Raw genomic sequence first — 111,470 nt, 5'->3', positions numbered from 1 at the left:
GGTCCTCGAGGGTGCGGCCGTTCGGGATGTAGAGCGACCAGATCCGGACGCCGCGACAGACGGCGCCGATCGCCCTCGCCTCCGCGGCCACCGGATCACCCCATCCGGGCATCCCGTCGAAGCCGACCTGCACGTCCTCGATCCCCACCCGGGACACGATGGCGACGCCGTTCCACTGGGACAGCCCGTGGTGGGCCACCTCGTAGCCGAGCTCGGTGAACCGGTCGAGAGGGAACTGGTCCTCCCGCGCCTTGGTCTCCTGCATGGCCAGGACGTCGACGTCGCTGCGGACGAGCCAGTCGGCGACCCGGTCGACGCGGGAGCGGATGGAGTTGACGTTCCACGTGGCGATGCGCACGGTTCCCTACCCTAGCCAGCGCGCCCCGAGCCCTTCGGGCCGCGGGGCGGGGATCATGGAGGCATGCGCCTCGACCGGCTCACCGCCCTGCACCACCTCGGCCTGGTCTTCGACGTCACGGACGCCGGACCGCTGGACGGCACTCCGGTCGTCCTGCTCCACGGCTTTCCGGAGGACCGCTCGAGCTGGGATGCCGTCAGCACGACCCTGCACGCGGCAGGGCTGCGGACCTTCGCGCCGGACCAGCGCGGCTACAGTCCGGGCGCCCGCCCCGCCGGCACCGCCGCCTACCGGCTCGAGCACCTCGTCGGCGACGTTCTCGCCCTCGCCGCCGCCACGGGTCACGAGCGGGTCCACCTCGTCGGCCACGACTGGGGTGGCGGCATCGCCTGGCTGACGGCCGCCAACCACCCGGACCGCGTCGCCTCGGTGACGGTCCTCGCGACCCCGCATCCTGCGGCGTTGTCCCGGGCCCTGCGCACCTTCGACCAGCTGCGCCGGTCGTGGTACATGGCAGCCTTCCAGGTCCCCCTGCTCCCGGAGCGGGTCGTGGCCGCGGGCTTCCGCTCCCTCCTCGTCGGCTCGGGGCTGCCCCTGGAGCACGCCGACCGCTACGCTGCGCGCCTGGCCGGGCCCGAGCTGCTCCGGGGGCCGATCAACTGGTACCGCGCCGTGCGCTCCTCCCACGTCCGGGCGCACCGGGTGACGGTCCCGACGACGTACGTCTGGGGTTCGCGCGATGTCGCGCTCGGACGTCGCGCGGCCGAGCTGACCCGGGAGCACGTCACGGCGCCCTACGAGTTCATCGAGCTGGATGCATCGCACTGGCTCCCGGAGACGCACCCCGACGAGTGTGCCCGGGCGATCGTCCGCCGGGTCAGCAGCGTGGCCTGACAGCGGGGGAGCCACGCCTAGGGTGGGCGGTATGACCCCACGCCCCGTCGCCCTCGTCACCGGCGCCAGCTCCGGCATCGGCCGTGAGTTCGCCACCCAGCTCGCGCAGCGCGGGCACGACCTCGTGCTCGTGGCGCGAGACTCCGGTCGGCTCGAGGAGGTCGCCGCAGACCTCAAGCAGTCGTATGCCGCTGAGTCCGAGGTCCTCCCGGCTGACCTCACCGATCGGCGGGCCCTTCAGACGGTCGCCGACCGGCTGGCTGACCCTGTGCGCCCGGTCGACCTGCTGGTGAACAACGCCGGCTTCGCCCTGCGCCGCAGCTTCCTGCGCAGCGAGCTGGCCGACGAGGAGGCGTCCCTGGACGTCCTCGTCCGCGCCGTGCTCGTGCTGTCCCACACGGCGGGGCGGGCCATGCGCGAGCGGGGGCGCGGCACCATCGTCAACGTCTCGTCCGTGGCCGGCTTCGTGTCGTCGGGGACGTACTCGGCGGCCAAGGCCTGGGTGACGGCGTTCACCGAGGGACTCGCCCTCGAGCTCCAGGACTCCGGTGTCACGGTGACCGCGCTCTGTCCCGGGTTCACCCACACGGAGTTCCAGCAGCGGGCCGGGATCTCCAAGCCGGGCCCGGACTTCATCTGGCTCGACCCCACCGACCTGGTCCGTGACTGCCTCAGGGACGTGGACCGGGGCCGCGTCGTCTCGGTGCCCGGGCTGCAGTACAAGGCCCTGGTCGGGCTCCTCGGCGTGCTGCCACGCCCGGTGATCCGCAAGGCCGGGCAGATCGCGCGCCGCCGCCGGTGAGGAGGAACGAGCGGGACGGAGGTGGGCTCGGGGACCGAGCCCAGCGGCATACGATGAAGCCTTGTGACTGAGCCACAGACCGACCCTGCCGCCGCCCGTGCCCGCCTCCTCGAGCTGATCAAGGAGCGGGCGATCGTCCACGGGCGCGTCACGCTCAGCTCCGGCAAGCAGGCCGACTACTACGTCGACCTGCGGCGGATCTCGCTCGACGGCGAGGCGGCACCCCTCGTCGGCGTCGTCATGCGCGACCTGACGAAGGACCTCGACTACGCCGCCGTGGGCGGCCTCACCCTGGGCGCCGACCCCGTGGCCACGTCGATGCTGCACGCCGCCGCGGCCGCGGGGGAGCGGCTCGACGCCTTCGTCGTCCGCAAGGCCGGCAAGGCCCACGGGCTGCAGCAGCGCATCGAGGGGCCCTCGGTCGAGGGGCGGGACGTCCTCGTCGTCGAGGACACGACGACCACCGGCAACTCCCCGCTCGAGGCCGTCAAGGCCGTGCGTGAGGCGGGCGGCCGGCCCGTCGCGGTGGCGACGATCGCGGACCGGGCGACCAGCGCGGGGGAGCGGATCCGCGAGGAGGCCGGCGTGGACTACCGCTTCGCCTACTCCCTCGAGGAGCTCGGGCTCGCCTGATCACGCACTGCGGGTCCGGCGTCACTCGAGCACGTCGAGGACGATGGCGAGGGGGTCGCCCTCCTCGAGGTCGTGGGCGACCCTGACCTGCTTCTTCACCGGCAGGACGTAGCTGCCGCTCCTCGAGTCGGGGAAGACGGAGGTGTCCCAGACGAGGGCAGCCCCGGCGCCGGCCGGGTCGTCGAGGTGCACCCGGACGCGCACCGACCCGAATCCCCGCGGTGGCCGGGGCCGCTCCCTGACGACCGCAGCCGCGTCGTCGGGCAGGGTGACGAAGAACCAGCTGTCCTGCGCCTTCCAACGCCACAGCGGTGCGGTGAACCGGCACGACTCCATCCTCGCAACCTAGGCCCCGCACCCACATCGCAATCCCGAGGGCGGGGGAGCTGCGGACTAGGATCGGGTGCACTGACCACTGACCTGGGGAGAGCCCATGCCCACCGTCGTCTGGATCCTGCTCGGCATCGTCGTCCTCCTCGTGATCTGGGGCGTCGTCGCCTACAACGGCCTCATCGCGCTGCGCAACAAGGTCGAGGAGGGGTGGCGGCAGATCGACGTCGAGCTGAAGCGTCGGCACGACCTCATCCCCAACCTCGTCGAGACGGTCAAGGGCTACGCGACCCACGAGCGGGCCACGCTCGAGGAGGTCATGCGCGCCCGGTCCGCGGCGATGGCGGGCGGACAGACCCCAGCCCAGGCCGCCCAGTCCGAAGGCATGCTGAGCCAGGCACTCGGGCGCCTCATCGCGGTGAGTGAGGCCTACCCGGACCTCAAGGCCAACCAGAACTTCCAGGCCCTGCAGACCGAGCTGACCAGCACCGAGGACCGGATCGCCAGCTCCCGGCGCTACTACAACGCGCTCGTCCGCGACCTCAACACCAAGGTCGAGTCGGTCCCGACGAACCTCATCGCCAACGCGGCGGGGATCAAGCGGGCCGAGTACTTCGAGACCTCTGCCGTCGAGGCGCAGGTGCCGAGCGTCAGCTTCGGCAACCAGGCACCGGGCACGTTCGGCGGGGCCCCGACGCCGCCCGTCGTCGGCGGGCCGTCCACCCAGCCCGGCGCGGTGACGGGGCCGACGACGCAGCCCGGTCCGAGCCAGAGCGCGAGCGGCCTCCCGCAGGCTCAGGCGCCCGACCCCACGGTGGACCGCCACACGCCCGAGGAGTGACCTGCCGTGACCAGGCGCTTCACCGTCCCGGGGATCGACCAGGTGGCGAGCAGCCTCCCGCTCGACCGGTTCAAGCCGCCGGTGACCATCGCGATCAAGCGCCCGCCCGGCGTCTCACCGAAGCTGCCCCCGTGGTTCTTCCGGGAGATCGCCTACTTCTCCTATGCCATTCCCACGACCGGCCCGGTGGACGGCGAGACGACCGCGCAGGAGGACATCTTCACGGTCTCCGTCCTGACCGGGTCCGTCCGCCGGATCACCGATGACCGCGCGCTCCCCGAGATGAAGAGCGACCGCGACCCGGCCTGGTCACCGTCGCACACCTCGCTCGCCATCCACACCGCGACCGGTGGCGAGCCGTCGCGGATCGCCGTCATCGACCGAGCCACCGGTGCCGTCCTGCAGAACCTCGTCGAGGGCCACAGCCCGGAGTGGCTCGATGCCGACACGATCCTCTACCTCGGCATCGTCGACCCCGGCACGGACACCGCCCGGGCCGACGTCTTCTGCGTCGACACCTCGACCGTGACCGTGACCCGGATCACGGACGTGGGAGTGGGCGGCTCCATCGGCGGCATCTCGTGGCACCCCAGCGCGGGCCTGGCCGTCGCCTTCACCGAGGACGGCGGACCGAGTCCCCGCAGCTCGATCGCCGTGGTCCCTGCTGCAGCGGTCGGCATGGCCCGCTCGACCGGCACCCCGGTGCTGCGCACGGGGTTCACCTTCGTCACCGCAGCAGGCGTCCGCGCCGCAACCCCGGACTGGTCACCGAGCGGCGACCGGATCGCCGTCTCGACGTGGACGGACGGCGCTGCGAACCGCGTCGGCATCCTCACCATCGCCACCTCCTCGCTCGACCTCGTCCCTGGCCCGGGCCCCGGGGAGCCGTCGTTGAGCGACTTCGGACCGGTCTTCTCACGTGACGGCAGGCTGCTCGCCTTCACCCGCGGCGAGCAGGACGAGTGGTCCGAGATCTGGCTGCACACCATCGCCTCCGGACACAACCGCCAGCTCACCGACGACGGTCGCACCCGCTTCAAGGGCTCCCTCGACTGGTGACCGTTCCGCGCCGCGACCGCGCCGCGACGAGGGATCTCGCTCCGAGCTCTTCCCCTCTCAACCTACTGCCAGTACCTTACGCGAGGTAGCCAACGACGGCGCCCCTCCCTTGACCGTCGGCTGGCTCGAGGTCAAGGAGGACCTGCACCGCATGCGAACCAAGCGACGATTCACCCCGGCGCTCATCGCCCTGAGCGCCCTCGCCGCCACCGTCGTGGCATCGGTCGGCACGGGCGCCCCCGCCCAAGCCGCCGATCCGGCCCCACCCACCGCTGACACCTTCGCCAGCGACCTGCCCTGGGTCTCGGCGACGAACGGCCTGGGCCCGGTCGAACGGGACCGGTCCAACGGCGGCTCCGCTGCCGGCGACGGCCGGTCGATGTACATCGAGCACAAGTACTCCAAGGGGCTCGGCGTCAACGCGGACTCCGTCGTCCGCTACCACCTGGGCGGCAGCTGCGAGACCTTCATCTCCGACGTCGGCATCGACGCGGAGGTGGGCAGCAGCGGCTCCGTGACCTTCACCGTGATCGCGGACGGCGTGTCCGTGGCCCAGACGGGGATCCTGACCGGGACGTCGCCGGTCGGGCGCATCATGGCGGACATCGACGGTGCGACGTACGTCGACCTCGTCGTCAGCTCGGCCGGTGACGGCTCGTCCAACGACCACGCCGACTGGGGCGGGGCGAAGTTCGAGTGCTCAGGGGACGGCGTGGCGGCCGCGCGGGCCCCGCACCCCGCGCCGACCGCGACGACGAGCGCGAGCGACCTGCCGTGGGTCAGCGCCACGAACGGCTGGGGCCCGGTGGAGAAGGACCGGTCCAACGGCGAGCAGCTGGCCGGGGACGGTCGTGCGCTCAAGCTCGGCTCGACGACCTACGCCAAGGGGCTCGGCGTCCACTCGGAGTCGCGCATCCGCTACTTCCTCGGCATGGCCTGCAACTCGTTCACGGCCAAGGTCGGGGTCGACGAGGAGGTCGGCTGGCTGGGGTCGGTCTCGTTCCACGTCTACGTCGACGGGGTGCAGGTGGTGGAGTCGCCCCGCCTGACCGGCCTCAGTGCGACGTACTCCCTCGTCGCTCCCGTGCGTGGCGCCGGCTACGTCGACCTCGTCGTGGACGACCAGGGCGACGGCATCGACAAGGACCACGCCGACTGGGCCGACGCGACATTCCTCTGCGGCAACGACGCCGCGGGTGAGGCCTTCTACACCGCGCCGGCAACCCTGGGCCCGGACAACGGCGACATCGTCCGAAGTGAGGCCTCGAGCTTCTACGTCGACCCCCTCAAGATCACCAAGGTCGACGCCGCGGTGACCCGGATGATGTACCGCTCCACCGACAGGCTGGGCCAGCCGATCGGCGTGACCGGCCAGCTCATCGTCCCGTCTCGCCCGTGGTCGGGGACCGGTCCGCGGCCGCTCGTCGCGTGGGCTCCGGGCACCCAGGGCCTCGGTGACCAGTGCGCACCGTCGAAGCTCATGGCCTCCGGGCAGGAGTACGAGGGCGCCTTCATCGCCGGACTCATCGCGCGCGGCTACGTCGTGGCCGTGACCGACTACCAGGGGCTCGGCACGCCGGGCATCCACTCCTACATGATCCGGGAGGCCCAGGCGCACGCCCTGCTCGACGCGGCCCGCGCGGCCTTCGAGCTGCCGGGCACCGGCCTGACCGCCGACTCTCCGGTCGCCCTCACCGGCTACTCGCAGGGGGGTGGCGCCACGGCTGCCGCGGTCGAGCTCGCACCCGCCTACGCCCCGGAGCTCAAGGTGGTCGGCGCTGCCGCCGGCGGCGTCCCCGGCGACCTCGCGCTGCTGGCCGAGAAGCTCGACGGCACGTTCTACGTCGGCTTCCTGGGCTACGCGATCCGGTCCATCACCGACACCTACGGCATCTCGCTCGCCGACCTGGCCAATGAGCGGGGGCAGGCGCTCTTCCGCGAGCTCGAGGACGAGTGCACCGTCGAGTCGATGTTCGAGCACGCCTTCACGCAGTCGTCCTCGCTGACCCTCGACGGTCGTCCGATCACGGCCTACCTGAACGAGCCGTGGATCGGCCCGCACGTCGAGGAGCAGCGGATCGGAAACGGTCGCAAGCCGACCGTCCCCGTCCTCGTCATCCACAGCCTCACCGACGACGTCGTCCCGTACGAGGCGGGTCGAGGGACGGCCGCGCGGTGGTGTGCCGAGGGTGCGCAGGTGAGGTTCCAGCCGAGCCTCGGCCCGGGGCACGTCGGTGGCTTCCTGACGAGCTACGGCTGGACGCTCGCATTCCTCGAGGACACCTTCGCGGGGAAGCCGATGCAGTCGAACTGCGGAACCTTCTGAGCCACCCACACGAGGGCCGTATGCCGCTGACTCAGCTCAGCGGCATACGGCCCCTCGGTTGGTGGTGACGTCTCAGACCCGCTTGCCGTCGTCGCCGTCGACGACCTCCTCGACGATCTCCTCCGCCGCCTCGCCGAGCTCGCGGGCGATGGCGTTGGCCGCGCGGCGGTGCTTGACGTACTCGAAGACCATCGGGAGGACCGAGACGCCGACGATGAGCAGGATCGCGATCTCGAGCTTGTCCTGGAGCCAGGGGAAGGCGCCGCCGAGGAAGTAGCCGAGGAGGGTGATGCCCGCGGCCCAGAGGACGGCGCCCACGGCGCTCCAGGTGAAGAACCGGCGCCGCTCCATCCGGCCCACCCCGGCGACGACGGTGATGAAGGTGCGGACGATCGGGACGAACCGGCCGATGACGAGGGCCTTGTTGCCGTGCTTGTCGAAGAAGGCCGTGGTCTTGTCGAAGTTGGCCTTGTTGACGAAGCGACCGTCACGCTCGTAGAGCGGATGCCCGATGGCGCGCCCGATCTCGTAGCCGGTGACGTTGCCGGCGAAGGCCGCCACGCAGAGCGCCGCGACGGCGACCCCGATGTTGATGTTCACCTCGTCGATCGCGATGAACAGGCCGACCGCGAAGAGGAGCGAGTCGCCGGGGAGGATGGGGAAGAGGAGGCCGCACTCGACGAAGATGATCGCGAGCGAGATCCAGAAGAACGCCTCGCCGTACTGGTTGAGCAGGTACGCGGGGTCCATCCAGTCAGGGCCGAGCGTCACGGGCGCGAGGGCGAGGGCATGCATGGGCTCAAGGGTAAGGGCGGGGCCACGCCGCGACCGAACCCGGCCGGAGCGGGACCCCACTAGCCTGTCGCCGTGACGAAGGACGACCGCGACGACCCGGCCGGGCGTGAAGCCGTCGGCGTCGGTCCCTGGGTGGGCCCATGGCCGTCGGGCGACCACTGGGATCCCGAGCTGCTCGCCGGTGGGGATCGACGCAACGTCGTCGACGCCTACCGCTACTGGCGGCACGAGGCGATCGTCGCCGACCTCGACACCCACCGGCACGACTTCCACGTCGCCGTGGAGAACTGGGGCCACGACTTCAACATCGGCTCCGTCATCCGCACGGCCAACGCGATGAACGCGCGCGCGTTCCACATCGTCGGCAGGCGCCGCTGGAACCGCCGCGGCGCCATGGTCACCGACCGCTACCAGCACGAGCACCACCACCCGGACGCCGCGTCCCTGGCGGACTGGGCCCGTGGCGAGGGCCTCGCCGTCGTCGGCATCGACAACCTCCCCGGGTCCCTTCCCCTGGAGACCTACGACCTGCCCCGGAGGTGCGTCCTCGTCTTCGGGCAGGAGGGCCCCGGGCTGTCGGACCCGATGCGCGCCGGGTGCGATGTCGTGCTGTACATCGAGCAGTTCGGCTCGACCCGCTCGATCAACGCGGGCGCCGCGGCCGCCATCGCGATGCACGCGTGGGTGCGCCGCCACGTCTTCGGTCAGGTGCCCTGACGATCGAGAGAGCACTTCGCGACAACCGCCGTGTCGCGAAGTGCTCTCTCGCAGATCAGTTGCCGTAGAGGGCGCGAGCGCCAGCCGCGTCGGACGCCGTCATGCTGAGGTCGGCCGAGGTGCCGTTGCACTGCGGGTAGTGCATGATCGACGACGAGTCGTACGGCGTCAGTGGGCGCCAGTTGTTGTCCTCGAAGCACGTGCCGGACTCCGGCCGGGTGTGCTCGTGGCGGAAGCCGAGCGTGTGGCCGAGCTCGTGGCCCATGATGTTCGCGGGCGTCCACGACCCGGAGCTCCAGATCGAGTCGTCGACGAGGACGTTGCGCGAGCGCTTGGGCGTGCTCGGGAAGAACGCGCGGGCGATGTACTGGGTTGTCTGGACCGGCTCGACCGAGAAGACGACGTTCTTGTTGCGGGTGCTGCACGCCCCGTCCTGGCTGGGGACGTAGACGTAGTCGATGGCCGAGGAGGCGTTCTCCCACAGGGCGGTGCCGCCCTGCATGGCTGCGACGACGTCCGCGTGGCGGGAGCCGAACTTCGTGCTGACGCAGTACGTCAGGTTGCCGACCTCGGCCTGGGACCACCTGTCGTCCCGGCCCTGCACGGTGTTGACGATGAGGCCGTCCTCGGCGACGTGCTTGGGCGTGGCGAGCATGTCGTCGTAGAACTGTCGCAGCTCGCCGTCGTTGTCCACCGCCTCGTCGCCGTTGACGACGAACACCTGGCCGTCGTGGTAGGTGGCGTCGGCGAACTCGCGATAGGTCGGGACGGACCCGGTGTCGTCGGCCAGCGGGACGGCGGAGGAGCTCATGGCGGTGCCGAGGGCGAACGCCGCGGCGACCGCCACGCTGATGGTCGTGCGGGTCGTCCTTCGGGTGGGTGCCGTGCGGCTCGGGGTGGCGGTGAGGGGCATGTCTCGTCTCCTGGGGTGAGGTCGCGCCCATCGGTCGGGGGCGCTCCGTGAACGCTAGAAGTGGAGACTGCCGTAAATCTTCCGCACTTTCACTATATCCGGCAAAGAATCTCCAGATAGTGGTAAAGAATCAGTAAATCCTTCGGCCAGGCGCGGTGACACCGGTCGTTGACCCCCGGTGAGGGCCCGGCCACGATGGAGGCCTGCGCCGACGACGTCGGCGACGCGATGACGACGAGAGGAAGCATCATGGCAGCACACACCTACGGCATCAGCGAGATCGTGGGCACGTCGGAGACCTCGATCGACGACGCCATCAGCGGTGCGGTCGCGCGGGCGAGCCGGACGGTCCGCGGCCTTGACTGGTTCGAGGTCGTCAACATCCGGGGCCACCTCGAGGACCAGCGGGTCGCCCACTACCAGGTGACGATCAAGGTGGGCTTCCGCATCGAGGAGTGACCCCTGACGGTGGCCGCTAGGGTCGGAGCATGGACGCTGCGACCTCGACCGTTGACGTCACCATGGCCCGCGAGCGGCTCGAGCGACTGAGGCAGCTGACCGACGCCGCGGGGGTGGCGGCGGTCGTCGTCTCGCCGGGGTCCGACCTGCGCTATCTCATCGGCATCGGCGGGTCCTCGTTCGAGCGCCTCACGGCTCTGGTCGTGCCGGCCGATCCGGCGCTGCCACCCCACTTCGTCGTGCCCAGGCTCGAATACGCCGGTCTGGGCGAGGTGCCCTTCGGCGAGCTCGGCATCGAGGTGCGGCCCTGGGTCGACGGCGAGAACGCTCACGCCCTGGCGCTGGCCGGCCTACCTCGGGGTCCGCTGGCCTTCTCTGACGCGACGACGGCGCTGCACCTGTTCCAGCTGCGTGACGCGGGGGCCACGGAGCAGCGCCCGGCCTGGCCGATCGTCCGCGAGCTGCGGATGCGCAAGACGGCCGCGGAGCTCGCCGAGCTGCGGGCGGCCGGGGCGGCGATCGACCGCGTCCACGCCCGGATGGCGGAGTGGCTGCGCCCGGGTCGCACGGAGCGGGAGGTGGGCGATGACATCGCCGCGGCAGTCGTCGAGGAGGGCCACTCCGCAGCAGAGTTCGTCATCGTGGGCTCGGGCCCCAACGGCTCGAGCCCGCACCACGGCGTCTCCGACCGAGTCATCCAGCGGGGCGACGTCGTCGTGGTGGACATCGGCGGGCCACTCCCCTCCGGCTACTGCTCGGACAGCACGAGGACGTATGCCGCTGGGCCCGCTTCGCTGCCCGACGTGCCGTCCGCGTACGCCGCCTTGCAGGCATCCCAGCAGGCGGCGGTCGATGCGGTCCGCCCCGGCGTGACCTGCCAGGAGATCGACCGCGCGGCCCGCCGGGTCCTCGACGAGGCGGGGCTGGGTGAGCACTTCATCCACCGGACCGGCCACGGCATCGGCCTCGACGTCCACGAGCAGCCGTACATCGTCGAGGGCAACGACCTGCCCCTCGAGCCGGGGATGACGTTCAGCGTCGAGCCGTGCATCGTCTTCCCCGGTCGCTGGGGCGCCCGGATCGAGGACATCGTCGCGGTCACGGAGGACGGGGTCGAGTCGTTCAACCAGCGTCCGCGGGAGCTGATCGTCCTGGCGGACTGATCGAGGGACCTTCGGCCCTCGTATTCGCGGAGGGCGCTGTCTAAGGTCGGGAGCCGAGGGCAGCACCTGGAGGGCCGCGATGAGTCATCCACGAGTTCGAGTGGGCGTGGTGTTGGCGCCCTCGCCGCCGGTCGGACTGCTGCGCCTCCAGCTGGGGGTCGCGCGGCTGGGCCACCTCGACAGCGTCATGGTCCCCGACCATCTCCAGTCCCTGGTCCCCGAGGCGGTGTGGGCGGAGTCGACCTGGTTGAAGGGCACCAGGACCCACGCGCTGTTCGACTACGCGAGCACCCTGGGATGGCTCGCGGCCCGGTCCGGCCGTCTCCGGGTCGGTGTCCAGGTGACGGATCCCCTCCGGCGCCATCCGGTCGTCGTGGCGCAGACGATGCTGACTCTGGCGCATCTGACCCGGCGTGCGCCCATTCTCGGGATCGGTTCGGGGGAGCGCGAGAACCTCGAGCCCTATGGCCTGCCCCTCGACCACCCGACCGCTCGTCTGGAGGAAGCCCTGCGGATCCTGCGCGCCTGCTTCACCGGCACCCTCGCTGACTTCGACGGGGAGTACTACACGCTGCGGGACGCGGTGATGGATCTGCAGGCGCCGGTGGGCCGGACCCCGGAGATCTGGGTCGGTGCCCACGGGCCGCGGATGCTGGAGCTCACCGGCCGCTTCGGCGATGGCTGGATCCCCACGCTCGTCAGCTCACCCGAGGACTACGCCCAGAAGCTGGAGCGGGTCCGCGCGGCCGCCCGACAGGCGGGCCGGTCACCGGAGGCGGTCACTGCCGGTCTCGGGGGCTTCCTCTTGCTGGCCCGCGACGCCGCGGACGTCAGCAGGGTGCTGCGCACCCCACTGGCCCGCTTCTTCGCTCTGTTGACACCCGCTGCCGTGTGGCGCGAGGTCGGGGCCGAGCATCCGTTGGGACCGCGGTTTCGGGGCTTCGTCGACGTGCTGCCCGAGACGCTCGAACGGGACGCCCTCCGGTCCGCCCTCGCGTCGGTGCCTGCCGAGGTGGTGGCCATCGGCGTCATGGTGGGCACCCCTGACCAGGTCGTGGCACGCGTGCGGGCGCTGGCCGAGGCTGGACTCCAGCACTTCAGTCCCATGGTCCTCTCGGGGGCCCTCAGCCGCGGGAACGCACTGCACGACATTCGGGCCATCCCGTCGATCGCTCGCCGCCTCCAGAGCGGCCGCTGATCCGGGTCAGCGGCCGGGCCACCGGTGCGCGCGGGTGGGGCTCGCGCCGCTGGGCTCGATTCCGCTCGAGTGGCCCTGCCGTCCACAGCAAGATCTGTGGACGGCAGGGCCACTCGAGGTGTGGGGAGGGCGTCACCTGACGGTGGACTCCTGCGTGCTGAGGATGCCCTGCGTCGCGTCGCCCGCGCCGTCACCGACCCCGATGGTCCCGACCGTCCCGGCAAGCTGCGCAGCTCGCGTGGTGAAGACCATGCGGTCGGTGAGCCAGTTGCCGTTCTCGTCCTGGAACCGGAAGACGTCCGTCTGCCGTCGGGCCGCGCCGTCGGCCTCGAACGCCAGATCCACGGGGACGGAGGTCACCACGTGACCTGCCTCGTCGTTGACGTGCGCGGTGCCGGTGATGCGTGCACCCGAGAGGCGGTCGCCGACGGTCACGGTCGTGTCGTCGAGGTCGAGGTGCAGGACGCGCTCAAGCGTGCAGGACGTTCCCGGGAAGGACTCGGGGTCCTCGATCGCGTAGAGGGCCGGGGGAAGGACGCCGTCGGGGCAGGTCCAGTCCTCGATCCGGCCGTCGCGGAAGTCCTGGCGCTGCGGGTCGGCGTCGTCGAGGAACGCCACGCCCCCGCGGTGGACGTTGCCGTCGAGCAGGCCGGGGACGGGCCCGATCTCGAGCCACGACCCGGTCCCGTTGGTGAGCGTGGTGTCGCCGGGGCCACCACCTGCGCTGGCGAGAGTCGCAGAACCGATGAGCGGGGCTGCGCAGAGGGCAGCAGCGGCGAGGACGCGGAGTGTCGTTGACATGTGAGGTTCTCCTTGGATCGGGTCGGTCGGGCCCCAGTTGGGTTGTGCCACGTACCTCGTGGCCGGTGGTGGTCCAGGCGCTGCAGCTGCCATGTCCATCAGAACTCCAGGCACGGCCGGAGGGTTGTCAGAGGAGCCGGGGAATCTTTCGAACCGCTCGCCCATCCGCCATGGCCCTTCGGCATGTGGGCACCCTGCCGGTCAGACGGCATACGTGGCAGGATTCTGAGCGGGCCGACCAGGGCCCCTTCCACCCCCACGCGCAGGAGAAGCAATGCCCATCGCCACCCCTGAGGTGTACGCCGACATGCTCGACCGCGCGAAGGCCGGCTCCTTCGCGTACCCCGCCATCAACGTGTCGTCCTCGCAGACCCTCAACGCCGCCCTCAAGGGCTTCGCCGACGCCGGATCCGACGGCATCATCCAGGTCTCGACGGGTGGCGCCGAGTACCTCTCCGGGCCCACGGTCAAGGACATGGTTGCCGGCTCGATCGCCTTCGCGGCCTATGCGCACGAGGTGGCGAAGAACTACCCGGTCAGCATCGCCCTGCACACCGACCACTGCCCGAAGGACAAGCTCGACGGTTTCGTCCGTCCGCTCCTCGCCGCGTCGACCGAGCGGGTCACGTCGGGTGGCACGCCGTGGTTCCAGTCGCATATGTGGGACGGCTCGGCCGTGCCGCTGGACGAGAACCTCCAGATCGCGCAGGAGCTCCTCGCGCTGGCCAAGGCCGCCAACGTCGTCCTCGAGATCGAGGTCGGGGTCGTCGGCGGTGAGGAGGACGGTGTCGTCGGGGCCATCGACGAGAAGCTGTACTCCACCCCGGCGGACGCCGTCGCGACGATCCAGGCGCTCGGTGCCGGCGAGAACGGCCGCTACCTGACGGCACTGACGTTCGGCAACGTCCACGGTGTCTACAAGCCGGGCAACGTCAAGCTGCGTCCCGAGATCCTCCAGCAGGCGCAGCAGGCCGCCGCCAAGGAGCTCGGTCTCGGTGACGACGCCCGGCCCTTCGACCTCGTCTTCCACGGCGGCTCGGGCTCGCTCCCCGAGGAGATCTCGGCTGCCGTCGACTTCGGCGTCATCAAGATGAACGTCGACACCGACACCCAGTACGCCTTCACCCGCCCGGTCGCCGACTGGATGCTGCGCAACTACGACGGCGTCCTCAAGATCGACGGCGAGGTCGGCAACAAGAAGCAGTATGACCCGCGTGCGTGGGGCAAGGCAGGCGAGGCCGGCATGGCTGCGCGCGTCGTCGAGGCGTGCGAGGCGCTCCGCTCGGCCGGGACGCACGCGTGAGCGACGGCAACCTGCTCGGTGTCCCCGAGACCCGGCTGCCGGAGGACCCGGCCACCGGTCGGCTGGCGGCGGGAGAGGACCCGGCGTCCGTCGCGGCAGCGATCCCCTCGTCGTCGGCGGCCTGGGCCACCCTCGCCGAGCTGGCGCTCGCGGCCGGACGAGACGTCGAGGCCTACGCCTTCGCCCGCACCGGCTACCACCGTGCGCTCGATCAGCTCCGCAAGTCGGGCTGGCGGGGTCAGGGGCCGGTGCCCTGGTCGCACGAGCCCAACCGTGGTTTCCTGCGGTCCCTCGCGGCGTTGGCCCGAGCGGCGCGGACGATCGGCGAGACCGACGAGGAGGCGCGCTGCGCGCAGTTCCTCCGGGACAGTTCTGCGGAGGGCGCGCGCGAGCTCGGCTTCTAGCGCGACCCCGACGGGCCGTATGCCGCTGAGCTCAGCCAGCGGCGTACGGCCCGCTTCTCGTGGGGTGGGCTCCGCTGGGCCACGGACCATGCCACTGGCCCTGGCGCACTGACCCGCCTGACGGGTCAGTGCGGCTTGCTGTTCGGTGACCAACACTGACCCGCCTGACGGGTCAGTGCGGCTTGCTGTTCGGTGACCGACCCTGACCCGCCTGACGGGTCAGTGCGGCTTGCTGTTCGGTGACCAACACTGACCCGCCCGACGGGTCAGTGCGTCAGCAGGCCGGGGACCCGAGGCCGCGGTCGGCGTAGGGTCGAGGGACCGTCGAGCGAGAGGACGTCCCGTGCCCAGACCGCCATTGCCGGCTCCGGTCGAGGAGATGCTCGTGCAGCCGAACTTCGCGACCATCAGCTCGGTCCGCCCGGACGGGCACCCGGTGTCGGTGCCCACCTGGTATCTCTTCGAGAACGGCCGAATCCTGGTCAACATGGACTCGGGCCGCAAGCGGATCGAGTATCTCCGCAACGATCCTCGCGTCAGCCTCAGCGCCATGGACCCGCAGGACTGGATCACTCACGTCAGCATCCAGGGACGCGTGGTCGACTGGGTCGAGGACGCCGACCTCGCCGACATCGACCGCATCGCCCGGCACTACACCGGACAGCCCTACGGGGTGCGCGGCCGCCCGCGAGTCAGCGCGTGGATCGACATCGATCGCTGGCACGCCTGGGGCCGCCTGAAGAACGTCGGCTGACCCCCGCCACGCACCCTCCTCACCAAAGCCACAGAAACGGGCGCCCGAATCTATTTACATGTGCCCGCTCGTGTGGTCTTCTTGGTCTGAGGCCGCCGCAACCAGGAGCGGTGGCGCGATGACGAGGGAGTCTGATGTACGCAGCAGAGCGGCAGCAGCGCATCATCGCCGAGGCGCGACGTGACGGCCGGGTCGAGGTGGCGGCACTGGCCGACAGCCTCGGCGTCGCGACCGAGACGATCCGCCGCGACCTGACGGCCCTCGAGCGGCGCGGTTCGCTGCGGCGGGTGCATGGAGGCGCGATCCCCGTCGACCGTCTCGAGGTCGAGCCGTCACTCGCGACCCGGTCTGGTCGCCTCACCGACGTCAAGCGCCGGATCGCCGCCCGTGCCCTTGATGAGCTTCCGGTCGGCGGCAGCATCATCCTCGACGCCGGGTCGACCACCCTCGCCGTGGTCGAGCTGCTGCCGCCCGACTTCGACCTCACCGTCCTCACGAACAGCGTTGCCGCCGCCTCGATGCTGGCCAGCCACCCGGGCATCTCTCTCTACCTGCTGGGAGGTCGTGTGCGCGGGCAGACCGGCGCCGCGGTCGGTGACTGGGCCACCCGGGCCCTCGCCGACGTCGTCGTCGACGTCGCGCTCATCGGCACGAACGGGTTCTCCGTCTCGCGGGGTCTCACGACCCCCGACCAGTCCGAGGCCCTCGTCAAGCGCGCGATGGTCCGCTCGGCCCGCACCACGGTCGTGCTCAGCGACTCGAGCAAGGCCGGCGACGCCCACCTGCACCGCTTCGCGGATCTCGCGGACGTCGACATCCTGATCACCGACGCGGACCTCGACGACGACGTGGCCGCGGAGATCCGCGCCGCCGGCCCGCAGGTCGTGACCGCATGATCGTCACCCTGACCCCCAACCCCAGCGTCGACCGTGCGATCTCCATCGACGCCCTGCGCCGGGGCGAGGTCCATCGGGCCACCGCGAGCCGGATCGACCCGGGCGGCAAAGGGGTCAACGTGTCGCGCGCGCTCGCGGCGCAGTCGGTGCCGACGATGGCGGTGCTGCCGAGCGGTGGCCCCGAGGGTCACCTCCTCGAGGAGCTCCTCGACGCGGCCCACGTCCCCCACCGGGCCGTCCGCGTCGGGGGCGCCGTCCGGTTGAACATCAGCGTCCTCGAGCCCGACGGCACGACGACCAAGCTCAACGAGCCCGGCCCTGCGCTGTCCGAGGCCGAGGTCGACGCCCTCATCGTCGCGACGCGTGAGTCCGCCACCGACGCAGCGTGGGTCGCCGCTTGCGGCAGCCTTCCGCCCGGGGTGTCGACCGACTTCTACGCTGACCTCGTCCGCCGGGTCCGGGCCACCGGCCGCCGCGTCGCGATCGACTCCTCCGGGAAGCCCATGGCCGCGGCCCTGGCCGCCGCACCCACCCTGATCAAGCCCAACCACGAGGAGCTGGCCGAGGCGGTCGGACGCGACCTGCCGACCCTCGCCGACGTCGACGCCGCCGCCCGCGACCTGCTGGCCACCGGCATCGAGATCGTCGCCGTCAGCCTCGGCGCTGACGGGGCCCTGCTCGTCACCGGTGACGAGTGCGTCCACGCCGTGGCCACGGTCACCACACCCCTGTCCACCGTGGGCGCCGGCGACTGCCTGCTCGCCGGCCTGCTCCACGGCCTGTCGAGCGGGCTCGGCCCCGCGGAGTCACTCGCCACCGGCGTCGCATGGGGCGCGGCCGCCGTCACCCTCCCCGGAAGCAGCGTGCCCTCCCCCGAGGACGTGGCCGCCATCCGGGTGGACCTCACCCACCGCCCCGACCTCTCCCGGCGCCTCGCTCGCTGAACCCCCGAAAGGATCCGCTCATGTCCCTCATCACCGAAGAGCAGGTCGTCCTCGACCTCGCTGGTGCCGACCGCCACGAGGCGACCCGGACGCTCGCCGAGCGACTCGTCGCGACCGGCCGGTGCACCGACCTCGACCAGTTCCTCGACGACGTCCGTCGTCGTGAGGAGACCATGGCCACCGGCCTCCCCGGCGGCATCGGCATCCCGCACGCCCGCAGTGCCGCGATCACCGAGCCGTCGCTCGTCTTCGGTCGGGCGCTCGACGGCATCGACTGGGGCGCCAAGGACGGTCCGGCCTCACTGGTCTTCCTCATCGCTGCCCCCGAAGGCGGGGGCGAGGCGCACATGCAGGTCCTGCCCAAGCTCGCCCGCGCCCTGATGAAGAAGGACTTCAAGGCCGCCCTCGCGGCCGCGACCTCCGAGGCCGAGGTCGTGGAGATCGTCAGTGCCGAGGTCGCGCTCGACGCGCCGCAGGCGACCCAGCCGCAGGCAGAGGCGGCGTATGCCGCTGAGCCGGCCCAGCGGCATACGACACCATCTGTTCCTCCCGTCGTCGCAGACGACGCCGTCGCGCCCGCGCGCTCCCTGCGCATCGTCGCCGTGACGTCGTGCCCGACCGGCATCGCCCACACCTACATGGCCGCGGAGGGCCTGGAGAACGCTGCGAAGGCAGCCGGCCACAGCATCGTCGTCGAGACGCAGGGGTCCGCGGGCTCCAAGCCGATCCCCGCCGCCGACATCGCTGCCGCCGACGCCGTGATCTTCGCCCACGACCTGCCGGTCAAGGACGCGGGACGCTTCGCGGGCAAGCCGATCGTCGACGTCGGTGTCAAGAAGGGCATCTCGGACGGTCCGGCGCTGGTCGCCCAGGCCGAGCAGCTCGTCGCCGAGTGGGACGCCGACCCGAGCAGGGCCGAGGCGGCCGTCGCAGCCGCTGCCGCGGCCGGCTCCTCGGGCGGCCTCGTGACCAAGGTCGAGGAGGGCGCGAGCACCGCGACGAAGGTGCGCCAGTGGCTCATGACGGGTGTGTCCTACATGATCCCGTTCGTCGCCGCCGGCGGCATCCTCATCGCCCTGTCGTTCATGCTCGCCCAGGCCGCCCTGGGGGAGTCCGGTGCGATCGAGATCGTCAAGTACGGTCTGACTGCCGAGGGTGAGTACAACATCACCCAGAACTTCAACGCGCTGAGCCTGACGTCGTGGGCCGCGTTGTTCTTCGTCATCGGCGGCGCTGCGTTCGGCTTCCTCCTGCCGATCCTGTCGGGGTTCATCGCCTTCGCCATCGCCGACCGCCCCGGCCTCGTGCCCGGCATCGTCGGTGGCTTCGTCGCCCACCAGATGAATGCCGGGTTCCTCGGCGCGATCGTCACCGGCCTGCTCGGCGGCTTCATCGCTCGGTGGGTGTCCGGCTGGAACGTCCACAAGGGCGTCCGCGGCGTCATGCCCGTCGTCGTCATCCCGCTGGTCTCCTCGCTGCTCACCCTCGGTCTGTTCATCACCGTCCTCGGCCGCCCGATCACCAACCTGATGGAGTGGATGACCGACGGCCTCAACGGGATGACCGGGACCGGAGTCCTCCTCCTGGGCCTGATCCTCGGCGCGATGATGGGCTTCGACCTCGGCGGTCCCGTCAACAAGGTCGCCTACGGCTTCGCGACCGCAGGGCTCTCCACCGCGGGAGCGGCCTCCGACTCCACGCAGCTGAAGATCATGGCGGCCGTCATGGCCGCGGGCATGGTGGCCCCGCTCGCCATGGCTCTGGCCACGACCGTGCGCCCGCAGCTCTTCTCCGAGCCGGAGCGCGAGAACGGCAAGGCCGCCTGGCTGCTCGGCCTGTCGTTCATCTCCGAGGGCGCGATCCCGTTCGCCGCCGCCGACCCGGTTCGCATCATCGCCTCCTCCGTCATCGGCTCCGCCGTCACCGGGGCGCTGGCCATGGTGTTCGGTGCCTCCCTCCGGGCCCCCCACGGAGGCATCTGGGTCCTGCCCCTCATCGGCAACTTCCTCCTCTTCCTCCTCGCCCTCGCCATCGGGGTCCTGGTCATGACGGGGATCGTCGTCGCCCTCAAGTCCCGCGAGCGCAACCTCGCCGCGGTCGACGCTGCCGCTACTGTCTAACCGGGTGTGACCCACACCACGTCGAAGGAGACTCAACCCATGGCAACCCGCACCGTCACCATCGCCTCCTCGGTGGGCCTCCATGCCCGCCCGGCCGCCCTCTTCGTCGAAGCAGCGAGCAACTCCGGACTGGACGTCGAGATCGCTCGGCCCGGTGAGGACCCCGTCGACGCCACCAGCATCCTCGGCGTCATGGCCCTCGGCGCGAAGTTCGGCGAGGAGGTTGTCCTCACCGCCGATGGTGACGGCGCCGACGAAGCGCTCGACTCCCTCGTCGCGCTGCTCTCGCGCGACCTCGACGCGGAGTAGCCGTCGTGTCGGCGCCAGAGACCACGCACGGCATCGGGGTCAGCCCGGGGACGGCCTACGGACCGGTGGTGCAGGTCGCACCGCCGGTCCGGCCTCCGGCCGACGAGGCGGCGCCGACGGACCCCGAGGCCGCCCTGCTCGACGTGAAGGCTGCCCTCGAGTCGGTCGCGCGGTCCTTGGAGGACAAGGCCTCCGCGGCCGACGACACCGCGCAGCAGATCCTCAGGGCCACCGCGCTGATCGCACGTGACAAGGGACTGGCCAAGGCGGCCGGCAAGCTGCTCCACGCCGGTCTCGGTCCCGCTCACGCGGTCTCCGGTGCCGTGGAGGAGTACGCCGCGCAGTTCGAGGCCCTGGGGGGACTCTTCGCCGAACGCGTCACGGACCTGCGCGACGTCGGATCGCGGGCCGTCGCCGCCATCCTCGGAGTGCCCGCCCCCGGCGTGCCCCATTTCACCGAGCCGAGCGTCGTGGTGGCTGAGGACCTGGCTCCGGCCGAGACGGCGACCCTGGACCGCGCGCTCGTCGTCGGCATCATCACCGAGGCGGGCGGCCGGACGAGCCACACGGCGATCCTCGCCGCCCAGATGGGGATCCCCGCCGTGGTCCAGGTGCCCGGGGCGACGGCGATCATGCCTGGTGTGCCGGTCGCCCTCGACGGCGACACCGGTGAGGTGACACTCAATCCCGACCGGGCGCTCGTCGAGGCACAGCGAGTCCGGGCGCAGCGGCGGGCGGAGGCCCTCGCCGCCCTGTCCGGGCCGGGGCTGACCCGGGACGGCACGGCGGTCGCCCTCCTGGCCAACATCGGTGGGGTCGAGGACGCCGTCGCCGCCGGGGCCCTGGACCTCGAGGGGGTCGGCCTCTTCCGCACCGAGTTCGTCTTCCTCTCGGCGGCGAAGGCACCCACCGTGGCGGAGCAGACCGAGATCTACCGGCAGGTCCTCGAGCCGTTCGGCGCCCGGCGCGTCGTGGTGCGCACCCTGGACGCGGGGGCCGACAAACCGCTCGCCTTCGCCGACCTGGGACCCGAGGAGAACCCTGCCCTCGGCCGCCGCGGACTGCGCCTCTCGGCGGAGCGACCCGAGCTGCTCGACGCCCAGCTCGAAGCGCTCGCCGTCGCCGCCCGCGAGACCGGCGCCGACGTCCGGGTCATGGCCCCGATGGTGGCCACCGCGGAAGAAGCCGCGTGGTTCGCGCGGCGGGTCCGTGAGAACGGCCTCCCCCAGGCCGGCGTGATGATCGAAGTGCCCGGCGCCGCCCTGCGTGCTGGTCACGTGCTCGGCGAGGTCGACTTCGGCAGCCTGGGCACCAACGACCTGGCGCAGTACACCATGGCCGCGGACCGGATGCAGGGTGCGCTGTCCGACCTGCTCGACCCGTGGCAGCCCGCCGTCCTCGACGTCATTGCGGCCGCCTGCGCGGGGGCCGACCGCGCCGAGCGACCCATCGGAGTCTGCGGCGAGTCCGCCGGCGACCCCCTGCTCGCCCTCGTCCTCGTCGGACTCGGTGCCTCGAGCCTGTCGATGGCGCCGAGCAAGGTCCCCGTGGTGCGGCTGGCCCTCTCGCTCCACTCGGTTGCCGAGTGTCGTGAGCTCGCGCTCGCGGCCAGGGAGGCACGGACGGCTCAGGAGGCGCTTGCGCTCGTTCGCGAGCGGGCGAGCCGGCAGCTCACCGACCTGCTCTGACCTCAAGAGCAGGGCACCGACGGCCCATGGCGGAACGACGACGGGGTTAGCCTGACGGGATGACGCCGAAGGACAGCGCGGTCCCGAAGGATCCCCCCGCGACTCAGGGAGCGAGCGCCGGCGACGAGGCGTCCGAGGGTGCCCGGTTCCGGACGACGAAGATCCCGACCCGGGTCTACGAGGCGGAGCTCTACCGCCTGCAGGGTGAGCTGGGCAAGCTCCAGACGTGGATCAAGGACACGGGGGCCCGGGTCGTCGTCGTCTTCGAGGGTCGCGACGCCGCCGGCAAGGGCGGCACGATCAAACGGATCACCGAGTACCTCTCGCCGCGGGCCGCTCGGATCGCCGCTCTCCCTGCGCCGACCGAGCGGGAGAAGACCCAGTGGTACTTCCAGCGCTACATCGAGCACCTGCCCGCGGCCGGCGAGATGGTCCTCTTCGACCGCAGCTGGTACAACCGCGCCGGGGTCGAGAAGGTCATGGGCTTCTGCACTCCGGAGGAGCATCAGCGCTTCATGCGGCAGTGCCCGATCTTCGAGCAGATGCTCGTCGATGACGGCATCCACCTGCGCAAGTACTGGTTCTCGGTGTCGGACGACGTGCAGCTCGAGCGCTTCCGGAAGCGGCTGCACGACCCGCTGCGCCAGTGGAAGCTGTCACCGATCGACCTCGAGTCGATCACCCGGTGGGAAGACTTCTCGCGCGCCAAGGACGAGATGATGGTGCACACGGACACGCCGTTCGCGCCGTGGCACCACGTCGCCTCGGACTCGAAGAAGCAGGCCCGTCTCAACATGATCCGTCACCTGCTCTCCTCGATCCCCTATGCCGACGTCGGCGACCAGCGGGCCAAGGTGCAGCTTCCCCGGCGGCTGCCGAGCACCGGCTACCAGCGACCGCCCATCGCCGTGTCGAAGTTCGTCCCCGACTGGGCCTCGACCCTGGTCAAGGACCCCGCGGACACCTAGGCCGCGAGCCTGCCGGATGAGGGGAGGGAGCCCGCTCGTGAGTCATCGGCCCGGCACGTCGTGCGTGGGGATCGTGCCGCTCTTCACGGGGCTGTCCCCCGAGGAGCAGGAGGAGGTGGCCACGCACGCGCGGCCGCTCCGACGGAGACGCGGCGAGGCCATCCACCGGCCGGGGGAGGACGTCTCACACCTGCTCGTGGTCCACCACGGCCGGGTCAAGATCAGCCATCTGGCACCGAACGGTCACGAGCAGCTCCTGCGGGTCCTCGAGCCGGGCGACTTCATCGGGGAGACGGCCTTCGTGACCGGTGCCAGGCCGGACGACTGGGCCACGGCGCTGACCGATGTCGAGCTCTGCAGCTTCGAGCACCAGGACCTGGCGACGCTCGTGGCGCAGTTCCCCGACATCGCGGTGCGGATGCTGCACACGGTGACGAGCCGGCTCGATGCCGCCGAGCGGCTCATCGCCGACCTCACCTCCGCCGACGTCGAGTCCCGTCTCGCCGGATACCTCATGGGGCTGCCGGCCCAGCACCAGGCTGGGCGGCTCGTCGTCCGGCTGCCCCTGGCCAAGAAGGACATCGCCTCCCTGCTCGGCACGACGCCGGAAACGCTGAGTCGCAGGCTGGCGGCCTTCACCGAGGCCGGACTCATCACGGTGCGCGGCAGCGAGGTGGTCGTCATCGATCCCGCGGGCCTGGAGGCGGCCGCGGAGTCGGGGGTGCGGTGACCCGACGCGGGCAGGGCGCCGCGACGGCAGGCTCACGCTGGGCTGCCGGCCGAGTCTGGTCAGGCTGGGCAGGATTGCCGGACACTGGGCTCTCACCCGAACCGGCCACCTGAGGAGACAGCATGTCCCGTGTCGTGCACTTCGAGATCCAGGCCGACGACCTCGAACGGGCGAAGGCGTTCTACGGAGCGGTCTTCGACTGGTCCTTCGAGGACTACGGCCAGTTCACCGGCTCGCCGTACTGGGGCGTCGTCACCGGACCCGACGATCAACCGGGCATCAACGGTGGCCTGCTCCAGCGCCCCGCGCCTGCGCCAGGTCAGGGGCAGGGCACGAACGCCTATGTGTGCACCATGGGGGTCGAGGACTACGACGCGACGGAGCGCCGGATCCTCGACGCCGGTGGACAGGTCGCGCTGCCCAAGATGGCGCTGACCGGCATGGCCTGGCAGGGCTACTACCTCGACCCCGAGGGCAACACCTTCGGCATCCACCAGCCCGATCCCGAGGCGAGGTAGGCCCGGGGTGACTCAGCCCGGCGCCGGACCGTCGACGTTGGTCGTCGGGGTGCCGTGGCCGCACCGGACGATGACAGCGTGCGACGTGTCGCCGCCGGGGTTGGACTCGCGGTGGATGGCGCCGGCGGGGACACGGACGAAGTCGCCCGGCTCCGCCTCGATGACCTCGTGACCACCGGGCCCGGACTCGAGGCGCATCCGGCCGGAGACGACATAGATCGTCGTGTCGTGCTCACCGTGGTGGTGCCAGGCGGACACCGCACCCGCCTCGGTGTCGACGGTGCCGGACCACATCGTCTCGGTGTGCAGTGCCACGTGGCGGGTCATGCCGGGCGTCGGGTCGCCCGTCGTCAGCTCGTCCGCGCCGACGACGGAGCACGGCTGGGCGGGGTCGTGGTCGCTCATGGGCGGAACCTTTCTGGACGCAGGCGTGGCGAGTGGCAGCGACAGTTGGGCCGATTCACAAGCGTAGGCACCGCAGCCGGGAAAGGGCAGGGCAAACCCTGAGCCACACCGGGGTCGACCCCAATGTCGGGCTGGCCGATGAGGGCCGAGGCTGGAGATGCGAGAACCGGACGAGCCGGTGGCGTATCACCTGGCCGCCTCCCGAGCTCTTCAGTCCGGAACCGAACCCTCCAGAGAGCACCCGCATGACGACCATGACGACGCAGCCCGTGACCGCCCGGACGATCCCCCGCGTGACGCCCACCCTGACCGACCAGCGCACGCCACGTCCGCGATGGACCGGCCGGCGCACGGCCCAGACCGGTGCCTCGCTCGCGGTCCTCGTGGTGCTCCTGCTCCTCGTCCTGCCGGCGATGACCGGTGCGTCGTGGCAGTCGACGCTGCACGCCGTCGGCTCCGTGCCGCTCTGGCAGCTGGCCGCCCTGACCGGCCTCTGGCTGGTCGGTCTGTGGGCCTACTCCTTCGTCCTGGCCGCGTCACTGCCGGGGCTGACGAAGGGCCAGGGCTTCGTGCTCAACCTCGTGGGCAGCGGCGTGTCCAACCTCGTGCCCTTCGGTGGTGCCGCCGGCGTGGGCATCACGTGGGCGATGGCTCGACAGTACGGCTTCACGAACGGCGCCATCGCCCTCTTCACGGCGGTCACGGGCATCTGGAACGTCCTGGCCCGCCTGGCGCTGCCGCTCGTCGGGCTGGTCGGGCTCCTCGTCGTCGGGGCCCGAGTCAGCGGCCCCGTCCTCGTCGCCGCCGGTGTGGGTGCCGCATTCTGCGCCCTCGTCGTCGGGCTGCTCGTCGCCGCTCTCGCAAACGACGCCTTCGCATCCCGGCTCACCGCGGCCGTTGCCGGGTCGGTGCGCTCACTGGCCCGGGTCATCGGCCGGCCGGCGACCGAGCGGCTCGAGGGACTGGAGGGACTGGAGGACGCGCTGGCGACCCAGCGGGCGAGTGCCGTCGAGCTGCTGCGACGCGGTCGCGGTGGCCTGGTCGTGGGGATGATCTCGTACGTCGTGCTCCAGGGAGTCCTCATGTGGGGCTGCCTCGCGGTGGTGGGCAGCGAGCTCGGCTGGGCGGAGGTGACCGCTGCGTACGCGTGCGGGCGCATGCTGACGACGGTGGTCCTGACCCCAGGGGGCACCGGTTTCGCGGAGACGGGCACGGCCGCGGTGCTCATCGCCCTCGGCGGTGACCCCGTCGTCTCCGTCGCGGGCGTGCTGCTCTTCAGCTTCTTCACCTTCGCCTGCGAGATCCCCGGAGGCGCCCTCGCATACGGGTGGCACCTGCGGACCCGCGGCCGGCGCCGGAGCCCGGAGGCGATCCCGACAGGAGTCAGGCTCGCGGCTGGTTGAAGCGCAGCATGTTTCCCGACGGGTCGCGGAAGGCGCAGTCCCGGACGCCGTAGGGCTGGTCGATCGGCTCCTGCAGCACCTCGCCGCCCGCGGCTCGGATGCGCTCGAAGGTCGAGTCGCAGTCATCCGTCGAGAAGATCACCGCCCGGAGCAGCCCCTTGGCCAGCAGTTCGGTCATCGCCTGGCGGTCGGCGGCCGATGCGTTCGGGTCGGCCAGCGGCGGCTCGAGGACGATGGAGACGTCCGGCTGGGCCGGCGAACCGACGGTGACCCAGCGCATCCCCTCGAAGGAGACGTCGTTGCGGACCTCGAGGCCGAGGACGTCTCGGTAGAAGGGCAGCGCGGTGTCGTGGTCGTCGACGGCGATGAAGCAGGTGGAGAGGGTGATTGCCATGCGCTCACGCTAGGGGCGGGTCGACGGTTTGGCTTCTCGGATCCTGACCGGTCTGGTGTAGAGCTTGGAGATGCACGGCGGGATCGCTGCCCCGTCGTCATGGTTGCGGGCCCGGTAGGCGCTCGGGGTCTCGCCCACCAGCTCCGTGAACCGTGAGCTGAACGAGCCGAGCGAGGTGCAGCCGACGGCGAAGCACACCTCCGTGACGGACAGGTCACCCCGCCGGAGGAGGGCCTTGGCGCGCTCGATCCGGCGGGTCATCAGGTAGCTGTAGGGCGTCTCACCGAAGGCGGTGCGGAAGCTGCGGGAGAAGTGTCCGGGCGACATCAGCGCGACGCGAGCCAGCGCGGCGACATCGAGCGGCTCGGCGTAGTCGCGATCCATGGTGTCGCGAGCCCGGCGCAGTCGGGCGAGGTCCTCGATCAGCACCTCACCACCATCGCACCTCAGGGCCGCTGATGGTGGACGCGGAGGACGCGGGGCTCGACCGTCCCCTCGAGCCACACCACCCCGGCATGCTCATCCCCGTCGACGTGGATGGTCAGGGGAACGTCCGTCTCCACGCGCACCGACCGGGCGGTCGAGTAGTCCAGGCCCGGGACGTGGCCCGGCCAGTGCAACAGCCCCTTGAGTGCTATCGGGACCCAGCCCACGACACGCGGAGGGGCCACGACGGCAAGGTGGAGCAGGCCGTCGTCGACCCTCGCCCCGGGCAGGACCTCGATGCCGAGCGGAATGCGACCCACGTTCCCGGCCAGGACGCACCACACGCGGCGCCGCTCCGCCGGGCTGCCGTCACGGCTGATCGCCATGGGCAGGAGGGGCGAGCCCAGGGTGACGATGGCGGGCACGAAGTAGGCCATCCACTGCGCGTGCTGCTTCAGGCCGGGCCGGACCAGCTCGATGGTCCGGGCGTCGTGGCCGATGCCGGCCAGGACCACGAAGGCGGAGGAGCCGACGGTGCCATCGGGCCGGCCCCACGACGCCCGGCCGAGGTCGACGTCACGGGACTCGCCGTCGAGGGCGATCTCCACTGCTCTGGGGACGGAGCGGAAAGGCAGGTGCAGGTTGCGGGCATAGAGGTTGGCAGTCCCGAGCGGGACGACGCCCAGGGCAACTCCGGTGCCGGCCAGGACGGCTGCCACCTCGCGGACCGTCCCGTCGCCCCCGCAGACGACCACGAGCTCGGCGCCCTCGCTGAGCGCGGCTCGGGCCTGGCGCGCCCCCGGTTCGAGGACCGTCGTCTCCCGGACGGTCGGGGGCGGCCACCCTCGGACGCGGCAGGCGTCCTGGATGAGGGTCACGGCGCGTGTCGGGGCGCCAACGGGGTTTGCCACGACGGCGACGTGCACGGGACGAGTCTGCCCCACGACAGCGGCGGGGTTGTCGAGTGTGCTGTGGACAACCCGCCTCTCGTTTGACGCTGTTTGCATACGTTTGATCCCGTGAGATACGCAATCGATGAGGGAGCCTTGACCAGTCCGGGCCTCAGCCTCTACTCCAGCGACGACGTGCTGCGCCACTGTGCCGTCACCACGGCCCACGCCGGGCGGCTGGCCGTGCACGCGCTTGCCGACGAGGACGTGCACCTTCGAGAGACGGTGGACCGGTTCGTGCGCACCCACCTGGAAGTCCTCGACGTGTCCGCCGCTGCCTCAGCCGCGATCGGGCGGAAGCTGAGCTGGGCCAGGCAGTCGGCGCACGAGACCGAGCTCGAGGCGGCTGCAGCCCTGGGGAGGAGCGGGCTCCCAGTGCCCGGTGCGGTCGGGCCGGCGGCGGCTGCAGACATCGCGGCGGTCAGATCGGCGCCATGAGACTGCCCGCTGATCGCAACGACGGCGCCGGACTGGTCACCATCCCGAAGGGGCACCCGACCGAGCTGCGCGCCGCCGCGGACCGACTGGGCCGGGCTGCCGACGCCGGACAGGCCACGGCCTTGGTGCGCGGAACCGCCGTCGAGGACGTGGACCTTGCCTGGAGCGGCCCCGCGGCAACGGCGGCGAGGACGGAGATCGCGACCCTGGCGGCCCGGTGCGGTGCGGTGCTGCCCCAGCTGGGAGCCGGCGCCCGAGCCTTGCGCGGCTATGCCGACGAGCTGGAGAGAGCGCAGGCCGCCTCTCGGCGCCTCGGCGCCCGCGCCGACGCAGTCCTCGACGAGCACGCGCACGCGGTTGCGGCTGCTCAGGCCAACGGTCTCGAGCCGACCCTGCGAGCCGCTGCGATCGCGAGGGCCGACGCAGGCCGGGCGGCTGGGCTGACCGCTGTCGGCCGCGAGCGAGCCCGGGTCCAGAGCGACCTCACGGCCGCGGCCACCCGATGCGCTGCAACCCTCCAGCGGCTCACGCCGCCGGGCGGCGACGTCGCTGGCGTGCGGATGCTCGAGGGGCTGCCGCTCACCGTGGGTCTCCTGCAGGACGCGCTCCGGCCCCCGGAGCAGCGGGAGCACGAGGCACCCGAGCCGGACTGGTGGGACACGGTGCGCGAGGCCGCGGCAGAGGCAGCCACCGCGGGCTGGAACCACGTGGTCGTCCCCGTGGTCAACACCGCTGCTGACGTCGTGGAGGCCGTGGCCGAGCATCCCGAGGACGTCGTCGGCATGGGGGTGGGGGTCGGCCAGATCATCCTCGGGACGGGAGGCCAGGTCGGTGGGGTCGCCCTCGACCTGACGGGCGCAGGCGTCGCGGCCGGGGTGCCGGTCCATGGCGTCTCCGCGGGCCTCATCGCGAGCGGCGCCGTCACGGCCTCGGCCTCGGCGGTTCAGCTCGGCAAGCACGCCGCCGCGAACGACTCGATGCTTCTCAAGGAGGTCCAGCTCAAGCACGGCACCCACGGGATGGGCGGGCAACCGATCCCCGACTCCTTGCGCCCGCGGGCGGCTGGGTCGACGTGGAAGGGGCACATCGCCAACGACGGCAACGGGGTGGTCTGGCAACGACCGCAGGACCGGTGCCCGCCCCCGAAGGTCTGCACCCCGAACTCCATGCGCATCAACGATCCCGGCCAGCGGCACTCCGGCGGAGGAGCGGCCGGCGAGCGGGTCACCATCGACTACCCGCACGGCTACGTCCGCTTTTTCAACGAGGGCGGGCAGCCACTGAAGCTCGACGGCAAGCCCGGCTCGCACGCCGAGACCCACCACCACATCAGGCCAGACGGCACCTACGACACCCCGACAGGATGGAACCCCCCGTGAACCTGGAACCCCCCGTGAACATCGAGGAGCTCTTCGACCCCCGCTTCACCGGCGACCCGCTGCCCGACCTCCTCCCCGACCTGACGGGAGCCAAGATCAGGCACATCGCCCTCGACTGCACTCTCCGCGTGAGCCTCAGCTCGGGATGGCGGGTCAACTTCGAGGGCCCCTCCTGCGTCGTCCTGCCGTCGGGAGAGGTGAGGCAGTTCGAGTTCATCTCCGACGTGCTGCCGGACGACAAGTACCTGACGCCCGAGCTCCGTGACCTCGTCGGCGAGACCGTGACGGAGATGCACTACAAGGCCGACACGCGCGATCTGGCCCTCGTGACGCCGAGGGGGAGGATCGCGGTCGCCAGCGACTACGCCTTCACCCCGTGGGAGATGTGGGGTATCGACGCGTTCATCAACGGGGGGTCAACAGCCCTCGACGTCCCCTGACGGCCCTGCAGCGAGCCCTGGGCGCGGGCTCAGCCCAGCGGCATACGGCATGGTCTGTGAACACGCGGAAGGGGCAGGTGTCACGAACCGATAACCTTGCCGGTGGCTCAGCAGGCGAATGGAAGGCGGACTGATGCCGGCAATCGTGCTCGTCGGAGCGCAGTGGGGTGATGAAGGAAAGGGCAAGGCGACCGACCTGCTCGGCAGCAGCGTCGACTACGTCGTCAAGTTCAACGGCGGCAACAACGCCGGCCACACCGTCGTCATCGAGCAGGACAGCAAGCGGGAGAAGTACGCCCTGCACCTGCTCCCCTCCGGCATCCTCTCCCCGAACGTCACCCCGGTCATCGGCAACGGTGTCGTCATCGACCTCGCCGTCCTCTTCGAGGAGCTCGACGGGCTCGAGGCGCGCGGCGTCGACACGAGCAAGCTGCAGGTCAGCGCCAACGCGCACCTCATCCCGCCCTACAACCGCACCCTCGACAAGGTGACCGAGCGGTTTCTCGGCAAGCGCAAGATCGGCACGACGGGGCGCGGCATCGGGCCGACGTACGCCGACAAGATGAGCCGCATCGGCATCCGTGTCCAGGACCTCTACGACGAGCACATCCTGCGCCAGAAGGTCGAGGCCGCGCTCGCGTTCAAGAACCAGGTGCTCGCCAAGATCTACAACACGCGTGCGGCCGACGTCGACGAGGTGGTGACCGAGCTGCTGTCGTATGCCGCTCGGCTCGCTCCCATGGTCAGCGACGCGTCGCTCGTGCTGAGCCAGGCTCTCGACCGCGGCGAGACCGTCCTCTTCGAGGCGGGGCAGGCGACCCTGCTCGACGTCGACCACGGGACGTACCCCTACGTGACCTCGAGCAACGCCGTCTCGGCCGGCGCCTGCACCGGGTCGGGGGTTCCGCCGACCCGGATCGACTCGGTCATCGCGATCCTCAAGGCCTACACGACGCGGGTCGGGGAGGGGCCCTTCCCCACCGAGCTGCACGACGACAACGGCGAGTTCCTCCGCAAGACGGGTGCTGAGTACGGCACCACCACGGGCCGCCCGCGCCGGTGCGGCTGGCTCGACACGGTGGTCGGCCGCTATGCGACCCGGATCAATGGGGTGACCGACTTCGTCATCACCAAGCTCGACGTCCTCACCGGGCTCGAGAAGGTGCCGGTCTGCGTCGCCTACGAGGTCGAGGGCGTGCGGCACGACGAGATGCCGGTCAACCAGAGCGACTTCCACCACGCGAAGCCGGTCTACGAGGAGCTCGACGGCTGGTGGGAGGACATCTCCGCGTGCCGGACCTTCGAGGAGCTGCCGGAGGCGGCGCAGCGCTATGTCCTGCGCGTCGAGGAGCTCATCGGGGCCAGGGTCTCGGCGATCGGCGTCGGCCCCGGCCGTGACGAGATCATCGAGCGTCACCCCCTCAACCCCACGTCCTGAGAGCGAACCCTGTTGAGCATCGATAGTTCTGAGCACGTCGTCGACACGGTTGCGCCCGAGGACTGGGTGACGCGACTGGCCGACGAGGTCATCGCCGAAGCACAGCGCCGCGGGATCGAGACCATCATCTGCGCGTCCGGCATCAGCCCCTCGGGGCCGATCCACCTCGGCAACTTCCGGGAGCTGATCACGCCGCACCTCGTGGCGGACGAGATCAAGCGCCGTGGGGTCGCCTGCGAACACCTCCTCTCTTGGGACGACTTCGACCGATTCCGCCGGGTCCCCAAGGGCCTCGCGGGGGTCGACGAGTCGTGGGAGGAGCACGTCGGCAAGCCCTTAACGTCGGTGCCTGCTCCTCAGGGGTCTGCGCACCCGAACTGGGCCGAGCACTTCAAGGCGCCGCTCCTCGAGGCCATGGCGGCGACCGGGATCGAGGTGCGCCAGATCAGCCAGACCGAGCAGTACCGCGCCGGGGTCTACCGTGCGCAGGTCCTTCAGGCGATGCGCGAGCGCGGCATCATCGACACTGTCCTCGGGCGCTACCGCACGCTCGAGGCTGCCGCCGAGGCCAGGCAGCGCGCGAGCGGCAAGGGCAAGCGGCAGGACCACGGGTCGGGGCAACAGCAGAAGCTCACCGAGGAGCAGGCAGCGGCCGCCACCGAGGCGGAGCGCGGGTCGGGGGCCGCCACGGAGGACGACGGCAGCGAGGGCCGGGCGGGCTACTACCCCTTCAAGCCGTTCTGCTCAGTCTGCGCCACCGACTTCACGACCGTGACGGCCTACGACGACGACTCCCACGACCTCACCTACGAGTGCGCCAAGTGCGGCCACGTCGAGCAGGTCAACCTCGACACCTTCACCAACGGCAAGCTCGTGTGGAAGGTCGACTGGCCGATGCGCTGGGGCCACGAGCGCGTCCTCTTCGAGCCGTCCGGCGTCGACCACCAGAGCCCCGGCTCGAGCTTCGTCGTCGGCAAGGACCTCGCGCCGATCTTCGGCTGGGAGCGCCCGATCGGGCCGATGTACGCCTTCGTCGGCATCGCCGGCATGGCCAAGATGAGCTCGTCGAAGGGTGGCGTGCCGATCCCCAACGACGCCCTCGAGGTGATGGAGCCGCAGGTGCTGCGCTGGCTCTATGCCCGCCGCCGTCCCAACCAGAGCTTCGACGTCGCCTTCGGCCCGGAGCTGCAGCGCCTCTACGACGAGTGGGACGCGCTGGTCCGCAAGATCGAGGCTGGCCCGGATGGCGGGCCGCAGCCCGGCGATGTGGCCGCCCACCTGCGGGCCACGACGGTCGCCACCGGCGAGGGGGTCCGCCCGCTGCCGACGACGCCGCGGCCGATGCCCTTCCGGACGATCGCCTCGGTCATCGACATCACCCAGGGCGACGAGGCCCAGGCCGTGCGCATCCTCTCCGATCTGGACCCGACCAACCCGATCACGTCGACGGATGACCTGCGGCCCCGGCTCGACTGCGCCGAGCGGTGGATGCTCGGCTACGTGCCGGCCGAGGACCGGACCATCGTCCGCGACGAGCCGGACGCCGAGCTGCTCGGCAGCCTCGACGACGATCAGCGTGAGTCCCTGCGCCTGCTCGTCGACGGCCTCGACCGACACTGGTCCCTCGACGGTCTGACCCACCTCGTCTATGCCGTCCCGAAGATCCAGCGCGGCCTCGACCCGGAGGCGAAGGTCAAGGACCCGGAGCTGTCCAGGGCGCAACGGGCCTTCTTCGCGCTCCTCTACCGGCTGCTCGTGTCGAAGGACACCGGTCCCAGGCTCCCCACGCTGCTGCTCGCCGTCGGCGCGGAACGGGTCCGGAGGCTCCTGGGCGCCGCCTGAGCATCGAGAGAGCAGTTCGCGACACCGATCGAGAGAGCAGTTCGCGACACCGATCGAGAGAGCAGTTCGCGACACGGAGTGCGGGGGAGACCCACGCACCACCTGTCGCGAACTGCTCTCTCGATCGTCGTTGGGCATGCGAAGGCCCCGGCCACGTCGTTGTGATCCGGGGCTTCGACTGGGTGGGTGGTGGTGCTGGGCGGGGGTCGAGATGCAGGGGGGGTGCATCACGTCCCCCGCCCGGTGCGAGCTCGCGGAGACCGCGACTGCGCCGGACGTCGACGGGGCCTCGGGGGGGAGAGACCGGCGGGGAGGGTGGGTGGTTCGCACGCCGTCGACGTCCCACACATCATCCCTCGCCCGGAACGGTGAATTCCACGGATCTGGCATTCCTTGAACAAGTCTTTACCTTGGACAAGCCGGGCAATCTGCGCAGCGGGTGAGAAGCCTCTCAGACCGTGGCCTCCCAGGGAGCCGGGGGGAGCCGAGAGGCGGGAGCCGCTCAGTCAGGACAGGACGGCCATGCGGTGGGCCGCTCGCGTCAGGGCGACGTACAGGACCCGAACTCCACCGGGGGACTCGCGGGCGATCTGGTCGGGGTCGACCACGACCACGGCGTCATACTCCAGGCCCTTCGTCGACATCGGGTCGACGACCTGGACACGACCCGCTCCCGAGCCGGCGAGCGGAGCCAGCCCAGCGGCATACGGCTCGGGGGTGACGACCGCGATCGACCCGGCCACCTGCTCGAGGAGCTCAGCGACCGCCTCCCGCACTGACGCGACCGGGTCCGGACCGAGCGGTCCCTCGACGACGTCGTGTCCCGTCTCGCGGACCGCGTTGGGGATGTCGGCGTCGGGCACCTGCCGGCGGACGATCTGGGCGGCATAGTCGAAGATCTCGCGCGCGTTGCGGTAGTTGGTGTCCATGTGGAACCGCTGGCGCGACTGCGTCCCCAACGCCTCGTCGCGAGCCGCTGCCGCCTCCTCGAGATCGGTCCACGAGGCCTGCGCGGCGTCGCCGACGACCGTCCAGGAGGCGTGCCGGCCGCGCCGCCCGACCATCCGCCACTGCATCGGGGACAGGTCCTGTGCCTCGTCGACGAGAACATGGGCGTACTCGTCCGGCTTGCCGACGCGGCCGGCGAGCAGGCGTCCGCGCGGGTCCTCGGCGATGACCTCGGCGCGGGTCTCGCGCGGGCCCGAGACGGGCTGCACCTCGGTGACGCCGTACTGGCTGAGGTCCTCGAGCTCCTCGATCTCGTAGAAGCCGCGCTCCTCCTTCGGAGCGTCCTGCACCGGCCCGAGCCGGCCGGCGAGGTCGTCGATGAGCGCGACGTCGGCCACCGACCAGGTGCCGGTCTCGAGGGCCGTGGCGAAGGACTCGGCGAGCAGGCCGGCCGACCTGTCGTCGAGGGACCCGCGGGCGTGGCGGCGGACCAGGTCGCGGTCGGTGAGCCAGAGCAGGACCTCGCGCGGGTCGACCTGCGGCCACCACGTCGCCATGAACGCCTCGACGTCGAGGTGGTCCTCCCACTTGTCGAGGAACTCCTGCTTGGCCTCACGGTCCCCGGTGATGCCCAGCGAGGCCCAGGCCGCCTCACCCAACGCGGCCTCCGCGGCCGCGGCTGCGAGGTTGCGCTGGTGCTGGCGCAGCACCTGCGCGCGGATCCGGTCGAGGACGCGGGCCTCGAGGCGCACGGCCCGCCCAGCGACGAAGGCACGGAACTCGGTCGGCCCCTCCGGGACGCGGCCCCGGGCGGCGTTGGCCAGCAGGGTGCGGATCCGGGTCGACCCCTTGAGCCGGGCGACCTCCGGCGGGTCGAGGCGCTCCGTGTCCACGGCGTCGACGACGTCGCCGAGGGCGCGGAGCGTCACCGACTCCTCACCGAGCGACGGCAGGACCCGCTCGATGTAGGCGGTGTAGGCGCCGGAGGGGCCGACGACGAGGATCCCGCCGGACTCGAAGCGGCGCCGCTCGGAGTAGAGCAGGTAGGCAGCGCGGTGCAGGGCGACCACCGTCTTGCCGGTCCCGGGGCCGCCGGTGATCTCGGTGATGCCACGCGCGCTGGCCCGGATCGCCTCGTCCTGGTGTGCCTGGATCGTCGCGACGATGTCACGCATCCGCTCGCCGCGAGAGCGGGTCAGCGCGGCCATGAGGGCACCGTCGCCGACGACGACGAGGTCGTCCGGGGCCTCGGGCACCATGAGGTCGTCCTCGACCCCGATGACCCGCGGGCCCTTGCTGCGCAGGACCCGGCGCCGGATGACACCCATCGGCTGCACGGGAGTGGCGCGGTAGAACGGCGAGGCAGCCGGGGCGCGCCAGTCGATGACGAGCGGCTCGTAGTCGTCGTCGCGCACTCCCAGGCGCCCGATGTAGCGGACCTCCCGGTCCTCGCTCGTGGCCGCGCTGCCCATGTCGTGGTCGATGTCGAGCCGGCCGAACACGAGGCCTTCGTACTGCGTGTCGAGCATGCTGCGCCGCCGGGCCGCGTGGAACATCAGGGCGTCGCGCTCGAAGAGACCCGCCCCCTCCGCGTCGCCCGTCTCGACGGACCGACCGAACTGGGTGCGCGCCAGGCCCTCGGCCTTGACCACGTCGGCGCGCAACCCGGCCTTCTCGAGCTCGGCGAAGACGCGGTCGACGTGCGACTGCTCGATCGCGATCTGTTGCGCGACGACGTCCGGGACGGCGCTGTCGTGGTCGGGCGCGCTGGCCGAACGGGTCTGGGCGGACGAAGAGCTCACTGCCATCCAATGGTTCAACGGGGCGCCCGGAGTGGGGGCGCGGGAACCATCAAGTCTACTGTCATGCCATGGCTGCCAACCGTTGCATCCCACCAACGGGTCACCCGCTCGTCGGCCGCGTCGTGCGACTCGACCTGATGCGGCCCGAGGACGCCGGCGGACTCTGGCCGGTCCACCGCGATCCGGTGGTCTACTCGCAGGGCTACCAGATGGCCCAACCGCCCGCGTCGATGGCGCAGCTCGAGGCCGTCGTGGCGGCCGCGATCGCCGCGCGGCAGCCGGACGGGACGGGTCGCACTGCCTACACGATCCGCCTCGTCGAGGACTCGGGGCTCGGCGCGGCCGGCACCGTGGTGGGCACCACCTCGTTGGGCGACGTCGACACGGAACGGGAGCACGTCCACCTCGGCTGGACGATGTACGGCTCACGCTGGTGGGGCACCGCCGTCAACCCGGAGGCGAAGTTCCTCCTGCTCGCCCACGCCTTCGAGACCTGCGGCTTCGGCCGGGTGAAGCTGCAGACCGACGTCGTCAACGCCCGGTCGCGGGCCGCCATCGTCAAGCTCGGAGCGACGTTCGAGGGGATCACCCGCCGCGACGTGCGCCGGCCGGACGGCAGCTGGCGCGACTCGGCGGTCCATTCGATCCTCGTCGACGAGTGGCCGCAGGTGCGCGCCGGACTGCGTCGTCGCCTCGGAGAGTGAGCCAATAGGCTGGCCGCCGTGAAGGTCCTCGTCCTCGGTTCCGGTGCCCGTGAGCACGCCCTCGTCAAGGCCATCGCGGCCGACCCGGAGGTGGACGCGGTCATCGCGGCGCCGGGCAACCCCGGCATCGACGCGACCGCGCTCTGCGTGCCCGTCGACATCCTCGACGGCGAGGCCGTCGCCGCGCTCGCGCGCGAGCACGACATCGACCTGGTCGTCGTCGGCCCGGAGGCGCCGCTCGTGGCAGGAGTGGCGGACGTATGCCGCTCAGCCGGCTTCGCGGTGTTCGGACCTTCCGCTGCGGCCGCGATGCTCGAGGGCAGCAAGTCCTTCGCCAAGGAGGTCATGGCGGCCGCCGAGGTGCCGACCGCCCTGGCCCACGTCTGCACGAGCCTGGACGAGGTGGCGTCCGCTCTCGACTCGCTCGGCACCCCGCACGTCGTCAAGGACGACGGACTCGCTGCGGGCAAGGGCGTCCTCGTCACCGACTCCCGCGAGGACGCGCTGCGCCACGCCGAGCGCTGCCTCGCCAAGGACGGTGGGCGCGTCGTCGTCGAGGAGTTCCTCGACGGCCCCGAGGTGTCGGTCTTCTGCATCTCCGACGGCACCCGGGTCGTGGCGCTCCTGCCGGCCCAGGACTTCAAACGGATCGGCGACGGTGACCTCGGCCCCAACACCGGCGGCATGGGGGCCTATGCCCCGCTCGACTGGGCACCCCGCGGTCTCGCCGACGAGATCATCGCCCGGGTCGCGCAGCCGACGATCGACGAGATGCACCGCCGCGGCACACCCTTCGTGGGGACGCTCTACGTCGGGCTGGCGCTCACGGCCCGTGGACCCAAGGTCATCGAGTTCAACGCCCGTTTCGGCGACCCCGACGGGCACGCGAGCTTCGCGCTGCTCGAGTCGCCCTTCGCCCAGCTGCTCTTCGCCGCGGCCACCGGCGAGCTGGAGGGCTTCGGCCGGCTGCGCTGGTCGGACGACCACGCGGTCGTCGTCGTCATCGCCTCCGACGGATACCCGGAGGCACCGCGGACCGGCGACCCCATCACCGGGCTCGACGCCGCCGCCGAGATCCCCGGGGTCGTCGTGCTGCACGCCGGCACGAAGCGCGACGAGACGGGCGCGCTCGTCTCAGCCGGGGGGCGCGTCCTCAACGTCCTCGCAGTGGCCAGCGACCTCACGAAGGCAAGGTCAGCGGCATACGACGCGGTGTCCCTCATCGAGCTCGCCGGAGCCCGCGTCCGCACCGACATCGCGCTCAAGGCGGAGCGCGGCCAACTTTCCGTCCGCTGACCCGAACCTGCCGGCCTCAGCCGGACTCTCCCAGGCATGAGCGTGATCCCCGTGATCCGAGGAGGGCCGAGGACGGTGCCGGACGACAGCCCGACCGACCGCGTGCTGTGGTCGCGGCTGGCCGACCGCGACGGCGCCGCGCTGACCGCGCTCTACCGACGGCACTGCGACGCCGTGTACAACTTCGCCTTCAGGCGCACGGCGTCCTGGGCGGCTGCAGAGGACGTCGTCCAGGCGACGTTCACCTCTGTGTGGCGCCGGGCCTGCGCCGGCACGGTCGACCGGCTGGAGGCGGAGACGGCACGGGCTGTGCTGCTCGTGATGGCGAGCCAGGAGTGCGCCAACCTCGCGCGCTCCGCTCGCCGGCGGTGGCTGCTCCAGGGACGCATCGAGGCGGACGCCGGCGGTGCTGTCGCCGCCGACCACGCCGGGGCCACCGCTGCACGCGTCGACGACGAACGACGCATGAGCGAGGTGCGCCGGGCGTTGGAGTGTCTGCCCCCGGTTCAGCGCGAGGCGATCGAGCTGGTCGTCTGGTCGCACTGTTCCATCGCCGAGGCAGCGGCCGCCCTCGGTGTGCCGCACGGGACCGTGAAGTCGCGCCTGCACCGCGCCCGGCAGAGCCTCACCCACCTGATCGAGATCGACGCCCTCAAGGAGGCCCTCTCATGACGCTGCCCATCCCCCCTGAGCGCGGCGTGCCCGATCGACTCAGCAGGTGGCAGGCTGTCCGCGTGACCGACCTTCCTCTTCACCTGCCCGGCTACGAGCACATCTACTCCGGCAAGGTCCGCGACCTCTATGCCCCCGTCGACGACGACGGCGCGCTGGTCCCCGACCAGCTCCTGCTCGTCGCGTCGAACCGGCTCTCGGCCTACGACTGGATGATGTCGCCGGAGATCCCCGACAAGGGCGCGGTGCTGACACGGCTGTCGTTGTGGTGGTTCGACCAGCTGTCCGACCTCGTCCCCAACCACGTGGTGTCGACCGACGTGCCGGCCGCCGTGGCCGGGCGGGCCGTGCTCGTGCGCAAGCTCGACATGCTCAAGGTCGAGGCGATCGCGCGGGCCTACCTCACCGGGGGCGGCCTGGAGGAGTACCGCGCCGCAGGCTCGGTCTCCGGAGTGGTGCTGCCCGAGAGGCTGGTTGACGGGTCGCGTCTGCCGGAGCCGGTCTTCACCCCCACGACGAAGGCGCCCGTCGGCGAGCACGACCTGCCGATGACCTACGCCGAGGTCGAGGCGGAGCTCGGCGCAGACGTCGCGGCTGAGGTGTCCCGACTGACCCGGGCGATCCTCGCGCGCGGCAACGAGATCGCCGCCGAGCGGGGGATCCTGATCGCCGACACGAAGGTCGAGTTCGGGGTGTCGCCGGACGGGTCCGGTGGGCTCGTCCTCGCCGACGAGGTGCTCACGCCGGACTCGTCCCGCTTCTGGCCCGCCGACCTCTGGGAACCGGGTCACCCGCAGCCGTCCTACGACAAGCAGTTCGTCCGCGACTGGCTGACGTCACCCGAGTCGGGCTGGTCCAAGACCAGTGGCGAGGCGCCGCCCGAGCTGCCGGCGCACGTCGTGGAGCAGACGCGGGCGAAGTACGTCGAGGCCTACGAGCGGCTCACCGGCGAGACCTTCTGAGGCGGTGCAGCGTGCGGGCCAGGGGCCACCGCTGATCGGGCCGGGGCTGGGTTCGTGGTGGGCGTGCGGGCCAGGGGCCACCGCTGATCGGGCCGGGGCTGGGTTCGTGGTGGGCGTGCGGGCCCGGGGCCACCGCTGATCGGGGCCGGGGCTGGGTTCGTGGTGGCGGTCAGGCCGGCTCCGCGACATCGCCCGGCCGGCCCGGGAAGTGCGCCCGCCACTCGTCGGACAGCCGGGGCACCGTCATCCCCTTGTCCCGCATCGCCGACATGATGCGTTGGAGCGTCTGACCCGGGGTGTTGTAGATGTCCTTGGACCGCACGATCACGAGGCGCCACTCCGTGCTGTCCATCCACTCGCGCCGGTCGATGTCACCGTCCCACTGCCGGTCCGACTCCGCGTGCTGGCGGCCGTCGTACTCGATGATGAGCTTGGCGTCGGGATAGCAGAGGTCGAACCGGAACCGCACCGAGCCGGTCGGCCAGCGAACCTTGTGGTTGATGGTCGGCTCGGGCAGCCCGGCCAGGACGATGAGCATCCGGGTGCGGCTCTCCATCGGCGAGTCGACCTCCGGCCGCACCAGGCTCGCGGCTCGGCGCAGCACCCGGCGGCCCCCGCCGCGAAAGCCCGCGGCAGCCTGGACCAGCTCCGCAGGAGTGGTCTGGCCGGCCTTGACGAGGGAGTCACCCAGCACGACGAGGTCGACGAGCCCGAGGTCGCTGCCGAGGTCGAGGAAGGTCTGCACGGCTGTCGTGACCCGGACCCCGTCGAGCTTGAGGCAGCGTTGACCGCCGACCTTGACCCGGTGCGCTCGAATGCCCTGCACCTTGGGTCGCGCAGCCGTGGTGGAGACATGGACCAGGCCGTCCTCGGGGACGACGCCGCCCCAGATCCGAGCGGCGGTGTGGTGCGAGACGGCCGAGTCGGCGGGGCTGACGAGCAAGGCCCCGGCGGCGCGGACCAGCTCGGTGACCTCGGTCTCGCGGTGGACGTAGACGCCGCGGAACAGCCTGCGGAACGGACCGCGCCGGAGGCTCCAGTCGGTGACGCCGAGCGGGTAGCTCCGTCTGGACACCTTCCGACCGGTCTGCTCGTCCTTCGTCGTCTGCACGGTGACGCGGAAGGGGGCGCGGGGTGGTTCGGGCGGGGTCGGCCTCGGTTCTGCGCGTGTCATGGTGCCGATCATCGAGGCGCGACGCCTGAGCGTGGGCCGGTCATCCACAGGCTCGGCTGGCCCGGCGGAGGAGGCGCCACCACGGATCGGACCGCGGTCCCGTTCGTGGCGGCGGTTCGGGCGATTCCCCACCACGGATCGGGCCCTGGCCCCATCCGTGGTGGGAGGGTGAACACGGCCCGGACCCGTGTGCGAGCCTTGGCCCCATGACGCCGCCCTCCAGCCCCACCGAACCCGTCAGCCCCTTCGAACCAGTCGAACCCACCCACCCCGCCGCACCAGCTCAGCCCGCCGGGTTCGCGCGCCTCAAGGTGCGCCAGAAGCTCACCCTCATGGTCAACCGCTACGAGGTGCTCCAGACCGACGAGGCCGGCAACGACCTCGGCCTGATCTGCTTCGCGGAGCAGAAGCGGATGGCCTTCAAGGAACAGGTCACCTTCCACACCGACGCGGCCAAGACGCACGCCCTGTTCGGCTTCAAGGCCCGCAAGGTCATCGACCTCGGCTCCGGCTACGACATCGTCGACGGCGCCGGACAGCCGATCGGGTGGTTCAAGAAGGAGTTCGCCGCGTCCCTCGCCCGGTCGACCTGGCGTCTCGGCACCCCTGACGGCTTCGAGTGCGTCGGGCAGGAGCGCAACGCCAAGGTGGCGGTGCTGCGTCGCGTCTGGGACTTCATCCCCCTGCTCAACGACCTGCCGGTGCCGTGGCTGTTCCACTTCGACTTCCGGGCGCCGGACGGCTCCATCGTGATGAGCTCGACGAAGAAGATCGACTTCAAGGACGTCTACTTCATCGACCTACCGGCGCAGCCGAACGGCTGGCGGCTGGACTGGCGGGTGGCGGCCGCGATGGCCGTCGCACTCGACGCACTCCAGTCGAGGTGACGGGGGCCAATCAATGGTGCCGATTCGTTCCACGGGACGTCGATCTCTCGTAATGTCGCGCGGAGAGCATGGAACGTCGGGAACCCGCAGTAGTTCGGCATCACCACTCAGGAAAGAAGCTCACATGACGCACCGCATCAGCCGCGTCGTCGCTGTCGGGGCAGCGGCGCTGCTGGGGGCGACGGCCCTTGCCGTCAGCCCTGCCCAGGCGAAGAACGACAAACCCAAGCCCAACCCGAGCGCCACCATGTCGGTGCAGCTCCTGTCGTTCAACGACTACCACGGCCACCTCGAGGCCAAGAACGGTGAGACAGGTCCGATCGGCGGCGTCGACGTCGGCGGTGCCGAGTACCTCGCCTCGACCCTGGCCACGCTGCGCGAGGGGCACCGCAACACCGCGACCGTCGCCGCGGGCGACCTGATCGGCGGTTCGACGTTCCTGTCCGGCATGTTCCACGACGAGCCGGCCGTCGAGACGCTCAACGCCATGGGCCTCGACGTGTCGAGCGTCGGCAACCACGAGTTCGACGAGGGCACCACGGAGCTGCTGCGCATGCAGGAGGGCGGCTGCCACCCGGACGACGGCTGCTACTTCCCGGAGGAGCCCTACGCGGGTGCCGACTTCCAGTGGCTCGCGGCCAACGTCATCCGCAAGGACAACGGCCAGCCGCTGCTGCCGGCGACGTGGGTCAAGGAGTTCGACGGGGTCAAGGTCGGCTTCATCGGCATGACGCTCGAGGCCACGCCGACCCTGGTCAGCCCGAAGGGCGTCGCCTCCGTCGACTTCAAGGACGAGGTGGAGACCGCCAACAAGCAGGCTGCCGTGCTGAAGAAGCAGGGCGTCGAGGCGATCGTCGTCCTCCTCCATGAGGGCGGCTACCAGGAGGGCACCTACAACGAGTGCAAGGGCATCACGGACCCGATCGTCCAGATCGCTGCGCAGCTCGACCCGGAGATCGACTCGGTCATCACCGGCCACACGCACCAGGCCTACATCTGCCAGATTCCGGACCCGGACGGCGTCAACCGTCTCGTCACCAGCGCGGCGTCCTACGGGCGCATCGTCACCGAGACCAGTCTCGTGATCGACCGTCGCAACAAGGACGTCGTCCGGGGCGCGTCGTCCGCGACGAACCACCTCGTGGCGCGTGCGGCCGTCCAGCCGGACGCCACCCAGACGGCGATCCTCGCCAAGTGGAACGAGCTCGCCGGGCCGATCAAGGGTGAGGTCGTCGGCTCCGTCAAGGAGGACATCACCGGTGACGCCACGGGCAACCGCGGCATCGAGACGCCGATGGCCGACCTCGTCGCCGACTCCATCCTCTGGGGCACCGACGACGCCAACGAGGGGGCCGCACAGATCTCCTTCATGAACGTCGGCGGCGTGCGCGGGTCGTTCCTCTACAACTCGACCCCGAACGGCGAGGCGCCGGGCGAGATCACCTATGAGGAGGCCTACCTCGTCGCGCCCTTCGGCAACCTGCTCGTGTCCATGGACCTGACGGGCGCGCAGATCAGGACGGTCCTCGAGCAGCAGTACCAGCCGGTGCCGGCTCGTGGATCCCGCCCGATGCTCGCACTCGGTGTGTCCGAGGGCTTCACCTACGAGTGGGACGCCTCCCAGCCGCAGGGCAGCCGGGTCGTCAACGGGTCGATGGCGCTCAACGGTGTGCCGCTCGACCTCAACGCCACCTACCGCGTGTCGACGCTGAACTTCCTCGCTGACGGCGGTGACCTGTTCACCGGCTTCACCGCGGGGACCAACATCGCCGGCGGTCCCGAGGACCTGGCCAACCTGGTCGCGTTCCTCAAGGCGAACCCGGGCCTCACCGCTCCGGGCAGCCGCATCGCCGGCCTGTGACAGCAGCCTGACCAACGCACACGTGAGGGCCACTCCCGCTCGGGGGTGGCCCTCACGTCGTGCCCGGACGAGCGGCCGTATGCCGCTGGGCTCGCTCCCGGGACCCCGTGGCCACCCGCTCCTCCTCCGTGGCCGCTGCGGACGAAGGCCGGGGGCACGCGGCGTCGACCGGTAACCTTGACCCGGCAGTCCGCCCTTGCCACCCCTCGCACCATCGGGAGACCGCACGCCATGGCCTCGTCGCACGACCTCGTGCTGACCACCGTCCCGGGCGGCAGCGCCCTCTCTCCGTTCCGTGCCGCGGCGCTGCTCGTCCGGCTCCAGGCGGTGGTCCCGTCGGTGACCGGGCTGTCGGCCCGGCACGTGCACCAGGTGGCGAGCCACGGCCCGCTCGACGAGGCGACCCTCGAGACGGTGACCCGCCTGCTGACCTACGGCCCGCCGGCCGGTCCGGAGCCGAAGGGTGCGCACCTGTCGACCGTCGTCGTCTCTCCGCGACTCGGCACCCTGTCGCCGTGGGCGTCCAAGGCGACCGACATCGCGCACAACTGCGGCGTCGACGTCCGCCGCGTCGAGCGCGTCACCGAGTACCACCTCGCCTCCTCCGCCGCGCTGACCGAGGACGAGTGGGCGGCCGCCGCCGAGGTCCTGCACGACCGGATGACCGAGTCGGCGCTGCCGTCGGTCGAGGCGACCCAGTCCCTCCTCGAGGAGCGGTTCCCCGAGCCGATGGAGCACGTCGACGTGCTCGGCCGGGGTCGCGACGCGATCGAGGAGGCCGACGCGGCCTACGGCCTGGCGCTCGCCGAGGACGAGATCGACTACCTCGTCGACGCGTTCACCGGGCTGCGTCGCAACCCGACGGACGTCGAGCTGATGATGTTCGCCCAGGCGAACTCCGAGCACTGCCGCCACAAGATCTTCAACGCCGACTTCATCGTCGACGGTGACGTCAAGGCGCGGTCGCTCTTCGGGATGATCCGTCACACCGAGGCGGTCGCGGGGGCCGGGACGATCGTCGCCTACAAGGACAACGCCTCCGTGATGGCGGGCGGCCCGGTGACCCGGTGGATCCCCGAAGGCGAGGGGGACGGCCCGAGCCGCTACGTCGCCCGCGACGACGAGGTCCACGTCATCATGAAGGTCGAGACCCACAACCACCCGACGGCGATCAGCCCCTTCCCCGGTGCCGCGACCGGCGCCGGCGGCGAGATCCGCGACGAGGGCGCGACCGGTCGGGGCAGCCAGCCGAAGGCCGGGCTGACCGGCTTCGCCGTGTCCAACCTCCACCTGCCCGGCACGGAGGAGCCGTGGGAGCGGGAGGTCTACGGCGCCCCGGAGCACATCGCCTCGCCGCTCGAGATCATGGTCGAGGGGCCGATCGGCGCCGCCGCGTTCAACAACGAGTTCGGGCGACCGGGGCTCGGCGGCTTCTTCCGCGTCTACGAGCAGACCGTCGACGGGGTGCGCCGCGGCTTCCACAAGCCGATCATGAGCGCCGGCGGGCTCGGCTCGATCAGCGCCGACCAGACCGAGAAGATCGTCTTCCCGGCCGGGACCCTCCTCGTCCAGCTCGGCGGCCCGGGGATGCGGATCGGCATGGGTGGCGGTGCGGCCTCGTCGATGGCCTCCGGCGCCAACGCGGCCGAGCTCGACTTCGACTCGGTGCAGCGCGGCAACCCCGAGATCGAGCGCCGCGCCCAGGAGGTGATCAACCACTGCTGGAAGCTCGGCCCCGACAACCCGATCCTCGCCATCCACGACGTCGGCGCGGGTGGTCTGTCCAACGCCTTCCCCGAGCTCGTCGACGGCGCCGGCCTCGGCGCCCGCTTCGACCTGTCGGCGGTGCCGCTCGAGGAGTCCGGTCTCGCGCCCAAGGAGATCTGGTGCAACGAGAGCCAGGAGCGCTACGTCCTGGCCATCGCCCCCGAGTCGCTGCCCCGACTCGCGGCGCTCGCGGACCGGGAGCGCTGCCCGTATGCCGTGGTCGGCGTCGCCAGCGAGGACGCCCAGCTCGTCCTGGCGCCGTCCTCCGAGGACCGTCCCGACGACGACCGACCCATCGACATGCCGATGGAGGTGCTGCTCGGCAAGCCGCCGCGGATGACGCGCGACGTCACCCGGGTGACGCGAGTCGGGGACGAGCTCGACGTCGATGCGCTGGAGCTGGGCTCAGCGGCATACGGGGTCCTGCGTCATCCCACGGTCGCGTCCAAGCGCTTCCTCGTGACGATCGCCGACCGCACGGTCGGTGGCCTCAGCCACCGCGACCAGATGGTCGGTCCTTGGCAGGTGCCGGTGGCCGACGTCGCAGTGACCTTGTCCGACCACGTGGGTTTCGCCGGGCAGGCCATGGCGACCGGGGAGCGGATGCCGCTCGCGTCCGTCGACGCGCCGGCCTCGGGCCGGATGGCCGTCGGTGAGGCACTGACCAACCTCCTCGCCGCTCCCTTGCGGGGGCTGGCCGGCGTCAAGCTCTCGTGCAACTGGATGGCTGCGTGTGGCGAGCCCGGTGAGGACGCGGCTCTCTACGACACCGTCGAGGCGGTCGCCATCGAGCTCTGCCCCGCCCTCGGCATCTCGGTGCCCGTCGGCAAGGACTCGCTGTCGATGCGCACCCGGTGGACCGACGACTCGACGGGCGAGGACAGGCAGGTGACCTCCCCGGTCTCCCTCGTCGTCTCCGCGTTCGCGTCGCTGCCCGACGTGCGCGCCACGTGGACCCCGCAGCTGCCCGGCGGGGATGCACCGGCCGAGCTCCTGCTCGTCGACCTCGGCGCCGGCCGCAACCGCCTCGGGGGCTCGATCCTCGCGCAGGTCTCCGGCGCCTTCGGGACCGAGGTGCCCGATCTCGACGACCCCGCTCGGCTCACCGCTCTGGCAGCAGCCCTGGACGACCTGCGCGGCCGAGACATCCGGGTCGCCTACCACGACCGTTCCGACGGTGGTCTGTGGGCCGCTGCGTGCGAGATGGCCTTCGCGAGCGCGGCGGGCCTCGACCTCGAGGTCCCGTCCGTGCCGGCGTTGTTCGCCGAGGAGCTCGGTGTCGTCCTCGGCGTCGCCGCCACCGACGTGGCGACCGTGCACGACGTGCTCGCAGCCCACGGTCTCGGTGACCTCGTGTCCGTCGTCGGCCGCGCCAACGGCGACCGGCGAGTCCGCGTCACCATGGCCGGCGAGCGCGCACTCGACGAGAGCGTCCGCGACCTGGCCGAGGCATGGGACGAGGTGTCCTGGCGGATCTCGGCACTGCGCGACAACCCGGCCTGCGCCGACGAGGAGCACGCCGCATTCGGCGCCGACGACGACCCCGGGCTCGTGGTCGCCCCGACGTTCGACCCGACGGACGACGTCGCCGCGCCCTACCTCAGCCTCGGGGCGCGCCCGAAGGTCGCCATCCTCCGCGAGCAGGGCGTCAACAGCCACGTCGAGACCGCCTTCGCCTTCGACCGCGCGGGCTTCGAGACCTATGACGTGCACATGACCGACCTGCAGACCGGGCGGTTCGACCTCGCCGACGTCGTCGGCCTCGTCGCCTGCGGCGGCTTCTCCTACGGCGACACGCTCGGCGCCGGTGAGGGCTGGGCGCGGTCGGTGCTCTTCAACGAGCGCCTCACCGAGGACTTCCACGCCTTCTTCCACCGCGATGACACGTTCGGGCTCGGCATCTGCAACGGGTGCCAGATGTTCGCGGCCCTGTCCGAGCTGATCCCGGGCGCCGGGGCCTGGCCGCGCTTCACGCGCAACCGCTCCGAGCAGTACGAAGCCCGCCTCACGCTCGTCGAGGTCCTCGACTCACCGTCGATCTTCACCGCCGGCATGGCCGGCAGCCGCATCCCGATCGCCGTCGCCCACGGCGAGGGACTCGCCGACTTCTCGGTGAGCGGAGCCTCGGGTGAGGTGCATCGGGTGGCCCGCTTCGTCGACCACCACGGGGCGCCCGCGGTGACCTACCCGCACAACCCGAACGGCTCGCCCGACGGGTTGACGGCGGTCACCACGCCCGACGGACGGTTCACCGCGATGATGCCGCACCCGGAGCGGGTCGTCCGCAACGTCCAGATGTCGTGGACTTCCGGGTCGGCCGAGGACGAGAGCCCGTGGCTGAGGATGTTCCGCAACGCGCGGGTCTGGGTCGGCTGAGTCCACGACCTGGGGGCCGTATGCCGCTGGGCTCGGTCCCGGGGACCGAGTTCCCTTGGTCGAGTGTGTGGTTCGTGACCGCCCGGCGCCCGACCGCCACCGGCCCGGGGGATGGATCAGCGGGTCGTGCTGAGGCCGCCGCGGCGTCACCGCGTCGCGAACTGCTCTTTCGATCCGCTGCGCCCGCCTGCGCACGGGTGGCTCCGAACTGCTTGTCGCGCCTGTCGACTGGCCGGACAATCGATGGATGTTCATCGATGGCGTGCCCGAGGGCGACGCGCAGGGCGACGTCGCCGACTACTACGAGTCGCAGCGGGCCATGTGGGGCTTCCTGCCCAACTACGCAGCGGCCTTCTCGCACCGGCCCGAGGTGGCACAGGCCTGGGCAGGGCTGAACCTCGCGATTCGGGGCGGCATGGACCGCAGGCGCTACGAGCTGGCCACCATCGCGGCCGCTCGGGCGCGGCGCTCGACCTACTGCACCGTCGCGCACTCGATGTTCCTCCGAGACGTGTGCGGCGACGAGGCGGCGGTCCGGTCGATCGCTGACCATCCGGACGGCGCGGGGCTCTCCGCGCAGGACCGGGCGGTGTACGAGTTCGCCACGGACGTCGCGGTCGACGCCTCCCGGATCACCGAGCGGGACGTCCGACGGTTGCGAGACGTCGGGCTGTCCGACTCCGACATCGCGGATGTCGTGTTCGCCGTATCGGCGAGGTGCTTCTTCGCGACGGTCCTTGACGGGCTGGGCGCCGAGCTGGACCCCGAGACGGCTGCGGCCTTCTCCCCGGACCTGCTCGGCTCGATGCTGGTCGGCCGACCGGTGGCAGGACCTGCTCAGTCGACGGAGGACACGGGCTCCTAGCTCCTGGAGCAAGGCGCCTCATGCAGCCAGTCCACGAAACGTCCACCAGGGGTGCACGTCGAGTCCGAGGATGGCGGCGCACCTGGTCCGACGCTTGACCCATGCAGCCGACCACCACCACGCAGCCGCCTCGACCGCCGGACGAGGTGAACCACCCTGACCGAGCCCCCTGGGTTGAGGCCAGTGCCGGCGCGGTCGCCATGACGCCCCTCGTCGTGGGATACGCGCCGTTCGCGCTCATCGTCGGCGTCGCGGTGGCGAGGAGCTCGGACTGGGTCGCGGCCTGGACCGGCACACTGACGATCTACGGCGGGAGCGCCCAGCTCACCCTGTTGGAGCTCCTCGCCGGCGGTGCTGCGGCATGGGCGGCGGCAGGAGCGGCTGCGCTCATCAACGTCCGCCTTCTCGTCTTCAGCCTCGCGCTGGTGCCGCTCTTCGCCACGGCCCGGCTGCCCGTGCGGCTGCTCGCGGCCGCCTTCGTCGTCGAGCCGACGTGGCTGGTGGCCCTGCAGCGGGGCGAGGTGCCGGGGACCCTGTCGGCCCGACGGTGGCACTACGCCGGGGCCTCGCTGGTGCTCACCGTCGGTTGGCTCCTCTTCGTGACAGCCGGCCTGGCCATCGGCCAGCTGAGCAGCCCGGGCCTCGCGATGGTCGGCCCGCTCTGCCTCACCGCAGTGGTGATCCCGCATCGACGACTCCCGGGGGGAGCGGTGGCCGTCGTCGCCGCGGGCTCGGTCGCACTGGTCGGCGCGGGCGCCTCCCTCCCAGCCGGGCTCATCGCGCCGATCGCCATGGCTGCCGCAGCCGCTGCGGGGCTGGCCGCCACACGTGGTGGTTCGTGATGTCGGTCTGGGTCGCCGTTCTGGTCGGTGGTGCGGCTAGCTACCAGCTGCGGGTCCTGCCTCTGCTCATCGGCGAGCGCGTCCACCTCTCCGACCGGACGCAGGCCGGCCTGCGGCACGCGGGAATGGGGGCGATCACCGCGCTCCTCGTCCTGGGCATCCTGGCGACCCTCCGGCCTGCCGCTGGTCTTCCCGTCCCCGCGGTCGTGGTCGCACTCGTCGTGGCAGTCGCCTGTGCGTGGCTGGGTCGCTCGATGCTCACCACGGTCCTCGTCGGCGCCGGGGCCTATGCGTCCGTAGCCCTGCTCATCGCCGTCGGCGGCCACTGAGGACCAGAAGCCAGTCGAGTGCGCAGTTCGAGTGCCGCCCGGCGCGGCACCTTGTGCACACTCGACCGGGACCGAGCCCAGCGGCATACGGGCTCGATGGACGGAACCCCCTTGACTCCCCGGGTTAGCGTGAAGGAGTGACTCACCCTCCTGCGATCACCACCCTGGGCGCCCTACGGGCCTCGGGCCACGAGCAGAAGCACCTCAAGGCCGAGCTGCGCGACAACCTCCTCGCCGCGTTGCGCGAGGGACGTGACCCGTGGCCCGGTCTGCACGGCTTCGCCGACACCGTCATCCCGCAGCTCGAGCGGGCCATCATCGCCGGGCACGACGTCGTGCTGCTCGGGGAGCGGGGCCAGGGCAAGACGCGGCTGCTGCGCACTCTCGTCGGGCTCCTCGACGAGTGGACGCCCGTGATCGAGGGCGCCGAGCTCGGGGAGCATCCCTACGAGCCGATCACCCCGGCCTCCAGACGCCGGGCGGCCGAGCTGGGCGACGACCTGCCGGTGGCCTGGCGGCACCGCGACGAGCGCTACGCGGAGAAGCTCGCCACCCCCGACACGTCCGTGGCCGACCTGGTCGGTGACGTGGACCCGATGAAGGTCGCCGAGGGACGGCTGCTCGGTGATCCGGAGACGATCCACTTCGGCCTCATCCCGCGCAGCCACCGCGGCATCGTCGCGATCAACGAGCTGCCCGACCTCGCCGAGCGCATCCAGGTCGCGATGCTCAACGTCATGGAGGAGCGCGACATCCAGATCCGCGGCTACGTCCTGCGGCTGCCCCTCGACGTCCTGGTCGTCGCGAGCGCCAACCCGGAGGACTACACCAACCGCGGGCGGATCATCACCCCCCTCAAGGACCGCTTCGGCGCGGAGATCCGGACGCACTACCCGGTGGCGATCGAGGACGAGATCGCCGTCATCCGGCAGGAGTCGCGGCTCCAGGCGGACGTGCCGGACGTCCTCGTCGAGGTGCTGGCGCGGTTCGCGCGGCTCCTGCGGGAGTCGAGTGCGGTGGACCAGCGGTCCGGCGTGAGCGCGCGCTTCGCCATCGCGGCAGCCGAGACGATCGCTGCGGCGGCCCGGCACCGCGCCGCGACGCAGGGCGAGGACGACGCCGTCGCACGGGTCGTCGACCTGGACGGCGCGGTCGACGTCCTCGGGGGCAAGGTCGAGTTCGAGACCGGTGAGGAGGGCCGCGAGCGCGACATCCTCACCCACCTGCTCCGCACAGCGGTGGCCGAGACCGTGGCCCGGCACTTCCGGGGGATCGACTTCGCGCTGCTCGTCGAGGCGATCGAGGGTGGTGCGCTCGTGTCGACGGGCGAGCAGGTGTCCGCACGGGCGTTCCTGGCCGGGCTGCCAGTGCTCGGTGAGTCGGAGCTCTACGACGAGGTGTGCGACCGGCTGGACGCGGCCAACGACGGCGAGCGGGCGAGCGCCATCGAGGTGGCCCTCGAGGGGCTCTACCTGGCCCGCAAGATCAGCAAGGAGACGAGCGGCGGGGAGACGGTGTACGGATGAGCCGGACGCGCTACGGGCGCTACGTCGACGGACCAGACCCGCTGGCGCCGCCGGTCGACCTCGCCGAGGCCCTCGAGGCGATCGGCGAGGAGGTCATGTCCGGCCGGTCTCCCGAGCGGGCCATGCGCGAGTTCCTCCGCCGCGGCGGGCGCGGGCAGCAGGGCCTCGACGACCTGGCGCGACGCGTGGCTGAACGCCGCCGCGACCTGCTGGAGCGGCACCGCCTGGACGGCACGATGCAGCAGGTGAAGGAGCTGCTCGACAAGGCCGTCCTGGCCGAGCGCAAGCAGCTGGCCCGCGACCTCGACGACGAGGCCCGTTTCGCGGAGATGCGCCTCGGCAACCTCCCGCCGTCCACGGCGGCGGCCGTCACCGAGCTGTCGGACTATCCGTGGCGCTCGTCGGACGCGCGAGAGGCCTACGAGGAGATCAAGGACCTGCTCGGCAGGGAGCTGCTCGACCAGCGCTTCGCCGGGATGAAGCAGGCCCTCGAGAACGCCACCGACGAGGACCGGCGGCGCATCAACGAGATGCTCGACGACCTCAACAGCCTCCTCGAGGCCCACCGCAGCGGGGCGCCGAGGGACACGCTCGACGAGATGTTCCGGGACTTCATGGCCAAGCACGGCGACTTCTTCCCGGAGCAGCCGCAGAGCCTCGACGAGCTCCTCGACGCCCTCGCCCAGCGCGCCGCGGCCGCCCAGCGGATGCTGAACTCGATGTCGCAGGAGCAGCGTGAGGAGCTCCTCTCGCTCTCGCAGCAGGCCTTCGGCTCGCCGCAGCTGATGGACCAGCTGGGCCGCCTCGACGAGAACCTCCGGGCGCTGCGGCCAGGGGAGGACTGGGGCGGGAGCGAGTCCTTCGAGGGCGAGCAGGGGCTCGGCCTCGGCGACGGCACCGGCGTGCTCCAGGACCTCGCCGACCTCGACGACCTCGCCGAGGCGCTCGCCCAGTCGTACGACGGTGCCCGGCTCGACGACGTCGACCTCGACCAGCTGGCCCGCCAGCTGGGACCCGAGGCAGTCGTCGACGCGCGCACCCTCGCCGAGCTGGAGCGCGCCCTGCGTCAGAGTGGCTACCTCCGGCGCACCTCCGATGGGCAGCTGACCCTCTCGCCCAAGGCGATGCGCCAGCTCGGCAAGGCCCTGCTCCGTGACGTCGCCGACCGGATGTCCGCCCGCCCGGGCCAGCGCGACCAGCGGCAGGCCGGTGCTGCGGGCGAGCTGTCCGGTGCGAGCCGCGAGTGGGAGTTCGGCGACACCCAGCCGTGGGACGTCACCCGCACGGTCACCAACGCCGTCCTCCGCTCGGCCTCGGGTGGGGCCGCCGACCCAGCCGGCGCGGCAGGCGAGGGGCGCCGCGGCAGCCGGCCCAGCGGCATACGGCTCGACCTGCGGGACGTGGAGGTCGCGGAGACGGAGTCGCGCACCCGCGCCGCGGTGGCGCTCCTCGCCGACACGTCGTTCTCGATGGCGATGGACGGGCGGTGGGTGCCGATGAAGCGCACCGCCCTCGCCCTGCACCACCTGGTCCGGACCCGGTTCCGCGGCGACCACCTGGAGCTGATCGGCTTCGGCCGAACGGCTCGAACGATGGACATCGAGGAGCTGACCGCTCTGGATGCCCTGTGGGACAAGGGAACCAACCTGCATCACGCTCTACTGCTCGCCAACCGGCACTTCCGCAGGCACCCCAGCGCCCAGCCGGTCCTGCTCGTCGTCACCGACGGCGAGCCGACCTCGCACCTGACGTCGTCGGGCGAGACGTGGTTCAGCTACCCGCCGTCCTCGCTCACCATCGCGTGCACGATCCGCGAGCTCGAGGCAGCCGGTCGGCTGGGAGCCCGGACGACCTTCTTCCGGCTCGGTGAGGATCCCGGCCTCGCCCGTTTCGTCGACCAGATGGCGCGCCGGGTGGACGGCCGAGTGGTGGCGCCCGAGGTCGACGACCTCGGTGCCGCGGTCGTCAGCAGCTACCTCGGTGACCGGGGTCCGTCGGCCTACGGCGGCCCGGGCGGCTACCAGTCGATGTGGGGCTGGGGCGAGCGCGGCGGCTGGGTCTGAGGGCCCGCCGAGACGCGAGAGGCCGTATGCCGCTGAGCCGGACCAGCGGCACACGGCCCCGTCACGGGGTGGCTGGGCTCAGAGGGCGCCCCGCTGCCAGGGCCCGGTGATGGCGAAGGTGATGCCGGGGGACTGGAGGTTGGCGAAGAGCCAGTTGCCGTTCTTCGGCTCGAAGACCGAGCCGGCCCACTCGGACCCGGTGTAGTCACGCGGGGCTGCGGCCTTGCCCGGCACGCCGCCCTCCGGGATGACGACGGTGTTGAGGGCGAACGGGAAGACCTCTCCGTCGGTCGTCAGGCCGTGGAGGAACTCCTGGCCGGAGCCGTCCTCGCACAGCACGATCCCGCCGCGGGGCGAGACGCACAGGTTGTCGGGGTTGTTGAGGACGGACGCCGCCGGGGAGGCGTAGAGGATGCGCATGTACTCGCTGCGGGGGTCGTACTCGAAGATCTGCCCCTGGCCGGCCGGCCCGCCGTTCGTCGAGACGAAGTAGGCGCGGTCGTTGCCCCACCAGGCGCCCTCGAGGCGACGGAAGACCGCACCGCCCTTGAGCTGGCCCTGGATGACGGGCCGCAGCTCGCCCGGTGCGTAGTCGGGGTTGTCGATGTCGACCCAGCCGGTGCGGTACTCGGTACCGGTGGGGTCGGTGTACGTCGAGTAGGAGACGCCGCCGTTCTCGATCTCCATCATCTGGAGCCGGCCGCCGTCGGCGAGCCGGCCCGGCGTGGTGGGGATGAAGCGGAAGAGGCCGGAGGGCGTGGCGTCCTCGGTGAGGTAGACGATGCCGGTGTTCGGGTCGTTGCAGGTGGCCTCGTGGCTGAACCGGCCCATCTCCCGCAGCGCCTCGCCGGTGCCGACGCCGTCGTGGGGCACCTCGAAGACGTAGCCGTGGCGGGTGCCATCGGGGGCGACGTCGGTCGTCTCCTCGCAGGTCAGCCAGGAGCCCCACGGGGTCGTGCCGCCCGCGCAGTTGCGGATCGTCCCGCCGAGGCTGGGCACGGTCTCGAGGAACTGACCGGCGTCGGCGTCGAAGGTGAGCGTGGTCGTCCCACCGGCCGCGTTGGGGTTGTAGGCGGGGGTCGTGAACGCGCCGCCGAAGCCGCCGCGCTCGTGGTTGCGGACGATGGCGACCTTGCCGTCGGCTCGGCGGAACGCGCCCATCCCGTCGTGGCTGCCGGGCGTCGGGTTGCCGTTGGCCATGAGGTCACCGGTCCAGCCGTAGCTGAGGTACTCGAAGCCCTTGGGCAGCGCGAGCAGCGGCAGCCCGGTGGCCTGGTCCTTGACGGGGGCGAGGGGGCCGTAGGCGGACGTCGTCGCCTTGGACAGGGGGGCCGCGCCGGCGCTGCGGGCGCCGAGCGCCTCCAGCGGGCCGAGGGCGGCGAGCGCGGCGAGGCCGGCGCTGCCCTTGAGGATGCCGCGGCGGGTGGTGGCGTGGGACATGGTGAGTTCCTCTCGAGTCGGGGGACCCGCCCATGCCATCTCGCGCAGGTGGAATCGAGGCGACACCCAGATGACAGGGGGTGTGCAGCCGGCGAAGACTCAGACGACGCGCCATCCCCTCGCGTCGGGTGCGGGTGGGCTGGGCATCCCCGCGTCCCCGAGGGGCGGGGCGCCGGCGACGAGCCGGTCGAGGTCGCGGCCGAGCCGCAGGCCGGTCGGGAGGTTGGCCCGGGCGACCTCCCGCCGCAGCTCGTCCTCCGGCAGGGGCCGGGCACTGGCGACGACGACCGTGTTGCCGAAGCGTCGGCGCTTGAGCACCTCATGGGTCGCGATCAGCGCGACGTGGGGGAGGGCGGTGCGGATCGTCGACAGCACCCTTGCCGTGTAACGCATTCCCGGCTCGTCGGCGAGGTTCCAGAGGGCGGTGCCGCCGGTCGTGAGCACCCGTGCGACGTCGCGGACGTATGCCGCTGAGCTCAGCTCCGCGGGGATCTGCCCGTGCGCGTACGCGTCCGTCACGACGACGTCGGCTGAGCCGGAGCCCAGCGCGCGGACTCCGGTGAGGCCGTCCTGCGGCCGCACCCGGATGCGGTGACGACGGGGGAGGGGCAGCTCCCGACGGACGAGCTCGGTGAGGTGGACGTCCGGCTCGAGGACGATCTGCGGCGACCCGGGCCGGGTGGCCTCGACCCAGCGGGGGAGGGTCAGCCCGCCACCGCCGACGTGGGTGACGCCCAGGCGTGCCGGGGCGGGCGTCGCGGCGCACGTGTCGATGGCGAGGGCGAGGTGCTGGACGTACTCGAAGACGAGCAGGGTCGGGTCGTCGAGCTGGACGTGTGACTGGGGGGCGCCGTCGAGGTGGACGGTCACGCCGCCGCGCTCGTCGCGCTCGAGGCTGATCCGCTCGGCGAGCCCGGTCACACCGACAGGTTACGGTCGGGGGATGCGATTCGGTGTGACCATCCTGCCCGAGCACTCTTGGTCCGTGGCGGAGCCGATGTGGCGCGAGGCCGACGCGATGGGCTTCGACCACGCGTGGACGTTCGACCACATCACGTGGGGTGGGCTGCCCGAGTCGCCGTGGTTCGCGGCGGTGCCCACGCTGGCGGCCGCGGCCGCAGTGACCAGTCGGGTGCGCCTCGGCACCTTCGTCTCGTCGCCCAACAACCACCACCCGGTGCAGTTCCTGCGCGAGGTCCTCGCCCTGGACGACATCTCGGGCGGCCGCTTCATCCTCGGCATCGGGACCGGCGGCGACATCGACTCGCGCATCACCGGCGAGGACCTCCCGCTCAAGGACCGCGTCGCCCGCTTCCACGAGTTCACCCACCTGCTCGACCGCTTGCTCAGCGAGGAGCGGGTCACGGCGGCGGGCCGCTTCTACGGCGCGCGTGACGTCCTGACCGCCCCGGGTCCGGTCCGTCCCGGTCTGCCGCTCGTCATCGCCGCCAACGGGCCCAGGTCGATCGCTCTCGCGGTCGACAAGGGCGAGGGCTGGATGACCTACGGCGGATCGGCCGAGACCGACGACGAGTGGTGGGCTCTCGTCACGACCCTCAGCCACAGGGTCGACGAGGCGCTCGCTGCGGCGGGACGTGAGCGGCATACGCTCACTCGCTATCTCAACATCGACTCGGCGCCCACGTTCTCGCTGTCCAGCGTGGCTGCTTTCGAGGACGCCGTGGGCCGGGCTGCGGAGCTCGGCTTCACCGACGTCATCACGCACTGGCCGCGGGCCGAGGAGCCGTTCCGTGGGAGCCGCGACACCCTCGAGGCCGTGGTCACCGACGTCCTGCCCAGGTGGCGCTGATGCCGCCGCGTCGTCGGGTCCCGCTGGAGGACGGACGTGATGCCCTGGCCGTATGCCGCTCAGCCGGCTTCGCGGCGGACCGCGCGGTCACTGCCACGGCAGTCCGCTTCACCCTCGAGGAGCTGTCGGCCGTCGCCCCCGGACGCACCGTCGAGGTCCGGGTGCCGCCGTACGGCGCCGCCCAGTGCATCACGGGTCCGGTCCACCGCCGAGGGACCCCACCCAACGTCATCGAGACGGACGCCGCGACGTGGCTCGCCCTCGTGACCGGCGACCTGGGCTGGCAGGAAGCGCTGCACTCCGGGCTGGTTCGGGCCAGCGGCCAACGCGCACACCTCGACGGACTGCTTCCGCTGCTGCCGCCCGGCCCGACGGGCGATCAATCCGATTGAACGTTGTCAGACCTGTTCGACAGACTGACGAGAGTGACGAGTCAGCCATCAGTCGACACACTCGGTGCTGTGTCCGAAGAGAGGTCCGGCGAGCCGATCGTCGTCGCGCGCGGTCTGACCAAGGTCTACGGCGAGACGCGCGCCGTCGACGGCATCGACTTCGAGATCGCCAAGGGTGAGTCCTTCGGCCTGCTCGGCCCCAACGGCGCCGGCAAGTCGACGACGATGCGGATGATCGGCGGGACGCTCCAGCGCACCGGTGGCAGCATGAGCGTCGCCGGTCTCGACCCGGCCGAGCGGGGGCCGGAGGTGCGGGCCCACCTCGGTGTCGTCCCGCAGCAGGACAACCTCGACGAGGAGCTGTCGGTCCGCGACAACCTCATCATGTACGGCCGATACTTCGGCCTCCCCTACTCCTACCTGCGCGCCAAGGCCGACGAGCTGCTCGAGTTCGCCCAGCTCACCGACCGCGGCAAGGAGAAGGTGGGCTCGCTCTCCGGGGGGATGAAGCGTCGGCTGACGATCGCCCGCTCCCTCGTCAACGAGCCGAAGGTGCTCCTCCTCGACGAGCCGACGACCGGCCTCGACCCGCAGGCCCGGCACGTCCTCTGGGACCGGCTCTTCCGGCTCAAGGAGGTCGGCGTCACCCTCGTCGTCACGACCCACTTCATGGACGAGGCCGAGCAGCTGTGCGACCGGCTCGTCGTCATCGACCGGGGCCGGATCATGGCGGAGGGGACACCGCGACAGCTGATCCGCGAGCACTCGACGCGCGAGGTGCTCGAGGTGCGTTTCGGGGCCGACCGCAACGCCGCCGTCGTCGCGCAGCTCGAGGACGTCGGCAGCCGCATCGAGGTCCTGCCCGACCGGGTCCTCGTCTACACCGACGACGGCGAGGCCGCCCTCGAGGCCGTGACCGCTCGCGGCCTGAGCCCGATCACCTCACTCGTGCGCCGGTCCTCGCTCGAGGACGTCTTCCTGCGCCTGACCGGCCGGAGCCTCATTGACTGAGCACGACACTCTCGTGGACCGCGGCCGGCTCGCCGCGTCCGGGCGGGCTCCCGACCCTGCGGTCATGGCGAGGCGCGCCCGCCGCTGGGGCTGGTGGTTCTTCGTCGAGTCGTGGCTGCGCGCGTCCAAGGCCTGGGCGGTCTCGATCGTCATCTACATGGTCGTCACGCCGTTGCTCTACCTCGTGGCGCTCGGCCTCGGCCTCGGCTCCCTCGTGGACCGGGGCGCCGGCTCGGTCGACGGCGTTCCCTACCTCGTCTTCGTCGGCCCCGCCCTGCTCGTCAGCACCGTCGTCATGTCGGTCGGCGGTGAGCTCACCTACCCCGTCATGGCCGGCTTCAAGTGGCAACGCCTCTACTACGGCCCGCACGCCACCCCCGCCACCCCGGAGCAGATCGCGGTCGGCCAGCTCCTCGGGGTGATGATCCGCTTCGTCGTCCAGGCCGGCGTGTTCTGGGGCTTCCTCGTCCTCTTCGACGCTGCGCCGAGCGGGTGGTCGTGGCTCGCCGTTCCCGCCGCGGTGCTCACTGCGGCGGCCTTCGGGGCACCGCTGCAGGCGTTCGCGGCGAGCCTCGAGGACGAGGGCTACCAGTTCGCGTTCGTCCAGCGGTTCGTCATCATGCCGATGTTCCTCTTCGCCGGCACCTTCTTCCCGTTGTCGGTGATGCCCGTCGCCCTCCAGTGGATCGGGTGGGTCTCGCCGGTCTGGCACGGCACCCAGCTCGCCCGCCAGGCGACCTACGGCGCAGCCGAGCCCCTGTGGCTCACCCTCGTCCACGTGGTCGTGCTCGGCGGCATGGCCCTCGCCGGGATCCTGGTCGGCCGCCGGGTCTACGCGCGTCGGTTGGGGAGCTGACATGGCCGAGCTGACCCGCACCTCGCTGGCGTTGGCCGCCATCTACGGGGGCAACGCGCGGGCCGTCATCGAGCGCGGCTTCAAGGTCATCAAGAACCAGAACTGGGCCGTCATGGTCTCCGGCTTCTTCGAGCCGGTCTTCTACCTGCTGGCCATGGGTCTCGGTCTGGGCGGCCTCGTCGGGGCCGTCACGGGCCCGGACGGGCAGGCGACCAGCTACGCCGCGTTCATCGCCCCGGCCCTGCTCGCCACCTCGGCGATGAACGGCGCGATCTACGACTCGACCTGGAACGTCTTCTTCAAGCTGCGCTTCGCCCGCCTTTACCAGGCCATGCTCCAGACCTCCCTCGGGCCGATGGACGTCGCCCTCGGTGAGATCTTCATGGCGCTCTTCCGCGGCTTCCTCTACGCAGTCGGGTTCATGGTCGTCATGCTGGTCATGGGCCTCGTCGTCTCACCCTGGGCTGTGCTCATGGTCCCGGTGGCCCTGCTCATCGCCGTCGGCTTCGCCAGCATCGGGATGGCGGTGACGAGCTACCTCAAGAGCTTCCAGCAGATGGACGTGCTCCAGGTCGCCATGCTGCCGATGTTCCTCTTCTCGGCGACCCTCTTCCCCATCGACGTCTTCCCGACCGCGATCCAGTGGTTCGTCCAGGCGATGCCCCTCTGGCACGGCGTCGAGCTGATGCGTCACCTCGCCGTCGGCCACCTCGAGGCCGCCACGGCCGGCCATGCCCTGTACTTCGTCGTCATGTCAGTCCTGGGGGTGTGGTTCACCGCGACCCGCCTCCGGGCGCTCTTCCTCCGCTGACCGGTCCGGACCCGATCGGTGGCCTGGCAGCCGATGCAGCTGGGTCGGTCGGACTCGACGTCGCTTAGGCTGGTGGTGTGAGTCCAGACCCGGCCCGGATCCCCAACCACAAGCGCTTCCTCCTCACCGGGGCGTTCCTCGGCCTCGTCGTCGGCATCTGGTTCGGCCTGCGGGAGCCGGGCGGCCCGAGCTACAACCAGACGGTGCAGTACTCCCTGAGCACGGCCGTGCTCTTCCTCGGCGCGCTCGGTGCCTTCCTCGGCGCGGGGCTCGCCGGCGTCCTCGCGATCCTGCTCGACCGCTCCGGGCGGCAGCACTAGCGAGCCAGCGCGACCCATGCGTCTCTTCGTCGCGATCGTCCCACCGGACGAGGTCCTCGACGACCTCGCCGAGCACGTCGAGCCGCGGAGGCTGGCCGACGAACAGGCCGGGTCGGAGCTCCGGTGGACCGACCGCCACCAGTGGCACCTCACGCTGGCCTTCCTCGCCGACGTGCCGGAGTGGCGCCTCGAGGACCTCACCGCTGCAGTGACGGCGACCGCCGCCCGGCACCATGCCCCGGTCCTGCGCGTCTCCGGCGCCGGTGCCTTCCCCAACCCCTACGCGGCACGGGTGCTCTACGCCGATGTCGAGCACGTGCGGGGGGACCTCGGCCGGCTCGCCGGCGGCATCCGGACGGCCTGCAACGGCGCCGGAGTGCCGCCTGACGGCACCCGCTTCCATCCGCACGTCACGCTGGGCCGCTTCCGCCGACCCACCGAGGCGACCCGCTGGATCAGGGCGTTCGACGCGCATGAAGGGCCGGTGTGGCAGCCGAGCGAGGTGGCGCTCGTCGAGTCGCACCTCGGTCAGGGCCGTGGGCGCCGACCTCGCTACGAGGTCGTCGGGACCGCTCCGCTGGCGGCCGCCTCGCGCTGAGCCGCCGCCCCCCGCCGCGGGGTCGAGGTGTCGGTCGAGGTGTCGGTCGAGGTGTCGGTCGACGGGCCGTGGTCGATGAACGCCACGAGCAGATGAGCACGCTGGACGGGCCGGGGCGGATCCTGTGGGAGAATCGCGCAGTGGCACGCGGCGACGGGCGACTGACCCATGACCTTCTTCACGGCGAAAAGGGCCCACAGGACGCCTGTGGGGTCTTCGGTGTGTGGGCCCCCGGCGAGGACGTCGCCAAGCTGACGTACTTCGGGCTCTACGCCTTGCAGCACCGGGGACAGGAGTCGGCCGGGATCGCGACCGGCGACGGCGACAAGATCCTCGTCTACAAGGACATGGGCCTGGTGTCGCAGGTGTTCGACGAGACGGCCCTCACCTCGCTCCGCGGCCACATCGCCATCGGCCACACGCGCTACTCGACCACGGGTGGCTCAACGTGGGAGAACGCCCAGCCGACGCTCGGCGGGACGGGTGGCCGCACCATCGCCCTCGGGCACAACGGCAACCTCATCAACACCGTCGAGCTCCGGGCGATGGTCGACGAGCACTTCGGCGACGCCCGGGTCACGGGTGAGCTCGCCCGGGGCAACACCTCGGACACCGCGTTGGTGACGACGTTGCTCGCCGCCGACCCCGACAAGACCCCGGAGCAGGCTGCCCTCGAGCTGTTCCCCAAGCTGCGAGGCGCGTTCTGCTTCGTCTTCATGGATGAGCAGACCCTCTATGCCGCCCGCGACCCGTGGGGCGTGCGGCCGCTCGCACTGGGCCGCCTCGAGCGTGGCTGGGTCGTCGCCTCGGAGACCGCGGCCCTGCAGACCATCGGCGCCGCGGTCATCCGCGAGGTCGAGCCCGGTGAGCTCATCGCCATCGACGAGGACGGGCTGCGGACCTACCGTTTCGCGGAGCCCCAGCCGAAGGGCTGCGTCTTCGAGTACGTCTACCTCGCCCGGCCGGATGCCGTGATCCGCGAGCGCGTCGTCCACGAGGCCCGGGTCGACATGGGCCGCGCTCTGGCCCGCGAGCACCCGGTGGACGCCGATCTGGTCATCGGGGTGCCCGAGTCGGGAGTCCCGGCCGCCGTCGGCTACTCCCAGGAGTCCGGCATCCCGTTCGGCCAGGGCTTCGTCAAGAACGCCTACGTCGGGCGCACCTTCATCCAGCCGTCGCAGACCCTGCGCCAGCTCGGCATCCGCCTCAAGCTCAACCCCCTCGAGCACACGATCCGCGGCAAGCGTCTCGTCGTCGTCGACGACTCGATCGTCCGCGGCAACACCCAGCGGGCCCAGGTCCGCATGCTGCGAGAGGCCGGCGCCGCCGAGGTCCACGTGCGCATCTCCTCGCCACCGGTCCAGTGGCCGTGCTTCTACGGCATCGACTTCGCCACCCGCGCAGAGCTCATCGCGACCGGGCTCGGGGTCGAGGAGATCCGGGCGTCGATCGGTGCCGACTCGCTCGGCTACATCTCCGAGGAGGGCATGGTCGCAGCGACCGGCCAGCCGGTCGAGCAGCTCTGCACCGCCTGCTTCACGGGGCGATACCCCATCGACCTCCCGGAGGACGGGCGGGTCGGCAAGCACGTGCTCGAGACGTTGCCGCTCACGGTCCGCACCGGCCATGACCGCTCGATCGACACCGACGTCGAGGGCGTGACCATCGGGGTCGGCACCGGCGGATCCGGGGCCCTCGACCACCCCTGACGCCCTCCCGTTCGGGGCGTTCGGGGTAGGTGTTCGCTCTCGAGAGCGAGCCATCACCGCGAACCGGTCAGGCGAAGGTCATCCGGGCCCCTGCCCGGCCCGCGGCCGGCCGGGTTGTGACGGAGCGTGAGGGCAGGGGTGGCAGCGCCGGTAGGGTTGGGCCGTGACGAACGAGCCCGCCACCCCCATCACGTATGCCGCTGCCGGAGTCGACGTCGAGGCCGGTGACAAGGCGGTCGAGCTGATGAAGGAGTCAGTGCGCCGGGCGACCCGGCCAGAGGTCGTCGGCGGGCTCGGGGGCTTTGCGGGGATGTTCGACGCGAGCGCGATCGCCCGGATGACCCGACCGATCCTCGCGACGAGCACGGACGGCGTCGGCACGAAGGTCGCCATCGCCCAGGCTCTGGACAAGCACGACACGATCGGCTTCGACCTCGTCGGCATGGTCGTCGACGACATCGTCGTCTGCGGCGCCGAGCCGCTCTTCATGACCGACTACATCGCAACGGGCAAGGTCGTCCCGGAGCGCATCGCCGCCATCGTCGGTGGCATTGCCCGGGCGTGCGAGGAGGCCGGGGTGGCCCTCGTGGGCGGCGAGACCGCCGAGCACCCGGGGCTGCTCGAGCCCGACGAGTACGACGTGGCAGGTGCCGCCACCGGCGTGGTCGAGTACGCCGCGGTGCTCGGTCCGCAGCGGGTCCGTGACGGCGACGTCGTGGTCGCGTTCGCCAGCAGTGGCCTGCACAGCAACGGGTTCAGCCTGGTGCGGCGGGTCATCGAGTCAGCGGGCTGGTCCCTCGACCGCCATGTCGACGACTTCGGGCGGACCCTCGGCGAGGAGCTGCTCGAGCCGACTCGGCTCTACACGCTCCCACTGCTCTCCGTCATCCGCGACGACGCGGTCGAGGTGCACGCCCTCAGCCACGTCACCGGGGGCGGGCTCGCCGCCAACCTGGCCAGGGTGCTGCCGCCCGGCATGTTCGCCCGGGTCGACCGGTCGACGTGGACGCCGCCCGCGGTGTTCCAGACCATCCAGCAGCTCGGCCGGGTGCCGCGCTCGGACCTCGAGCGCACCCTCAACCAGGGCGTCGGGTTCGTCGGCGTCATCCCCGAGCACCACGTGGACCGCGCCATCGAGCTGAGCGAGCTCAGCGGCATACGGGCATGGCGACTCGGTGAGGTCACCGCCGAGGAGAACGCCACGATCGATCCCAGCACGGAGGTCGTCCGTGGCGCGAAGGGTGTCGCCGGCGGCGCCGTTCAGGTCGTGGGGGAGCACCCCACGACCTGAACGAGGCAGCCGTCATCGCGGGTCGGGCGATCTCTCACCCGACGCACGAGGTGTGGCTGAAGTGGAAAGGGTGAGCTCAGTGCTCGCCCGAGGCCCACTTCCCGTACTCGTCGTACTCGTCGTCGTCGGGCTGCGACGTGGTGGTGTCGCGGTCCTGACGAGATGACTCGCGGTGCAGCTCTCGCTCGAGCGCGCTCAAGTCCGTGTCTGGCGTGTAGTACTTGAGCTGCCGTGCGACCTTGGTCTGCTTGGCTTTGGCTCGGCCGCGCCCCATGGCGTGACCCCCTCGTGCGTCGTGCCGGGACGGCATCGCTCGCCGAAGGGCCCTCAAGCTCTCCGTCGTCCGCGTAGCGGCCCCGGGAATGTGTGTGTTCTCGTGGTGCTAACGCTACATGAGCGGAGCAAATCCTGCGCCACTGACGCGCACGGGGTGCCCGGGCGACCCGGTCGTCGGCAGCGGGCCCAGGACCGCCGGGAGGGGTGGAATGGGTGGGAATGCGGTTTTGCCCAATCTGCTCCCGGAGAGCCCGGGATCGGCCTAACCTGACTCCAATGAGCCCTTCAGGGCCATGCGTGTGTCGCCGCAGGAGCGACAGGGTGGTGGGGAAATGACCATGACGACACAGGATCGGCACGAGACCGAGAAGCTGTTGACTCCGGCCGAAGTGGCCGCTCTTTTCAGGGTCGACCCGAAGACGGTCACCCGTTGGGCCAAAGCGGGCAAGCTGACCTCGATCCGGACGCTTGGGGGGCACCGCCGGTATCGGGAGTCCGAGGTTCGACACCTGCTCGGCGACCACTGACCACTGGTTGACGACGTCAGGGGGCGGACAGTCGTAGGTCGTTCAGGGGGGCGTCGAGTGGCTCGGTGCTGCGCACGGTGACGCGGCCGGCGGGGGGTTGGGCTGTCGGTGGCGACAGCTACGGTCGCAGCATGTCCTCCCCACCGGAGATCACCGCCATCACCCTGGGCGTGCGCGACGTCGAGCGGTCCCGCCGGTTCTACGTCGACGGGCTGGGGTTCCGCCAGGTCCTCGAGATCCCGGGTGAGATCGTCTTCGTCCAGGTGGCCCCACGCCAGGTCCTCGCCCTGTGGGACGTCGAGCAGATGCCGTCGGAGTACGGCCCGGTCGGGCACGGGCCGGCCGCGCCCCCCATGTCCCTCGGGCACAACGTCGACGGTCCCGAGCAGGTGAGGGAGCTGCACGCCGCTGCGCTGGCTGCGGGGGCGACCTCGGTCACCGAGCCGGCCGAGCGGGAGTGGGGCGGCGTCAGCGCCTGCGTCGCCGACCCGGACGGGTTCCGCTGGGACTTCGTGTGCAACCCCGGCTTCCGGATCGACGCCGACGGCACCGTCCACCTCGGCGAGGGGTGACCCCAGGGCAGGCAGGTCGGCGCCGGCCGGGGGTCAGAGCACGGCCGGTGAGCGGCGCTCGAGGAGGATGACGTCGCGCCAGGTCCCGTGCTGCCGCCCGATCCGTTCGCGGGTGCCGACCTCTCGGAACCCCACGCTGCGGTGCAGGCCGAGCGATCCGGCGTTCTCGGGGAAGGTGCCACCCTGGATCGTCCAGATCCCGGCCGCCTCGGTGGATCCGATGAGCGCTCCGAGGAGCGCACGCCCGACGCCGAGGCGCCGCGCGGTCGGCGTGACGTAGACGGAGTGCTCGACGACGCCGGCGTAGGCGGGTCGGGACGAGACGGCGGACACGGCGACCCAGCCCAGGACGGCGCCCGAGTCGTCGACGGCCACGAACCGGTGGTCCGGCAGGTGGGAGGTGTCGAACTGCTCCCACGAGGGGACGGTTGTCTCGAACGTCGCGGTGCCTTCGGCGATCCCGGACGCGTAGATGTCGAGGACCGGGTCCGCGTGCGCGGCGGTCATGGGCACGATGTCCACTGCACCACGGTAACGAGGTCAGTGGCCCATCGCGCGCAGCTCGAGGCGGGTGGCGAGGCGGGTGACGGGGTCGGTGAGGTCGAGGTCGACGACCTCTCGCAGCTTCCGCATCCGGTAGCGCAGCGTGTTGGGGTGCACGTGCAGACGCTGGGCAGCGGCTCGGGGGTCGCCGGGGTGGTCGAGCCAGGCAGCGACCGTGGCCGCGTAGGCGGTCCCGAGCTCGTCGTCGTGGGCCCTCAGCTCGGTCACCGGGGAGGGCGACACGCGAGTCCGTATGCCGCTGACGGCCCTTTCGCAGGTCACCTCGGCCCAGGCGCCTTCCGCCGTCGCCGAGCGCCCGGGGAGCCGGCCGGCCAGGGCGAGGCGGTGGACCTCGAAGGCCTCCTCGCGGGAGCGGACCAGCTGGGGGACCCGTCGCACCGGCGTGCCGGCGCTGGCCCGGGCATGCGGCCGGGTCTCGGCGACCTCGGCCACGACCGTGCGGAGCCACTCCCAGGTGCCGGGCACGGATGCGGGGTGGGTGTCCTGGCTGCCGTCCCGCACGAGGGCGACGACCGTCTCGTCGAGGATGGCGAGGAGCGGTTGGCGCCAGGACCGGCGTCGACAGGCTGACTCCCAGGTGTCGAGTCGGCTCTCCGGCTCGAGGTCCGGGTCGCCGCCCAGCACGACGACGCGCCAGGGCGGGGCCGGCAGCCAACCGCCCGCCTCCGCCACGTTGCCCGACAGCAGGTCGCGGAGCCGGTCGGCTGCCACGCGCCGGGCGAGGTCGGTCTGGGAGCGGAGCCGCAGCAGGTGGAGCGCGACGACCGTGGCGGTCTGGGTCAGCGACCGGATGACCTCGGCCGGGGGTGGTGCGTCGACGACGGCCCAGATGGACCCCAGCCACTCGTCCGCTGCCCGCACGGGGAGGACGAGCCGGGCACGCAGGTCGCCGTCGGCTGGGACGAAGACGGGGTCGTCGGACCGGGCCAACCGTCGGAAGACCCCCCGACCGCGCAGGCTCGCCAGGACGGCGTCCGGGACCTTGCGCCCGACGATCGTGGACAGGCGGGCGGGGTCGGCGACGTCCTGGCGAGCGGAGTACGCGAGGACGCGCGACTGGGTGTCCTCGATCGTCACGGGGGCCTCGACCAGGGCGGCGCACGCGTCGGCGAGGGCGAAGAGGTCGTCGTGGACCGGGCCGTCGCTGCGCACGGCCGCTCCCGTCGCCGCCCGGTCCAGGACGCCGCGGAGCAGCCACACGACGTGGGCCCAGGAGGCGTGGTCCGACAGCTCGACGAGCGGCAGCCCGAGCCGGTGGGCGGCGCCGCGCACGTCCCGCCGGCGGACGGCGTTGCGACGCAGCACGACGCCCCCGCTGCCCACGCGGCTGGCCCCTTCGACGAGCGCGATCGCCGACTCCGGTGACTCGATGCCGACGCCGAGCACGAGGTCACCCGCCTGGCCGAAGACCCCGGACTCCGGCTCGGCCAGCGTGACGTCGTCCACCTCGGGCCCGGCAGCGTCGACGGCGATGCGGAGCAGGCCACCGCCCAGGGTGCCGACGAGGTCACGCAGCGCCAGGCCCCGAGGGACGGTGGTGGCCCTGGGGTTCAGCGTGTCCGTCATGGGGTCGATTGTCGTTGTTGGGCGGTCACAACGACAAGACCTATCGTTGTGCGTCCAGCACCAGGGTGCCCTGCTGGGAGTGGCTGACGATGGATGCATGGCTCCCGTCACTCCCTCAGGTCTGCCCGTCCCCGAACACGTCGCCGTCGTCGGCGCGGGAATGGTCGGGCTGGCCACCGCGTGGTTCCTCCAGGAGCGCGGCGTCGAGGTCACCGTCATCGACCGGGAGGGCGTGGCCGCCGGCGCCTCCTGGGGGAACGCCGGCTGGCTGACCCCCGGCATCGCGACGCCGCTGCCCGAGCCGGCGATCCTCAGGTACGGCCTCCGGGCGGTGCTCAGCCCCAGCTCACCCGTCTACGTCCCACCGAGTGCCAACGCCACCTTCCTCAAGTTCGTCACCGGCTTCACCCGCCACTCGACGATGAGGGCCTGGAAGAAGGCGATGGGGGCCCTCGTCCCGATCAACGACCTCTCGCTCGCCGGCTTCGACCTGCTCCGAGCGGGCGGGGTCGACGCCGAGACCTACGAGGCAAAGTCCTTCACGGCCGCCTACCGCACCGCCGAGGAGCGCACCACGCTGCTCGAGGAGATCGAGCACATTCACGCCTCCGGTGGCGACATCGCCTTCGACGTCCTCACGGGCGACGAGGCCCGGGCGGTCGAGCCGGCGCTCTCCGAGGCGATCGGGGCCGCGATCGTCCTGCACGGGCAGCGGTTCATCAACCCCGGCGCGTACGTCGCAGCGCTCGCCGACTCCGTCACGGCCCGCGGGGGCAAGATCGTCACGGGCGCGACGGTCACCGGGTTGCGCGACGTCGGCCCAGGCGTTCTCGTGGAGACCTCGACGGGGGCGGCGGAGTCCTTCGACCAGGTGGTCGTCGCGACCGGAGCCTGGCTGGGGGCTCTGGTCCGCGAGTTCGGCGTCAAGCGCGTCGTCCAGGCCGGGCGCGGCTACTCCTTCTCGGTGGAGGTCGACGACCTGCCCAACGGGCCGGTCTACTTCCCGGCGGCCCGGGTCGCCTGCACGCCCGTGGGCGACCGGCTGCGGGTCGCGGGCATGATGGAGTTCCGCCAGCCCGAGGCCGCGCTCGACCGACGGCGCATCCGGGCGATCGTGGAGTCGGCTCGGCCGTTGCTCAAAGGGGCCGACCTCGACCACCGTCAGGACGAGTGGGTCGGTTCCCGGCCGTGCACCATCGACGGGTTGCCGCTCATCGGCGCCACGCGCTCGCCCCGTGTCTTCGTCGCGGGTGGGCACGGCATGTGGGGCATCACGCTCGGCCCGGTCAGTGGCCGGCTCCTCGCGGAGCAGATGGTGACCGGCACGGTGCCGAGTGAGCTGCGCCCCTTCGACCCGCTGCGCTGAGCGACGCCGTGGTGTCCGCCCGGGGTTCGTGCCCGGGCGGACAGCGCCTCCTCAGGCCGGGCTGAGCACGACCAGCGTGTAGGGCCCCACGGAGACCGTGCCGCTCGCGGGCTGCTCGTCGAGGGGGGACTCCGCTGCGTCGACGTCGCGGGTCGGGTGGTCACCGAAGAGTGCACTGTAGGTCGAGGCGTCCGAGTTGAAGCGAACCACCCACCGACCTGCGCTGGGCAGCCCGACCGTCACGTCACGCGGATCGGCGCTGGCGTTGACGACCACGCAGGCCGCCGCGGTGTCGGTCGAACGGAGCCAGGCGATCGTCTTGGCAGCGTCGTCGAGATGGCTCACCCGGGTGTGCGCCCCGGTGAGGCCGGCCGTCGTGCCGGTGAGGTTGCGCCGGAGCGCGACCAGGTCACGAACGAGGCGCACGATGTCGCGGAACTCCTCGGCGCGGTCCCAGTCGAGCGGCACCGTGTCGCGGAACCACTCGTCCTCGAGGAACTCCTGTCCCTGGAAGAGCATGGGGATCCCGGCGCTGGTGAGCGCGATGGCGGTGGCCAGGGTGGCCCGCTTCTGGGCCGGCCAGCCCGTCGGGTTGTCGCCGTCGATCTCGTGCGGCACGCGGAGCTTGCCGTTGGCGACCTCGTCGTGGCTCTCGGAGTAGATGATGCGGTCCCACGGGTCCCGTCCCGTCGCAACGGCGCGCGCGAGGTCGGTCATCGAGCGGGTGCCGTCGTCGGGGGTGGTGACGAGGGCGCGCACGGTGTGGACGAAGCCGGAGTCCCACTGCGCGGTGAACGCGGCGCCGTCGAGGGAGGTGAGCGCGGGGTCGTCCTGCAGGTCCTCGGCGATGAGGATCTTGCTCGGCAGCTCCCGGCGGATGCTGAGGTTGATGTCGCGCATGAGGGCCCAGCCCTCGGGGATGTCGGTGCCGATCCCGCTCACCGTGCGGATGTAGAGCGTCGCGTCGAAGCGGAGCCCGTCCATGTGGAACTCCTCGATCCACATCAGGGCGTTGTCGCGGCAGTACTGACGCACCTCCTCGCGGCCGTAGTCCGGGCGCGTGTCGCCCCAGGGGGTGTGGGAGCGGTCGTCCTGGTAGAAGTAGATCCCGCCCTTGCCGTTGTCGGAGGTGCCGTCGAATCGCCACAACGACAGGTCACTCGGCCCGAAGTGGTTGAGCACGACGTCGACGATCACGGCGATGCCGTGTCGGTGTGCCTCCCTGACAAAGGCCTTGAGCCGGTCAGGGCCGCCATAGGTCGACTCGACCGCGAACGGGTGGGCCGGGTTGTAGCCCCACGAGTAGTCGCCCGCGAACTCGGCGACCGGCATCAGCTCGATCGCGTTGACGCCAAGGCTCTGCAGGTAGCCGAGGCGGCTCGCCATCGTCTCGATGTCGCCCGGGTCGCCCTCCTCAGCGACGAACGAGCCGATGTGCGTCTCGTAGATGACCAGCTCGTTGTGGGCCGGGGTCGCGAACGAGTCGCCCTGCCAGTCGAAGGCATCGCGGTCGTAGATGATCGCGTTGCCGACCGAGTTCGTCACCGCCCTGGCTCGTGGATCCACGCGGTGGAACTGCTCGCCGTTCGTGGTGATGACGTACTTGTACTCGTCGCCCGGCCCGGCGCCCTCGACCTCGCCGTACCAGTAGCCGCCGTCCTCGCGCACGAGCAGATGGCGGTCGGTGGACCAGTCGTTGAAGCTCCCCGTGACCGCGACGGACCCCGCGTGGGGTGCCCAGACGCGGAAGGCCGTGCGGCCGTCGAGGGGCATCGAACCGATACCGGGGGCGGGTGCTCGGGTCACCGGGTCTCCTCGCGTGGGCGGCGCTGGGGTCGCGTCGAGCCTATGGCCGTATGCCGCTGAGCCGCCTCCTCGTCGAGGGTGCAGTTCCCGCGGTGGCCGGGCGGGCAGGAGCTGCACACTCGACTGAAGGGGGCGGAGGGTGACGGCAGCGCGGCCTCAGGACTGGGCCGCGGATCTCAGGACTGGCTCGCCGGGACCTTGTTGACGGTGCAGACGAACCACCTGACGATCCCGGTGTCCACGGCGTCGCCGGCCACCATGGCCGCCGTGACCTCGTCGAGCGCGTCGAGCACGCCGTCGTCGTCGAGGTCACCGGACGCCAGCGCGGCCGCGTAGCCGTGGGGCAGGGACATCGCGTGGACCTCCCAGCGGCCGCCGTTGTAGTCGCGGTAGCCCGGCGCGCTCTCGGCCACACTGCGCTGGGCATCGCCGAAGCTGTAGATCGCGTCGTAGCTGTGCGCCGGGGCCCCGGTGCCGGAGAGGTCGGTCGGAGTGGCCGCGGTGCGGTAGAGGACGTGGTCGACGTAGAACGCGGGGCCGCTCACGCCTGCGGACGCCGGGCCGGCCAGGCCGACCAGGGCAGTCCCGACAGTGCCTGCGGCGACGGCGCTCGCAGACATGATTCGCTTGACGTGCATGGGATTTCACCTCCGTAGGGTCAGCCGGGCGGCCGACTCCTCGATTCAACGGCGGTGGGTCCCCGGACTCCATGATCGAGCCGTTACCCCCTCCTTACGAGGTGGTGACAGGTGCGGAGAGGCCATCCCCACGGCGTCGGCTCGACGGCGCCCAGACCTATCCTGAAGGCGTGCCCCGGGTGCTCGTGATCGACGACGACTCGACGGTCGCCGAGGTCGTGGCCGCCTACCTCGAGCGTGCCGGGATGGATGTCGACGTCGCGGGTGATGGACCCGCCGGCCTCGGCCTGGCCCGCGACCACCGCCCGGACGTCGTCCTCCTCGACCTCATGCTCCCGGGCCCGGACGGGCTCGAGGTGTGTCGGCAGCTGCGGCTCCTTCGTCCCGGGCTGCCCGTCATCATGGTCACCGCTCGCGGCGAGGAGCCCGACCGGGTCCTCGGCCTGCAGATCGGCGCCGACGACTACGTCACCAAACCCTTCAGCCCCCGGGAGCTCGTGCTCCGGGTCCAGTCTCTGCTGCGCCGGGTCGAGCACGCCGCCGGGTTGCCGGGGAGCCGGGTCGTGGCCCCCGCCGAGGTCGTCGACGGAGATCTGGTGGTCGACCGTGCCGGGCACCGCGTGCGCCTCGCAGGGCGCGAGCTGACCCTCACCACAAGGGAGTTCGACCTCCTCAGCTGGCTCGTCTCGCACCCGGGGCAGGTCTTCACGCGCGCCGAGCTGATGTCGGCGGTGTGGGGCTGGGAGTTCGGCGACGAGTCGACCGTGACCGTCCACGTGCGGCGGGTCCGCGAGAAGGTCGAGGCCGACCCGGCTCGGCCCCGTCGACTCGTCACCGTCTTCGGCGTCGGCTACCGGTGGGACGCAGGGGCCGGCGATGACGGCTGAGCTGCAGTCCCTCGCCCTGTCCGCGGGAGTCGCGACGCTGGTCGGTGGGCTCGGAGCCGTCCTGGTCCTGCTCCTCACGCGCCGCCCGTCGGTGCGGGCCGTTGCCGCCGCGGCCCTCGCTGCGCCCCTCGTCGTGGTGCTCGCCGTCGCGGCGGGGATCTATGCGAGCGCCCGGGCCATGCTCCTGTCCGAGCATGACTCGCAGCTCGTGCTGCTCGGTCTCCTCGCTGCCTTTCCGGTGGCCCTGGTGACCGGCTGGATCATCGCGCGGCACGTGCAGCGCCTCGGCCGGACCCTGGCCGAGGCGGAGTCGGCCCGCAGGCGCGAGCACGAGGTCGAGGAGCGCCGACGGGAGCTGGTGGCCTGGCTGTCGCACGACCTGCGCACCCCCCTGGCCGGGATGGGCGCGCTGGCCGAGGCGATCGAGGACGGGGTCGCGGGTGACCCGCCCGAGGCGTTCGCCCGGCTGCGGCGGGAGGTCGGGCGGATGAGCGGGATGGTCGACGACCTGCTCGACCTGTCCCGGATCCACGCGGGCGACGTGGCGCGGCACCGCCAGGCCGTCAGCCTCAGCGACCTCGTCTCGGACGTGGTCGCCTCGGCGCAACCGGTCGCCCGGGCCGGGGGTGTCGAGCTGACCGGGACCGCGCAGGGCCCGGTCGTCGCGTCGGTCGATGCGCGGGAGCTGACGCGCGTCGTCGCCAACCTCGTCTCGAACGCGATCCGGCACACCGCCGAGGGAGGGGCCGTGACCGTCACCGTGAGCGAGTCCGCGGGCCACCCGGCGATCGCCGTGCAGGACGGCTGCGGGGGGATCGGGGAGGAGGTGCTGCCGCGGCTCTTCGAGCCGGCCTTCCGGGGGAGCGTCGCGCGCACCCCGGGCGGATCCGAGGGCGCCGGCCTGGGGCTCGCGATCGTGAGGGGCATCGTCGAGGCGCACGGCGGCACGGTGTCGGTGCGCAACGTCGGGGCCGGGTGCCGTTTCGAGGTCGCCCTTCCGGGTGGCTGAGCAGTGGGCCCGCTGACCGGTGATCCTGAGGGGCGCAGCTCTGGCCACGTCGTGGCCGGGGACGCCTGACGTTGCCCTTTCCCGGTGATGGGTACCTCATGGGAGATGAGCACTCCAACCGAACAGCTCGGCCCTGCCCTCGACGTCGACGCTCGGCTCACCGAGATCGAGCGCAGTCTCGACCTCCTGCTCAACCTCACGCCCGTCAACGCGGCGGAGGCATGGACCGACTTCGAACGCAGTGACTTCGGCGCGGCCCCGACGCTGCGGCTCAGGCCGTTGGAGTTCGATCTGGACCTCGTCCGGCGCGACCTCTACAACCTGCCCATCGAGGACGTGAGCGATCCGGCTCTGCACACCCTCCTGCGGGCGAAGCGGGACGAGATCGCGAGGATGGCCACGGCCCTGGAGGACCGGGACACGTCACGGTTCGTCTACGGGTCGCTGCAGCTCTACGGAGGCGTCGCGCCGACGCTGGCCCGCGCCGCCGAGGAGCTGCTCCGGACCATCCCACCGCTCGCCCCGAGCACGCAGAGCGTCACGGCCGGCGCATTCGCGGAAGCGGCCCAGGCGGAGTTCGAGCGGTACCGCGCCGTGCATCCGGAGTTTCCCACGGCCATGGACGTGCGCGACGACGTCGGTGAGCTCATGGTGTCCTTCGGCAGGTTGCTCATCCCCGAGTCGGCGGCCTTCAGGTCGGACCGGGTCGAGCCGCTGCTGCATCACGAGATCGGCACCCACGTCGTCACCTACCAGAACGGCGCCAGGCAGCCCTTCAAGCTGTTGACGATCGGGCTGCCCGGTTACGACGAGACCCAGGAGGGCCTGGCCGTCCTCGCGGAGTACCTCACGGGCGGGCTGGACCCTCGACGTCTCCGGGTGCTCGCGGGACGCGTCGTCGCCGTGGAGAAGATGCTCGATGGCGCCGACTTCCTCGACATCTTCGAGTCCCTGAGGGCGGACCACCAGATCCCGACGAGGACCGCGTGGTCGATCGCCATCCGCGTCGTCGTCGGCGGAGGGAACGTCAAGGACGCCATCTACCTGCGTGGCATCTCCCGCATTCTCGAGATGCTCGCCGAGGGCGGCAGCCTCGAGCCCCTCTTCGTCGGCAAGCTGGCGCTGGACCACATCCCGCTGGTCCAGGAGCTGCTCGAGCGTGGGGTGCTCCACCCGCCGTGGGTGCGCCCGCGGTGGCTCGAGGTGCCGGGCGCCGAGGAGCGACTGGACAAGCTGCGCGCGGGCGCGACGGTCATGGACCTGTACGAGGGAGAGGAAGCGGCATGAGGATTGCGTTCTTTGTCAAGGAGGTTGCCACCGAGGTGGACGAGTACGCGACGACCCGGCTGGCGAGGGCCGCGTGCCGCGGGGGCCACGAGGTCTGGTACATCGGGGTCGGCGACGTCGAGCTCGGCGAGAGTGACGGGCAGCTGGTGGGGCGCGCCCGTCGGGCGGAGTTCGGGGAGGACGACACGCTCGCGAGCTTCATGGAGGGCATCAAGGAGGCCGAGCCCGAGCGGATCGTGCTGGACGACCTCGACGCGCTCTTCCTGCGCAACGAGTCGATCGACGACCTGCAGGAGCGTCCGTGGGCGAGCCCGCTCGGCGCCGTCTTCGGCCAGATGCTCAAGGCTCGCGGTGTGACCGTCGTCAACGACCCCATGTCGATCATCCGGGCCACGAGCAAGCTCTACCTCGAGGAGTTCCCCGAGAAGATCCGCCCCCGGTCACTGGTGACGCGGGACCCGAAGGCGATCGAGGAATTCGTCGCCAGGGTCGGCCACTCCGTCGTCAAGCCGCTCTACGGGGGCAAGGGCCGCAACGTGTTCATGATCGAGGACGAGGACGAGACGAACCTCGCCCAGATGACGGAGGCCGTGCTCCAGGACGGCTACGCGATCGTCCAGGAGTTCGTCGACGGGGGCGAGAACGGCGACGTCCGGATCTTCGTGCTCGACGGCCAGATCCTCGAGCACGAGGGGAAGCCCGCGGCCTTCCGGCGGGTGCCCACGGGCAACGACCCCCGGGCGAACATCAGCGTGGGCGGGCGCTCGGTGCCCATCGAGGACGGGGACCCTGAGCTGGGTGTCGTCGAGGCGATGACCGACAAGCTGGTGGCCGACGGGATGTTCTTCGTCGGGATCGACGTCATCGGCGACAAGGTCGTCGAGATCAACGCGGAGAGCCCGGGCGGGATGCAGAGCATCGAGCGGCTCTACGACATGGACGTCTGCCCGGTCGTCATCGAGGCACTGGAGCGCCGCGTCGCCGCGAAGCCCTGAGCAGGCGGGCGGCCGGCGACTCCGGGGTGGGTGGCGGCCGGGGAGGTCGTCACCACCCGGCGAGACGACGAACCGTCTGCACGGTGTCGATCTCGGTGACGGGCTTGTCGTCCCGGTAGCGCAGCACCCGGGCGAACCGCAGCGCCATGCCTCCCGGGTAGCGGCTCGACCGCTGCACACCGTCAAATGCCACCTCGACGACCTGCTCCGGTCGGAGCCGGACGACCCACTCGCCCGAGTCCGGGTCGTCGACGGCGAGGTCGCGGAAGCGCTCGGTCTGCCACCGCAGCATCTCGTCGGTCATGCCCTTGAAGGTCTTGCCGAGCATCACGAGGTGGCCGGTCTCCTCGTCGCGGGCGGCGAGGTGGATGTTGGAGAGCCAGCCGCGGCGCCGGCCGCTGCCCCACTCGACGGCGAGGACGACGAGGTCGAGGGTGTGCCGCGGCTTGACCTTGACCCAACCGGGCCCGCGGCGGCCGGCGGCGTAGGGCACGGAGGGGTCCTTGACGACGACCCCCTCGTGCCCGGACCGGACGATGTCGTCGAAGAAGGCCTGGGCCTCGTCGGCCTCGCCGGTCAGGACCCGGGGCGGGAGCCAGGCACCCGGGACGGTCCGTGCGAGGCGCCCCCAGCGCTCGGCGGCCGGCAGGTCGAGCAGGTCCTCCCCGTCGACGTGCAGCAGGTCGAAGAAGAACGGGGTGAGCGGCACCTCGGTGCGCAGCCGATCCGGGTCGGCACTGCTCGCCGTGCGGGCGCCGGTGACCTGGAAGGGCTCCGGGCGCCCGTCCGCGCGTAGCGCGATGACCTCACCGTCGAGCACGGCGGTCGTGACGTCGAGGCCCGCGAGCGACTCGACGATCTCGGGCATCCGGTCCGTGACGTCCTCGAGGGTGCGGGTGAAGAGGCGCACGTCCGCCTCGCCGGCCCGCCGGTCGACGTGGGCCTGGAGCCGGATGCCGTCGAGCTTCGTCTCGACGAGCGCCTCGGCGCCGAGGCCCGCGAGCGCAGAGCTGACGTCGGGCGCGGACCCGGCGAGCATCGGTCGGAGCGGGCGCCCCACCTCGAGGGTCAGCGCGTCGAGCGCCGCCGCGCCGCCGTCCAGCGCCGCCCGGGCCACCGGCCCCGCGTGCCCGGCCAGCATGACCGCGCGGCGCACCGCGGCGTCGGGGACGTCGGCCGCCTTGGCGATGGCCTGCAGCATGACGCCGTCGGCTGCCCCCTGGCGGGTCTCGCCGGTGATCAGCCCGCGCAGCCACTGCTGCTCGTCGGCGGTGGCCCGCTCGAAGAGGGACCGGACGAGCGTCGAGCGCCGAGCCGCCGAGCCGGGCCCACCGACCGCAGCCAGCTCAGTCGCCGCAGCGTCGACGTCGAGGACGCTGAGACTCGAGGTGGCCGCCGGCTCGGGCAGCGACCGCAGGCCACGCCAGCTCACTCCGAGGCGACGCTGGGGGAGGACACCGGCAAGGTGGGCGGCGACGACCTCCACGGTCTCGGGCCCCTCGGCGGCAGCCCGGCCGAGGCAGGCGGCGAGCGCCTCGACCTTGGCCGTCCGGGACGAGGTGGTCGCGACGGCGCGGGAGGTGTCGACGACGTCGGAGAGCGGCAGTGGCATGGCTCGATCCTGCCGGTTCGGTGTGACATGGGCCACCACCCGCGGCCGGTAGCGGGCCCTTGACGGCGCCCCGGGCCCGGGGCCAAGGTAAGCAAGCGCTTAGTCGTGCAGCCCAGTCCCGTCCCGCAGGAGTGCCATGCCAGACCGCGAGACCCCGAGCCGCGGGGTTCACGAGGTGCGCCCGCCGCGGACCGCCGTCGTGACCGGCGCGGCCCGAGGCATCGGCCGGGCCATCGCCGCCCGCCTCGCGGTCGAGGGGGTCCGGGTCGTGGTCAACGACGTCGACGCCGACGCGCTGGAGCAGACCGCCGCCGAGATCGGTGCCCGCCCGGTGGCCGGGGACGCCGCATCGACGGTGGGGGTGGACCGCCTCGTCGACCGCGCGCTGGACGAGTTCCGCGACCTGGGAGGCATCGACCTCTTCGTCGCCAACGCCGGCATCACGTCCGGCGCGGGTCTCGACGCGGACGACGACGACTGGGCCCGGCTCCTCGAGGTCAACCTGCTCTCCCAGGTGCGGGCCGCCCGCCGCCTCGTGCCGCTGTGGCTGGAGTCGGGCGCGGGTCGGCTCGTGCTCACGGCGTCCGCGGCCGGACTGCTGACCATGCTCGGGGACCTGCCGTACTCCGTGAGCAAGCACGGCTCGGTCGCCCTCGCGGAGTGGCTCGCGGCGACCTACCGGCATCGAGGGATCGTCGTCCAGGCCGTCTGCCCGCTCGGGGTCGACACCCGCATCCTCGGTGCGGCCGGGCCGCTCAAGGACCTCCTCACCCGGGACGGCACACTGTCACCGGAGGAGGTCGCCGAGTCGGTCTGGCAGGCGCTCCAGGGCGACTCCGTCCACATCCTCCCGCACCCGAGCGTGCGCCAGTACTACGCCGGCCGCGCCGCCGACCCCGACGCGTGGCTCGGCGGGATGAGCAGGATCCAGCAACGACTCGAGAGGGAACAACCATGACCGACCAGCCCGACCAGACCCAGAGCGCGCCGCAGCGCACCGCGATCGTCACCGGTGCCGCCCGTGGCATCGGAGCCGCCGTGGCCAGGCGCCTGGCGAGCGACGGCTTCGCGGTCGCCGTCCTCGACCTCGACGAGAGTGCTTGTGCGGCGGTCGTCTCCGAGATCGAAGCCGCCGGGGGTCGTGGGCTCGCGGTCGGCGTGGACGTCTCCGACGAGGCCGGCGTGCAGGCGGCGGTGGACCGTGTCGCGGCAGACCTCGGAGCCCCGACCGTGCTCGTCAACAACGCGGGCATCATCCGCGACAACATGCTCTTCAAGATGTCGGTGGCCGACTGGGATGCCGTGATGGGCGTGCACCTGCGCGGCTCCTTCCTCATGGCGCGGGCGTGCCAGAAGCACATGGTCGACGCGACCTGGGGACGCATCGTCAACCTGTCCTCGACCTCCGCTCTCGGCAACCGCGGGCAGGCCAACTACTCCGCGGCCAAGGCGGGCCTGCAGGGCTTCACCAAGACGCTCGCCATCGAGCTGGGCCGGTTCGGGGTGACCGCCAACGCCATCGCCCCCGGCTTCATCCAGACGGACATGACGCGGGCCACCGCGGAGCGGATGGGCATCACCTTCGAGCAGTTCCTCGAGGGAGCCGCCAAGGAGATCCCCGTCGGGCGGGTCGGCCAGCCCGAGGACATCGCTGCGACGGCCGCCTTCCTCGTCAGCGAGGACGCCGGCTTCGTGTCCGGCCAGGTCATCTACGTCGCCGGCGGGCCGAAGGACTGACGTGAGGGTCTTCACCGGGATCGCGGACCTCCGCTCCGCCGTGGGCGAGCAGCTCGGCCACAGCGAGTGGCACGAGATCACCCAGGAGCAGGTCGACACCTTCGCCGAGGCGACCGGCGACCACCAGTGGATCCACGTGGACCCGGCCAAGGCGGCCGACGGCCCCTTCGGCGGGACGATCGCGCACGGCTACCTCACGCTCTCACTCCTTCCGGTCCTCGCCGCGGAGGTCTTCACGGTCGAGGGCGTCTCGATGGGCCTGAACTACGGAGCCAACAAGGTCCGCTTCCCGACACCCGTCCCGGTGGGCAGCCGGGTCCGCGCGTCGGCGCAGCTGGTCGAGCTGTCCGACTCCGCGGCAGGCGCGCAGGCGGTCGTGCGCATGACGGTCGAGATCGAGGGCGGCAGCAAGCCGGCGTGCGTCGCCGACGTCGTCTGGGTCTACGTGCCATGACCCAGCCACCCGAGCAGGGCGACGTGACGGCGGGAGCGAGCCCAGCGGCATACGACACGCCTGATCCGCCCGGGCTCCCGCTCGGCGCGCTCGCGGACTTCCTCGAGCGGGAGGCTCCCGGCCTGCTCACCCCGCCGCTCACCGCCCGGCTCATCGCCGGGGGCAAGTCGAACCTCACGTATGCCGTCGGCGACGGCCGGCGGACCGTCATCGTGCGTCGCCCACCACTCGGGCACGTGCTCGCCACGGCGCACGACATGGTCCGGGAGCACCGCGTCATCACGGCGCTGCGCGAGACCCGGGTCCCGGTCCCGGAGACCTACGCGGTCTGCGCCGACGAGAGCGTCGTCGGGGCGCCGTTCTACGTCATGGAGCTCGCCCCGGGGACGCCCTACCGGCTCGCAGCCGAGCTGGAGCCGCTCGGCCCCGAGCGGACGCGCGCCATCAGCGAGCGGATGGTCGACACCCTCGTCGCCCTCCACGACGTCGACCCGGACGCCGTCGGCCTCGCCGACTTCGGACGGCCGCAGGGCTTCCTCGAGCGGCAGGTCCGCCGGTGGAAGCAGCAGCTCGACGGGTCCCGCAGCCGTGCGGTGGCGGGGATCGACGAGCTGCACGGGTGGCTCGCGGCCAACGTGCCCCCCGAGTCCCCGCCCGCGATCGTCCACGGCGACTTCCGGCTCGACAACCTCCTCGTCGACGACAAGGACCGAGTGGTTGCCGTCCTCGACTGGGAGATGGCGACGCTCGGCGACCCGCTGACCGACGTGGGCCTGCTGCAGGTCTACCAGGCCCTCTCCGGGATGGGCGGCGGCGCCGGCGTCTCCGACGTCGCCCTGGCACCGGGGTGGCTCGCGCCCGACGAGATCCTCGAGCGGTATGCCGCTGGGTCGGGTCGCGACCTCAGCCACCTCTCGTTCCACCTGGGGCTCGCGTACTTCAAGCTCGCCGTGATCCTCGAGGGGATCCACTACCGCTACACGCAGGGCCAGACGGTCGGGGAGGGTTTCGCCTCGATCGGCACGGCCGTCGAGCCGCTCGTGGCCGCCGGCCTCGCATCAGTCAAGGAGCAGTGAGGAACCCATGGACTTCGCGTTGTCACCGAAGGCCGAGCAGCTGTCCCAGTCGATGTGGGACTTCATGCGCGAGGAGGTGCTCCCCGCCGAGGGGGAGTACTACCGGCACCTCGCCGAGCACGGGCAGTACGACCTGCCGCCCGTCGTCGAGAAGCTCAAGGCCTCGGCCCGCCGTCGCGGCCTGTGGAACCTCTTCCTGCCCGCCGAGTCGGGCCTGACCAACGTCGAGTACGCCGCGATCGCGGAGATCTCCGGGTGGTCGCCCGTCATCGCGCCGGAGGCGATCAACTGCCAGGCGCCGGACACGGGCAACATGGAGGTGCTGCACATGTTCGGCACCGACGAGCAGAAGCAGCGGTGGCTCGAGCCGCTGCTCGCCGGGGAGATCCGCTCGGCGTTCTCGATGACCGAGCCCGACGTCGCGTCCTCAGACGCCACCAACATCACCACCCTGATCCGGCGCGAGGGCGACGATTACGTCATCAACGGCCGCAAGTGGTGGAGCAGCGGCGCGATGGACGAGCGCTGCCAGGTCTTCATCGTCATGGGCAAGACCGACCCGGCCGCCGACACCCACCGCCAGCAGTCGATGGTCCTCGTCCCCCGCGACACGCCGGGGCTGACGATCGAGCGCGACCTGTCGATCTTCGGCTACCACGACCAGCACGGGCACGCCGAGATCGTCTTCCGCGACGTGCGGGTGCCGGTGTCCAACCTCATCGCGGGCGAGGGCGACGGGTTCATGATCGCCCAGGCCCGCCTCGGCCCCGGCCGGATCCACCACGCGATGCGGGCCATCGGCATGGCCGAGCGGGCCCTCGCGCTGATGGTCGACCGGGCGAAGTCGCGGGTCGCGTTCGGCGAGCACCTCTCGAGCATGGGCGTCGTCCAGGAGCTCATCGCCGACTCGCGGATGGAGATCGACCAGGCCCGGCTCTACGTCTACAAGACCGCCTGGCTCATCGACAAGTTCGGTGCCAAGGGCGCGCGCACCGAGATCGCGGCCATCAAGGTCGCGGCGCCGGCCATGGCCACGAAGGTGATCGACCGGGCCATCGAGGTGTTCGGAGGTGCCGGTGTCTCGGGCGACACCCCGCTCGCCTACTTCTATGCGTGGGCCCGCGTGCTGAGGATCGTCGACGGGCCCGACGCCGTGCACCGGCGCACCATCGCCCGCCAGGAGCTCAAGCGACGCCCCCCGCACGTCGGCTGAGACCGCAGGGACTCTGAGCGCTGGACCGTCCTAGGCTGGCGCCATGCCCGCCTCCTCCACCCGTCATGCCGACCGCACCTGGCTCGTCGCCCTGGCCGCGAGCCTGTGGGGCCTCTCGGCGATCTGGCGCGACCCCCTGGCCAAGCAGTACCCGTCGGTGGCGATCGTCTTCTGGGAGCACGTCTTCCTCGTCGTGCTCCTGTCGCCCTGGCTCGTCGACGCGGTCCGTGCGGTGGCTCGGGCCAGCCGGCGCACCCAGGTCAGCGTGCTCGTCATCGGCGCCGGGTCGTCGGCCCTGGCGACGACCCTGTTCACCTCGGCGTTCCGGCTCGGCGACCCGATCACCCCGCAGGTCCTGCAGAAGCTCCAGCCACTCATCGCCCTCCTCCTCGCAGCGGTCCTGCTCGGCGAACGACTGCGCGGGTCGTTCGCGTTCTTCGCCGTCCCGGCAGTCGCGGGCGCGTGGCTGCTCAGCTTCCCCGAGCCCTTCGCCGTCACCGTCACCAGCCTGTATGCCGCTGGGCTCGCTCTCGGGGCAGCGGCCCTGTGGGCGGCCGGAACCGTCCTCGGACGGGCCGCCAGCGCGGAGCTGAGCTTCCGTCAGCTCACGACCCTCCGCTTCGGGGTGGGTCTCGTCGCCCTGGCCGTGATCTCGCTCGTGACCGGGACCTCCATCCGCATCGACACCGGGTCGGTGGGCAGCATCCTCGTCCTCGCGCTCGTCCCCGGGCTGATCGCCCTGCTCCTCTACTACCGCGGACTGCGCAACACCCCGGCCTCCCGGGCGACGCTGGCTGAGCTCGCCTTCCCGATCACGGCGGCGGTCGTCGGCGTCACCGTGCTCGACAGGACGCTCTCCTCGAGCCAGTGGGTGGGTTTCGCGATCGTGCTCGCCGCGGTCGTCGGCCTCGCCCTGCACGAGCGGCGGAGCGAGCGGCCGGCCGTGGCGGTCCCCGACCGCGCCGACGAGGCGATCGGCACGAGGGGCTGACGGATGTTCTTCGAGGACTTCAGCGTCGGGCAGACGTTCACCAGCCAGGGCCGCACCATCACCGAGACCGATGTCGTCCTCTTCGCCGGGTGGAGCTGGGACACCAACCCACCCCACACGGACGCCGAGTCGATGAGGGACAGCCGCTTCGGCGAGCGGATCGCGCACGGGATGCTCGGACTGTCGGTCGCGATGGGCCTCGCCTCGCGCCTCGGGATCTTCGAGGACAGCTCGATCGCCCTTCTCGGCATCGACGGCTGGACCTTCCACGCGCCGATCCGGATCGGCGACACGGTCCACGTCACCGTCGAGATCACGGGCGCTCGGCGGACGACGGCCGGGGACGCCGGAATCCTCTCGCGGCGCTTCACCCTGACCAACCAGGACGGCGTCGTCGTCCAGTCCGGCGACATCGGCCTGATGGTGCGCACCCGCCCCAGCGACTGACCCCCCCGTCGAGTGGGCAGCTCCTGCCGCCGGACCAGGCGCAGGACCGGCACACTCGACGGGGGCCGGCCCCGCCAGGAGGCCGCTGGTGTGCGCGAGCCAGCCGAGCGGCATACGGCCGCCTGTGAGTCGCCAGCAGGCAGAGCTCCGGACGACCATTGCTGCGCTGAGCGGATGCCGGTCACCCGAGGCCCCGTGCGCACCCGGGGACGGTCACGGCCCGGGCCAGGTGAGACCTGTGGACGGGCGGTCGATCAGGGGCCGAGGCCCGGCTTCAGGAAAACTTCATCGAATCCTGATGGTTTCGCTGCCCGGCGCCCTACAGGGTGGGTCGTTCCAGCCGTCTGTCCGAGGAGATCCATGTCCCTCCTGCGTCGTGTCCTTCGCCCCGTGGCGGCCGTCAGCCTCGCCCTCGCCCTCGCCGGCTGCAGCTCCGCCGAGCCCGAGGGGCGCTCCGGCGACATCATGTTCGCGCAGATGATGATCCCCCACCACGAGCAGGCCGTCGAGATGGCCGACCTCGCCCTCGACAAGGACGGCGTCTCCGCGGAGGTCACGGAGCTGGCCACCGACATCAAGGCAGCCCAGGGCCCCGAGATCACGACGATGTCCGGCTGGCTCACCGAGTGGGACGCCAAGGCGACGCCGTCCGACGACATGGGCCACGGTGACGGCCACGGCACCGGGATGATGAGCGACGACGACATGGGTGCGCTGCGCACTGCGGAAGGTCCGGAGTTCGACACGAAATGGCTGACCATGATGATCGAGCACCACGAGGGTGCCGTCGAGATGGCCAAGGACGTGCTCGAGACGACCAGGAACCCCGAGGTCAAGGCGCTCGCCGAGGCTGTCGTCAAGGGCCAGGAGGCCGAGATCTCGACGATGCGCGGGCTGCTGGACTGACCGGAGGGGTCGCGTTCGCGCCGGTCCACGGGCGAGGATCGGACCATGGCGGCTGAGCGCACGATCGGGATCGTCGGTGGCGGCATCGTCGGCCTGGCGATCGGCCGCGAGCTGACGCGGCAGCGACCCGGCGTTCGCGTCGTCGTGCTCGAGAAGGAGACCCGGCTGGCGAGCCACCAGACGGGCCACAACTCCGGGGTCGTGCATGCCGGGATCTACTACCAGCCCGGCAGCCTCAAGGCGCAGCTGTGCACCCGCGGCCGCGACCTGCTCCGCGACTACTGCAGCGAGCGGGGGATCGTCTACGACGAGTGCGGCAAGCTCGTCGTCGCCGTCGACCCGTCCGAGCTCGGTCGGCTCGACGCCCTCGAGCGGACCGCCCGGCACAACCAGGTGCCCGGCCTGGCGCGCCTCTCGGCCGGGGCCATCCGGGACATCGAGCCGCATGCCGTCGGTCTCGCGGCCCTGCACTCGCCGAAGACCGCCATCACGGACTTCGTCGCCGTCGCCGAGGCCATGGCCCAGGACATCCGCGACAGCGGCGGCGAGATCCGCCTCGGCACGACGGTCACGGGGGTCGAGCGCCGCGCCGGCGACATCGACGTCGTCTCCGGCCCGGTGAGGCATCGCGTCGACCACCTCGTCATCTGCGCCGGCCTCCACGCCGACCGTCTGTCCTCGCTCGTCGACGGCTCGAGTGGCCCGCGCATCGTCCCGTTCCGCGGCGAGTACCTCAGCGTGACCGCGGCCAAGCGCGACCTCGTGCGGGGGATGGTCTATCCCGTGCCCGACCCGCGCTACCCGTTCCTCGGAGTGCACTTCACCCGGCGCGTCACCGGGGCGCTCGACGTCGGACCGAACGCCGTGCTCAGCCTCAGCCGGGAGGGCTACCGCCGGAGCGACGTGAGCCTCGCCGACCTGCGCGACATCGTGACGTGGCCCGGGTTCTGGCACCTGGCACGAGCCCACTGGCGCACGGGGGTCAGGGAGGTGGTGGGGTCGCTCTCCACCCGCGCCTCCATGCGCCTGGCGTCGCGCTATGTCCCGGAGATCGGACCGGCCGACGTCGTCCGCAACGACATGGGGGTGCGCGCCCAGGCGGTCGAGCGTGACGGCACCCTCGTCGACGACTTCCGGATCACCCACTCCGCCGGGATGACGAGCGTCCGCAACGCTCCCTCGCCGGCCGCGACGTCGAGCCTCGCGATCGCGGAGCACGTCGTGACCGGGATGGCCCGGCGCCCCTGAGGACAGGGGAGGTCAGCCGGCCGCGCACCGCGGGAGCGGCGACCGCCTGACCGGGCCCAGCGGCATCCGGCCGGGGTGTTGGGTGGCTACCGCTCGAACGCCTCGGTGTAGGCGGCAGCCATCTCCGGTGACCACTCCGCCGAGAAGCCGCAGGCGTTCACCGTGCCGCCCGTCGCCGTGATGAGGTAGCGCTTGCCCTCCTCGAACGCGATGCCGCCCTCGAGCGCGACGGTGTCGCCGAGCGTGGCGAGCCGGACGAGGTCGGAGCCGTCGCCGCCCTTGTACCAGTGGTCCGGACGCAGGGTGACCGACCTCGCTCCGACAGCGGTCGCCGTGCCCGAGAAGGCGACCTCCATCGGACGCAGGACGTCGACCGAGAAGGCGAGGCACATCGCCATCGGGTCGTTCGCCGGCAGGCTGAGCGTCATCACCTGCGAGGGCTGGGCAGCGGGAGGAGCAGAACCGTCACCGGCGCGGTCGAGGGAGAGGCCGACCGCGGCGACGGCGACGAGTGCAGCGGCCGCTGCCGCGAGGAGCCACCGGGCGCGCCGGGCTGGTCGGTCGAGCGCCTCGGGTGCGGGGCGGCGCTCGGTCAGCTGTCCGTCTGTCATGGTGGCCTCCGCCATCTCGTCAACCCACAGATCGGGCGCGTCGGTGCCGGCGGCCGGGTCCGCGGCGCGGAGCCGGGCCCGGAGCTCGTCGTCGCTCACCGTGGCCTCCTCTCTTCGTCAGGTATCTGTCCGGCGGGGCCCGCGCTCTTTCCCAGCTCGCGCGCCAGCTGCTTCTTCGCCCTGTGCAGCCGGATGCTGACCGCATTGGGGCTGAGGCCCATCACCGCAGCGATCTCCTTGGGCGCCAAGCCCTCCCAGGCCCAGAGGAGCACGACCTCCCGGTCGGTCTCACGCAGGCGGGCCAGCGCGGCGTGGACCTGCGCGTCCTCGCTGCCGTCGCCGGGCAGGCGGGGGACCGCGACCTCGTCCGCGCCGGGTGCGTGGTCGGGGCGGCCCCGGGTGAGCCGATCGACGAGGCGCCGCTGCCGCTGGGCCGAGCGATGCGCGTTGGCAACGCAGCCCCGCGCCACGGCGTAGGTCCAGGGCAGCGGGTCGTCGGTGGGCACGTCGTCCAGACGACGCCACAGCACGAGGAAGACGTCCGACACGATGTCGTCGACCGAAGCGGGGTCGGCGCGGCGGGCGACATAGCGGCGGACGGGGACGCCCACCTGCCGCGCCAGCGCGGTGAAGCGCGCCGCCGCGTCGGTCTCGGACATGGTTTCCACACTCCCATCTGTCCGGCTCGGACGGGATTCTTTCCACCGGACGCCGACGGCGGCAGGAGCTGCGGCCTCGACGCGGACACGCACGGCTGACACACGCGCGCCCCGGGGACGGGAGCGTGAGAGTCTGTGCGCGTGATCACCTCGCGCGCCAGCGGCGTCCAGCTGCACATCACGTCACTGCCGGACGGACGGCTGGGCCCGTCCGCGCGTGCCTTCGTCGACTGGCTCGCCGCGGCAGGACAGTCCGTGTGGCAGGTGCTGCCGGTCTCCGTCCCCGACGAGCACGGGTCTCCCTACAAGTCGCCGTCCGCGTTCGCCGTCTCGCCCGCGCTCCTCGAGCACCCCGACGCTCCGGTGAGCGCGGAGGAGCTGGCCGCCTTCACCGAGCGCGAGTCCTACTGGGTCGACTCATGGACCGACTTCGGCGGGGACCTGGCCGACCAGGTGCGGCTCGCCCGCGAGTGGGCCGAGCTGCGGGCCTACGCCGCGAGGCAAGGAGTGAAGATCCTCGGCGACGTCCCCATCTACGTCGCGCCCGACGGCGCCGACACGCACGCCTGGCCCCACCTGTTCCGCAGCGACGCGGTCGCCGGCTGCCCACCCGACGCCTACGCCGCCACCGGACAGCTCTGGGGCAACCCGCTCTATCGCTGGGACGTCATGGCCGACGAGGGATTTCGCTGGTGGGTCGAACGGCTGCGCCGCACCTTCGAGCTGTTCGACTACGTCCGACTGGACCACTTCCGTGGGTTCGCCGGCTACTGGGCCATCCCGGCCGACGCCGACACGGCGATGAGCGGCCGGTGGGAGCCGGGGCCGGGCCGCGCCCTCTTCGAGGCCGTCCGGGCCGAGCTCGGCGACCTGCCCATGCTCGCCGAGGACCTCGGCGACATCGACGCCCCCGTCCACGAGCTGCGACGGGACCTGGGGCTGCCCGGTATGGCAGTCCTGCAGTTCGGCTTCACCCCATGGGATGCGCACAACCTCCACCACCCGAGCCGCCTGCGCAGCGACCAGGTGGTCTACACCGGCACCCACGACAACGACACCGTGCTCGGCTGGTGGTCCGGTCAGCCCGACGACGTCCGCGACATGGTGCGAGCGGCCTGCCGAGACAACGGCGTTCACGCCAACGTGGACCACGAGCCGTCCTGGGCGCTGATCGAGCTGGCCCTCGCCATGCCCGGCGAGCTCGCCATGATGCAGGCCCAGGACGTGCTGGCCCTCGGCTCCGACGCTCGGATGAACACCCCCGGCGTCGAGGGCGGCTGGAAGTGGCGGATGGAACCCGGGTGGTTGACCTCCGAGCACGCGGTGCGGTTGCGCGCCCTCACCGAGGCGGCCGGCCGAGCACGGTAGGAGCGTGGGGCCCTTCCGTCGGGGAGTGAGCTCAGCGGCATACGGCCGATGGCGTATGCCGCTGAGCTGAGTCGTGCCCACAGGGCGGCCGCCGGTGCGGCCCGGCTTCAGCGACGCTTTCCACGACTCCTCGTCGGAGGGGAGCCCGCGGGCATCTCTTCGCACCGGGCGGCGGACGGACCACGCCCCCAGCCGTGCGTGGGGGCGGAGTCGTGGCCGCCGTCCCGAGGGACGTCAGCGGAAAAGGTCGAGCTTGTCGAACCGCTCTGCGAGCAGGTAGTAGACGGTGACCCGGTTCTTCGTGCGGTCGCTCTTCATCCGCTCGCCCACGTCGACGAGTGCCGAGTCCAGGTCGGCGTCGGCCTGGGTCAGGCCGAGCTTCTTCTTCATGAACCCTTCACGGACGCGGCGCAGCTCTTCGGCGTCGCTGAACGAAACGAGGGAGGAGTCGCGACTCTGCAGTGCGATTCCGCAGTGGCGAACCACGCCCTTGATCGCTGCGTCGTCGGCCTCTGGAGCGTATTTCCTGACGTCGACTGCCCAGTCCTCGGCCATGTGCATCCTCTCGTGTGCGGTTGGGCCCCGATGCCGCGACAGTATCGCTGTGGCGTGGCCCTGGACGGGTTTGCGATCAACGGTTTCCTCGGTTCGGTGTGACGACGGTCGCTGGCCCACGCCCGCCGGGGCGTAGCGTGGCGTTCGTGACCACCCTGCCCGCCGTGACTGTCGACGACGTGCGCGCCGCCCGGGCGCTCCTCGAGGGTGTGGTCCGGCCGACCCCGCTGGAGTACAGCCGGGGCCTGAGCGACCGCGTCGGCGCCACGGTCGAGCTCAAGTGCGAGAACCTCCAGCGCGCCGGCTCGTTCAAGATCAGGGGCGCCTACACCCGGATGGCCCGCCTGTCCGAGCAGGAGAAGCGCGCCGGTGTCGTGGCCGCGTCCGCCGGCAACCATGCCCAAGGCGTCGCTCTCGCGGCCTCGCTGCTGGGTATCAGGTCGAAGGTCTACATGCCGCTCGGCGCGTCGATGCCCAAGCTGCTCGCCACGCAGGGTTACGGCGCTGACGTCGAGCAGCTCGGCACGACGATCGACGAGTGCCTCGTCGCGGCCCAGGGGTTCGCCGAGGAGACCGGCGCCGTGCTGATCCACCCCTTCGACCATCCGGACATCGTTGCGGGACAGGGCACCTGTGGCCTCGAGATCCTCGAGCAGTGCCCTGACGTGCGCACCGTCGTCGTCAGCGTCGGCGGGGGAGGACTGCTCGCCGGGATCAGCACGGTCCTGCGGGCGCTCAAGCCGGACGTTCGGATCGTCGGAGTCCAGGCTGCAGAGGCGGCGGCCTATCCGCCGTCCCTGGCGGCCGGGCGCCCGGTGGCCGTGTCGCGGATGGCGACGATGGCGGACGGTATCGCCGTGGGACGCCCGGGTGACGTGCCGTTCGCCGTGATCCAGCAGTACGTCGACTCGGTCGAGACGGTGTCAGAGGACTCGCTGGCGCGGGCGCTGCTCTTCCTGCTCGAGCGGGCCAAGCTCGTCGTCGAACCGGCCGGTGCCGCCACCGCGGCATGGCTGCTGGACGGCTCGCCGGCCGCCGAGGTGGAGGGTCCGGTCGTGGCGGTGCTGTCCGGGGGGAACATCGACCCGCTGCTGCTGCTGCGGATCATCCGGCACGGAATGGCTGCCGGTGGCCGCTACCTCGAGCTCCGGGTCCGCGTCCCCGACCGGCCCGGGTCGCTGGCGGCGCTGCTCGCCGACTGCGCGACCCTCGATGCCAACGTCGTCGACGTCGCGCACTCACGCACCGTGCGGGCGCTGAGCGTCCAGGAGGTCGAGATCGGCGTGACCCTGGAGACCAAGGGTCGGGAGCACGCCGACGCGGTGACGTCGGCGCTCCGCGAGAAGGGCTACCGCCTCTACGTGGACTGAACCGCCGAGATGGCCGCGGCTACCCCTCGACACCGGCCATGCCCCAGCGCACGGCGGCGGTCCCGACCTTCCCCAGGGGCTGGGCGACGTGCTTGGCCACCGGGCCGGGGAGTGGGATCCGGAGCATGGCCCGCGCCCAGTCCGGCAGGAGCGACACGCCCCCGGAGGCGAGCGTCCCGTAGCCGGCGCGCGCGAGCAGCGGCAGGGGCGGGTTGAGCAGCAGGAACCGGGCCGCCTCGAGAGCCGCCGGGGTGGCCTCGAGCTCAGGGCGGTAGGAGTCGAGCACCCGGCGTAGGCCGAGGGCGTCGATCGGGGGGTCCGTCACGCCGAGCAGCCGCGCCGCCACGGCCGTCTGCTCGACGTAGCGGTCGGTCTCGCGCGGGCTCAGGGGCGTGGCGCCGAACTTCTGGTGGGCTCGGAGGAAGGAGTGGATCTCGGCGACGTGGACCCAGAGGAGCAGGTGCGGGTCGCTCGCGCGGTACGCGCGGCCGAGGTCGTCGCGGCCGCGGACCCGCTCATGGATGGCGCGCACCCGCGCGATGGCCTCCTCGGCGTCCTCGATGGTCCCGTAGGTCGTCGTCGCGATGTAGTGGCTCGTGCGCTGCAGCCGCCCCCACGCGTCGCTCTTGTAGCCGCTGTGGCCCGCCACTCCCGCCATGGCCAGGGGATGGAGGGACTGCAGAAGCAGGGAGGCGATACCACCGGAGAACATGGACGCGTCCCGGTGGACGCGCCAGATCGGGTCCTCCGGCGTGAACCACCGCTCGCCGGGCGTCCCCCAGATCCGCTGGGCGCGCTCGGGAGCGTCCTCGCCGGCGACGCGGCCTCGGAGGGCGAGGCCGAGGCGGCGCTGCACCAGCCGGGTGACTCCGTCGACATTCACAGGCTCACCGTACGTCGAGGTGCGGTCGATGCCGTATGCCGCTGGGTTGGCTCCACGGGTGGAGGCCGGCTGGAGTGCCGGCTTGAGGCCGGCTGGCTAGGGGTTATCAGACATCATATGTCCATTTATGCTCACGAACTACGACAAACGGGCATGAGCAAGCAGCCTCCGGCTGCTGCGAGTCAAGGGAGATTCCGTGAAGCTGCTGTTGCGTACCCTCACCGTCGGCGTCCTGTGTGCCGGTCTGGCCGCGGGCGTCATGCCGGCCACTGCGGCCCGTCCGGCAGTCACGAGCACGACTCCCGCGAGCGCGATCCCGCTGAACGTGCCGGCTCCCGTGCCGGGTGACGGTGCGACGGCCGACGGGCTGGACGCCGGCCTCGACCTCGTCAACCTGGCCACTCGCGGCCAGGGCGACTGGCTCCGCTACCGCATCACGGCGCTCTCGAGCCTGGCCAACGGCGACCTTCTCGCCGTCTTCGACGGGCGCCCGACGATGAACGACCTGCCGTCCAACATCGCTCTCCTGAGCCGCCGCTCGACGGACGGCGGCAAGACGTGAGGGCCGATGACCACGATCCGGCGCGAGCCGGCACCGAACGGCTTCGGTGACCCCTCGATCGTCGTCGACCGGCAGAGCGGCGACGTCTTCGTCTTCTACGCCGCGAGCATCAACGCCGGGTACGCCTCCTCGACGACGGGGAAGGACCCCAGCGACCCCAACGTGCTGCACGCCGACTACTCGGTGTCGCGTGACAACGGGACGACGTGGGAGCACCGGCGCATCACCGCGGACCTCAAGGGGGCGAACACGACCTGGGCGGGGATGTTCGCCGCGAGCGGTGAGGGCATCCAGCTCCGCTCCGGGCCCCACACGGGACGTCTCATCCAGCAGTACACCGTGCGGATCTCCGGTGGGAACTACGCCGTGTCGGCCTACTCCGACGACCACGGCGCGACGTGGCGGGCCGGCCAGCCGGTCGGGCCGGGAGCGGACGAGAACAAGGTCGCCGAGCTCGCGAACGGCGACATCCTGCTCGTGTCACGGGCCGCCCCCTACCGCAACGTCGCCCGCTCGTCCGACGGTGGTGTCACCTACACGCCGTTCCAGAGGGACACGGAGCTGCCCGACCCGGCGAACAACGGCAGCGTCGTCCGCGCCTTCCCGGACGCTCCGGCCGAGGACCCACGCGCCCAGATCCTGCTCCACTCCAACACCGACAACCAGCTGGTTCGGCGCAACCTCACCGTCCGGATGAGCTGCGACAGCGGCGCCACGTGGCCGGTCGAGAAGGTCGTCCAGTCCGGGGCCACGGCCTACTCGACGCTGACTCCCTTGCCGGACAAGCAGGGTCGCCTCGGTGGGCGCTACGGCCTGCTGTACGAGCGGGAGGGCTACCGCTACATCTCGTACACGAGCTTCGGCCTCGACTGGCTCGGTGGCGTGTGCGCCTCGCTGGGCGTCGACGACGCCCCGGTCCAGGCGCCCGGGGTGGCCGGGTCGCTCAAGGTCACCGTCACCAACCAGAGCGGGGAGTGGCTGCCCGCGGGCCGGCTCGGCCTTCCCACCGGCTCCACCTGGTCGAGTGAGGGCGTTGCCGTGCCGGCGCTCGCCGCCGGGGCGAAGGCCACCGTCGACGTGCCGGTCACACCGCCCGCCACCGCCGACCAGCGGAGCCACTCGGTGCGCCTGGAGTACCGCGTCGACGGGAAGGTCTCCGGGGTCGACGCGACCGTGCCCGTGCAGGGGGTGGTTCCTCCGGCCCCGGCGCTCCAGCTGCGGCCCGTCCTCGACGCCATCTACACCGGTGGGGCCGACGGTCTCGTCGGCGACCGCATCCAGCCGTGGCTCGAGGTGCACAACACCGGCAACGTCACGCTGTCGGGCATCAAGCTCGTCGAGCCGTCCGGCGGGAGCGCCTGCAACTACTCGTCGCTCGCTCCCGGTGCGTCCTACGCCTGCCGCAACATCGCCCCCAGCCACATCGTCACCGAGGCGGACCTGGAGGCGGGGGAGTGGAGCGCCACCTACCGCGCCACCGCGACCGGAGCCGGCCAGACGGTCAAGGCGTCCGCCCGGCTCTTCCCCGTCGACCTCACCGACGGCCTGCCGCGGGCCACGGGCCCGAGCATCTCGACCCCTGCGGGTGAGTTCGCCGCGTCGTCCTTCGTCCGGGTGCCCCGCGTCGGCGTCACCGGGTCCCCGACGGGCTCGAAGCCGCTGACGCTCCAGGTCCCGGCGAACGGCCGGGCCAGCGCTCAGCTCGCCGTCTCAGCGGGCGCGACGCCGGTCACCGACCTGCGGGCGACGGTCTCGACCCCTCGGTCGCTCGCCGGCCACGCCCTGTCGGGCTCCGTGCAGGTGCGCTACCCGACGTACATCCGCAACGAGGTGGAAGGCGGCCTCGTCGCCGACCCGCTGCTCGACGTGCCGTCGGTCAACGTGCCGGCGGGGAAGAACCAGCCGATCTGGTTCACCGTGCGAGTGCCGGGCGATGCGGTGCCGGGGGTGTACTCGGCGACCGTCGAGGTGCTCACGGCGGCCGGGCGGATCGGGCGCCACGCACTCCAGATCGTCGTCCCGGAGGTCGACCTGCGTCCCGTCGCGGAGCGGCCCTTCGTCCTGGACCTGTGGTCGCACCCGGACGCCGTCGCTGACCAGCTCGGCCTGACCCCCTGGAGCGAGGCGCACTTCGCGGCCCTCAAGCCCTACTGGAAGGACCTCGCCGCCGCCGGTCAGGACGTCGTCAACGTGGCGATCACCGAGGACCCGTGGCTGGTCAACCACGATGGCACCATCCGTGCCCAGACGTGGAGCCCCTACCGGTCGACCGTCCAGTGGACGTGGGACGGGTCCACGTTCGGCTTCGACTTCTCGGTCTTCGACCGGATCGTCGAGGACTCGCGGGCGGCGGGGATCGGCAGGGACATCCACGCCTTCGCGATGCTGCAGTTCCAGAACCGCGACCGGCTCTTCTACCGCGACACGCGCACCGGGAAGGACGTCTCGGAGCCGGTCACGGTCGGCGATGTGCGCTACCGCGAGGCCTGGGGAGCATTCCTCACCGCCTTCACCGCGCACCTGAAGGAGCGCGGCTGGTTCGACGACACGCGCCTGGCGTTCGACGAGCAGCCGCTCGCCCGGATGAACGCCGCGTTCGACGTGCTGCGCTCGGTCGACCCGGTGTGGCTGGACAAGATCGCCCTCGCCGCGAACTCGCTGGCCGAGGCCGACATCGCCGAGGCGATCTCGTTCAACGTCACGTTCCTCGACTCCGTCCCGCAGTCGCTCATCGACAGCCGGCGGGCGGCGGGCAAGCCGACGCTGTTCTACACGTGGAACGAGCCGACCGCGCCCAACACCGTCGTCCCGACGTCGCCGTTCAACACGCGCACCCTGGGGTGGGTCGTGGAGCAGCGCGACCTCGACGGCTACCTCCGGTGGACCTACAACTCGTGGCCGGAGGACGTCTACGACGACCCGTCGTTCCGCTACGGCCAGGGCGACGAGTACATCGTCTACCCGGGTGAGGACGGTCCGGTCTCGTCCACGCGGTGGGAGCTCTTCCAGGATGGGCAGGACGACGCCGAGCTGCTCGACCTGGCCAAGGCCGAGCTGGGTGCGGACGCGCCGGTCGTCACGGCGGCCCTCGACGGGGTCGAGCCTGCGGGCGCGTCGACACCGGCGGCATGGCACGGCTTGCTCGACCACCGGGCCGAGCTCATCGCCGCACTCTCCGAGCGCGACGGGGCCGACGCCACCGCCACGATCGACGGCGGGCTCGTGGCCCGCGGCGGGGTGGCCGTGGTCGACGTGACGGTCACGGCCGGGGCGACCCGTCTGCAGGAGCTCACCGTCCGGGTGGGCAACGCCGTGCGGATCGAGCCGGCGGACAACCGTCCCCTCGCGGCGGGCGCGAGCCGGGACTACCGGGCCACGGTGCCCGTCCCAGCGGTCGGTGACCTCTTCGCGGCGGACGTGGTCGTGACGAGCTCCGCCGGTGTCGTCGAGACGGTCACGGCGGCGGGCGAGGATCGTCGACGCCGTGGCGCCGGTCGGGGACATCGAGGTCGACCGGCAGAGTGTCCGTGACACGACGTCGGTGATCACCGCGTCGGTCCCGGTGCGCAACGTCGGATCCGCCGCCGGCACCGTCACCCTCGCGGCGAGCGGCCTCAAGACGTTCGCGGCCCCGCCCGTCACCCTCACCGTGGCGCCGGGCGAGCTCACGGTTCGTCGAGCTGCCGCTCGACCCGCAGGGTCGCAGTGGGCTCGACGACGTGACGCTCACCCTCACCGCGGAGGGCAAAACCATGCTCGAGCGACCGTTCGCCCTCGTCGCCGGAGGCTACTTCCTCTCCGACGCGGAGTGGATCTCGGCCACGAACGGCTGGGGGCCGGTCGAGCGCGACACGTCCAACGGTGAGAACGCCGCCGGCGACGGCGGAGTGATCACGCTCAACGGTCGCTCCTACTCCAAGGGCATTGGGGCACATGCCCTGTCGACCATCGTCATCGGCGTGGGAGGGTCGTGCGACCGCGTGTCGTTCGACTACGGCATCGACGACGAGATCGCCTCGGGCGGGTCCGTGGCCTTCGAGGTCAGGGCCGACGGCGTGCGGCAGTGGCATTCCGGGACGATGACCGCGACGACCGCGACCGGTCACGCGGACGTGGACATCACCGGAGCGGGCCGGATCGAGCTCGTCCAGGACCCGCTCGGCCACAACGGCCAGGACCACGGCGACTGGGCCAACGCCTGGGTCCGCTGCTCCTGACCCGAGGCCGAGGGCGCGCGGGCGCGCGACCGAGCCCAGCGGCATACGGCGGATGTCGTATGCCGCTGGGCTCGCTCCCAGCGGACCGCTGGCGCGGCCTGTCGCTGAGCGAGAATGAGCGGGTGACCGAACCCGGGAAGGACCTCGTGCTGCGGGGGCCCGGCCTGGGCGAGCTGGTGATCCCGGCGGCGGAGCTCGTCGAGCGGTTCAGCCGGTCGAGCGGGCCGGGAGGTCAGGGCGTCAACACCACGGACAGTCGGGTGGAGCTCCTCTTCGACCCAGGCGCGAGCGTCGTCTTCACCGCAGCGCAGCGCGAGCGGATTCTCGAGCGCCTGTCCGACCGTCTCGTCGCGGGTCGGCTGCGCCTCGTCGGCTCGGAGCACCGGTCGCAGAGCCGCAACCGCGCCGCCGTGCGCGAGCGGCTGCGCGACCTGCTCGTCGAGGCGCTCGCCCCACCGGCTCCTGCCCGGCGCCCGACCCGGCCGACCCGCGGGTCGCAGTCTCGCCGGCTCGACGCGAAGAAGCGCCGTGGCGACCTCAAGTCGTCGCGCGGGCGGGTGCCACCTGCGTCGGACTGACTCGCGTGGCCATCGACAGGACGCCGCCGCGCGCCTACCGTCGGTCCATGGTGGATCTGTCGACGGACGCCCGCGCCGTCATCGAGTCGGGCCGGTTGGCGCACTTCGTCACCGTCAACGCGGACGGCAGCCCACACGTGACGATCGTCTGGGTCGGTCTCGACGGTGGCGACATCGTCATCGGCAAGCTCATGGTCGACCAGAAGGTGCGCAACATCCGCCGCGACCCACGGGTCTCCCTGTCCATCGAGGCCGAGGGCAGCACCTACGGGATGCAGCACTACCTCGTGGTCGAGGGCCGGGCCAGGGTGGACGAGGGCGGAGCCTCCGAGCTGCTGCGCGAGCTCGCCCAGCGCTACATCGGTCCGGGCACGGACTTCCCGCCGATGCCGAACCCGCCCGCCGGCTTCGTCATTCGCGTCGCCCCGACGAAGGTGCGCGGCATGGGCCCCTGGGTCGAAGGGGACTGACGTCCGTCGGCTGCGAACGCAGCTGCGCAGACCGTGAGCCGGTGCGCCGGGGCAGGCTGCGGTGTCGGCACGTCCCAGTGTTCAGGTGGCCGTCCCGGAGGGAGCGAAACGGGGAATTCCAGCGGACGTCAGCCCAGCGGCATACGGGATGGGCCGTATGCCGCTGACCTCGCCCGGGCGTCCGAGGAGCGCGCCCGGCGTGGCTGGGTGATCAGGCCCTGGGCAGGGGGCTGTAGAAGACCAGCCCGTTTCCCATGTGGTCGTAGACCACGGCGCGGCGCTCGTAGGCGTCGTCGTAGGGAGCCCGGAGGATCGCACCGCCGTTGTCCTCGACCGCCTTGGCGGCCGCGTCGACGTCGTCGGTCCTGATGCCGACGGCGACCTTGCCGGGGATCGGGTGGTCCAACGCGGTCGCCAGGGCGAGCGTCACCGAGCCGCCGTCCAGCGCAGCGAAGTGCGTCCCGTCACGGAACTTCAGGGGGAACCCCAATGTGTCGTGGTAGAAGGCGATCGAGTCGTCCAGGTCGTCCGTCGACAGGACGATCATGCGGACGTCGTAGTCGGACATGGCGCCGCTCCTCTCCGTCCTGCTCAGCGTATCCGGCGCTCGGGAAGCACCTGCAGGGGCTCGTCGAGTGGGCCTGCCACGGGTCCTGACGTCGCCGCCCGAGACCAACGTCAGCATCAGCCGCACGAGGGTCACGTGGCTCGGCGGACGCCGGCGAGTGTGACCAGTGAGACGCGCTCACACCCCTCTCGACCACGGTGGCCGGGTCTACGGTCAGTGAGGGGGCACAGATGAGTGACAGGATCTTCTCGGCCGCGCAGCTCGCGGCACTGCTCCGGGCCATCGAGGCGCGCGGCTTCAGCGTGATCGGCCCGACGATGCGCGACGACGCCGTGACGTACGGGCCGATCACCTCGGTCGACGACCTGCCGCGGGGTCGGGGTGACGACCAGGCGCCGGGCCACTACCGGAGCACGATGCGCGACGACGCGCTCTACTTCGGCTTCGCCGCCCCCGTCCAGTCGGCCAAGCCGGTCTTCTTCCCCGCCGACGAGCTGTTGTGGCGCAGCCGGATGGGCCCGGGCGAGGACGGACAGCCCTTCCCCGTCATCGAGCCCGCAGATGACCCCAGCGTCCGACGAGCGCCCTTGGCACTCTTCGGGATCCGCTCGTGCGACCTGGCCGCCATCGGGCAGCACGACCGCATCCTCACGGAGCGCCTCGCGAGCGACGTCCACTACGCCGCCCGGCGCCGCGACACCCTGGTCGTGGCGGTCACCTGCTCGCACCCGTCCGGGACCTGCTTCTGTGCTTCCGTGGGAACCGGCCCGGCGCCGACGGAGGGGTACGACCTGGCCCTGACCGAGGTGCTCGGTCAGGAGTCCGCTGAGGAGTCAGGTGAGGAGTCAGGTGAGGAGTCAGGTGAGGAGTCGGCTGAGGAGTCGGCTCAGGAGTCAGGTGAGGCGCTCGGCGAGCGCGGGCACCGGTTCGTCGCGAAGGTGGGCACGGACCTGGGCGCCGAGCTGCTCGACGAGATCGGCGCCGTCGCCGCATCCCCCTCGGACACCTCGGCGGCAGACCTCGTCCGCGACCGCGCCGTGGCGGCCATGGGCCGGTCCCTGGAGACGGAGGACCTCGTGGGTCTGCTCTACGGCGCGGCGGAGTCGAAGGTCTGGGACGACGTCGCCTCGCGCTGCCTCGCCTGCTCGAACTGCACGCTCGTCTGCCCGACGTGCTTCTGCAGCACGGTGACCGACGTCTCCGACCTCACCGGCGAACACGCCGAGCGGCACCGCGTCTGGGCCTCGTGCTTCACCCAGGACTACTCGTACATCCACGGCGGCAGCGTCAGGACGTCGACGAAGTCGCGCTACCGGCAGTGGCTGACCCACAAGCTGGCTGCCTGGCAGACCCAGTTCGGGACCCTCGGCTGCGTCGGCTGCGGGCGGTGCATCACGTGGTGCCCGGCCGGGATCGACCTCACCGAGGAGGTCGCCGCCCTCAGGGCCGGTGACGCCATCTCACCCCACCCGACCACCGAGGTCAGATCATGAGAACCATTGCCGAGATCATCCGCGACCACCCCTTCTTCGACGGGTTCGGCGAGGACACCCTCGCGTTGCTCGCGGGATGCGCCCGGAACCTGCACCTCCGGCCGGGTCAGGCCCTCTTCCGCGAAGGGGAGGGAGCCGACGCGTTCTACGTCGTCCGGTCCGGGCGGGTCTCCGTCCAGATCCACCGGCCCGCGGGCGGGCCGGTCATCGTCGACACCGTGGAGGCCGACGAGGTGGTCGGCTGGTCGTGGCTCGTGGAGCCGCCGCGGTGGAGCTTCGACGCCGTCGCCGCGCTCGAGTCCAGTGTCGTCCAGTTCGACGCGACGTGCCTGCGCGACAAGTGCGACGCCGACCCGGCGGTCGGCTACCTCTTCATGCGGCACGTCGGCCAGGTCATGGCGGACCGGCTCAAGTCGGCGCGGACCCAGCTGCTCGACGTCTATGCCTCGGGGAGGTGACCGGGATGACGGCGCTGACGGCGCTTGCCACGGGACCACGGCCACCGGAGCCGGACCCGATGCTGCCTCGGCTCTTCCGGGTCGTCTCGACGCGCCGGGACACGGCTGACACCCACACCCTCGTCCTCGAGGCGGTCGACGGCGGGACCCTGCCCTTCCGGCCCGGGCAGTTCACCATGCTGCACTCCTTCGGCGTCGGCGAGGTGCCCATCTCGATCAGCGGCGACCCAGCTCACCCGGAGCTCCTGCAGCACACGGTGCGGGACGTCGGCTCGGTGACGGCGTCCATCTGCGCCGCCGGCCCGGGCACGGTCCTCGGCGTCCGAGGACCCTTCGGCACCGGCTGGGACGTGGCCGACGGCAAGGGCGGCGACGTCGTCCTCGTCGCCGGCGGCATCGGACTCGTCCCGCTCCGCCCCGCGATCCTCGAGGTCCTCGCCGACCGGAGCGCCTACGGTCGCGTCGCGCTCCTCTACGGCACGAGGACACCGGAGGACGTCGTCTACCCCGACGAGCTGCGCACCTGGGCCGCGGAGCACGACGTCGCCGTCGGCCTCACCGTCGACCACGGCTCACCGGGATGGACGGGGGCGGTCGGGCTCGTCTCCCGGCTCGTGTCCCGCGCCCGGTTCGACGCGCTGAACGCGCTTGCGCTCGTGTGTGGCCCAGAGATCATGATGCGGGCGATCGCGACCGGGCTGCGCGACCGCGGCGTCTCCGGCACGAGGGTGCGTCTCTCGATGGAACGCACCATGAAGTGCGGGATCGGCCTCTGCGGTCACTGCCAGCTGCGCGAGCACTTCGTGTGCCTCGACGGTCCCGTCTTCGACCTCGACCGGATCTCCCCGCTCCTGACGAAGTGGGAGCTCTGAAGGCCATGTCCGACGTGCCGGCGCAGGTGCAGGGTGCCACCGCAGGAGCTTCGGGAGGGCCGGCGCTCAAGCCCACGCTGGCGGTGTGGAAGTTCGCGTCGTGCGACGGCTGCCAGCTGACGATCCTCAACTGCGAGGACGAGCTGCTCTCCATCGCCGAGGCCGTGACGATCGCCTACTTCCCCGAGGCGACGCGCGGCGTCGTCGAGGGCCCCTACGACCTGTCGCTCGTCGAGGGATCGATCACGACACGGCACGATGCCGAGCGGATCCAGCAGGTCCGCGACCAGTCGAGGATGCTCGTGACGATCGGCGCGTGCGCGACCGCCGGGGGAATCCAGGCGCTGCGCAACGTCGGCGACGTCGACGAGTACCGCTCGATCGTCTATGCGCACCCCGAGTACGTGTCGACGCTCGCCACCTCGACGCCCATCGCCGCACACGTCCGGGTTGATGGTGAGCTGCGCGGTTGTCCCGTCGACAAGGGGCAGCTCCTCGAGTTGCTGGCGGCAGCGCTGGCCGGCCGGAAGCCGCGGATCCCGAGCTACAGCGTGTGCGTCGAGTGCAAGTCTCGCGGCACGACCTGCGTTGCCGTCGCGCACGGCACACCCTGCCTGGGGCCGGTCACGCAGGCGGGCTGCGGCGCCCTCTGCCCGTCCTTCAACCGCGGCTGCTACGGCTGCTTCGGCCCGCAGGACACGGCCAACCTGCCCAGCCTGACGGATCGCCTCGTCGCCCAAGGCCTCTCGGCCGAGGACGTGGCCCGGCTCTACCGCACCTTCAACGCGGGCGCCGAGGCGTTCCGCGCCGAGAGTGAACGGCTCACGCAACCCGCGGTGACGGGGGGCGAGGCCACATGACGCACCGGCTCAGCGACGGCAGCCAGACGCTCCAGGTCGGCATGCTCGCCCGGGTCGAGGGCGAGGGCGGGATGCGAGTCGCCTTCAGGGACGGGGTCGTCGAGGACGTCCAGCTCAACATCTTCGAGCCGCCCCGCTTCTACGAGGCGTTCCTGCGCGGGCGACGCCACACCGAGCCACCCGACATCACGGCCAGGATCTGCGGCATCTGTCCTGTCGCCTACCAGATGGCCGCCTGCTGGGCCATCGAGTCGATCTGTGGGGCGGAGGTCACCGACGCGATCCGCGCGATGCGCCGCCTGCTCTACTGCGGCGAGTGGATCGAGAGCCACGCCCTGCACATCCACCTGCTGCACGCGCCGGACTTCCTGGGCTACGACAGCGCGATCGAGATGGCAGCGGACCACAAGGAGGTCGTCGAGCGGGGCCTTCGGCTCAAGAAGGCGGGCAACGACCTGATGACCGTCGTCGGGGGTCGCTCGATCCACCCCGTCAACGTGCGGGTCGGCGGCTTCTACCGCATGCCGGACGTCGCGGCGCTGCGTTCCCTGCGCCCGGTGCTGGTGCGGGCCTTCGAGGACGCGCTGGAGACGGTCCGGTTCGTCGGCACACTGGACTTCCCCGACTTCGAGCAGCCGTACACCTACCTTGCCCTCCATTCGCCGGAGGGGTACGCGATCGAGAGTGGCAGCGTCGTGACGACGGCGGGTTCGGCCTTCGAGGTCGCAGACTTCCCGGAGCACATCGTCGAGGAGCACGTGGCCCACTCCAACGCCCTGCACGCGCACCTGGACGGGGAGCTCTATGTCGTCGGCCCGCTGGCGCGCTACACGCTCAACTTCCCGCAGCTGTCGACAGCCTGCCAGCAGGCGGCGAGCGCCGCCGGCCTCGGCGAGACCTGCCGCAACCCGTTCCGGTCGATCGTCGTGCGCGCGGTGGAGATGGCGTACGCCGTGGAGGAGGCGATCCGGATCATCGACGGGTACGGCCCCGGCGTGGCCGGTGCGGCTCCGGCCGTCCCCGTCGTCCCTCGAGCGGGCCAGGGGTGCGGAGCGAGCGAGGCGCCGCGGGGGACGATCTTCCACCGCTACGTCCTCGACGAGGCGGGAGTCATCACTGACGCGCAGATCGTGCCGCCGACGTCACAGAACCAGCCGAGCATCGAGGCCGACCTGCGTCGCGCGGCCACGGACTGGGCCGACCTCGACGACCATGCGCTGACCCACCGGTGCGAGCACGCGATCCGCAACTACGACCCCTGCATCTCGTGCGCGACCCACTTCCTCGACCTGCGGACGACGCGATCATGACCTCGCAGGACACCCTCGTGATCGGCATCGGCAGCCCCGACGCAGGGGACGACGCCGTCGGCCCGGCCGTCGCCGAGGCGGTGCGCTCCCTCGCACCACCCGGGGTCGAGGTCCTCGCCCACGAGGACCCGACCGACCTGACCCTCCTCTGGCAGGGCCGCCCGCACGTCGTCGTCATCGACGCCGTGCGCTCCGGCGCGCCGGTGGGCACGGTGCGCACACTCGTCGTCAGCGAGCTCACGCCGCTTCAGTCGCTCCAAGGCCTCGGCTCGCACGGCAGCCACGACTTCGGTGTCGGCTCGGCAGTCGCGCTCTCGGAGGCGCTCGGGACACTGCCGGGGCAGCTGGCCATCGTCACGGTCGAAGGGCTCGCCTTCCGCCCCGGCGCGATGACGCCGCTCGTGCGTGCGGCCGTTCCCACCGCCGTCGAAGCGGTCCTCGAGGCCTGCCGGCAAGGGATGGTCCGCTGATGTGCCTCGGCCAGATCGCCCAGGTCCTCCGCGTGGACGACGACGCGGGGGCCCGGGTTCGCAGCGGCGCCCAGGAGCTGGCCGTCTCCCTGATCACCCTCGACGGACCGGTCGACGTCGGCGACTGGCTCGTCGTGCACAGCGGCTTCGCCCTCGAACGGATCACCGCGGAGGAGGCCCACGAGGCGCTCGCGGTCCGCGGCACCGCACCAGACTTCACGAGAGACCGGAGGGAACTGACATGACTCGAGCCCGTCATCGCGGCCTGCTGCTGGCCCTGGCCACCGCCGTCGTCAGCGGAGTGTCCGTCTACGTCAACTCCTTCGGGGTCAAGGCGATCTCGGACGCCTCGACGTACACGACGGCCAAGAACCTCGTCGCCGCGGCGGTCCTCGTCGTGCTGCTGGCCGCCGCTCGACCGGCCGGGGCGAGACTGACGAGACCGTCGACGACCGGGCACTGGCTGGGCCTCGCCTACGTCGGGGTCCTCGGTGGCAGCGTCCCGTTCGTCCTGTTCTTCGAGGGACTGCAGCGGGCGCAGGCCCCGCAGGCTGCCTTCCTCCACAAGACCCTCGTCCTGTGGGTGGCCCTGCTCGCCCTGGTCGTGCTCAAGGAGCGCCTCTCCTGGCTGCACTGGGTCGCGATCGGTCTGCTCGTCGGGGGCCAGTGGGCCCTCGCCGGAGCCGGGGGCCTGCCGTCAGGGTCCGGGGCACTCCTCATCCTCGCAGCGACGCTCCTCTGGTCGGTCGAGACGGTGGTGGCCAAGCGACTGCTCGTCGGCGTGTCCTCGTGGACCGTCGGGATCACGCGGATGGGGGTCGGCTCCCTCGTCCTCCTCGGCTGGCTGACGGTGACGGGCCGACTGCCGGGCCTCGGTTCGCTCACGGGCGCCCAGTGGCGGTGGGTTCTCGTCTGTGGGGCCCTCCTCGCAGCGTACGTCGCCACGTGGTTCGCCGCGCTGGCCCGCGCGCAGGCGGTCGACGTCACGGCAGTCCTCGTCCTGGGCGCTGTCATCACGGCCGCCATCGACGCGACCGTCAAGGGCGTCCTCCCGGCCAACGTGCCGGCGTACGCCCTGCTCGCGCTCGGGGCCGGGCTCATCGCGCTGACGATGATCCGTCGGGAACGCGTCGGCGCCGCCGATCCCGCGGGTCGTCCCGGATGACCAACGGCCCTGTCCTCTTCGCGCGCTATGCCTACCCGCCGAACGCCTTGGGCTACTGCGGCCCCGAGGACTCCGCCGAGCTGTTCGAGCAGGCTGCCGCCGGGCACGACACCCCGGACCTTCGCCATCTCATCCGAGGCTTCGAGGGGGCGTGGCCCTATCTGGCCCTCATCGCGGCCGCTGCGCGGCGAGAGGACCCGCTCGATCCCGAGGTCGTCGAGGCGTACTGGATCGGCAACCCGCTCCTCGAGGCGGTCGGGCCACGGTTGCTCCACGCCTCGATGGACGAGCGCTTCCGGTCGCGGCTGGGGGTGGGGGAGTGGGGCGGACTCGACGCCGCCTTCACCGAGCATGCCCGGGCGCACCACGGGTTCCACGTCTTCGTGGTCTACCCGTGGGTCGGCCTGCTGCGCAGTGGCCGGGTCGCCGAGCCGCTGCACGTTCTCGACCGGTGCCGCATCCGTTGGGGCGTCGTCGACTCCGTGGCGCCCGGCTCGGCGGTCGTGCGGTACCGCCCTCTCACCTTCGACGGGCGCACCCTCCGTCTCGGCGATCCCGTGCCCGAGACGGTCCGATGTGACGGTGCCGTCGCGCCCGGCGACGTCTGCTCCCTGCACTGGGACTGGGTCTGCGAGCGGCTCGACCCCCACCGCCTTGCGGCGCTCCAGCGGCAGACCGTCCAACAGCTCGCGGTGGCGAACGCGGCGCCGCGTCTCGCACCTGCCCTCAGCTGACGCAGCGGGCACCTGCACGCGGGAGCGAGCCCAACGGCATACGGCCATTCCGTATGCCGCTGGGCTCGCTCGCGCGCGACTCTGACCTGTGCTTCGTCCGATCTCCTCGTCGGGTGCTAGTTGGCGGTCGCCGTCCACCGCTGGTTGCTCGCACCGGTATCGGTGCTCTGCACGACCTTGCCGTCAGGACCAGCGGTGAGGGACAGGCCGCTGTGCTTGGCCTTGATGGTGAGCACGCCACCGGTGTTCGTGACGACCCAGCGCTGGTTGTCCGTGCCGCCGCAGGAGTACTGGCCGACGAGGGCGCCGTTGGCCTGCGAGCTGTAGTAGACGTCCATGCACTGCCCGCTGCCGGCGTTCTTGATCTCGTAGGTGCCGCTGTCCTGTCGGGTCAGGGTCCACTTCTGCGCCGGGTCGGTGCTCGGTGCGGCCATGGTGAGCTGGGCGTAGCTGTTGCCCGGGGCCTGGATCGCCAGCCCGTCCGACGTGAGCGAGTACTGGCCGTCCGCGATCGGCGGCGGGATGACCTCCTCCGTGCCGACGGTCATGGCGAACACGTGGACGGCAGAGTTGCCGGGCAGTGTCACCGCGACGACGTCCTTGGCCGGGTCGATCCGCACCGTCTTGGTGTACAGCCGGTACTCGACCGTGGGGTAGGCCGGGCCGCTGGGCGTGTTCTTGCCCCTCGTCACCACGGCGATCTTCGCGCCGTAGCTGTCCTTGGCCAGACAGCACCAGTTCGGCATGCCGAGAGTGCCGGTCGAGACCGTACCGTCCGCGTAGTGCACGGTTGCCAGCCCCGCAGCCGCCCCGCTCGTGCCCGTCCCCAGCACGGCGAGCGCGTTGCCCTTGCCGGACAGGCTGATCGTCTCGCCGCCGGAGGCCACGTTGTCCTTCGTGCCCGGCAGGGCCGAGGACCAGGTGAAGGAGAAGCCGTTCGCCGACACGGTCGCGCCCGGTGTCACCCCCGCCTCGGCGAGACGTTCTGCGAGGAAGCTCGAGCCACCACCGTCGATGTTGCCCGGGGCCGGGTCGGCCGTCGCGGTGACACCCACGTTGTTGAAGGCACTCGCCAGGTCGCGGAAGGCCAGCGTGGTGCTCGCCGTGTCGGTGATGGTGCGGCTCACGTCGCGAGCACCGTAGGTCGTGCTCACGCTGAGCGCCTCGGTGCCCGGCTCAGCGGCCGCCGGGGGAGTCACGGTGAAGCTCGTCGTGAAGGTGGCGCCGTCCTTGACGGCGGTGGCCGTCGTGGGAGCGCTGGCCTTGACCGCCCAGCCCGCCGGAGCCGTGAGGGACGTCGAGGTGACGTCAACCGGCTTGCCGGTGTGGTTGGTGAAGGTCGACGTCACCGTCCCTGCCTGGCCGGCCACGGAGATCCGCGGGGCCGAGAGGTCGACCATCGCGTCCCGCTCCGTGGAGTGCGAGCCGCCCACCGCGCCCGCACCGGTGATCCGGACGGAGGCCGCCGAGCCCGTGGACAGCGACGGAGTCTTGACCTGGATGACGCCCGTCGCCGTGTCGTAGACGTACCCGGAGCCTGCGCTCGCCAGGGCCTCCGCGGACGCGACCTGGGTGAGCGGCGCCTTGTCGACCTCGACCGCCTCGGGGGCTGCGTCGGTGTGAACGCTGAGGACGTAGTGACGAGAAACCGGCCTACCGGCATACGACCCCTTGAGGGCCCCGATGGAGACGGTGACGGCGCCGCGGCCGGTGACGGGAGCGGTCACGTCGAAGCGCTGCGTCGCCGACTCGCCCCGCGCGTGGGACTGGCTGCGGCCGTCGTCCTCGTAGGTCGTGAACGTCGACGTGCCGCTGGGGTAGATGTCCAGGTCGAGCTGGCCCGCCCGCTTGCCCTCCGCCCAGTCCATCGTCCCCTCGGGGAACATCGGGACGATGGCGCCGGCGCGCACGAACAGCGGCAGGGTGTCGAGCGGGGCCTTGTAGCCGTCGATCGTCTGCCCACCCGTGTAGAGGCGGCCGGTCCAGTAGTCGACCCACGTGCCCTTCGGCAGGTAGATGTCGTCGCGGACCGAGGTGTCGGAGTAGACGGGAGCCACGAGGAAGTCCTCGCCGGCGAGGAACTGGTACTTGACCGCGTCACCCCAGGTGTTGGGGTCCTCCGGGTACTCGAGGTAGAGCGGTCGCGTCGCACCGACGCCGTCCTTCGTCGCGTTCATCGTGTGCGTGTAGAAGTAGGGCAGCAGCCGCTCGTGGAGCAGCATGTACTTGCGGTTGATGCTCGTGAAGGGCTCCCCGTAGCGGTAGGGCTGCTTGTCGTTCGCCGCCCAGCCGCTCATGGCGTAGGTCATCGGCAGCATCATCTTCCACTGCAGGTCGCGCACGTAGGTCTTGGCGCTGCCGCCGAAGATGCCGTCGACGTCCCCGGTCGTCACGTGCTGGCCGGACATCGTCGAGCCGGCGTAGGTCGGGATCTGCCACCTGATGTAGTCCCACGTGCCGCTCTGGTCCCCGGACCAGGGGATGCCGCAACGCTGCGTGCCCGCCCAGCCCTCGACCGTGACGACGGTGGCGCGATCCGTGCTGTTCTGCTCGATGCCGTCGCGGGCCTTCTCGCACGCGTCGAGGGCGAACCGGTAACCCGGCCCCACCCACGCGACGTCGGTCTTGCGGACGCGCACCCCCGCGGCGACCTCGGCCTCCTGGTTGGTGAGGTCGGACTCGGTCCACAGGCCGAGCTCGGCGCCGTGGTCGTTGAGCACGTCACCGGTCTCGGCGAGGTCCTCGTAGCCGCAGCCGTACCCGTCGTTGACGAGCATCCAGCCGAGCGGAAGCCCGTTGTCCTTGTAGCCCTTGGCGATGGCGGTGCTGTCGCGCAGGGTCTCGCGCTCACCGCGGTTGGCGTTGTGCAGGTAGCAGTCAGCGTCTCCGAGCTCGAGCGCATACATGGGCAGGGCGATCGGGCGGCCGGTCAGCTCGGTGAGACCGTTGATGACCTGCTTGGCGTCGCCGACGAAGTAGAAGGCGTCGAAGCGCTGCTCCGAATGCGTGGTCCGCACCGGTGCCCGGAAGTCGTACTTGCCGGGCGCGAAGGTGTTGCGCAGCACGCCGTAGCCGTTGCTCGAGAGGTAGAAGGGGGAGGCGTTGGGGTTGCCGCCATCGTTCCAGTTGTAGTCGCGGGAGACCGTGATGGTGGAGCCGCGGTGGCTGAACCGGCCGTTCTGCATGCCGCCGCCGAAGAACTGCTCGGTGGCGCCCTGGGCGAGAGTCTGCGTCGTCCCGGAGTCGGTCCACGACAGGGGTGCGGACTCGTCCCACAGGCGCGTCCCGTCAGCGCGTGCGAGGTGCAGCGTGATCGGAGACTTGGTGATCGTCAGCCGCGCGTCGTCCGTGCTGATGACATACGACGAGGCGGTCTCCTCGAACGTCGAGTCGGCCCCGGCGTAGTCCGTCTTGACGACGATGTCGGCGTCCGGCGCGTTGGGGTCGGCCGGCGCGTCGTTGGCCGGGTCCGTGAAGGTGCCGTCAGGGGCCAACTGGACGCGCAGCAGGTCGCCGTCCTGCGCGACGACGCGGAGGGCGGCATCGCCCGACCGCACGGTGTAGGTGTCGCCCTCACGGGTGAAGGAAGTGGCGTCTCCGAGCCGTCCGGACGCCGCCTGGGCGCTCGGAGCGACCGCGGTGAGTCCCGCGAACGTGAGGGCCCCGACGATGGCGAGGCTCAGGGCGCGATGAGTGTGATGACTGTTCATGATCGATTGGTCTCCAAAGGGCTCAGAAACGAGCAGCGTCGGTACAGACTAGAGCGCGCAGAGGGCGACCACCAGAGGTAGGAAGGCAGCAGTTTCACGGGTCGCGCGCAGCGCGTGCCGGATCTCGGGCCGGAGCTCGGGCCGGAGTTCGGGCGGGGTCGCGGGCGGGGTCGCGGGCGGACGCCGGTCCCTGGTCGGCACGTCGAGGCAGAGCCCCTTGACAAGTTTTGTTGTCAAGAGCATGGTGGCGATATGCACGACGTCGAAGTCATCGAGAGCGCGGAGGCAGCCGCAGCCGCGCTGGATCCGGTCCGGGCCCGACTGCTCGGCGAGCTGACCCGACCGGCCTCCGCCGCCGGACTCGCCGCCCGGGTCGGCATCTCGCGCCAGAAGGTCAACTACCACCTCAAGGCGCTCGAGGCGCACGGCCTGGTGGAGCTGTCCGACGAGCGCCGGCACGGGGGCATCACCGAGCGGGTGCTGCAGGCGTCGGCGGCGTCGTACGTCGTGTCGCCGGCGGCCGTCAGTGCGTCCGCGGCCGACCCGGACGCCAACGCCGACCACCTGTCGGCGAGCTATCTCGTTGCGCTGGCCGGCCGGCTGGTGCGCGAGGTCGGCGCCCTGGCGCGCCGGGCCGGCGCGACCGGCAAGCGCCTGCCGACCCTGACGATCGACACGCAGATCGGCTTCCGGTCGGCCGCCGACCGGGCGGCCTTCGCAGACGACCTGACCGCCGCGGTGCTCGACCTGGCCGCTCGCTACCACCACGACGACGGGCGCCCGCACCGGCTCCTCGTCGCCGCCCACCCCCTTCCTGAGGAGAACCCATGAGCACCACCCCGAACGTCCCGTACCGCCTGGAGTTCAGCGTCGAGGTCCCGGGCACCCCGGAGCAGGTCTGGCAGGCCATCGCCACCGCCAAGGGCATGAGCGCCTGGTTCACGCCCACCGAGATGGAGGAGCGCGAAGGCGGCTCCGTGCACTTCACCATGGGCCCGGAGATGGGCTCGGACGGCCAGGTCACCGCCTGGGAGCCACCGCGCCGCCTCGTCTACGAGGAGGACTGGGCCGCCCTCATGGGCAAGGACCCCGATGCGCTCAGCCGGCTGACCTCCGAGTTCATCGTCGAGGCACAGTCCGGCGGAACCTGCGTCGTTCGCGTCACCAGCAGCGGCTTCGGCACCGGCGCCGCCTGGGAGTCGGAGTTCTGGGCCACCATGGCCCCCGGCTGGATGCCGTTCTTCGACAACCTGCGCCTCTACCTGTCCCACTTCCCCGGCCAGGAGGCCACACACCTGGAGGCCACCGCCTCCCACCCCGGGGACGCCGACGCGCTCTGGTCGACCCTGCGCGACACGCTCGGGCTGGGCGACGAGGGCGCGACGGTCAAGGTGCGCGGCGCCACCGGGACGGTCGAGCGCGTCGGTGAGCGCCAGACGCTGGTCCGACTCACCGCGCCGGTGCCCGGAATGCTCAGCGTCTACTCGTGGGACCAGGGCGACGGCAAGGCGACGGCGGGCGTCCGGGCGTACCTGTTCTCCGCCGACGCCGCCGACTACGTGCGGCGCGAAGAGCCGGCCTGGCAGGCCTGGCTCCAGGGCATCTCCGTCCATGCCTGATGCCGGAGAGAGGGCCAACCCCTTCGCACCTACGACTACGCGCCGACGGGACGAGGCTCACCCGTCTCGAGCTCAGTCGGGTCCGGATCGATGAGGGACTGTCCCACGGTTCCCGCCTGAGCCCTGCGACGAACCCTGGCCCGACAGCTTGTCCAGGTCACGTCTGCAGAACCCGTGGTGGGCCCACTCCTCGTTGAGCACGGTGCCGAGGCATTGCCGCACTGTCCGTCCCGTGGCGTACGGGGGCCATCGGTCGTCGTCGGGGACCGGCGCGGTCTGGGCGAGCTGGTCGGGTGTGACCTGGGCCAGCCAGGTCTCGATCTCTGAAGCGTGCGCCGCTCGTACGGCGAGCACCTCCTCGAGGCTCGGTTGGGCAGACCGGTCGAGCCCGTTCTCGTCCTCCTCGTCCTCCTCGTCCTCCTCGTCCGTGGTGGACGGTGGACCCAGTCCCATGGCCGTGAACGGCTCGGTGAGCCCGAGCACGCAGCGTCGGAACCACGAGTCGTGCACGAAGACGAGGTGGCGCAGGGTTTCCACCATCGACCACTCCCCGTCGACGCGGTGATGTTCGCTGTTCGCCGGCATGGACCGAACTCGCTCGGTGGTCCTCGCCCAGTCGTCCCGCAGCTGCCGCCAGGCCTCTCGCAGGTCCTCCGGATCGTCGGAGCGGATCAGCAGCCGGACCGGGTGACGGCGGTCCAGCTCCGCCTCGACATATGGCATCACCTCAACGCCGTTGACCACGAGATTCGTCACCAGGCCATCGATCTCGGCGTCGTGCATGACGACGCCGACCATCCGTGCTCTGCTCAGGTCGCATTCGCGGAACTCTGCCCCGGTGAGGTCCTCGTCGTCGAAGCGTCGCATCCAGACAGGCTAGGCCGCACCACAGACACCCCGACTGCATCGTGCATCTGCTGCCTGAGGACCATGCCGCGCACCCTCCGTGTCGACCACCACCACACCCATACGTCGTCGAACGATCCTGTCGTCGATGCAAGGGTCCTCGTGCCCGGGTCCCGGTTATGGGGCCGTGGGAGCCGGCCAGCAGTCAGTGGACGGTCTCGTGGTGGTGGCACATCTCGACGAACTTCGCGATGCGAGCGGCCCGGGTCTCTGGCTTCTTCGCGTCGTGGACGCGGTAGAGGATCGCATAGCGGTTGGCGCCCTTGAGTGTCTCGAAGAACGCCTTCGCCTCAGGGTCGGCCTCGAGCGCGACCGCCAAGTCGTCGGGGACGGTCGCGGCGCTCTGGCCGGCATAGGCCGCCGCCCACCGGCCGTCCGCCTTCGCCGCGTCGACCTGCGCCTGCCCGGCCGGGCGCATGCGGCCGGCCTTGATCAGCGCCTCGGCCTTGTCCCGGTTGATCTGTGACCATTTGCTTCGCGGCCCCCGCGGGGTGAACCGCTGCAACCAGTAGGTCTCGTCATGCCCCCGCTTCTGCCCGTCGATCCAGCCGTGGCAGAGGGCGACCTCGAGCGCCTCGGCATAGCTGACCGTCTGCGCCGCGCCCACCTTGCCGATCTTGAGCCAGAAGCCGCGGCGGTCTGCGTAGTGCTCGGCGAACCATGCCTCGCAGTCGGGGACAGTGGCGAACGAGATCACCGGCTGGCCCGCCACCTCCTCCGGCGTCTCCTCGTCCGACATGCGGCCATCCTGGCATCGCCCACCGACACGACCCTCGGCCCAACGGTCAGTACGTGCGGCCCTGATCACACGCCCCATGTCGCCCGGACGGCACAGCGTGAGCAAGGCCGCACAGCCGTCAGTGATGACCCGGTCGCGGTGGGAGGATGGCCGGGTGGCTTCATGGGTACCTGACTGGGACGACTTCCCGACCTCGCTGCTGGACTTCTGGAGCGAACGTCACCTGTGCACCCTGACGACGCTGCGCACCGACGGTAGGCCCCACGTGACTCCGGTGGGAGTGGCCCTCGACCTCGAGTGGCACTGCGCGTGGGTCATCACCTCCAGAAGCTCGCTCAAGGCGCTCCACGCCTCGGCCGACCCCAGAGTCGCGGCCTGTCAGGTCGATGGCCGCAGGTGGTCAACCATCGAGGGGACAGCCGAGGTGAGGTCGGACCCTGCGTCGATTCGTCGTGCGGAGGAGAAGTACGCCGTCCGGTACCGGACGCCCCGGCTGAATCCGTCCCGGGTGGCGTTGCGGATCGAGGTCAACCGGTTCATGCGGTCCTCCGCACTGGTCTCGACGTAGTCAGCAAGCGCCGGTTCCGCCCCGCTCACAGCGCTCGTCGGTGGCCCAACGTGTCAGCTTCTTTGCGGGGACCAGCAGGTTGACCCGGGACGTCGGCAGACTTGCCGTGGTCGTCCGCGAGTCGCCGACCAGGCGAGGCCAGGTGGGGAATCGCGCCAAGGGTGTCAAGGGCCATCTGTTTCTGCCCAGGGGCGGTCG

At 71.4% G+C, this 111,470-nt stretch carries 110 protein-coding genes (1 of these 110 running past the window's edge); 83 read left to right on the top strand and 27 right to left on the bottom strand.

From position 1 onward, the window contains the following. Positions 1–358, bottom strand: partial view of an exodeoxyribonuclease III gene (locus ABWV20_RS05135; RefSeq protein WP_353353750.1) — the 5' end (the start) only. The gene continues 434 nt to the left of window position 1, outside the view; the window shows 358 of its 792 coding nt (coding positions 1–358); the start codon lies at positions 356–358; the stop codon falls past the left edge of the window. A gap of 63 nt (positions 359–421) precedes the next feature. Here ABWV20_RS05135 and ABWV20_RS05130 point away from each other — a divergent pair, with 63 nt between their 5' ends. The 3 genes from ABWV20_RS05130 to pyrE all read left to right on the top strand — a co-directional run bounded on the left by ABWV20_RS05130 (position 422) and on the right by pyrE (position 2,687). Then, on the top strand, positions 422–1,252 hold the full coding sequence (locus ABWV20_RS05130; RefSeq protein ID WP_353353749.1) for an alpha/beta fold hydrolase: 831 nt from the start codon (positions 422–424) through the stop codon (positions 1,250–1,252). 31 nt (positions 1,253–1,283) lie between these two features. Beyond that, a complete protein-coding gene (locus tag ABWV20_RS05125) occupies positions 1,284–2,054 on the top strand; it encodes an SDR family NAD(P)-dependent oxidoreductase (protein WP_353353748.1) in 771 nt (256 codons plus the stop codon). Positions 2,055–2,117: 63 nt separating this feature from the next. Beyond that, on the top strand, positions 2,118–2,687 hold the full coding sequence (pyrE, locus tag ABWV20_RS05120) for an orotate phosphoribosyltransferase (protein WP_353353747.1): 570 nt from the start codon (positions 2,118–2,120) through the stop codon (positions 2,685–2,687). A 21-nt stretch (positions 2,688–2,708) separates the two neighbouring features. On the opposite strand, the gene ABWV20_RS05115 is transcribed toward pyrE, so the two are convergent. Beyond that, a complete protein-coding gene (locus tag ABWV20_RS05115; RefSeq protein WP_353353746.1) occupies positions 2,709–3,023 on the bottom strand; it encodes a DUF1905 domain-containing protein in 315 nt (104 codons plus the stop codon). A 97-nt stretch (positions 3,024–3,120) separates the two neighbouring features. Between ABWV20_RS05115 and ABWV20_RS05110 the strand changes: the two genes are divergently transcribed. The 3 genes from ABWV20_RS05110 (at position 3,121) to ABWV20_RS05100 (ending at position 7,243) form a co-directional block, all read left to right on the top strand. Then, positions 3,121–3,858, top strand: coding sequence for a LemA family protein (locus ABWV20_RS05110; protein ID WP_353353745.1), 738 nt, complete (start codon positions 3,121–3,123; stop codon positions 3,856–3,858). Positions 3,859–3,864: 6 nt separating this feature from the next. Continuing rightward, entirely contained in the window at positions 3,865–4,917 is a 1,053-nt protein-coding gene (locus ABWV20_RS05105; protein ID WP_353353744.1) for a TolB family protein, read from the top strand. Between the two features lie 151 nt (positions 4,918–5,068). Next, positions 5,069–7,243, top strand: coding sequence for an NPCBM/NEW2 domain-containing protein (locus ABWV20_RS05100; RefSeq protein WP_353353743.1), 2,175 nt, complete (start codon positions 5,069–5,071; stop codon positions 7,241–7,243). Between the two features lie 72 nt (positions 7,244–7,315). Here ABWV20_RS05100 and ABWV20_RS05095 read toward each other — a convergent pair whose 3' ends face one another. Further along, complete coding sequence (locus ABWV20_RS05095; protein WP_353353742.1) at positions 7,316–8,038, bottom strand: DedA family protein; 723 nt, start codon at positions 8,036–8,038, stop codon at positions 7,316–7,318. A gap of 72 nt (positions 8,039–8,110) precedes the next feature. Between ABWV20_RS05095 and ABWV20_RS05090 the strand changes: the two genes are divergently transcribed. Continuing rightward, positions 8,111–8,755, top strand: coding sequence for a TrmH family RNA methyltransferase (locus tag ABWV20_RS05090; RefSeq protein WP_353353741.1), 645 nt, complete (start codon positions 8,111–8,113; stop codon positions 8,753–8,755). A 55-nt stretch (positions 8,756–8,810) separates the two neighbouring features. Here the strand turns inward: ABWV20_RS05090 and ABWV20_RS05085 are convergent, their stop codons facing one another. After that, entirely contained in the window at positions 8,811–9,668 is an 858-nt protein-coding gene (locus ABWV20_RS05085) for a zinc metalloprotease (protein WP_353353740.1), read from the bottom strand. A 249-nt stretch (positions 9,669–9,917) separates the two neighbouring features. Between ABWV20_RS05085 and ABWV20_RS05080 the strand changes: the two genes are divergently transcribed. From ABWV20_RS05080 to ABWV20_RS05070, 3 genes are all read left to right on the top strand, one after another. Further along, complete coding sequence (locus tag ABWV20_RS05080; protein WP_353354188.1) at positions 9,918–10,127, top strand: dodecin; 210 nt, start codon at positions 9,918–9,920, stop codon at positions 10,125–10,127. Positions 10,128–10,156: 29 nt separating this feature from the next. Next, on the top strand, positions 10,157–11,290 hold the full coding sequence (locus tag ABWV20_RS05075) for a M24 family metallopeptidase (protein WP_353353739.1): 1,134 nt from the start codon (positions 10,157–10,159) through the stop codon (positions 11,288–11,290). A 109-nt stretch (positions 11,291–11,399) separates the two neighbouring features. Continuing rightward, positions 11,400–12,488 (top strand): LLM class flavin-dependent oxidoreductase, encoded by a 1,089-nt coding sequence (locus tag ABWV20_RS05070; protein ID WP_353353738.1) that lies wholly within the window; start codon positions 11,400–11,402, stop codon positions 12,486–12,488. A gap of 132 nt (positions 12,489–12,620) precedes the next feature. Here the strand turns inward: ABWV20_RS05070 and ABWV20_RS05065 are convergent, their stop codons facing one another. Further along, positions 12,621–13,289 (bottom strand): hypothetical protein, encoded by a 669-nt coding sequence (locus ABWV20_RS05065; protein WP_353353737.1) that lies wholly within the window; start codon positions 13,287–13,289, stop codon positions 12,621–12,623. Positions 13,290–13,563: 274 nt separating this feature from the next. Here ABWV20_RS05065 and fbaA point away from each other — a divergent pair, with 274 nt between their 5' ends. From fbaA to ABWV20_RS05010, 11 genes are all read left to right on the top strand, one after another. Then, complete coding sequence (gene fbaA / locus ABWV20_RS05060; RefSeq protein ID WP_353353736.1) at positions 13,564–14,592, top strand: class II fructose-bisphosphate aldolase; 1,029 nt, start codon at positions 13,564–13,566, stop codon at positions 14,590–14,592. Next, complete coding sequence (locus ABWV20_RS05055; RefSeq protein ID WP_353353735.1) at positions 14,589–14,996, top strand: DUF3151 domain-containing protein; 408 nt, start codon at positions 14,589–14,591, stop codon at positions 14,994–14,996. The genes fbaA and ABWV20_RS05055 overlap by 4 nt, the downstream gene beginning before the upstream one ends. A gap of 343 nt (positions 14,997–15,339) precedes the next feature. After that, a complete protein-coding gene (locus tag ABWV20_RS05050) occupies positions 15,340–15,750 on the top strand; it encodes a pyridoxamine 5'-phosphate oxidase family protein (protein WP_353353734.1) in 411 nt (136 codons plus the stop codon). A 134-nt stretch (positions 15,751–15,884) separates the two neighbouring features. Continuing rightward, positions 15,885–16,646, top strand: a complete 762-nt coding sequence (locus ABWV20_RS05045) for a DeoR/GlpR family DNA-binding transcription regulator (RefSeq protein ID WP_353353733.1) — start codon at positions 15,885–15,887, stop codon at positions 16,644–16,646. After that, a complete protein-coding gene (gene pfkB / locus ABWV20_RS05040; protein ID WP_353353732.1) occupies positions 16,643–17,590 on the top strand; it encodes a 1-phosphofructokinase in 948 nt (315 codons plus the stop codon). Before ABWV20_RS05045 ends, pfkB begins: the two co-directional genes overlap by 4 nt. A 20-nt stretch (positions 17,591–17,610) precedes the next feature. After that, positions 17,611–19,710, top strand: a complete 2,100-nt coding sequence (locus tag ABWV20_RS05035; RefSeq protein WP_353353731.1) for a PTS fructose transporter subunit IIABC — start codon at positions 17,611–17,613, stop codon at positions 19,708–19,710. A gap of 39 nt (positions 19,711–19,749) precedes the next feature. Beyond that, positions 19,750–20,019: an HPr family phosphocarrier protein gene (locus ABWV20_RS05030; RefSeq protein WP_353353730.1), complete on the top strand. Its 270-nt coding sequence runs from the start codon at positions 19,750–19,752 to the stop codon at positions 20,017–20,019. 5 nt (positions 20,020–20,024) lie between these two features. Beyond that, on the top strand, positions 20,025–21,707 hold the full coding sequence (gene ptsP, locus ABWV20_RS05025; protein ID WP_353353729.1) for a phosphoenolpyruvate--protein phosphotransferase: 1,683 nt from the start codon (positions 20,025–20,027) through the stop codon (positions 21,705–21,707). Positions 21,708–21,766: 59 nt separating this feature from the next. Further along, positions 21,767–22,675 carry a polyphosphate kinase 2 gene (gene ppk2, locus ABWV20_RS05020; RefSeq protein ID WP_353353728.1) on the top strand — a complete coding sequence of 303 codons (909 nt, stop codon included), beginning with the start codon at positions 21,767–21,769 and terminating at the stop codon, positions 22,673–22,675. Positions 22,676–22,712: 37 nt separating this feature from the next. Continuing rightward, positions 22,713–23,405, top strand: a complete 693-nt coding sequence (locus ABWV20_RS05015; protein WP_353353727.1) for a Crp/Fnr family transcriptional regulator — start codon at positions 22,713–22,715, stop codon at positions 23,403–23,405. Between the two features lie 122 nt (positions 23,406–23,527). After that, entirely contained in the window at positions 23,528–23,923 is a 396-nt protein-coding gene (locus tag ABWV20_RS05010) for a VOC family protein (RefSeq protein ID WP_353353726.1), read from the top strand. 12 nt (positions 23,924–23,935) lie between these two features. Here ABWV20_RS05010 and ABWV20_RS05005 read toward each other — a convergent pair whose 3' ends face one another. Beyond that, on the bottom strand, positions 23,936–24,328 hold the full coding sequence (locus tag ABWV20_RS05005; RefSeq protein ID WP_353353725.1) for a cupin domain-containing protein: 393 nt from the start codon (positions 24,326–24,328) through the stop codon (positions 23,936–23,938). Between the two features lie 245 nt (positions 24,329–24,573). On the opposite strand from ABWV20_RS05005, the gene ABWV20_RS05000 reads away from it, so the two are divergent. Next, positions 24,574–25,731 carry a lysylphosphatidylglycerol synthase domain-containing protein gene (locus tag ABWV20_RS05000; protein WP_353353724.1) on the top strand — a complete coding sequence of 386 codons (1,158 nt, stop codon included), beginning with the start codon at positions 24,574–24,576 and terminating at the stop codon, positions 25,729–25,731. On the opposite strand, the gene ABWV20_RS04995 is transcribed toward ABWV20_RS05000, so the two are convergent. The 3 genes from ABWV20_RS04995 to ABWV20_RS04985 form a co-directional block, all read right to left on the bottom strand. Further along, positions 25,712–26,125, bottom strand: a complete 414-nt coding sequence (locus ABWV20_RS04995; protein WP_353353723.1) for a VOC family protein — start codon at positions 26,123–26,125, stop codon at positions 25,712–25,714. The genes ABWV20_RS05000 and ABWV20_RS04995 overlap by 20 nt on opposite strands. A gap of 9 nt (positions 26,126–26,134) precedes the next feature. Next, the gene (locus ABWV20_RS04990) at positions 26,135–26,509 is read right to left on the bottom strand and encodes a helix-turn-helix transcriptional regulator (protein ID WP_353354186.1); all 375 of its coding nucleotides are present in this window, start codon (positions 26,507–26,509) and stop codon (positions 26,135–26,137) included. 62 nt (positions 26,510–26,571) lie between these two features. Next, positions 26,572–27,477 (bottom strand): diacylglycerol/lipid kinase family protein, encoded by a 906-nt coding sequence (locus tag ABWV20_RS04985; RefSeq protein ID WP_353353722.1) that lies wholly within the window; start codon positions 27,475–27,477, stop codon positions 26,572–26,574. A gap of 93 nt (positions 27,478–27,570) precedes the next feature. Here ABWV20_RS04985 and ABWV20_RS04980 point away from each other — a divergent pair, with 93 nt between their 5' ends. From ABWV20_RS04980 to lysS, 5 genes are all read left to right on the top strand, one after another. Beyond that, positions 27,571–27,939 (top strand): hypothetical protein, encoded by a 369-nt coding sequence (locus tag ABWV20_RS04980; RefSeq protein WP_353353721.1) that lies wholly within the window; start codon positions 27,571–27,573, stop codon positions 27,937–27,939. After that, positions 27,936–29,318, top strand: a complete 1,383-nt coding sequence (locus ABWV20_RS04975; protein ID WP_353353720.1) for a WXG100 family type VII secretion target — start codon at positions 27,936–27,938, stop codon at positions 29,316–29,318. Before ABWV20_RS04980 ends, ABWV20_RS04975 begins: the two co-directional genes overlap by 4 nt. Next, positions 29,315–29,758, top strand: a complete 444-nt coding sequence (locus ABWV20_RS04970) for a DUF6188 family protein (RefSeq protein WP_353353719.1) — start codon at positions 29,315–29,317, stop codon at positions 29,756–29,758. Before ABWV20_RS04975 ends, ABWV20_RS04970 begins: the two co-directional genes overlap by 4 nt. 133 nt (positions 29,759–29,891) lie before the next feature. Continuing rightward, complete coding sequence (locus ABWV20_RS04965; RefSeq protein WP_353353718.1) at positions 29,892–31,196, top strand: adenylosuccinate synthase; 1,305 nt, start codon at positions 29,892–29,894, stop codon at positions 31,194–31,196. Positions 31,197–31,208: 12 nt separating this feature from the next. After that, entirely contained in the window at positions 31,209–33,038 is a 1,830-nt protein-coding gene (gene lysS, locus ABWV20_RS04960; protein WP_353353717.1) for a lysine--tRNA ligase, read from the top strand. Positions 33,039–33,544: 506 nt separating this feature from the next. Here the strand turns inward: lysS and ABWV20_RS04955 are convergent. Further along, entirely contained in the window at positions 33,545–35,794 is a 2,250-nt protein-coding gene (locus tag ABWV20_RS04955) for a HelD family protein (RefSeq protein ID WP_353353716.1), read from the bottom strand. A gap of 62 nt (positions 35,795–35,856) precedes the next feature. Here ABWV20_RS04955 and ABWV20_RS04950 point away from each other — a divergent pair, with 62 nt between their 5' ends. From ABWV20_RS04950 to ABWV20_RS04935, 4 genes are read left to right on the top strand one after another with little or no spacing between them, the layout of a single operon-like run. Then, positions 35,857–36,492: a GNAT family N-acetyltransferase gene (locus ABWV20_RS04950; RefSeq protein ID WP_353353715.1), complete on the top strand. Its 636-nt coding sequence runs from the start codon at positions 35,857–35,859 to the stop codon at positions 36,490–36,492. A gap of 18 nt (positions 36,493–36,510) precedes the next feature. Continuing rightward, entirely contained in the window at positions 36,511–37,788 is a 1,278-nt protein-coding gene (purD, locus tag ABWV20_RS04945) for a phosphoribosylamine--glycine ligase (RefSeq protein WP_353353714.1), read from the top strand. A gap of 36 nt (positions 37,789–37,824) precedes the next feature. Beyond that, entirely contained in the window at positions 37,825–38,460 is a 636-nt protein-coding gene (locus tag ABWV20_RS04940; protein WP_353353713.1) for an RNA polymerase sigma factor, read from the top strand. Beyond that, positions 38,457–39,422, top strand: a complete 966-nt coding sequence (locus ABWV20_RS04935) for a phosphoribosylaminoimidazolesuccinocarboxamide synthase (RefSeq protein WP_353353712.1) — start codon at positions 38,457–38,459, stop codon at positions 39,420–39,422. Before ABWV20_RS04940 ends, ABWV20_RS04935 begins: the two co-directional genes overlap by 4 nt. A gap of 169 nt (positions 39,423–39,591) precedes the next feature. Here ABWV20_RS04935 and ABWV20_RS04930 read toward each other — a convergent pair whose 3' ends face one another. Further along, a complete protein-coding gene (locus ABWV20_RS04930; protein ID WP_353353711.1) occupies positions 39,592–40,596 on the bottom strand; it encodes a DUF559 domain-containing protein in 1,005 nt (334 codons plus the stop codon). A gap of 206 nt (positions 40,597–40,802) precedes the next feature. Between ABWV20_RS04930 and ABWV20_RS04925 the strand changes: the two genes are divergently transcribed. The 8 genes from ABWV20_RS04925 to ABWV20_RS04890 all read left to right on the top strand — a co-directional run bounded on the left by ABWV20_RS04925 (position 40,803) and on the right by ABWV20_RS04890 (position 53,112). Then, positions 40,803–41,483 carry an LURP-one-related family protein gene (locus ABWV20_RS04925; protein WP_353353710.1) on the top strand — a complete coding sequence of 227 codons (681 nt, stop codon included), beginning with the start codon at positions 40,803–40,805 and terminating at the stop codon, positions 41,481–41,483. Between the two features lie 124 nt (positions 41,484–41,607). Next, complete coding sequence (locus ABWV20_RS04920; protein ID WP_353353709.1) at positions 41,608–43,344, top strand: bifunctional metallophosphatase/5'-nucleotidase; 1,737 nt, start codon at positions 41,608–41,610, stop codon at positions 43,342–43,344. Positions 43,345–43,575: 231 nt separating this feature from the next. Beyond that, a complete protein-coding gene (gene purL / locus ABWV20_RS04915; protein ID WP_353353708.1) occupies positions 43,576–47,487 on the top strand; it encodes a phosphoribosylformylglycinamidine synthase in 3,912 nt (1,303 codons plus the stop codon). Positions 47,488–47,734: 247 nt separating this feature from the next. After that, positions 47,735–48,352 (top strand): carboxymuconolactone decarboxylase family protein, encoded by a 618-nt coding sequence (locus tag ABWV20_RS04910; RefSeq protein WP_353353707.1) that lies wholly within the window; start codon positions 47,735–47,737, stop codon positions 48,350–48,352. A gap of 101 nt (positions 48,353–48,453) precedes the next feature. Continuing rightward, the gene (locus ABWV20_RS04905; RefSeq protein ID WP_353353706.1) at positions 48,454–49,194 is read left to right on the top strand and encodes an AzlC family ABC transporter permease; all 741 of its coding nucleotides are present in this window, start codon (positions 48,454–48,456) and stop codon (positions 49,192–49,194) included. Continuing rightward, entirely contained in the window at positions 49,194–49,523 is a 330-nt protein-coding gene (locus ABWV20_RS04900) for an AzlD domain-containing protein (RefSeq protein WP_353353705.1), read from the top strand. Before ABWV20_RS04905 ends, ABWV20_RS04900 begins: the two co-directional genes overlap by 1 nt. A 137-nt stretch (positions 49,524–49,660) precedes the next feature. After that, positions 49,661–51,049 carry a MoxR family ATPase gene (locus ABWV20_RS04895; RefSeq protein ID WP_353353704.1) on the top strand — a complete coding sequence of 463 codons (1,389 nt, stop codon included), beginning with the start codon at positions 49,661–49,663 and terminating at the stop codon, positions 51,047–51,049. Further along, positions 51,046–53,112 (top strand): VWA domain-containing protein, encoded by a 2,067-nt coding sequence (locus ABWV20_RS04890; RefSeq protein ID WP_353353703.1) that lies wholly within the window; start codon positions 51,046–51,048, stop codon positions 53,110–53,112. Before ABWV20_RS04895 ends, ABWV20_RS04890 begins: the two co-directional genes overlap by 4 nt. Before the next feature lie 78 nt (positions 53,113–53,190). Here the strand turns inward: ABWV20_RS04890 and ABWV20_RS04885 are convergent, their stop codons facing one another. Beyond that, entirely contained in the window at positions 53,191–54,552 is a 1,362-nt protein-coding gene (locus tag ABWV20_RS04885; RefSeq protein WP_353353702.1) for an alkaline phosphatase PhoX, read from the bottom strand. Positions 54,553–54,651: 99 nt separating this feature from the next. Beyond that, a complete protein-coding gene (locus ABWV20_RS04880; protein WP_353353701.1) occupies positions 54,652–55,473 on the bottom strand; it encodes a spermidine synthase in 822 nt (273 codons plus the stop codon). 22 nt (positions 55,474–55,495) lie between these two features. Between ABWV20_RS04880 and ABWV20_RS04875 the strand changes: the two genes are divergently transcribed. From ABWV20_RS04875 to purM, 9 genes are all read left to right on the top strand, one after another. After that, on the top strand, positions 55,496–56,362 hold the full coding sequence (locus ABWV20_RS04875) for an LLM class flavin-dependent oxidoreductase (protein ID WP_353353700.1): 867 nt from the start codon (positions 55,496–55,498) through the stop codon (positions 56,360–56,362). Beyond that, positions 56,362–56,754, top strand: a complete 393-nt coding sequence (locus ABWV20_RS04870; RefSeq protein WP_353353699.1) for a sterol carrier family protein — start codon at positions 56,362–56,364, stop codon at positions 56,752–56,754. Before ABWV20_RS04875 ends, ABWV20_RS04870 begins: the two co-directional genes overlap by 1 nt. A gap of 69 nt (positions 56,755–56,823) precedes the next feature. Beyond that, entirely contained in the window at positions 56,824–57,765 is a 942-nt protein-coding gene (locus tag ABWV20_RS04865; RefSeq protein WP_353353698.1) for an ABC transporter ATP-binding protein, read from the top strand. Then, positions 57,758–58,621 (top strand): ABC transporter permease, encoded by an 864-nt coding sequence (locus tag ABWV20_RS04860; protein WP_353353697.1) that lies wholly within the window; start codon positions 57,758–57,760, stop codon positions 58,619–58,621. Before ABWV20_RS04865 ends, ABWV20_RS04860 begins: the two co-directional genes overlap by 8 nt. A gap of 1 nt (position 58,622) precedes the next feature. Next, positions 58,623–59,432 carry an ABC transporter permease gene (locus ABWV20_RS04855; protein ID WP_353353696.1) on the top strand — a complete coding sequence of 270 codons (810 nt, stop codon included), beginning with the start codon at positions 58,623–58,625 and terminating at the stop codon, positions 59,430–59,432. A gap of 77 nt (positions 59,433–59,509) precedes the next feature. After that, complete coding sequence (locus ABWV20_RS04850; protein ID WP_353353695.1) at positions 59,510–59,752, top strand: hypothetical protein; 243 nt, start codon at positions 59,510–59,512, stop codon at positions 59,750–59,752. A 16-nt stretch (positions 59,753–59,768) separates the two neighbouring features. Continuing rightward, the gene (gene thpR / locus ABWV20_RS04845) at positions 59,769–60,350 is read left to right on the top strand and encodes an RNA 2',3'-cyclic phosphodiesterase (protein WP_353353694.1); all 582 of its coding nucleotides are present in this window, start codon (positions 59,769–59,771) and stop codon (positions 60,348–60,350) included. Positions 60,351–60,442: 92 nt separating this feature from the next. Further along, positions 60,443–62,059, top strand: a complete 1,617-nt coding sequence (gene purF / locus ABWV20_RS04840) for an amidophosphoribosyltransferase (RefSeq protein ID WP_502901763.1) — start codon at positions 60,443–60,445, stop codon at positions 62,057–62,059. A gap of 163 nt (positions 62,060–62,222) precedes the next feature. Further along, a complete protein-coding gene (gene purM, locus ABWV20_RS04835; RefSeq protein ID WP_353353692.1) occupies positions 62,223–63,350 on the top strand; it encodes a phosphoribosylformylglycinamidine cyclo-ligase in 1,128 nt (375 codons plus the stop codon). A 76-nt stretch (positions 63,351–63,426) separates the two neighbouring features. On the opposite strand, the gene ABWV20_RS04830 is transcribed toward purM, so the two are convergent. Beyond that, positions 63,427–63,624, bottom strand: a complete 198-nt coding sequence (locus ABWV20_RS04830; protein ID WP_353353691.1) for a DUF3073 domain-containing protein — start codon at positions 63,622–63,624, stop codon at positions 63,427–63,429. A 340-nt stretch (positions 63,625–63,964) separates the two neighbouring features. Here ABWV20_RS04830 and ABWV20_RS04825 point away from each other — a divergent pair, with 340 nt between their 5' ends. After that, the gene (locus ABWV20_RS04825; protein WP_353354184.1) at positions 63,965–64,153 is read left to right on the top strand and encodes a BldC family transcriptional regulator; all 189 of its coding nucleotides are present in this window, start codon (positions 63,965–63,967) and stop codon (positions 64,151–64,153) included. A 131-nt stretch (positions 64,154–64,284) separates the two neighbouring features. Continuing rightward, entirely contained in the window at positions 64,285–64,725 is a 441-nt protein-coding gene (locus ABWV20_RS04820) for a VOC family protein (RefSeq protein WP_353353690.1), read from the top strand. A 33-nt stretch (positions 64,726–64,758) separates the two neighbouring features. Here the strand turns inward: ABWV20_RS04820 and ABWV20_RS04815 are convergent, their stop codons facing one another. Together ABWV20_RS04815 and ABWV20_RS04810 are read right to left on the bottom strand one after the other, a co-directional pair. Next, positions 64,759–65,247 carry a GNAT family N-acetyltransferase gene (locus tag ABWV20_RS04815; RefSeq protein WP_502901756.1) on the bottom strand — a complete coding sequence of 163 codons (489 nt, stop codon included), beginning with the start codon at positions 65,245–65,247 and terminating at the stop codon, positions 64,759–64,761. 18 nt (positions 65,248–65,265) lie between these two features. After that, positions 65,266–66,855: a PucR family transcriptional regulator gene (locus ABWV20_RS04810; RefSeq protein ID WP_353353689.1), complete on the bottom strand. Its 1,590-nt coding sequence runs from the start codon at positions 66,853–66,855 to the stop codon at positions 65,266–65,268. A gap of 97 nt (positions 66,856–66,952) precedes the next feature. On the opposite strand from ABWV20_RS04810, the gene ABWV20_RS04805 reads away from it, so the two are divergent. After that, positions 66,953–68,221 carry an NAD(P)/FAD-dependent oxidoreductase gene (locus tag ABWV20_RS04805; protein WP_353353688.1) on the top strand — a complete coding sequence of 423 codons (1,269 nt, stop codon included), beginning with the start codon at positions 66,953–66,955 and terminating at the stop codon, positions 68,219–68,221. A gap of 51 nt (positions 68,222–68,272) precedes the next feature. On the opposite strand, the gene ABWV20_RS04800 is transcribed toward ABWV20_RS04805, so the two are convergent. Next, the gene (locus ABWV20_RS04800) at positions 68,273–70,027 is read right to left on the bottom strand and encodes an alpha-amylase family glycosyl hydrolase (RefSeq protein ID WP_353353687.1); all 1,755 of its coding nucleotides are present in this window, start codon (positions 70,025–70,027) and stop codon (positions 68,273–68,275) included. A gap of 176 nt (positions 70,028–70,203) precedes the next feature. Further along, positions 70,204–70,665, bottom strand: a complete 462-nt coding sequence (locus ABWV20_RS04795) for a hypothetical protein (protein WP_353353686.1) — start codon at positions 70,663–70,665, stop codon at positions 70,204–70,206. Between the two features lie 170 nt (positions 70,666–70,835). Here ABWV20_RS04795 and ABWV20_RS04790 point away from each other — a divergent pair, with 170 nt between their 5' ends. The 4 genes from ABWV20_RS04790 (at position 70,836) to ABWV20_RS04775 (ending at position 74,843) form a co-directional block, all read left to right on the top strand. Next, complete coding sequence (locus tag ABWV20_RS04790) at positions 70,836–71,552, top strand: response regulator transcription factor (RefSeq protein ID WP_353353685.1); 717 nt, start codon at positions 70,836–70,838, stop codon at positions 71,550–71,552. Further along, positions 71,542–72,561 (top strand): sensor histidine kinase, encoded by a 1,020-nt coding sequence (locus ABWV20_RS04785; RefSeq protein ID WP_353353684.1) that lies wholly within the window; start codon positions 71,542–71,544, stop codon positions 72,559–72,561. The genes ABWV20_RS04790 and ABWV20_RS04785 overlap by 11 nt, the downstream gene beginning before the upstream one ends. 105 nt (positions 72,562–72,666) lie before the next feature. After that, on the top strand, positions 72,667–73,848 hold the full coding sequence (locus tag ABWV20_RS04780; RefSeq protein ID WP_353353683.1) for a peptidase MATCAP family protein: 1,182 nt from the start codon (positions 72,667–72,669) through the stop codon (positions 73,846–73,848). Next, complete coding sequence (locus ABWV20_RS04775; protein WP_353353682.1) at positions 73,845–74,843, top strand: ATP-grasp domain-containing protein; 999 nt, start codon at positions 73,845–73,847, stop codon at positions 74,841–74,843. The genes ABWV20_RS04780 and ABWV20_RS04775 overlap by 4 nt, the downstream gene beginning before the upstream one ends. Positions 74,844–74,892: 49 nt before the next feature. Here the strand turns inward: ABWV20_RS04775 and ABWV20_RS04770 are convergent, their stop codons facing one another. Continuing rightward, entirely contained in the window at positions 74,893–76,455 is a 1,563-nt protein-coding gene (locus ABWV20_RS04770; protein ID WP_353353681.1) for an ATP-dependent DNA ligase, read from the bottom strand. A gap of 136 nt (positions 76,456–76,591) precedes the next feature. Between ABWV20_RS04770 and ABWV20_RS04765 the strand changes: the two genes are divergently transcribed. The 9 genes from ABWV20_RS04765 (at position 76,592) to lhgD (ending at position 84,527) form a co-directional block, all read left to right on the top strand. Beyond that, positions 76,592–77,413 carry an SDR family NAD(P)-dependent oxidoreductase gene (locus ABWV20_RS04765; protein WP_353353680.1) on the top strand — a complete coding sequence of 274 codons (822 nt, stop codon included), beginning with the start codon at positions 76,592–76,594 and terminating at the stop codon, positions 77,411–77,413. After that, positions 77,410–78,192, top strand: coding sequence for a 3-oxoacyl-ACP reductase FabG (gene fabG, locus ABWV20_RS04760; RefSeq protein WP_353353679.1), 783 nt, complete (start codon positions 77,410–77,412; stop codon positions 78,190–78,192). The genes ABWV20_RS04765 and fabG overlap by 4 nt, the downstream gene beginning before the upstream one ends. 1 nt (position 78,193) lies before the next feature. Then, positions 78,194–78,646 (top strand): MaoC family dehydratase, encoded by a 453-nt coding sequence (locus tag ABWV20_RS04755; RefSeq protein WP_353353678.1) that lies wholly within the window; start codon positions 78,194–78,196, stop codon positions 78,644–78,646. Further along, the gene (locus ABWV20_RS04750; RefSeq protein WP_353353677.1) at positions 78,643–79,722 is read left to right on the top strand and encodes a phosphotransferase family protein; all 1,080 of its coding nucleotides are present in this window, start codon (positions 78,643–78,645) and stop codon (positions 79,720–79,722) included. Before ABWV20_RS04755 ends, ABWV20_RS04750 begins: the two co-directional genes overlap by 4 nt. A 7-nt stretch (positions 79,723–79,729) precedes the next feature. Beyond that, positions 79,730–80,935, top strand: a complete 1,206-nt coding sequence (locus ABWV20_RS04745; RefSeq protein ID WP_353353676.1) for an acyl-CoA dehydrogenase family protein — start codon at positions 79,730–79,732, stop codon at positions 80,933–80,935. A gap of 43 nt (positions 80,936–80,978) precedes the next feature. Continuing rightward, positions 80,979–81,926 carry a DMT family transporter gene (locus tag ABWV20_RS04740; protein WP_353353675.1) on the top strand — a complete coding sequence of 316 codons (948 nt, stop codon included), beginning with the start codon at positions 80,979–80,981 and terminating at the stop codon, positions 81,924–81,926. Positions 81,927–81,929: 3 nt separating this feature from the next. Then, complete coding sequence (locus ABWV20_RS04735) at positions 81,930–82,373, top strand: MaoC/PaaZ C-terminal domain-containing protein (protein WP_353353674.1); 444 nt, start codon at positions 81,930–81,932, stop codon at positions 82,371–82,373. A gap of 360 nt (positions 82,374–82,733) precedes the next feature. Further along, positions 82,734–83,279, top strand: coding sequence for a DUF305 domain-containing protein (locus ABWV20_RS04730; RefSeq protein ID WP_353353673.1), 546 nt, complete (start codon positions 82,734–82,736; stop codon positions 83,277–83,279). 45 nt (positions 83,280–83,324) lie between these two features. Continuing rightward, entirely contained in the window at positions 83,325–84,527 is a 1,203-nt protein-coding gene (lhgD, locus tag ABWV20_RS04725; RefSeq protein WP_353353672.1) for an L-2-hydroxyglutarate dehydrogenase, read from the top strand. Positions 84,528–84,613: 86 nt separating this feature from the next. Here the strand turns inward: lhgD and ABWV20_RS04720 are convergent, their stop codons facing one another. After that, positions 84,614–85,237, bottom strand: a complete 624-nt coding sequence (locus tag ABWV20_RS04720) for a hypothetical protein (protein ID WP_353353671.1) — start codon at positions 85,235–85,237, stop codon at positions 84,614–84,616. After that, on the bottom strand, positions 85,234–85,797 hold the full coding sequence (locus tag ABWV20_RS04715) for an RNA polymerase sigma factor (RefSeq protein ID WP_353353670.1): 564 nt from the start codon (positions 85,795–85,797) through the stop codon (positions 85,234–85,236). The genes ABWV20_RS04720 and ABWV20_RS04715 overlap by 4 nt, the downstream gene beginning before the upstream one ends. A 141-nt stretch (positions 85,798–85,938) precedes the next feature. Between ABWV20_RS04715 and ABWV20_RS04710 the strand changes: the two genes are divergently transcribed. After that, on the top strand, positions 85,939–87,165 hold the full coding sequence (locus ABWV20_RS04710; protein WP_353353669.1) for a 4-alpha-glucanotransferase: 1,227 nt from the start codon (positions 85,939–85,941) through the stop codon (positions 87,163–87,165). 234 nt (positions 87,166–87,399) lie between these two features. On the opposite strand, the gene ABWV20_RS04705 is transcribed toward ABWV20_RS04710, so the two are convergent. After that, on the bottom strand, positions 87,400–87,720 hold the full coding sequence (locus tag ABWV20_RS04705) for a DUF2853 family protein (RefSeq protein WP_353353668.1): 321 nt from the start codon (positions 87,718–87,720) through the stop codon (positions 87,400–87,402). 137 nt (positions 87,721–87,857) lie between these two features. Here ABWV20_RS04705 and ilvA point away from each other — a divergent pair, with 137 nt between their 5' ends. Continuing rightward, positions 87,858–89,090, top strand: a complete 1,233-nt coding sequence (gene ilvA / locus ABWV20_RS04700) for a threonine ammonia-lyase (protein WP_353353667.1) — start codon at positions 87,858–87,860, stop codon at positions 89,088–89,090. Between the two features lie 19 nt (positions 89,091–89,109). Here the strand turns inward: ilvA and ABWV20_RS04695 are convergent, their stop codons facing one another. Continuing rightward, on the bottom strand, positions 89,110–89,973 hold the full coding sequence (locus ABWV20_RS04695) for an oxygenase MpaB family protein (protein WP_353353666.1): 864 nt from the start codon (positions 89,971–89,973) through the stop codon (positions 89,110–89,112). A gap of 196 nt (positions 89,974–90,169) precedes the next feature. On the opposite strand from ABWV20_RS04695, the gene ABWV20_RS04690 reads away from it, so the two are divergent. The 5 genes from ABWV20_RS04690 (at position 90,170) to ABWV20_RS04670 (ending at position 95,800) form a co-directional block, all read left to right on the top strand. Then, a complete protein-coding gene (locus tag ABWV20_RS04690) occupies positions 90,170–90,535 on the top strand; it encodes a sialidase family protein (RefSeq protein WP_353353665.1) in 366 nt (121 codons plus the stop codon). A gap of 6 nt (positions 90,536–90,541) precedes the next feature. Further along, positions 90,542–94,066: a glycoside hydrolase domain-containing protein gene (locus ABWV20_RS04685; RefSeq protein ID WP_353353664.1), complete on the top strand. Its 3,525-nt coding sequence runs from the start codon at positions 90,542–90,544 to the stop codon at positions 94,064–94,066. 188 nt (positions 94,067–94,254) lie between these two features. Continuing rightward, positions 94,255–94,752 (top strand): NPCBM/NEW2 domain-containing protein, encoded by a 498-nt coding sequence (locus ABWV20_RS04680; protein WP_353353663.1) that lies wholly within the window; start codon positions 94,255–94,257, stop codon positions 94,750–94,752. Positions 94,753–94,874: 122 nt separating this feature from the next. Further along, positions 94,875–95,330, top strand: a complete 456-nt coding sequence (gene arfB, locus ABWV20_RS04675) for an alternative ribosome rescue aminoacyl-tRNA hydrolase ArfB (RefSeq protein WP_353353662.1) — start codon at positions 94,875–94,877, stop codon at positions 95,328–95,330. A 47-nt stretch (positions 95,331–95,377) separates the two neighbouring features. Then, the gene (locus tag ABWV20_RS04670) at positions 95,378–95,800 is read left to right on the top strand and encodes a PPOX class F420-dependent oxidoreductase (protein WP_353353661.1); all 423 of its coding nucleotides are present in this window, start codon (positions 95,378–95,380) and stop codon (positions 95,798–95,800) included. 211 nt (positions 95,801–96,011) lie between these two features. Here ABWV20_RS04670 and ABWV20_RS04665 read toward each other — a convergent pair whose 3' ends face one another. Then, positions 96,012–96,368 carry a VOC family protein gene (locus tag ABWV20_RS04665; protein WP_353353660.1) on the bottom strand — a complete coding sequence of 119 codons (357 nt, stop codon included), beginning with the start codon at positions 96,366–96,368 and terminating at the stop codon, positions 96,012–96,014. Positions 96,369–96,598: 230 nt separating this feature from the next. Between ABWV20_RS04665 and ABWV20_RS04660 the strand changes: the two genes are divergently transcribed. The 9 genes from ABWV20_RS04660 to ABWV20_RS04620 are packed head-to-tail and all read left to right on the top strand — an operon-like array spanning position 96,599 to position 103,730. Continuing rightward, entirely contained in the window at positions 96,599–97,861 is a 1,263-nt protein-coding gene (locus tag ABWV20_RS04660) for a 4Fe-4S dicluster domain-containing protein (protein ID WP_353353659.1), read from the top strand. Next, positions 97,858–98,319: a cyclic nucleotide-binding domain-containing protein gene (locus tag ABWV20_RS04655; RefSeq protein WP_353353658.1), complete on the top strand. Its 462-nt coding sequence runs from the start codon at positions 97,858–97,860 to the stop codon at positions 98,317–98,319. The genes ABWV20_RS04660 and ABWV20_RS04655 overlap by 4 nt, the downstream gene beginning before the upstream one ends. Before the next feature lie 5 nt (positions 98,320–98,324). After that, positions 98,325–99,191 carry an FAD/NAD(P)-binding protein gene (locus ABWV20_RS04650; protein ID WP_353353657.1) on the top strand — a complete coding sequence of 289 codons (867 nt, stop codon included), beginning with the start codon at positions 98,325–98,327 and terminating at the stop codon, positions 99,189–99,191. 5 nt (positions 99,192–99,196) lie between these two features. Then, a complete protein-coding gene (locus tag ABWV20_RS04645) occupies positions 99,197–100,051 on the top strand; it encodes an NADH-quinone oxidoreductase subunit B family protein (protein WP_353353656.1) in 855 nt (284 codons plus the stop codon). Next, on the top strand, positions 100,048–101,361 hold the full coding sequence (locus ABWV20_RS04640; protein WP_353353655.1) for a Ni/Fe hydrogenase subunit alpha: 1,314 nt from the start codon (positions 100,048–100,050) through the stop codon (positions 101,359–101,361). Before ABWV20_RS04645 ends, ABWV20_RS04640 begins: the two co-directional genes overlap by 4 nt. Further along, on the top strand, positions 101,358–101,831 hold the full coding sequence (locus ABWV20_RS04635; protein ID WP_353353654.1) for a hydrogenase maturation protease: 474 nt from the start codon (positions 101,358–101,360) through the stop codon (positions 101,829–101,831). The genes ABWV20_RS04640 and ABWV20_RS04635 overlap by 4 nt, the downstream gene beginning before the upstream one ends. After that, positions 101,831–102,076: a HypC/HybG/HupF family hydrogenase formation chaperone gene (locus ABWV20_RS04630; protein ID WP_353353653.1), complete on the top strand. Its 246-nt coding sequence runs from the start codon at positions 101,831–101,833 to the stop codon at positions 102,074–102,076. Before ABWV20_RS04635 ends, ABWV20_RS04630 begins: the two co-directional genes overlap by 1 nt. Next, the gene (locus ABWV20_RS04625) at positions 102,073–102,996 is read left to right on the top strand and encodes an EamA family transporter (RefSeq protein ID WP_353353652.1); all 924 of its coding nucleotides are present in this window, start codon (positions 102,073–102,075) and stop codon (positions 102,994–102,996) included. The genes ABWV20_RS04630 and ABWV20_RS04625 overlap by 4 nt, the downstream gene beginning before the upstream one ends. After that, positions 102,993–103,730, top strand: coding sequence for a DUF6390 family protein (locus ABWV20_RS04620; RefSeq protein ID WP_353353651.1), 738 nt, complete (start codon positions 102,993–102,995; stop codon positions 103,728–103,730). Before ABWV20_RS04625 ends, ABWV20_RS04620 begins: the two co-directional genes overlap by 4 nt. 116 nt (positions 103,731–103,846) lie before the next feature. Here ABWV20_RS04620 and ABWV20_RS04615 read toward each other — a convergent pair whose 3' ends face one another. Next, positions 103,847–107,440 (bottom strand): RICIN domain-containing protein, encoded by a 3,594-nt coding sequence (locus ABWV20_RS04615; protein WP_353353650.1) that lies wholly within the window; start codon positions 107,438–107,440, stop codon positions 103,847–103,849. A 252-nt stretch (positions 107,441–107,692) separates the two neighbouring features. On the opposite strand from ABWV20_RS04615, the gene ABWV20_RS04610 reads away from it, so the two are divergent. After that, on the top strand, positions 107,693–108,271 hold the full coding sequence (locus tag ABWV20_RS04610; RefSeq protein ID WP_353353649.1) for an ArsR/SmtB family transcription factor: 579 nt from the start codon (positions 107,693–107,695) through the stop codon (positions 108,269–108,271). Continuing rightward, positions 108,268–109,059, top strand: coding sequence for an SRPBCC domain-containing protein (locus tag ABWV20_RS04605; RefSeq protein ID WP_353353648.1), 792 nt, complete (start codon positions 108,268–108,270; stop codon positions 109,057–109,059). The genes ABWV20_RS04610 and ABWV20_RS04605 overlap by 4 nt, the downstream gene beginning before the upstream one ends. Before the next feature lie 72 nt (positions 109,060–109,131). On the opposite strand, the gene ABWV20_RS04600 is transcribed toward ABWV20_RS04605, so the two are convergent. Continuing rightward, a complete protein-coding gene (locus ABWV20_RS04600) occupies positions 109,132–109,926 on the bottom strand; it encodes a DinB family protein (RefSeq protein WP_353353647.1) in 795 nt (264 codons plus the stop codon). A gap of 184 nt (positions 109,927–110,110) precedes the next feature. Continuing rightward, positions 110,111–110,704 carry a YdeI/OmpD-associated family protein gene (locus tag ABWV20_RS04595; RefSeq protein ID WP_353353646.1) on the bottom strand — a complete coding sequence of 198 codons (594 nt, stop codon included), beginning with the start codon at positions 110,702–110,704 and terminating at the stop codon, positions 110,111–110,113. Between the two features lie 154 nt (positions 110,705–110,858). Between ABWV20_RS04595 and ABWV20_RS04590 the strand changes: the two genes are divergently transcribed. Then, entirely contained in the window at positions 110,859–111,272 is a 414-nt protein-coding gene (locus ABWV20_RS04590; RefSeq protein WP_353353645.1) for a PPOX class F420-dependent oxidoreductase, read from the top strand. Positions 111,273–111,470 lie beyond the last annotated feature (198 nt).

Origin of the sequence: Intrasporangium sp. DVR (assembly GCF_040365325.1) — a bacterium.
Lineage (GTDB): Bacteria > Actinomycetota > Actinomycetes > Actinomycetales > Dermatophilaceae > Intrasporangium.
The sequence above is the reverse complement of the archived record's forward strand: the minus strand, read 5'-3'. Positions and strand labels throughout refer to the sequence as shown.

What these genes read in the sequence shown, in the direction of transcription:
- ABWV20_RS05130 (WP_353353749.1), top strand. Translation starts at nt 422, where the DNA reads ATGCGCCTCGACCGGCTCACCGCCCTGCACCACCTCGGCCTGGTCTTC.
- ABWV20_RS05125 (WP_353353748.1), top strand. Translation starts at nt 1,284, where the DNA reads ATGACCCCACGCCCCGTCGCCCTCGTCACCGGCGCCAGCTCCGGCATC.
- ABWV20_RS05115 (WP_353353746.1), bottom strand. Translation starts at nt 3,023, where the DNA reads ATGGAGTCGTGCCGGTTCACCGCACCGCTGTGGCGTTGGAAGGCGCAG.
- ABWV20_RS05110 (WP_353353745.1), top strand. Translation starts at nt 3,121, where the DNA reads ATGCCCACCGTCGTCTGGATCCTGCTCGGCATCGTCGTCCTCCTCGTG.
- ABWV20_RS05100 (WP_353353743.1), top strand. Translation starts at nt 5,069, where the DNA reads ATGCGAACCAAGCGACGATTCACCCCGGCGCTCATCGCCCTGAGCGCC.
- ABWV20_RS05095 (WP_353353742.1), bottom strand. Translation starts at nt 8,038, where the DNA reads ATGCATGCCCTCGCCCTCGCGCCCGTGACGCTCGGCCCTGACTGGATG.
- ABWV20_RS05085 (WP_353353740.1), bottom strand. Translation starts at nt 9,668, where the DNA reads ATGCCCCTCACCGCCACCCCGAGCCGCACGGCACCCACCCGAAGGACG.
- ABWV20_RS05080 (WP_353354188.1), top strand. Translation starts at nt 9,918, where the DNA reads ATGGCAGCACACACCTACGGCATCAGCGAGATCGTGGGCACGTCGGAG.
- ABWV20_RS05075 (WP_353353739.1), top strand. Translation starts at nt 10,157, where the DNA reads ATGGACGCTGCGACCTCGACCGTTGACGTCACCATGGCCCGCGAGCGG.
- ABWV20_RS05065 (WP_353353737.1), bottom strand. Translation starts at nt 13,289, where the DNA reads ATGTCAACGACACTCCGCGTCCTCGCCGCTGCTGCCCTCTGCGCAGCC.
- fbaA (WP_353353736.1), top strand. Translation starts at nt 13,564, where the DNA reads ATGCCCATCGCCACCCCTGAGGTGTACGCCGACATGCTCGACCGCGCG.
- ABWV20_RS05045 (WP_353353733.1), top strand. Translation starts at nt 15,885, where the DNA reads ATGTACGCAGCAGAGCGGCAGCAGCGCATCATCGCCGAGGCGCGACGT.
- pfkB (WP_353353732.1), top strand. Translation starts at nt 16,643, where the DNA reads ATGATCGTCACCCTGACCCCCAACCCCAGCGTCGACCGTGCGATCTCC.
- ABWV20_RS05035 (WP_353353731.1), top strand. Translation starts at nt 17,611, where the DNA reads ATGTCCCTCATCACCGAAGAGCAGGTCGTCCTCGACCTCGCTGGTGCC.
- ABWV20_RS05030 (WP_353353730.1), top strand. Translation starts at nt 19,750, where the DNA reads ATGGCAACCCGCACCGTCACCATCGCCTCCTCGGTGGGCCTCCATGCC.
- ppk2 (WP_353353728.1), top strand. Translation starts at nt 21,767, where the DNA reads ATGACGCCGAAGGACAGCGCGGTCCCGAAGGATCCCCCCGCGACTCAG.
- ABWV20_RS05010 (WP_353353726.1), top strand. Translation starts at nt 23,528, where the DNA reads ATGTCCCGTGTCGTGCACTTCGAGATCCAGGCCGACGACCTCGAACGG.
- ABWV20_RS05005 (WP_353353725.1), bottom strand. Translation starts at nt 24,328, where the DNA reads ATGAGCGACCACGACCCCGCCCAGCCGTGCTCCGTCGTCGGCGCGGAC.
- ABWV20_RS05000 (WP_353353724.1), top strand. Translation starts at nt 24,574, where the DNA reads ATGACGACCATGACGACGCAGCCCGTGACCGCCCGGACGATCCCCCGC.
- ABWV20_RS04995 (WP_353353723.1), bottom strand. Translation starts at nt 26,125, where the DNA reads ATGGCAATCACCCTCTCCACCTGCTTCATCGCCGTCGACGACCACGAC.
- ABWV20_RS04990 (WP_353354186.1), bottom strand. Translation starts at nt 26,509, where the DNA reads ATGGATCGCGACTACGCCGAGCCGCTCGATGTCGCCGCGCTGGCTCGC.
- ABWV20_RS04975 (WP_353353720.1), top strand. Translation starts at nt 27,936, where the DNA reads ATGAGACTGCCCGCTGATCGCAACGACGGCGCCGGACTGGTCACCATC.
- ABWV20_RS04965 (WP_353353718.1), top strand. Translation starts at nt 29,892, where the DNA reads ATGCCGGCAATCGTGCTCGTCGGAGCGCAGTGGGGTGATGAAGGAAAG.
- ABWV20_RS04955 (WP_353353716.1), bottom strand. Translation starts at nt 35,794, where the DNA reads ATGGCAGTGAGCTCTTCGTCCGCCCAGACCCGTTCGGCCAGCGCGCCC.
- ABWV20_RS04950 (WP_353353715.1), top strand. Translation starts at nt 35,857, where the DNA reads ATGGCTGCCAACCGTTGCATCCCACCAACGGGTCACCCGCTCGTCGGC.
- ABWV20_RS04940 (WP_353353713.1), top strand. Translation starts at nt 37,825, where the DNA reads ATGAGCGTGATCCCCGTGATCCGAGGAGGGCCGAGGACGGTGCCGGAC.
- ABWV20_RS04935 (WP_353353712.1), top strand. Translation starts at nt 38,457, where the DNA reads ATGACGCTGCCCATCCCCCCTGAGCGCGGCGTGCCCGATCGACTCAGC.
- ABWV20_RS04930 (WP_353353711.1), bottom strand. Translation starts at nt 40,596, where the DNA reads ATGACACGCGCAGAACCGAGGCCGACCCCGCCCGAACCACCCCGCGCC.
- ABWV20_RS04925 (WP_353353710.1), top strand. Translation starts at nt 40,803, where the DNA reads ATGACGCCGCCCTCCAGCCCCACCGAACCCGTCAGCCCCTTCGAACCA.
- ABWV20_RS04920 (WP_353353709.1), top strand. Translation starts at nt 41,608, where the DNA reads ATGACGCACCGCATCAGCCGCGTCGTCGCTGTCGGGGCAGCGGCGCTG.
- purL (WP_353353708.1), top strand. Translation starts at nt 43,576, where the DNA reads ATGGCCTCGTCGCACGACCTCGTGCTGACCACCGTCCCGGGCGGCAGC.
- ABWV20_RS04910 (WP_353353707.1), top strand. Translation starts at nt 47,735, where the DNA reads ATGTTCATCGATGGCGTGCCCGAGGGCGACGCGCAGGGCGACGTCGCC.
- ABWV20_RS04905 (WP_353353706.1), top strand. Translation starts at nt 48,454, where the DNA reads ATGCAGCCGACCACCACCACGCAGCCGCCTCGACCGCCGGACGAGGTG.
- ABWV20_RS04900 (WP_353353705.1), top strand. Translation starts at nt 49,194, where the DNA reads ATGTCGGTCTGGGTCGCCGTTCTGGTCGGTGGTGCGGCTAGCTACCAG.
- ABWV20_RS04890 (WP_353353703.1), top strand. Translation starts at nt 51,046, where the DNA reads ATGAGCCGGACGCGCTACGGGCGCTACGTCGACGGACCAGACCCGCTG.
- ABWV20_RS04885 (WP_353353702.1), bottom strand. Translation starts at nt 54,552, where the DNA reads ATGTCCCACGCCACCACCCGCCGCGGCATCCTCAAGGGCAGCGCCGGC.
- ABWV20_RS04875 (WP_353353700.1), top strand. Translation starts at nt 55,496, where the DNA reads ATGCGATTCGGTGTGACCATCCTGCCCGAGCACTCTTGGTCCGTGGCG.
- ABWV20_RS04870 (WP_353353699.1), top strand. Translation starts at nt 56,362, where the DNA reads ATGCCGCCGCGTCGTCGGGTCCCGCTGGAGGACGGACGTGATGCCCTG.
- ABWV20_RS04855 (WP_353353696.1), top strand. Translation starts at nt 58,623, where the DNA reads ATGGCCGAGCTGACCCGCACCTCGCTGGCGTTGGCCGCCATCTACGGG.
- thpR (WP_353353694.1), top strand. Translation starts at nt 59,769, where the DNA reads ATGCGTCTCTTCGTCGCGATCGTCCCACCGGACGAGGTCCTCGACGAC.
- purF (WP_502901763.1), top strand. Translation starts at nt 60,443, where the DNA reads ATGAGCACGCTGGACGGGCCGGGGCGGATCCTGTGGGAGAATCGCGCA.
- ABWV20_RS04830 (WP_353353691.1), bottom strand. Translation starts at nt 63,624, where the DNA reads ATGGGGCGCGGCCGAGCCAAAGCCAAGCAGACCAAGGTCGCACGGCAG.
- ABWV20_RS04825 (WP_353354184.1), top strand. Translation starts at nt 63,965, where the DNA reads ATGACGACACAGGATCGGCACGAGACCGAGAAGCTGTTGACTCCGGCC.
- ABWV20_RS04820 (WP_353353690.1), top strand. Translation starts at nt 64,285, where the DNA reads ATGTCCTCCCCACCGGAGATCACCGCCATCACCCTGGGCGTGCGCGAC.
- ABWV20_RS04810 (WP_353353689.1), bottom strand. Translation starts at nt 66,855, where the DNA reads ATGACGGACACGCTGAACCCCAGGGCCACCACCGTCCCTCGGGGCCTG.
- ABWV20_RS04805 (WP_353353688.1), top strand. Translation starts at nt 66,953, where the DNA reads ATGGCTCCCGTCACTCCCTCAGGTCTGCCCGTCCCCGAACACGTCGCC.
- ABWV20_RS04795 (WP_353353686.1), bottom strand. Translation starts at nt 70,665, where the DNA reads ATGCACGTCAAGCGAATCATGTCTGCGAGCGCCGTCGCCGCAGGCACT.
- ABWV20_RS04785 (WP_353353684.1), top strand. Translation starts at nt 71,542, where the DNA reads ATGACGGCTGAGCTGCAGTCCCTCGCCCTGTCCGCGGGAGTCGCGACG.
- ABWV20_RS04780 (WP_353353683.1), top strand. Translation starts at nt 72,667, where the DNA reads ATGAGCACTCCAACCGAACAGCTCGGCCCTGCCCTCGACGTCGACGCT.
- ABWV20_RS04775 (WP_353353682.1), top strand. Translation starts at nt 73,845, where the DNA reads ATGAGGATTGCGTTCTTTGTCAAGGAGGTTGCCACCGAGGTGGACGAG.
- ABWV20_RS04770 (WP_353353681.1), bottom strand. Translation starts at nt 76,455, where the DNA reads ATGCCACTGCCGCTCTCCGACGTCGTCGACACCTCCCGCGCCGTCGCG.
- ABWV20_RS04765 (WP_353353680.1), top strand. Translation starts at nt 76,592, where the DNA reads ATGCCAGACCGCGAGACCCCGAGCCGCGGGGTTCACGAGGTGCGCCCG.
- fabG (WP_353353679.1), top strand. Translation starts at nt 77,410, where the DNA reads ATGACCGACCAGCCCGACCAGACCCAGAGCGCGCCGCAGCGCACCGCG.
- ABWV20_RS04750 (WP_353353677.1), top strand. Translation starts at nt 78,643, where the DNA reads ATGACCCAGCCACCCGAGCAGGGCGACGTGACGGCGGGAGCGAGCCCA.
- ABWV20_RS04745 (WP_353353676.1), top strand. Translation starts at nt 79,730, where the DNA reads ATGGACTTCGCGTTGTCACCGAAGGCCGAGCAGCTGTCCCAGTCGATG.
- ABWV20_RS04740 (WP_353353675.1), top strand. Translation starts at nt 80,979, where the DNA reads ATGCCCGCCTCCTCCACCCGTCATGCCGACCGCACCTGGCTCGTCGCC.
- ABWV20_RS04735 (WP_353353674.1), top strand. Translation starts at nt 81,930, where the DNA reads ATGTTCTTCGAGGACTTCAGCGTCGGGCAGACGTTCACCAGCCAGGGC.
- ABWV20_RS04730 (WP_353353673.1), top strand. Translation starts at nt 82,734, where the DNA reads ATGTCCCTCCTGCGTCGTGTCCTTCGCCCCGTGGCGGCCGTCAGCCTC.
- lhgD (WP_353353672.1), top strand. Translation starts at nt 83,325, where the DNA reads ATGGCGGCTGAGCGCACGATCGGGATCGTCGGTGGCGGCATCGTCGGC.
- ABWV20_RS04715 (WP_353353670.1), bottom strand. Translation starts at nt 85,797, where the DNA reads ATGTCCGAGACCGACGCGGCGGCGCGCTTCACCGCGCTGGCGCGGCAG.
- ABWV20_RS04705 (WP_353353668.1), bottom strand. Translation starts at nt 87,720, where the DNA reads ATGGCCGAGGACTGGGCAGTCGACGTCAGGAAATACGCTCCAGAGGCC.
- ABWV20_RS04685 (WP_353353664.1), top strand. Translation starts at nt 90,542, where the DNA reads ATGACCACGATCCGGCGCGAGCCGGCACCGAACGGCTTCGGTGACCCC.
- ABWV20_RS04670 (WP_353353661.1), top strand. Translation starts at nt 95,378, where the DNA reads ATGGTGGATCTGTCGACGGACGCCCGCGCCGTCATCGAGTCGGGCCGG.
- ABWV20_RS04665 (WP_353353660.1), bottom strand. Translation starts at nt 96,368, where the DNA reads ATGTCCGACTACGACGTCCGCATGATCGTCCTGTCGACGGACGACCTG.
- ABWV20_RS04660 (WP_353353659.1), top strand. Translation starts at nt 96,599, where the DNA reads ATGAGTGACAGGATCTTCTCGGCCGCGCAGCTCGCGGCACTGCTCCGG.
- ABWV20_RS04655 (WP_353353658.1), top strand. Translation starts at nt 97,858, where the DNA reads ATGAGAACCATTGCCGAGATCATCCGCGACCACCCCTTCTTCGACGGG.
- ABWV20_RS04650 (WP_353353657.1), top strand. Translation starts at nt 98,325, where the DNA reads ATGACGGCGCTGACGGCGCTTGCCACGGGACCACGGCCACCGGAGCCG.
- ABWV20_RS04645 (WP_353353656.1), top strand. Translation starts at nt 99,197, where the DNA reads ATGTCCGACGTGCCGGCGCAGGTGCAGGGTGCCACCGCAGGAGCTTCG.
- ABWV20_RS04640 (WP_353353655.1), top strand. Translation starts at nt 100,048, where the DNA reads ATGACGCACCGGCTCAGCGACGGCAGCCAGACGCTCCAGGTCGGCATG.
- ABWV20_RS04635 (WP_353353654.1), top strand. Translation starts at nt 101,358, where the DNA reads ATGACCTCGCAGGACACCCTCGTGATCGGCATCGGCAGCCCCGACGCA.
- ABWV20_RS04630 (WP_353353653.1), top strand. Translation starts at nt 101,831, where the DNA reads ATGTGCCTCGGCCAGATCGCCCAGGTCCTCCGCGTGGACGACGACGCG.
- ABWV20_RS04625 (WP_353353652.1), top strand. Translation starts at nt 102,073, where the DNA reads ATGACTCGAGCCCGTCATCGCGGCCTGCTGCTGGCCCTGGCCACCGCC.
- ABWV20_RS04620 (WP_353353651.1), top strand. Translation starts at nt 102,993, where the DNA reads ATGACCAACGGCCCTGTCCTCTTCGCGCGCTATGCCTACCCGCCGAAC.
- ABWV20_RS04615 (WP_353353650.1), bottom strand. Translation starts at nt 107,440, where the DNA reads ATGAACAGTCATCACACTCATCGCGCCCTGAGCCTCGCCATCGTCGGG.
- ABWV20_RS04610 (WP_353353649.1), top strand. Translation starts at nt 107,693, where the DNA reads ATGCACGACGTCGAAGTCATCGAGAGCGCGGAGGCAGCCGCAGCCGCG.
- ABWV20_RS04605 (WP_353353648.1), top strand. Translation starts at nt 108,268, where the DNA reads ATGAGCACCACCCCGAACGTCCCGTACCGCCTGGAGTTCAGCGTCGAG.
- ABWV20_RS04600 (WP_353353647.1), bottom strand. Translation starts at nt 109,926, where the DNA reads ATGCGACGCTTCGACGACGAGGACCTCACCGGGGCAGAGTTCCGCGAA.
- ABWV20_RS04595 (WP_353353646.1), bottom strand. Translation starts at nt 110,704, where the DNA reads ATGTCGGACGAGGAGACGCCGGAGGAGGTGGCGGGCCAGCCGGTGATC.